We start from the raw sequence: 115,343 nt of genomic DNA, 5'->3' as shown, positions 1-115,343 counted from the left end.
GCAATTATATCAAAATGAAATTTAATCAAGACTTTCCCCAAAAATCTTTAAAATTTCTTATGAAAATTTATCAAGGAAATTTAAGGTATTTAGACAAGATACTTCAAAGTTTTTGCGAATTAAACACCTATTTAAACAATAAAAAAAGTCAAGATTATATTTTAAGACTAAGCGCATTAGAGCAGGGATTTTTAAAATGAATATAGAAGAAAGAGTGCGCGAGCTTGAGGATAAATATAAAAGATATTTATTGAAAAAATATTTTAAGTTTTTATTTATCTTTGCCATTTTGATAGCATGCATGCTTATAAGCTTTTTTATGGTGCAAGATTTTTACAAACAAAAGGCCTTAGCTTTAGAATATAAAAAAACACTCAATTGGCAAATTACACAAGCGCAAATTGCAAATGAAAAAAATAAAATTTTACAAGAAAGATTATCCAAAGATGAAAGCAAAGATGAGTTAGAAGAGGAGTTGAAAACTCAAATTGATATTTATTCTAAGATTTTAAATATAAGTGATTTAAAAAGGAGTTTTTACCAAAATCCAAGCTATCAAAAAGCCATGAATTTAGCTACTCAGTATTATGAAAACAAAGATTATGAAAAGTCTATTTTTTGGTCTTTAAAAGCTAATGACATCGATAGAAAAAATTCAGACTCATGGGTTTTATTTGCCAAGGCTAAACAAGCTTTAGGAAAAGATGAGGAGGCTAAGCAAGCTTTGGATACTTATGTAAGTTATTATGGCTTGATTGAATTTGATAAGGAAATAGATGATTGAGCGATTTTTATTTGAAGATTATATTAATGGTAAAATCACCCTTGAGCAAATTGATCGTGAGCATAAAATCGATAGTGAAATTTTTCTAAAAGCTTTGGCTAGTGATAAAAATATTTCTTATTCTACTTTAGAGGAACTTGATCTTAGTTTGGGTGAAAAATTTCCATGTAGTTTTCTTTTTAAATTTAAAATCTTGCCCATTTTAAGTAAAGAAAATACACTTCATATAGCAAGCTCCAAACCTTGTTCTTTAGAGCTTTTAGATGAGATTAGAATTTTTTATGAAGTTAAGAATATAGAAGTTTTGATCGCAAGCGAATTTAAGATTATGAAATTTTTATATAAACTTCAAGTTAGAGAAAAACTTAAAAATTTAAGCACCAATCTTAGATTAGAATGGAAAGAAAATAGAAGTCAAGATGAGCAAAGTTGTATCAGTCAAATTTTTGATTTTATACTCGATGAAATTCTTGAATTTAATCCTAGCGATATACATATAGAAGCAAGAGAAAATGATACTTTGATAAGATTTAGAGTAGATGGAATTTTACGCGAATTTGCTTGTCTTGAAAAAGATATTTATGAGGCTTTGGTTTTTCATATTAAATTTTTATCGCAGCTTAATGTTGCAGAATCAAGAAAGGCTCAAGATGGAAATTTTGAGCTTAAAATCAAAGAAAATAGATATGATTTTAGGATTTCATCTTTGCCTTTGCAAAATGGCGAAAGCATTGTGATAAGAATTTTAAAACACAACGAAGAAATTTTGGATTTAGAAAATTTAAATTTGGGCGAAAAAAATCTTACAATTCTAAAAAAAGCCCTATACAACCCTTATGGAATGATTTTACTAACAGGTCCTACAGGAAGTGGAAAAAGTACAAGTTTATATGCTTGTTTAAATGAGCTAAAAAGCATAGAAAAGAAAATAATTTCTGTGGAAGATCCTATAGAATATAAAATGCCTTTAATTCAGCAAATTTTGCTAAATCCAAAAGCAGGACTTGAATTTAATAATGCCCTAAGAGCCATTTTAAGACAAGATCCTGATATTATCATGGTAGGAGAAATCAGAGATGAGGAGAGCCTTGATATAGCGATTAAGGCTTCCTTAACGGGGCACTTGCTTTTAAGTACTTTGCATACAAATAATGCCATTTCTACCATAGATAGATTAATTGACATGAGTGCAAAGCCTTATTTGATCGCTTCTGCTTTAAGGCTTGTCATTGCCCAGCGTTTAGTGCGCAAGCTTTGTCCTAAATGCAAGCAAAAAAGCACTAAGGTTTATGAAATAAAAGGTGATTTTTTTGAAGCTAAAGGCTGCGAGTATTGTCATCATAGTGGATATCAAGGTAGAGAACTCATCAGTGAGTGTTTATATATCGATGAGGAAATAGCTCAAGTTATTAGAGAGGGTGGTTATAAAAATAAAATTCTAGAGCTTGCTAAAGTAAAGGGTTTTCAAAGTATGTTTGAGCAAGGTTTGCAAAAAGCAAAAGAGGGTATAACTAGCATAGATGAGCTTTTAAGGGTACTTAATGAAGCTTTATGAGCTCGAGATTAAAGGCAAAACAAAACAGACAAAGCATTTAAGGGCTAAAAATTTAAACGAAGCTCAAGCAAAAGCTATCGCTAAAAAATGGGAAATTTTAAATATCAAAGAGATACAAAAAGCAAGTTTTAAAAGATTAGATGATGCAAGATTTATCCTTTTCTTTCAAGAATTATCTTTGCTTTGCGAAGTAGGAATCAGCATAAAAGATGCTTTAAAGGAGCTTGATAAAATATATTCTCACAAGATGATTGCCAAGCTTTGCGATAATTTAAATTTAGGACAAAATTTAAGCCTTGCTTTTGAAAATGCAAATTTTGGACTTACTCATGCGGAATTAGCCCTTATTAAAACTTCCCAAAACACAGGAAAATTAAGTGAAATTTTCATGCAAATTTCAAGATTAAGACAAAATAATGTAGAAAATGAACAAAGAGTCAAAAAAGCTTTAAGATATCCTTTGATTGTTTTTTTAAGTGTGTGCGCGGCTTTTGTTTTACTCATGCTTTTTGTTGTGCCTAATTTTAAAGATTTATTTGAGGATTTAAATTTAGCCTTACCCTTTATAACCGAGCTTATAATTTATATTTATAATTTTTTGGATAAGTATATTTTGCTTGTGTTTTGTTTGATCGCACTTATTTTATTTCTTACTTTATTTTTGTATAGAAAATATTATTTCTTTTCATATTTTTGTGATAGCTTGCTTTTAAAACTCCCTTTGTTGTCTAAATTTATTATTTATCAGCAAAATTATTCTTTTTTTATGATTTTCTCTTTACTTTTAAAAAGCGGCATTTCTCTTTTGGAAGCTTTTAAATTAGCCACTTTGGCCTTAAATAATAAAAAGGTATTATTGTATTATCAAAAAATTAGAACATTTATGGATTCTGGCCTTGAAATAAGTCACGCCTTTAAAAAAGTAGATCTTTTTGATCCTTTGGTTTTTTCTATGTTGAGTATAGCTATGAAAAGTTCTAAGCTTGAGTTTTTGAGCGAGGAGATTGCGAAATATTATAAAAACAAAAGTGAAAATTTAATGGACAAGTTTTTAAGCTTTTTAGAACCTATAATGACTTTATGGGTTGCGATTTTAGTATTGTTTTTAGCACTTGGAATTTTTTTACCTATATGGGAACTTAGCTCAGGAGTAAATTTTTAAGAAAAATAATCCCAAGCAACCTTGATGATAGTAGCACCTACGACGATTAAAAACAAGGTTTTTATAAATTTGCCATTGGTTTTAAGTACTAATTTTGAACCAAGATAGGCCCCTAAAATTTGTCCTACACCCATAAGCAAACCTACTATCCATAAAAGTTCATATTGCCACAAAAAGATAAAAAGAGCAACGACATTGCTGGTGAAATTTAGAATTTTTGTATTAATACTTGCTTTTTTCATATTAAAACCCAGTAGCATTACGCAAGCAAAAATCCAAAATGAACCCGTCCCAGGCCCTAAAAAACCATCATAAAAACCCAAAGTTAAACCACAAATTAAATGAAAAAATTTGATATTTTTTATCTTTGCTTCACTCTCGTGTTTACCCAAACTAGGACGCAAAGCAGTGTATAAAAAAGTCAAAGTTAAGAAAATCAAAATGATAAGTTTTAAATGCTCATCTTTTACAAAAAGCACGCTGTAACTTCCTATGGCTGCGCCTAAGGCTGTGAAAAAAATACCATAAGCAAGATGAGGTAGAGTGGTTGATTTAAAATAAGTTAAAGTCGCTGTAAAAGAGCCAAAGACACTTTGGAGTTTATTGGTTGCCAAAGAAAGATGTGCAGGAATTCCACAGGCTATAAGCGCAGGAAGTGTGATAAGCCCACCTCCACCCACAATAGAATCAATAAATCCTGCAAAAAGAGCTACAAAAAACAATACAAAATAATAAATCGTATCTAGATGTTCAAAGCCCATTTTTACTCCTTTAGTTTGCTAAGTTCTTTATTTTGCCCCAAACGATAAAGCGCAAAGTCATATTTTATAGGATCATTTGCATCCAATCTTTTTAAATTATGCGTGAGTTCTAAAACGCTTTTATAGTCGTATATTTTACGCTTTAGAAGACCTAAAGTCAAGGAAATTTTATGTGTATGTGTATCAAGAGGGATTAAAAGATCTTTGGTGTGAATTTTGGTAAAAAGTCCAAGATCAAGCTCATCTTTTCTAACCATCCATCTTAGATACATATTATAACGCTTAAGAGGTGAAGTAGGGGTATTTTGCCAAATTTTACCAAAGAAAAAATCATAACCATAACTCGAATACGAATTTAAAGTCTTGATTTTTTGCAAAAAAGCTAGGATTGCATCGGTGGTATTTTCTCTTTTTTGATAGGCTGTACTAAAAAGTTCATGGAGTGAAATTTCATTTTTAAGCCTTGCAAAAGTGAGAAAAATTTCTTGTATATCCTTTTCATTTTGAAAGCGATATTTTAAATTTTTAAGTTCTTTTTGAATTTGTTTTTGGCTTAAATCAAGCAAAGAAAAATCAAGTTTTTTTAAAAAATTGACTATATTTTTAGCATTCCCATAAGCAAATAAAGCACAAAGTAAAGCGATAAATTCATCATTATGAAATTTAGCAACTTGCAAAGGATCAGGACTTTCAAAAAGAGCTTTGTTGGTATTTTTTTCTTCGACCAAAGAATCAAGTTTGTTTTTAAGTGGAGTAAAATTTTTCACTAGATACCGCTAGAGCTTAAGATTTAAGCCCTAGTAAGGTATCAAGCATTTGATCTACGGTAGAGACGATTTTTGCTGCTGCACCGTAACTTGATTGATATTGTATAAGGGCGGCTAATTCTTCATTTGTATTTACGCCACTTTTAGATTGGTACTCGCTATAAACAGAATTATAAAGAGTTTCATTGCTTGAATTGACGACATTGTTATTTTCACCATCTGAGGCTATTTTACCTGTAAGTTTGCGGTAATATTCTTCCATGGTAAGATTATCGATAGTGCCATCTTCATTATAAAAATTAACTTTTTCATATTGAAGTTGGATGATTTTATTTGCCATGTCATTTCCACTATCAACCCCACTTAAACTTGCTCTTACTGTGCTTGGATCATTTAAGATGGAATCTTTTACTTTCATATTACTTGCATCAGTTCCGCTAAAAAATCCTCCTATGCTAAACGCACCTGCGAAATTTGTGCCCTTATCTTCAATGGCTACCTTAAAACCTGATTTTGCATTGATTTGAAATAAACCATCTCCAGTTTTTGCATCGTAGCTAAAACTTGCATTGATATGATCATCAACATCATTATTTGCATTATGGTCGTTATTATCATCTGTGTTAGCATTGATTTGACGCATGATATCATTCATGGTTGTATTTACATCTATGGTGATGGTTTTGGTGAGTTTTTTATCGCCTTTATCATCATAAATGACTATATCAAAACTTCCTGGTTGTATGGTTCTATCGTAATTAACTAAAGGAATATCTCCCTTAAGCCCAGATAGATAATCAGAAGTAACAGAACTTTTCGCAGAACTTGCATAAAGATTGTTAGTTTCATTGATCATGGTCTTAGCAAAAGTATCTAAAGAATCCATATAACCTTGGATAATTCCATCTTCATATTTTCCTTCGCTTTTGCTATAGTTTCTACCGCGTAAGTCAAGTTGAGCACCAAGCTGTCCACCGCTAATCTTTGCAGTAAGATCGCGAACTTTTTCATCAGGAGTTTCATAATAAATGCTATAAGATTTATTTTTATCATCATAATCAAGCTTTAAAGGATGAAAATTTATCCCATCTACTATACTAAAACCTTCTATACTTAGATTGTATTGATGTCCTGGATCAGTGATGGTTGTATCAAGGCGATTGTCTTGATTGATTTCATTTTTGCTTGCAACTGCACTAACTAGCTTTGAAAGAGTAAGCTCAAGCTCATCTCTTCTATCTCTAAGTTCATTTGCATGTTCTGTTGGTAAGGCTTCTTGTCCATAAATTTGTTTATTTATAGTAGCAATTTCTTCGCCAATTCTATTAATCTCATCAACTGTATTTTTAATATCATCATTTACTTTTTTTTGGATTTTATCTAAGGTTGCAAAAGTGTTATTAACGCTTTCTGTTAAGGTCTGAGAAGCTTTTACAAGGGCTATTTTTGTGGCATTTTCGTTGGGGTTAGATGCAAAATCATTCCAAGCTTTGTTATAATTTTCTAAATCTTGCAAAATTCCAGTATTTTGTAAGTCGGGAAAACGCTGCGCAATTTCTTGTAAAGTGGAAGCCATATATTTAGTATATTCTAGTTGAGTAGATGCACCTTTTAATTTATAGTAAGAATACTCATCATGCAAACGCACTATACTTTCTACAGCAGTTCCTGTACCTACTTGAACTCCACCTGTTGTAATATATCCATTTGTAGTTTGCACCACTCTTTGGCGTGTATAAAAAGTTGCATTAGCATTTGAGATATTATTTCCAGTTGTTGCGATTTGAACTTCGCTTGCCTTTAAGCCTGTAACACCTGTGTATAATGTTCCAAAAATACCCATTATAAATCCTTATACATTGATCTTGAAAATTGACTCTGGATTTGTCTTTTTATCTCCATAAGCATTATTTGTTCCATCATTGATATTAAACATTTTATTTACTAAGCCATCAAGAAAATCTTTGACAATAAGAACAAATTTAGCATACTCTTTGTTTTTACTATGAAGGTTTTGAAGATTTTTTTTAAGTAGATCTAGTTTTTGTTTATCTTCATCATCTAAGAGTTCACTAAGCCCTTTTGTAGAGCTATTATTTAGCTCAACTAAGGCAACATCAAGTTGTTTTTTAGCTGTAATAAATTCCGCGATAAGTTTGTTTTTTTCTTCTACACTTGGCGTTACACTCTCATGTTTAGCCACTTTGATATTTTCTATATCTTCTTCGGTTAAAGCAATAAGTTTTGCTAAGATAGCATTTACTTCATCAAGTCTTTGTTTAAGCATATTTTCTCCTTTTCTCTCTCTCAAAAAAAGGAGAATGAAAGTTTTTAGATTAAAGAGTCAGCAATCGCAGCAGCCGTAGCTTTTGTATCGATTTTATAAGTACCGTTTTTAATCTGCTCTGCGATTTTACTCGCTTTATCATTTTCCGTTTTTTGAGTATCGTTTGTTTTAGTTTCTTTATCTATTCTATTTGTATTTAATGCGGTATTTGCCACATAACTTTGTTGTATAGGATTGATCATTTCTGCCTCCTTGATCTTAGTTATAATCCTCTACAAACCATATCGACCTAAATTTAAAAAACTTAACCCCTTTCTTTTAAAAAATCGTATAATAATTTTGAAAAACCCATACCTCCACTTAAAGCTTTACTCATGGTATCATTATACATGGAAGAGTATATTTCATCGCTGGCATCTTTTCCAAAGAGTGAATTTTGACTTTTTAAAGATACATCTAAAACTTGCTTTAAAAAAAATGCCTCAAAAGCATCCGTTTGTTCTTTTAAGGCTTCATCTTCTTTGCTCTTTGTAACTATATCACTGTCATTTATTTTGATGCTTGATTCTAAACTTCTTGCTTTGGCTGCACGATCAAGTAAAGCGCTATTCATACTATAAGTATTTAAAAAATTATCCACTTTCATTAGATGATCTCCAAATCCGCGTTAATTGCACCTGCGCGCTTTAAATTTTCCATAATAGCGATAATGTCATTTGGGGTTGCTCCAAGTTTGTTAAGCATTCTAGCTATATTTGCAACTGTGCTTTTGGCATTGTTGATTCTTAAGGTATTTGAACTTGGATCTACAAAACCACCATCTTTCATATCGATTTCATTTTGATTAGCTACTGCGTTATTGTTTGGATCTATTTTTATAGTGATATCTTTATGAGTGATTAAAACAGGTTCTACCTCTACATCAACTCCAGCAATCACTGTTCCTGTTCTTTCATCGATGATAACTTTGCTTTGTGGTTTATAAGCTATATCTTGTTCTAAAACTCTTGCCATAAAATCAACATTTGAAAGATCTTCAGGTTTTTTGAGTTTTACTGTACGAGAGTCGATGGCTTTAGCTACTTCTTCGCCAAAGACAGTATTTAAAACTCTTTCTATATCGTTTGCGGTTTTAAAATCCGCTACTTTTAAACTTAAGGTTAGATCATTGTTTTGGCTAAAATTTTGTGGAATTTCTCTTTCTACATTAGCTCCGCCCATTACAGTTGCAGCAGTTGAGTGAGAACCTGCTCCTCCTGGTCTAGGTGTTAAACCTCCTGTTGAGATAGAGCCTTGTGCTATAGCATAAATTTCACCATCAATCCCACGAAGTGCAGTTAGTAAAAGTGTTCCACCTTGTAAAGATTTTGCATCACCCATAGATGAAACGGTAATATCAAGTTTATCTCCGCTTTTTGCAAAGGCTGGAAGTTTGGCTGTAACCATAACAGCTGCGGTATTTTTTGATTTGATATCATTAGGATCTACTTTGATATTCATACCTTGCAAAAGGTTTGAGATAGATTGTAGTGTAAATTTAGAGCTTGTTCCATCGCCGCTTCCATTAAGCCCTACAACAAGTCCATAACCTATAAGTTGGTTATCTCTTACACCTACAGTGTTTGCTACATCCTTGATTTGCACTGCAAAAATGCTTGTCATAAAGAGTAAAAATATCGTTAAAACTCTCATGGATTCTTCCTTTAATCTATTGTTGATGATAGATCAAGCAAAAAGTGTTCCAAGTGAGTTAAGAAGAGTAAAAACTTAAGCTAGTTGATCCAAATTTCTTTTCTTTGACTTTTTGAAAATTTTGGATTTTTTCGGGAGTTTTTATGGTTGAGTGGTGTTCAAAAATGATTAAATTTAAAGTCTTTAAATCTAAATTTTCTAAAAAATGATAAATTTTTTCATAAATATCGCTAAAACCTTCTCTGGTATCAAAAGGTGGGTCAAGATATAATATGATTTCATTTTTTGAATTTTCTATGAGTTTAGGTAAAATTTCAAAAGTATTTGCATGGATCACTTCTAAATTTGGATCTATATTTTTAGCATTTTCTAAAGCAATTTTATAAGCTTTTGCATCAAGTTCTATAGCATAAGCTTTTAAAGCATGATTACTTAGTGCTTCAGCCGCCATTAAAGCACTTCCTCCAAAGGCTTCAATGAAAATTTTACTTCTTAAATCTTCTCTTATTACATTAAAAACACAACTTTTGACTATGCTTTTAGTACTTCTTGTTGTTGTAAGACTAGGTAAAAGTAGTTTTTTCCCTTTGTATTTACCACTTTCTATATTTGTATAAAGCTTTATTTCTTTAGTTTTTTTTGTTTTTTCTTTAGGAGGTTTAATTTCTTGTTTTTGAAGAAATTTTTTTCTTTTTTCATTGTGATTAAAAAAGTCTTTAACGCTTATAAATTCATCATTCATCATTAAGTGCTTTTACGAGTTTGTTTTTAAGATCTTTTATGGCAAGATCGATTTTATTTTCATAATCTTTTTTAAATTCCAAAGCAATAGCGTCAATTTTTTCTTCAAGCAGTCGTTTTTGTTCAAGTGCAAGTTGCAAAGCTGCTGCTTTTAAGGCATTATCAAATTCATTTAAAGACTCAAACAAGGCTTCTTTGCTAAATGGTATGCTTAAAAATGGAGAGTTTTTAGAGATGATAAATAAGGGTTTTGCGGTATGAATTTTTTCATCGCTAATGATGAAATCACAATTTTTTTTCATTACCAAATGATCTTTTAAAAAAAGTTCTAAAGTTTTTTCTATGATGAGATCTTTGCATTCTAAAGAGATTTTCATATCAAACTAACCTTTAAAGTGTGATTTTTTAATGATGGAGCTTGTATGCCTTCGATAAGGGCTAAAAACTCAAAACGGCTCAAAATATAAAAGTCTTCAAATTCCCTTCCACTTGTTTGCATAAGTTTTTTAGCACAAGTATCAAAAAGATAAAAATCTTTTTCTTCTTTTACTACCATAAAATCAGCCCCGCTATCATAAGCGTCCAAAACAATATCTGCGGCTATTTTATAGCTTAGCGTAGGATTTAGATTAAGCAAGCTAAAGCCATTATTTTTTATACTGTTTTCATAGGAAATAAATTTAGCCTTAAGTTTGGATTTTAAAGTATCGCAAGCATTAAAACCATAAAAAGCTATATTAAAATCTTTAAAATTATGTTTAATTTCTTTAAGTTCTTTGATCTCATTATCAAAAGCATTGGTTTTAGGTAAATCAAAGTGTAAAATATTTTTATCAAAAAGCCCTAAATTTAAAATTTCATTTTGTAGGTTTTTGATCGTTGTTTCTAAAATTTCATTTTTGCTTTCAAGATGATAAAAAATACCCTTTTCTTTATCTGCTAGAGTTTTTAAAATTTCTATCTTTTTTTCAGGATATTTTTCTATCATTTTTGAAGCCAAATAAAACACTCCATCGCCCATATATTCAGGAAGATAGTCTAAAATTTCACTTGCATAATATAAATAATCATATTTTGCATAAAGTTTTTTATCCTCTTCATTACCAAATTTTTCAAGATATTTGTATTTGTCTAAAAAATCATTTTTATCGATGATAAGATCTTTAATGGCTCTTTTTGTGCTTAAAGGCTCGATACAAAGACTAAAATCAAATTCTTTTGCTATTTTTTCTAAAGGTGTAAAAAGTGGTATGATTTGCTTATTTACAACTATGTAAGTATCTTCATCTTTATCAAAATCAAAATAAATATCATCATCTTGAACTTGCAAAAGCAGATCATAAAAACTTGCAAAATTTTCATAATTATCATAAATATAAGGTTTATAATAAGCCTCATAATCCTTGGTTTTATCAAATCTAAAAATTCTTAATTCTAATTTTTTCATGGTTTTTCCTTAAATATTTTTATATTATATAAAATTTTTCTAAAATTCACTAGAATTTAAAAGGAAATTTTATAAAATCACGCATTATGAACAAAGAAGATTTTATTATCAAAGCTTTTTTAAATGAAAAAAATGGCGATGATGGAGCTATTATTGATGATTGGTGTTTTAGTAAGGATTTGTTTTTTGAAAATGTGCATTTTAAAAGAGAGTGGTTTAGCTTAGAGCAAATTGCTACAAAAGCAATGCTTGTTAATATCTCAGATGCTATTTCAATGAATGCTGTACCAAAATACGCACTTTTAGGACTTGCTTTACCAAAAAATTTAAGCGAAAATGAGATCAAAGCCTTGCAAAAAGGTTTTTTAAAAACAGCTAGGAAATTTAATATAAAAATCATAGGCGGTGATACTATAAGCAATGATAAAATAGACATTAGTCTTACTATCATTTCAAAGATTAACGATAAAGCTGTTTTTAGAAAAGGTTTAAAAAAGGGGCATTTACTTGCTTATACGGGAAAATTAGGACGAAGTTTAAAAGGGCTTGAAATTTTACAAAATGGGGGCACTTTAAAACCAAACCATGTATTTATAAAGCCAAAATTAAGAGCTAGTTTTTTTTATGAAGTCGCACCTTTAATTTCTTGTGCTATGGATATTTCAGATGGTTTAAGCAAAGATTTATCAAGACTTTTAGCCTTAAATAAATGCGGTATTTCTTGGTTTAAAAAGCTTGATGATTATACGCTTTATAGCGGAGAAGAATATGAAATTTTGTTTGCTTTTGATGAAAAAGAGCGTCAAAATATAAAAACAATAGCCAAAAAACACGGCGTGAAATTAAATATCTTTGGAAAAGCAGTGAAAGGAAAATATGAATTTAGAGGAAGAGAACACCATTTTTAAGCCTTTGTATAGTTTAAAACACAGTCCTATTAATGCGTATTTTAGTAAAAATAGCGATGATTTTGTAGTGCGTGAAAGGCCTTTGTATGAATTTAGCGGTAAGGGTGAACATCTTATTTTACATATCAATAAAAAAGATTTAACCACAAATGAAGCTTTAAAAATTTTAAGCGAAACAAGCGGGGTTAAAATAAGAGATTTTGGTTATGCAGGGCTTAAAGATAAGCAAGGATCAACCTTTCAATACCTTTCTATGCCTAAAAAATTTGAGAGTTTTTTGTCAAATTTTTCTCATCCTAAACTTAAAATTTTAGAAACTTTTATCCATGAAAACAAGCTAAGAATAGGGCATTTAAAAGGAAATACTTTTTTCATACGCTTAAAAAAAGTTTTACCAAGCGATGCTTTAAAACTAGAACAAGCTTTGATGAATTTGGATAAGCAAGGTTTTACGAATTATTTTGGTTATCAGCGTTTTGGAAAATTTGGGGATAATTATAAAGAAGGGCTTGAAATTTTGCGTGGCAAAAAGATGAAAAATGTAAAAATGAAAGAGTTTTTAATTTCAGCTTTTCAAAGTGAGCTTTTTAATCGCTATTTGAGTAAAAGAGTGGAGTTATCACATTTTGCAAATGATTTTAGCGAAAAAGAATTGATCCAAATTTATAAAATTTCTAAAGAAGAAGCTAAGGAACTTAAAAAACAAGAACAATTTTTTAAGCTTTTAAAAGGTGAGGTTTTGGGGCATTATCCTTTTGGAAAGTGTTTTTTATGCGAGGATTTAAGTGCTGAGCTTGGGCGTTTTAAGGCAAGAGATATAAGCGCCATGGGGCTTTTAATCGGTGCTAAGGCTTATGAAACAGGAGAAGGTTTGGCCTTAAATTTAGAAAATGAAATTTTTAAAGATACTTTGGAGTTTAAGGCTAAAATGCAAGGTTCAAGACGCTTTATGTGGGGATATTTAGAAGAGTTAAAATGGCGTTATGATGAAGAAAAAGCTCATTTTTGTATAGAGTTTTTCTTGCAAAAAGGCTCTTATGCTACTGTGGTTTTAGAAGAAATTTTGCATAAAAATTTGTTTGAGTGAAATAATTATGAGTTAAATTTTATGTGATTTTTACTTTAGAATTTATTGCAAAAATGATATTTAAATTTTAAATTTAGGTATAGTTATATTAATTTAATTTTAAAACTAGGAGCAAAAATAATGAAAAAGATTTTAACAAGTGCTTTGGCTTTAGGAGCTATGACTTTGATTATAGGTTGTGGCGATGGAGATTTAGTCGAGTTAAAAAACAATGGCAACGATCAAGCTATGTTTGATTTAGGCAATCAAGAGATTATGAAAAAATATCCAAATTATAAGCTTTATGATTATACTTCAGTCAGAGCAATTAGTGATTTTAAAGATCCAGAAGGTAAAATCAAAGAAATGAAGCGTGATTTAGAAATAGATAAAACTCCATACTCAAACTATGTTTTCTTATTAAATCCAAACGATAAAAAAGACTATAAAGTTGTGAGTGTTTATTGCGATAAAGACTTTAAGAAAAGAATTTATTGTTCTGTGAATGATGCTTTTAGGTTTTATGCAAGATAATAAAACAAGCGGGAAATTCCCGCTATCTTTCTAATTCTTTTTATACCGACACTTTGCAGAAATTACTTATTTTTAAGCCTGTTACTCCGCTTTTAAGGCAATTAAAACGCCTTCTATCATTTTTTTGATATCTCCATCAAGGATATTATCCACTTGAGAAAAAGCTTCTCCGCTGCGATTGTCTTTGACTTGCTGATAAGGGAAAAGTACATAAGAGCGGATTTGATGCCCCCAGCCTATCTCGCTTTTTTCTCCGGCATTAGCACTATCTTGTTGTTTCATGAGTTCAAGTTCATAAAGGCGAGATTTTAGCATTTTAAAAGCGGTGGCTTTGTTTTTGTGCTGACTTCTGTCATTTTGGCATTGTACAACTATGCCGGTTGGAAAATGTGTGATTCTCACAGCTGATTCTGTTTTATTGACATGTTGTCCGCCTGCACCGCTTGCTCTGTAATAATCTATTCTTATATCTTTTTCTTCGATTTCTATTTCTATATCATCATCAAGTTCAGGGCTTACCATAACACTTGAAAAGCTTGTATGACGGCGTCCTGCACTATCAAAAGGAGAAGTTCTTACCAAACGATGGATACCATTTTCAGCTTTTAAATACCCATAAGCATTTTCGCCTTTAACTAAAAAGCTCACATCTTTAAGTCCTGCTTCTTCACCTTCTTGAAAGTCTAAAGTTTCGACTTTAAAACCTTCTCTTTCGCAAAATCTTAAATACATTCTATAAAGTATGCTTGCCCAGTCATTACTTTCCGTTCCACCTGCACCTGGGTGAATGGAAACAATGGCATTTTTACCATCATTTTCCCCGCTTAAAAGCATGGAAATTTCAAGACTTGTGATGGTATCTTCAAGTTTTGGTGCGTCATTAAATAAAGCTTCAAGCGTTTCTGTATCGTTTTCGCTATTAGCCAGATCAAAAAGTTCGCTTGCGTCATTTAGGGCATTAAAAGCATTTTCATAGTTTTTAAGTAGATTGGTGATTTTGGTTTTTTCTTTGCCTATGATCCCTGCTTGTTTTACATCGCTCCAAAAAGAAGGAGAATTTTCAAGCTCTTCGATTTCTTTAAGCCTTGTTTGGATATTTTCAGGCTTGATGATGGAGGCTATGTTGCCGACTTTGTTTTTTAAAGTTTTTAAAAGTTCGCTAAATTCGTAATTATCCATAAAATTTCTTTGCTATAATTATATTTTTAAAGTCAAAAATTATATCAAAAGAAAACTTTAATATAGGAAAAAAATGTCAAAACTTTATCTTATGTCTTTAGGTTGTAATAAAAATTTAGTCGATAGTGAGATCATGCTAGGGCGCCTTAGTGCTTATGAACTTTGCGATGAACCAAGCAAAGCTGATGTTTTAATCGTAAATACCTGTGGTTTTATCGATAGCGCAAAAAAAGAAAGTATTAATGCGATTTTGGATTTGCACGAACAAAGAAAAAAAGATTCTCTTTTGGTGGTTACGGGTTGTTTGATGCAGCGTTACCGCGAAGAACTTATGAAAGAACTTCCTGAGGTTGATCTTTTCACAGGTGTGGGTGATTATGAAAGAATCGATGAAATGATACTTAAAAAAACAAATTTATTTTCAAATTCGACTTATTTGCAAAGTGAAAATTCCAAACGTATTATCACAGGTTCAAATTCCCATGCTTTTATAAAAATCGCCGAAGGTTGTAATCAAAAATGCTCTTTTTGTGCTATCCCAAGTTTTAAAGGCAAGTTAAAATCTCGCGAGATAAGTAGCATTATAGCTGAGCTTAAAGATTTGGTGGCTAGGGGTTATAAGGATTTTTCTTTTATCGCACAAGATACGAGTTCTTATTTGTTTGATAAGGGTGAAAAAGATGGGCTTATACGTTTGATTGATGAGGTAGAAAAGATCGAGGGTATTAAAGCGGCTAGAATTTTATATCTTTATCCTACAAGTGCGAGTGAGGCTTTGATCAAGCGCATTATAGCTTCTAAAATTTTTGTAAATTATTTTGATATGCCTTTGCAACACATTAGCGACAATATGCTTAAGATTATGAAACGCGGAGCAAATAGCACAAGACTTAAAGAAATGTTAAATTTGATGAAAAGTGCACCTGATAGCTTTTTGCGTACGGGTTTTATCGTAGGGCACCCAGGTGAAAGTGATGCGGATTTTGAGGAGCTTTGTGAATTTATCAAAGATTTTGGTTTTGATAGAGTGAGTGTTTTTGCGTATTCTAAAGAAGAAGATACAGCTGCTTTTGATATGGAGCAAGTGCCTTTTAAAGTGATCAATAAAAGGCTTAAAATCATAGAAAAAATTGTAGATGAAGTCATAGAAAAAAGTTTTGAAAAAGAAGTGGGAAAAAAGCGCTTAGTTGTTTGTACAGGTGAGAGTAGCGAGGGTGAGTTTTTTATCGCAGCTAAAGATTTAAGATGGGATAGAGAGATTGATGGAGAAATTCTTATCAATGAAAGCGAATGTGGGAATTTGGAAATGGGACAAATTTATGAATGCGAAATCATTCAAAATGTTGATAAAAAGCTCATAGCCAAGGCTTTAAGAAAAATAGATGCAAATTAAAGATGAAATTCTATCCTTTTTAAAAAAAGGACAAAATTTACTTGCTTTTTCTTATGGAAGTGATTCTAGTGCGCTTTTTCATTTTTTAGTACAAAAAAAGATTAATTTTGATCTTGTGATGATTAATTATAAAACACGAAAAAATAGCGATTTAGAAGAGCAAAAAGCCAAGGAGCTTGCCTTGGAATTTCATAAAAAAATTTTTATAAAAAGTGCTCCTGTGATAAAGGGGAATTTTGAAAAAGAAGCTAGGGATTTTCGTTATGATTTCTTTGAAAAAATTTGTCTTGAGCAAAATTATAGCAATCTTATCTTAGCTCATCATCTCAATGATCAATTGGAGTGGTTTTTAATGCAGCTTTCTCGTGGGGCAGGTTTGGCTGAAATTTTAGGCATGCAAGAGTGTGAAAAGCGCTCAAATTATACACTTTTACGCCCTTTGCTTTTTATGAGTAAGGATGAAATTTTAAGTTATTTAAAAGAGAATGATATTTTTTATTTTCAAGATGAGAGTAATGAGAATGAAAAATATTTTAGAAATTATATAAGAAAAAATTTTTCCAATGCCTTTGTGAGTAAATTTCATCAAGGTTTAAAAAGAAGTTTTTTTTATCTTGATGAGGATAGAAAAAAACTCTATGATTTGGAGTCTATAAAAGAAATTCAAGGTCTTATGATTTGTCCTAAAAATGAAAGTTTGATTGCTAAGGCTGTAAAAATGAAAGGTTTGCTTTTAAGCGCAGCACAAAGAAAAGAGTTTTTGAAGGGCGATTGTGTTTTAGGTGGAAAAATAGGCATCGTGTATAAGGATGAAAAGGCTATCGTTTTTAAATATGAAACTTGTCAAAAATTGCCAAAAGAATTTAAAGAAGCTTGCAGAATCGCTAAAATACCAAGACTTTTAAGAGCTTATTTATACAATCACAAAATCGATATTTCATCCCTTAACTTCTAATTTTAAAATTCTTTGATAAGCTAAATGTGTTAAAAAAATCACAAAAAATACTTGCAAAAAAATTCCTAAAAGCGGGATAGATGAGAGCAAGTAAAAACATAAAGTGCTGAATTTAAATTCAAAGGTAGATGCTTGAGCGTTAAAAATTTTAAAATTTTCTTTATCTAAAACCGAACTTGTTATATCAAGCATTAAAAGCTTGTGAAAAAGATAATAAAAAGCAAGATAATACACAAAAAGATTGATAAAAGGCAAAAACAAAGCCAAGGTGCAAAGTAAAAAAATTCCTATAAATTTTAAAAATATTTTGAAAATTTCAAAAATTATATACATATTTGAGATGTTTTGTACTTCGTGATGATAGTATTTGTTATTGATTTGTTTTACAATGAGAGGAGTAAGAAAAGAGGTGATAAAAAGGGCTAGGAAAACTGAAGCAAAAATTATAACAAAGCCCGAAAATAAAACACTTATAAGCGTAATTAAAATTTGAACAAAATGAAGAGCGTAAAACCATGCCCAAAACGAGTCTTCTCCAACACTAAATAAAGAATTAAAATAATCAAGCAAAAAAGAAAAACCAAAAATTGCCAAAAATATCATCAAAATAAAACTAAAAGTAAGTGGAATTAAGGCAAATTTCAAAAATTGAAGTGTGAAAAAATCCTTAATAGCAAGTCTTAAAATTTTCAAATTACACCTTTTTATAATATTCTTCTAATTTTTTATAAATGGTATCAAAATCAAGCTCTTGCTCTAAAATTTCAGCCAATACTTCATTATCTTCTTTTCCGTTCCAATCTTTCTTATAAGTGCCTTGTTTATAGCCATTGTTTTGTCTAAAAATATTTAAAATATTTTTTCCTATGTAGGTTTTATAAAGAATTTCAAGATTAAGTCCGCATTTAATCGCTAGGATAAAATAATTAGAAAGTAGCTCTCCAAGGCTAAATCCAAAGCCACTGCATTTATGAATGATAAGCTCTATGTCGTTTAAAATGCTATAAAGATCATTTTCGCTAGGATTTCCCTCTTCTTTGCAAAAATCTTGAAAAACGCTAACTGAGATGATTTCATTCGCTATGGCTTGGAAATTTTTATCCTTTTTATTTGTATATTCTTCAAGTAAAAGACTGAGGATAAAATGCCAAATATCTACGATTTCCATACGAACATTTTCCCAATTAGTAGGGCTTGAAATATTTTTCCAATGTTTCCAAGCAAAAGAATCTATAAGTTCGGCACATTCCATATAAATACAACGTCTCCAGCTGATGAGCTTTCCTTCCTTGGTATAACCTTCTTCCCAATTTAAACCATTAGTTTCATCATTGAGTTTTTGTTGGAGCTTGAGCATATTTTCTAAAATTTCAACATTTTTCATCTTGTGCCTTTTTTAATTTTTTATGATTTATTATAAAATTTAAGCGTAAAGATTTAAACTATCATCTGTCTTATCTTGATTTTCCTTGGCTTTTTCTTGTTGTTTTTCAAGTTGTTTTTTCATTTGTTCTAAAACTTCATCAAGAAGTTTTTTGCTATCTTCAAGCATAGAAGTATTGATATCTTTATCATTTGTTTGATTTTGTTTTAGCAAATCACTGAGTTTATTTGTAAAATTATTCATAATAGCATTTTGATGGTTTTCATCATTTGGCGTTGGCAATACATTTGCCATTTGCATTGCTGATTCTATGATTTCTTTTGGTTTTAATTCTCCTACTTTAGAATTTGCCAAAAAGTCTTTTATCATGGGTTCGACTTCTTTCATTGCATTTTTTATCTCATCAAGATCAGCTTGGGTGAGTTTAGAGCCTTCAAAAGTGAAGCTAAAACCATATTGACGTTTAAGATTAAGACTTTTACCTTCTTCATCATTGCTATAACTTAAGCTTTGATTATCATACATAGACAAGGCTAGGTGTTTGCCACTTTTTGTTGTATAGTCCATTGAAAAACTTTGATTTTTGCTCGCATCAATTTGCATTTTACTCCCCTTGTGTTGATATACTTAAAATGAAAAATCGGTTATTTTTTAAAAAAATTTAGTATAATTTTACCCAATGGATGAAAGAATTTTAGAATTTATAAAAAATGAGCAGCTTTTATCTTGGGCTATGATTGATGAAAAAGGTGTTTATACGGCTAGTGCTTTTTATGCTTTTGATGAAAAGAATTTAGCTTTTATTATCGCTTCTCATGAAGATACTAAGCATATAAGATTAGCCAGTGAAAATTCAAGTATAGCACTTAATATAGCTAAAGAAAATAAAATAGCTTTTTTAAAAGGTGTGCAAGCTAAGGCCGAGTTTAAAATCGCAAACAAGGAACAAATGAAAATTTATTTTTCTAAATTTCCCTTTGCTAAGCTTGATAAAAGTGCAAAAATTTATGCTTTAGAGCTTTTTTGGCTTAAATTTACTAACAATGCTTTAGGACTTAGTAAAAAGCTTGAATTTTGTAAAAAATAAATTTTTATGATTTTATTTAAAAAAATGAGTTATGATTATAGTTTATGTAAATTGTTAGGTATAGAAAATAAATGTTAAATGTAATTCACGCTTTATTTTTTAGAGAATTAAAGACTAGATTTGGTAAAAATAAATATTTGGGTTATTTTTGGGTTATTGGCGAGCCTATGAGTGTCATTTTAATACTTACTACTATTGTGACTATTCTCAGAGAATATCATCATCAGCTAATGCCTGAAGGGATTTCTATTTTTATGTTTTTAATTTCAGGCATAGTTCCTTATTTTATGTTTAGAAGTATAGTCACTCAGCTTATGAATGGCATAGGAGCAAATTTGGCTCTTTTTGCTTACAAACCTGTAAAACCTATACATGTTTTTATCGCTAGGACTTTACTTGAGTTTTGTATTTATTTTGTTATATTTGTAGCAGTATTGTTTATAGTGGGTTGGTTTTTTAGATTAGAAGTTATCCCTAGGCATTTTTTAAGCGTGATGATTTGTATATTTTTGCTTATGTGTTCGGGTTTTGCTTTGGGTATGGTTTTTGCTATCATTGGATATTTTTTAGAGCCCTTAAAGACTTTGCTTAATTATTTTAGTATAGTATTTTATTGGGGTTCGGGTGTTATCTTTCCTACTTGGCTTATGCCAAAACCTATTCTTGATATATTATATTATAATCCTTTGCTTCATGTTATGGAGCTTTTAAGATTTAATTTTTTTGAAAATTATCCTTTGCAAGATGATTATACTTATACTTATCCTATATTTTGTATCATATGCACTTCTTTTGTGGGACTTTTTTTATATTATTACAATAGACAAGCTTTAACAGCAGTGAGAAGAACATGATAAAAGTTTTAAATTTAACCAAATCTTATCCTTTATTTAATGGCGGAAGGCATTATGTTTTTAAAGATTTTACTTTTGAATTTCCTGAAAATTGTAGTATAGGTTTAATGGGTAGAAATGGTACAGGAAAATCAACTTTAATGAAGCTTTTAAGTGGCTCTGAGCTTCCCGATAGAGGAAAAATCATTACCAATAAAAAATTTTCTTGGCCCTTGGGGCTAAGCGGAGCTTTTCAAGGATCCTTAACAGCTAGAGACAATGCTAAATTTGTGGCTAGGGTTTATGGCTATAAAGGAAAAGAGCTTTACGAAAAAGTTAAATTTGTAGAAGATTTTGCAGAGCTTGGTAAATTTTTTGATGAGCCTATGAATACTTATTCTTCGGGTATGAGTGCTAGGATAGCTTTTGGGCTTAGCATGGCTTTTGATTTTGATTATTATCTAATCGATGAGGCAGGAGCTGTAGGAGATCCTAAATTTAGAGAAAAAAGCCATAAATTATATAAAGAAAGATTGAGCCAATCTAAAGTGATCATGGTTTCACACAATGTGGCTGAAATTAAAGAATGGTGTGATAAAATTATCTTTATGGAAAATGGGAAAGCTACGGTTTACGATGATGTAGATGAGGGCATAGCCGTCTATCAAGGGAAAAAATAATGACAAAAATAAATACATTTTTTAATAAAATTAAAGATCTAAGTGTTTTTGATTCTTTTAAGATAGTATGGGTTTTGATGATTTTTGTAGTTATTTATTATACTTTAGTCGCTGCAGATCGTTATGTAAGTACTATCACCATGAGTGTAAAATCAACTACTGGAAGCACTCAAGCAAGCGGGGTTTTGTCGCTTTTAACCGCAACTTCCAATACTAGCGAAGATATCAAGTTTTTACAAGGCTATATAGAATCGCTTGATATGTTAAAGATTCTAGATGAAAAAATTCATCTAAAACAGCTTTATGATGAGCAATATATTGATTTATTTTATAGCTTATCAAGTTCTAGCTCTATAGAAAGTTATTTAAAATATTATCAAAGCCGCGTTAAAGTACATGTGGATGATAAAACAGGACTTTTAAATGTCGAGGTTGAAGGATTTACTCCAGAATCTGCGCATTTAATCGCCAAAACCATTATGCAAGAAAGTGAAAAATTTATCAATGAAATTTCACACAAGGCAGCAAGAGAACAAATGAGCTTTGCGGAAGAAGAATTGGTAAAATATAAAGAACGCTATCAAAAAGCGCAAAACGATTTGATTGCCTTTCAAAATAAATACGGAGTTTTTGATCCTCTAAAACAAGCAGAAGCTAAAGCTGGCTTAGTAACTCAACTTGAATCAGATATCGCTCAAAGAGAAGCTAAGCTTTTAACCATGCAAAGCTATATGAATGATCACGCACCTGAAATTGTAACCCTAAAGGCTGAAATCACTGCTTTAAAAAAACAATTAGTCAAAGAAAGATCTAAAATTTCAGCCGATAATTCTTCTCAAAAACTCAATGATCTAGCTGCTAAATTTCAAGATCTAACCATAGAAGCAGGCTTTGCTCAAAGTGCTTATGAGGCGGCTTTGAAAGCTTATGAAAGTGCAAGGATAGAAGCTTTAAGAAAGATTAAACAACTAGTTATCGTTCAAACCCCTGATGTACCCCAAAGTGCAAAATACCCTGAAAAAATTTATAATATCTTAACAGCATTTATTGTATTATCTTTGATTTTTGGGGTGATTAAATTTGTTAAAATGATTATAGAGGAGCACAAGTATTAAAATGAAAAAAATATTAATTTTATTTTTAAGTTGTATTTTTTGTTTTGGAGCTATAGATGTTTCACAGATTAGCTCAAGTGGAAATTCTAGCACAACTAGCTTTGTTCAAGGATTAGAAAACAATATCAGTAAGAGTGCCCCTACTCAAATTCCTGTATTTGGCGCGGAATTATTTAATGGAAATTTCAAAAATTACACTCAAAGGGTTTATAATCCTGACTATAAAATCGCAGTAGGAGATCAAATCAGTCTTAAAATTTGGGGTGCGGTTGAATTTGAACAAATTTTAGTTGTGGATTCTCAAGGAAATATTTTTATCCCTAAGGTAGGAGCGGTAAATTTGCTAGGGGTAAAAAATAGTGCTCTTGTAAGTGTGATTAAAGCTCAGGTAAATAAAATTTATAAAAATAATGTTTTTGTTTATGCGGATATGAATGCTTATCAAAATGTTAGCGTTTTTGTCACAGGCAGTGTTAATGCTCCAGGGCTTTATCAAGGTCTTAGCTCAGATTCTGTGATCCAGTATCTTGATAAGGCAGGCGGGATAAATTTAGAATACGGAAGTTTTAGAGATATTCAAATTTTACGCAATAATGCTGTGATTAAAAAGATAGATTTGTATGATTTTTTACTTAAGGGTCAAATGGATCTTTTTCCTTTTAGAAGTGGCGATGTGGTTTTGGTGGGCAATGTCCAAAGTTATGTTTTTGTAAATGGAGATGTGCAAAGACCGTTTCGCTTTGAGCTTGCAAATGATATTAAAACTTTATTTGATTTAGCCCGCGTAGCAGGCGCCAAACCTATAGTAACTAATGCGATACTAAGAAGTTATGGAAATGATCATAAGCTTGAAGTAAGTGCTTATAATAAAATGCAATTTTCTAAAGTTTTATTAAAAACGGGTGATGAGGTGCAGTTTAATCCCGAATACATTTCGCAAAATATCAGTATAACAGTCAATGGCGAGCATAGCGGGCTTAAAACTTTGGTAGTTCGAAAAGGAACGACGCTAGAGGATGTTTCAAGACTGATTGTAGCAAATGGGCAATCGGACATGAATGCCTTGCAAGTTTTTAGAAAAAGTGTTGCCAAAACTCAAAAAGATCTTATCAATGCTCAGCTTAAAGAGCTTGAAACCCTTGCTTTAACTAGTCCTTCAGTGACTTCTCAGGGTGCGGCTATCAAAGCAGAACAAGCAAAATTGATACTTGAGTTTATCCAAAGAGCAAGAGAATTAGAGCCTAAGGGGCAAATTGTTATCGATAAACCAAAATCTTATGCAGAGGTTATACTAGAAGAGGGTGATACTATCAATGTCCCTAGTAAAAACAATCTTATCATAGTCCAAGGTGAGGTTACTTTACCAGGAGCTTTTGTTTATAATAAGGGTGAAAATTTAAAATACTATATCAATCTTGCAGGAGGTTATGGAGAAAGAGCAGATACCTCCAAAGTGCTTGTTATACGCAACAATGGCAAGGCTCAAAGATATAGTGGAAGTGTTGATATGATGCCGGGCGATTCTGTCTTGGTTTTGCCTAAGGTTGAGAGTGAGAATTTACAAATTTTTTCTATGCTAACGCAAATTTTATATCAAATTGCCGTTGCAACGAATGTAGTATTGAATTTATGATGATTTTAGGATGATATACAATGAAAATTGATGCTTTAAAGATAGCTAAAGAAGTTTTTGCGACAGAGGCTAAGGCTATAGAGGATTTGGCTTTAAATTTGGATGAAAATTTTTCTAAAGCCATAGAACTTATGCTTCATACAAAGGGGCGTTGTATAGTCAGTGGCATGGGAAAATCAGGTCATATAGGGGCTAAGATAGCTGCGACTTTAGCAAGCACAGGAACTCCAAGCTTTTTTATCCATCCTGGAGAGGCTTTGCATGGAGATCTTGGGATGCTTACTCCTGATGATATTTTGATAGCTATCTCAAACTCAGGTGAAACTGAAGAGATTTTAAAAATCATCCCTGCAATTAAAAAACGCAAAATCCCTCTTATAGCTATGTGTGGAAAGGAAAACTCTACCCTTGTAAAACAAGGGGATATTTTTTTAAATATATCCATAAAAGAAGAAGCATGTCCTTTGCAACTTGCTCCGATGTCTTCGACAACCGCTACTTTAGTAATGGGTGATGCTTTAGCAGCAGCTTTGATGAAGGCTAGAAATTTTAGACCTGATGATTTTGCTCTTTTTCATCCAGGTGGAAGTTTGGGTAGAAAGCTTTTAACTAGGGTAAGCGATTTAATGGTATCAAAAAATCTTCCTATAGTTCATCCTGATACTGAATTTAACAATCTTGTTGATGTGATGACAAGTGGGAAATTAGGACTTTGTTTGGTGCTTGAAAATGAAAAGCTAGTAGGTATTATAACCGATGGGGATTTGCGCCGCGCTTTAAAGGCTAATGATAAACCTAGATTTGATTTCAAAGCTAAAGAGATCATGAGTATAAATCCTAAAGTGGTCGATGCTGATGCTATGGCAAGTGAAGCAGAAGAGATCATGCTAAAGTATAAAATCAAAGAAATTGTTGTTTCTAAAGAAGATAAAGTAGTAGGTATCATACAGCTTTATGCGATAGGGAGGGTATAGTGAAAAATGTAATAACTTTTGGAACTTTTGATTTATTTCATTACGGTCATTTAAGGATTTTAGAAAGAGCTAGCGAGTTAGGCGATAGGCTTATCGTAGGTGTTTCTTCGGATATGTTAAATTTTTCAAAAAAAGGAAGAAAACCTATTTGTAGTGAAAATGAAAGAATGAAAATTATTTCAGCATTAAAGTGTGTTAATGAAGTTTTTTTAGAAGAGTCTTTAGAACTTAAAGAAAAATACATTAATAGATATCAAGCTGATATTTTGGTAATGGGTGATGATTGGAAGGGAAAATTTGATTGTTTTAATAAAATTTGTAAAGTAGTATATTTGGAAAGAACTCCGAGTATTTCTACAACAGAAATTATAGAAATGATTAAAACATGACATTAAAAACCAGTTTTAGAAAAGCCTTAAGGGATTCTAAAAATCTTTCTTTTATACAAAAATGTTTAGCATTTTATATGGTTAATTTAATGCAAAAAAAGGCTAAGCATTCAAAACTATTAAAGGTTTTTAAAATTTGTGCTTTTTTTCGGCAAAAAATAGTATATTTTTATCAAGCGGAATTTAATTATTATCATAGCAAATATGATATATCTATAGATTGTATCGATTATTTTTTGAAATTTTATCCAAAGCATATAGAGGGCAAATATCTTAAAGCGCAGTTATTATTGTCGCTCAACAAAAAAAGGGAATCTTGGGATATTTTGATCGAATGTTTAAACTCAACAAAAAGGTTAAAAACTTGGTTATTTCTAAGTAAAATTGCTCAAAATCAAGACGATAATGTTAGATTAGAGAGGTTGTGTTTGCAATATATGCAAAATTATTCCCAACAAGAGCAAATGATTATACGCGGTTATTTAATATCTGCTTTTAAAAAAAATCATGATTATACTCGAGCTAAAGAATATATAAAAAAAAATATAATGGATTATCCTTTAGAAACTGTGAGTAAAAAAAATAAAATGATAAAACAAGATGCAATAGATGCTCTAAGAGATATAAAAAAAATTCTTGATAATATTGGAATTAATTTTTTTTTGGTTAGCGGTACATTTTTAGGCTGCATCAGGGATAGTGATTTTATAGGATATGATTATGATATTGATATTGGAATTTGGAGTGAGGATTATAGCGATAAAGTAAAGAACGAAATTTTAGAATATGGGGTTTTTATTCAGTATGATTTAAATTGGATTGGTGGTTTAAAATTAAAACATGCTAATGGTGTAAAAATAGATGTTTTTTTACATTTTAAGGAGTATGATAAGATATATCATCAAGGAGAAGTGGTTAAGTGGTACAATACTACTTTTAAATTACAAAAATATAATTTCATTGGTGATGAATATTATGGATTTAAAGATTTTGATAAATATTTAAGTGAGAACTATGGTGATTGGAAAATAAGAAAAATGGATTTTGATAATATTTTAGATACTCCAAATGCTGTTATTATAAATAAGGATGCATTTGTTGTTCATTTATATCAATTATTGATGAGTCGATATGCAAGAAAAAATAAAAATAAAATACTGACTCACTTAAAAGAGCTTGAAGAAAAAATATAAAACTAAAGGAGATAAATGATGTTTTGGATGTATTATTTTTTTGGTATATGGTATTACCATAAAAAGAAAGATTATAAAAAAGCTCAAAGTTATTTTTTAAAAGCATTAAAAAGACAAGAAGAACACTCAAAATGTAATTTCAAACTTGGTATGAGTTATTTTAAGTTGAAACAATGGAAAGAGGCAAATGAGTTTATTTTTAAAGCTTTGACTATAGATCCATCAAAAAAATCTTGGGGGGTTCAGTTAAAACAAACAGAAAATCATCTAAATAATACCTATACGGCTACTAAATTATGGTGGAAAGAAGTTGAGGATTTAAAAAAGCAAATCCAAAATAAAGGAAAGAATTTTTTTATATGTAGAGATCTTGCAATAGCCCTTGAAAATATGAAAAGATATCATGAAGCTGCAGATTATTACAAGCAAGCTATCGAACTTAATGATAAAAAAGATTCAATGCTGTATTATAAATTAGGTTATTGCTATGAAAGTAAAGGGCATGATAGTGAGCCAAATATCGAGTTATCGAAAAAATATTATGATAAAGCGATAAAATATGATGAAGAATTGGATGCGCAAAAATTTGGTATCGGAATTTTTCATGAGAAACAAGGACTTTGGCAAGAAGCAAATAAAGCATATTTAGAGTATTATCAAAAAACCCAAAATTTAGAAAATGATGATTTGTTATATAAAATAGCTTTTAGTTTTGAGAAATTATATGATTGGCCTCATGCTGAAATCTATTATAAAGAAATTTTAAAATATAACTACCAGAATTCATATATACATTATAGATTGGGTTATGTATTAGAGAGGCAAAATAAACTAGAAGAAAGTCTCGTGTATTATAAAGAATGTTCTAATAGAGCAAATGAATTACCTCAAAAAATTTTTTTTAAAATAGGAGAAATTTTAACTAAATTAAATCGTCCAGAAGAGGCAGTAAAATTTTTTCTATACACACAAGATTATAAGGATGCAAGTAATTATAAAGATGTTAATTTCTCAAAAAGTGCTTATTTTTACCAAAAATGTATTTATACTGAATTTTATGAGAGTGAAAAAGTAATAGATACTTTTATTTTATATCAATCTCATACAGCAAGAAATATGTCATGCAATCCGTATGCTATTTTTAAATATTTGTTGCAACATAGTGATTTTAAAAATTATATTCATATATGGGCTGTGAATGATATTGAAAGTGTTCCTAAAAAATATAAAAAATTGAAGAATGTTGTTTTGGTAAAACCTGGTAGTGTATTGTATTTGAAATATTTGGCGTGTGCAAAATACTTGATCAACTCCGGATCTTTTTTTAGATTTTTCATTAGAAAAAAAGAACAGAAATATTTAGCTACTTGGCATGGTACACCTTTAAAATTTTTGGGTAAAGATATCAAAAGAGGTTTTTTAGATTACGAGGTTACTCAAAAAGACTTTTTGCAATCTACTCATATTATTGCACCTAACAAACATACAGCAAGTGTGCTAATTGATAGATATGATATAGAAGGGATTTATTCGGGAATGGTATATGAGAGTGGTTATCCAAGAATAGATACTACTATAAATATTACAGATGCGGAGAAAAAATTAATAAAAAAACAATTGGGAATTAAGGAAGATAAAAAAATTATTCTTTATGCGCCAACTTATAGAAATTCTTTTGAAAAAGCTGATTTGAATTTTGAACAAGTGCGTAAGGATATCGAAATACTACAAGAAAGTACGGATTATACAGTTTTATATCGAGGTCATTATACAACTGAACAGAATACTAATATTTTAAGTGTTTCAAGAGAGATAGATACCAATGAGTTATTATCTATTGTAGATGTTTTAATTACTGACTATTCTTCGATATTTTTCGATTTTATGGTATTAGAACGACCTATTATATTTTATGCTTATGACTATGAGCAGTATAAAAATGAACATGGATTGTATTTTGATTATATAAAGTTGGAATGTCAAAACTGTACAAATATAACTGAAGTTGTAGGAAAGCTGAATAATCCAGTTAAATTAAAGCAATGTATTATTAGATCCGATATTGCTCAAAATTTTATTAGTTATGAAGATGGAAATGCTACAAAAAGAGTAGTTGATATGTTCTTTTTTGATACATATAATAATGATAGAATTTACAAAAAAAATACTACCGAAAAAAAACAAATTCTTATTTCTTCTGGATTGTTTGCTAAAAATGGTATTACAAGCTCTTTTTTAAATTTTATTAATGCTATTGATTTGAATTTTTACTCTATTTATTTGGCTGTTGATACTTGGCAGTTAAAAGGGAAAAAAGATGTTGTTGAAAAATTAAGAAGATTGAATGAAAAAATTCATATTTTAGGAAATCCTAATATTATCAGTCAAACTATGGAAGAGAACTATTTATTAAACCATCCAGTTTATAAAATTTCAAGAACTAATGAAGCTCAGGAAAAAATTTTTTCTAATATTTTTTCACGGGATTTTAGATGTTTGTATGGAGAATCTAAATTTGATGGACTAATTAGTTTTGATGGATATACTGAGCTTTGGATTTATAGGTTTGCCTATGCTGAGACTAATGCAAAAAAAATTATTTATTTGCATAGCGATATGTTGAATGAGTACAATATAAGATATCCTTATCTTGAAAGAATTTTTAATGTATATAAGTATTTTGATTATATATTTTCAGTATCACAAGAATTGAGTGATCTAAATAGGGATAATTTATCATCATTATATGGTATTCCAAAACATAAATTTGATTATATAAATAATATAATTAGTGATGATGATATTTTATTTAAAAGCAATTTTAGATTAGAATGTCAAAGCGATGAAAGACTATATGAAAAAGATTATAAGATATTTATCACAATCGGCAGACTTTCTCCTGAAAAAAATCATATTGGTTTGATTCAAGCATTTTGCAAATTCCATCAAAATTATTCTAAAACTAGACTTATTATATTGGGAGATGGTCCATTAAAAGAAGAGTTGCAAGAATATATCCGTAAAAATGATCTAGGTGATTGCATTTTTATGTTAGGAATTAAAAGCAATCCATATCCATACTTAAAAAAAGCAGATTGTTTTGTATTGAGTTCATTACATGAAGGGCAACCTATAGTTTTGTTAGAGTCGCTGGTGTTGTCAAAGCCAATTGTTGCAACTAATATATTAGGAAACAAATCTGTCTTAAAAAATTTTGGAGGAATTTTAGTAGAAAAAGATATAGAAGATATAGTATCAGGATTAAATAGTTTTATGGAGGGACATGCGGATGTGATAGAATTTGACTCTAAAAAATACAATAAAGAAACATTGAATAAATTTAATAGACTTTTTAAAATTAAAACCACAGTAGTTTTAAAAGAGAAAAATAAAGTTAATGCACCATGTATTATCATGGCAAAGCCTGATGGTTTTGGAATGAGATTATTTTCCTTAATGGCTGGGATGATTATAGCGGAAAAAATTGGTTTCTCATTTTATTTTAAATGGGTGGATATTGAAGATGTTATTGGAAATATTGAAGAAATGTTTAGTTCAAAAAATCATATACCATTTGCATTAGGTAAAGTAGAGGAAATTTTTGATGAAAAATTTATACATAAATATTATATTGAAAATCAAGAAATAAAATCAAATCATGGCTTTGGAATGCACCAAAAATGTAAAAATTTTGATGATATTCAAAATGGTTATTATGAACAGCCTTGGGGTTGGTATTCTCCAGGAATAGGAGGTGGAGCATTGAGTCAATGGATTAGTGATTATGAAGAAGAACAATGTTATAAGGATTTTAGGCAAGTTTATAAAAAAATTCAATTTTCTGAAAAATACCTTAATATTATAGAAGATGCTAAAAGTATTGCTAAGAATTTAGGACATTTTGTTTCAATACATATTAGAGGTGCTGACATAGTGTTTTCTTCAAGTTATAAACAAGCTTCATTGTATGGTTTTGTAGGAGATAAATATTTTCCATATGAAATAGCAATTGAAATTATTAAAAGTGAGTTGAATAAAAATAATACAATTATTGTGTTTAGTCAAGATGTTAAATCTAGTGAAAAGTTGATTGACTATTTTAAAAATTCTAAAATTATACTAGCAGATGTTTTTGCTAAAAAATATACTGATACAACACAAAGAGCTTTTTTTGAGATTAATTTGATGTCGCACTCTGAGTTAATATATACACCTGGAATCTCGTTACAAAAATCTGCTTTTTCACAATGTGCTTCTTTTATTTCAGGAAATAAAAAAGATGTTTCTTTTCATGAAGTATTTTCTTTAAATGAGCAGTTTGAAATTCTTAATAGAAATATACAAATTTTAGATTTAAATCCATTATATAGATCTATGGCGTATTTTAGGTTATATCAACTTTCTTTATCATTAAAGAAAAACCTTAAATATGCTTTTGAATATATTGAAAAAGCTATTGAAAACGACAATGACAATATGGCGTGGAAAATACATAAATGTTATTTGCTTATTCTAAATAAGGATTATAATAGTGTTGAAGAATATTTAAAGAAAGAAATGAATAATAGATTTTTTCATACTTTATTTATGTACAGAGGTAATGTATTTAGAGAAATTATGAAAGATATATTAAAGTGTACTATTATGCCAAATTTACCTTATATGTGTTATTTGCAATACAATATATATAAGCATGAAGGAAAGTTAAAATCATTTCAAAAGTTTTTTCAAAAAGTTATTAAAGAGAATAATACTTTTAAAGTATTAATAGAGAGAGGAGTAAAGTTATGAAAAAAATCTATCTAAAATATGTAGATAATTGGTATAATGGAAAAATGAATGAAGGTGATTTTTATAACAATTTTATTATTCGTCTATTAATCAATAGATTATCACATAAATATGAAATTTTATTTAGTGATAAGCCAGACTACCTAATTTATGGACCTTTTGGTTATCGAAATAATTATGAACACTTAAATTATGAATGTATTAGAATATCTTTGACTAGTGAATATATTCAAACTGATTGGAGTATAGCAGATTATGGTATAGATTTTGATTTCATAGATTTTCAAGATAGACATTTAAGATTTCCTTTTTATTTTTTATATCATGCAGATGATATAAAAAAGGCTATGGTAAAACATATTAATCCAGATTTTCAAAGAGATAAATTTTGTGCATATATGGTTACTGATCCTTCTAGAATAGAATTTACCCCAAGAGATTTATTTTTTAAAAAATTGTCTTTATATAAGAAAGTAGATTCTGGTGGTAGGCATTTAAATAATATCGGCGGTCCTATCGGAAATCGTTATGGAAATTTTTCAGATAGTAAGAATAGGTGGCTAAAAAATTATAAATTTAATATTTGTTTTGAAAATGGTAGTTCTCCTGGTTATATTACTGAAAAGCTATTTCAAGCTTATGCTGGTGGTTGTATTCCTATATATTGGGGTGATATTAGTTTAAGGAGTGGTGAAAATGAGTTGGCGAATAAAGGAGGCATAAAAGAAGTAGAGGGGGGGGGGTATATCGAATGAAATAGTAGAACAAGGCATGAGATACAAAACACGAGAGATAAATCAATATATACCAAGAATATCAGAGAGCTTGATAGATTATAAGATTAATCTAAAAAGTTTTATTAATGCGCATGATTTTTCTAGTTGGGATGAGTTGATAGATTATATTAAGTATATTGACAATGATTATAATGCCTATTCTAGTATGCTTAAAGAACCTGTTTTTTTAAATGATTTTAATCCTGTAGATTTTTACGAAAAGAAACTTGTTGCTTTTTTTGACAATATTTTTTCTCAAGATTATAAAAGTGCCTTTAGAAGAAAATGCGGAATACACGTTTTTAGAAAATTTGAATTTATGAAAACAGGCATAGAAGTACCTATATTAAAAAAACAATTAGAGGCAAAAAATAACACTGATTATAAAATTGAAAATTTATCACAAGAGATAGATAATATGAGACAAACTGTTGTAAATTATAAAATTAATAATTTCTTAAGTTATAAATTGGGATTTGCAATGTATAAATTAAAAAACAATATTTTTTATATGCTGGTTATGTTGTTTATAATAAAAAAAAATCATTTATTTTTTCAAGAAAATCGTATAAATAAAAGGTTATATAGGCATTTAGGAAAAATGGCGATTTTTGCATATAAAAATTGGTATAATAATCAAGGAGTAAGAGCTTTAAAAAAGATTATAAAGATGCTAAAGAGTGTTTAGCTTTTGGATAAGGATAAAGATTATGCTACAAAAAGAATCTAAGATTTATATAGCTGGAAGTTCCGGAATGGTAGGATCTTCAATTGTTAAATATTTAAAAAGGAATAACTATAATAATCTAATTTTTAAAAGTCATTCCGAGCTAAATTTATTAAATATGTCAGATGTTAATTCTTTTTTTAAGAATAATCAGCCAGAGTATGTTTTTTTGTGTGCTGCTAAGGTTGGTGGAATATTAGACAATAAAAATCATAAAGCTGATTTTATTTTTCAAAATCTTCAAATTCAAAACAATATCATACATCAATCTTATTTACACGGAGTAAAAAAACTAATTTTTATTGCTTCTACTTCTATATATCCAAAGGATTTAAATGAGGTTCGAGAATCAGATTTAATGAAGGGAGAATTGGATTATTCAAATGAATCTTATGCTATTGCCAAGATAGCAGGTCTTAAAATGTGTGAAGCATATAATATTCAGTATAATACAAATTTTATTTCACTAGTGCCTACTAATTTATATGGTGAAAACGATCGATTTGATTTGGAAAAAGCTCATGTTGTACCAGCATTAATACGAAAATTTCATTTGGCTAGATTACTAATGGAAAAGAGGTATGAAGAGATACTGCGCGATTTAAAAATTAAAAATTTAGAAGAAGCTGAAAATTATTTAAATCAATTTGGGATTAATAACAATAGTTTGATAATATGGGGGAGTGGTAACGCAAAAAGAGAGTTTTTACATGTTGATGATTTGACTGAAGCATGTATTTTTACTATGAATAATATTAATTTTAAGGATTTATATAAACCGTCAGATTTGGAAATCAAAAACACGCATATTAATATTAGCCCAAGCTGCAATACTTCTATTGGGGAATTGGCGTTTATTGTAAAAGATGTTGTGGGATATAGTGGGAATGTTTTTTTTGATAAGACCAAACCTGAAGGTGCTTTAAATCGTTTTACGGATTGTTCTAAAATGCATTCATTGGGTTGGCATCATAAAATTAGCCTTGCAGATGGGATAAAAAAGTTATATAATTGGTATTTAAAAAAAAATAAGGAGGAAAAATGAAATATTCTTTAGCTTCATCTACTTGGGATGAGAAAGAATTACAAGCAATACAAGATGTTATTAAAAGCGATATGTTTACTATGGGTAAAAAAGTAGCTGAATTCGAAAAAGATTTTGCCAAATTTGTGGGTTCTAAGTATGCTGTTATGACAAGCTCAGGTTCTACTGCAAATTTGATAGCAACAGCAGCATTGTTTTATACTAAAAATCCTAAGTTAAAAAGAGGAGATGAAGTAATAGTCCCTGCTGTATCATGGAGTACTACTTATTATCCACTTTATCAGTATGGTTTGAAGTTAAAATTTGTAGATATAGATCTAGAAACACTAAATTATGATTTGGAAGCATTAAGTAGTGCTATTAGCGATAAAACAAAAATGATTATGGTTGTAAATTTATTAGGCAATCCTAATGATTTTGATGCGATTAATGATCTTATAAAAGAAAAAGATATTATCTTACTAGAAGATAACTGCGAATCAATGGGCGCAGAGTATAAAGGAAATCAAGCTGGAACTTTTGGTATCATGGGAACTTTCTCGACATTTTTTTCTCATCACATGGCTACGATGGAAGGCGGTTTTGTTGTTACAGATGATGAGGAATTGTATCATATATTGCTTTGTTTAAGAGCGCATGGTTGGACGAGAAATTTACCAAAAGAAAATTTAGTGGCCAATAAAAGCAATGATTGGTTTAGCGAATCATTTCGTTTTGTATTACCAGGATACAATGTGCGTCCTGTAGAAATGAGTGGAGCTATAGGCATAGAGCAACTTAAAAAATTACCTATGTTTTTAAAACACCGCAGGGAAAATGCTAAATTATTTTGCGAGTATTTTCAAAATCATCCCGAATTTATTATACAAAAAGAAATCGGAAGTAGCTCTTGGTTTGGATTTTCATTAGTGATTAGACCAAATTCTAAATTGCAAAGAAAAGATATTATTAAAAAATTAGAAGAAAATGGCATAGAGTATCGTCCTATAGCTACGGGTGATTTTACTCAAAATGAAGTGATTAAATACTTTGATTACGAAATTCATAATGAGCTTAAAAATGCAAAATATATTCACGAAAGAGGGTTTTTTGTAGGGAATCATCAGTTTAACATTAGTGAACAAATTAATTTATTTAAAAAAGTATTGGATAATCTATGAAAAAAACAGCATTAATTACTGGTTTTACAGGGCAAGTTGGCTCGCAAATGGCAGATTTTTTACTAGAAAATACAGACTATGATGTTATAGGCATGATGCGTTGGCAAGAGCCAATGGATAATATCTATCATTTAAGCGACAGGATAAACAAAAAAGATAGGATCAGCATTTTTTACGCTGATTTAAACGATTACTCAAGTATTCAAAAGCTTTTTGAAAGCAAAAGACCTGATGTGATCTTTCATCTAGCTGCACAGTCTTACCCAAAAACTTCTTTTGATATACCCATAGAAACTCTACAGACAAATATCATAGGCACAGCAAATATTTTAGAAAATATTAGATTATTAAAAGCTAAAGATGGCTATGATCCTGTGGTGCATGTTTGCTCTTCTAGTGAAGTTTATGGCAGGGCAAAAGTGGGTATCAAGCTAAATGAAGATACGACTTTTCATGGTGCAAGCCCTTATAGTATAAGTAAAATTGGCACGGACTATTTAGGAAGATTTTACGGTGAGGCCTATGGTATAAAAACATATGTTACCAGAATGGGAACTCATAGCGGCCCAAGACGCTCCGATGTGTTTTTTGAAAGCACTGTTGCAAAGCAGATCGCCTTGATCGAAGCAGGGTATCAAGAGCCTGTTGTAAAAGTAGGAAACTTATCTAGTGTAAGAACCTTTCAGGATTGTCGTGATGCTATAAGAGCTTATTATCTACTTTCATTAGAAAGTGAAAAAGGCAATGTTCCTTGTGGAGAAGCTTTTAACATAGCCGGTGAAGAAGCCTTTAAACTTCCTGAAGTTATTGATATACTTTTAGGTTTTTCTACAAGAAAAGATATCAAAGTGGAGCAAGATGAAGAAAGATTACGTCCTATTGATGCAGACTATCAAATGTTTGACAATACTAAAATCAAAAGTTATATCAATTGGAAGCCAGAAATTCCAACTAGAAAAATGTTTGAAGATTTGCTAAATCATTGGAGAAAAGAAATCTCCATGGGCAGAATCCCACTTAATAGGTAGTAAATTATGATAATCCGTTCTCAAACACCTTTGCGTTTAGGTTTGGCCGGTGGGGGTACTGATATAAATTTATATTGTGATCAATACACAGGTTATGTTTTAAACGCGACAGTATCTCTTTATGTGCATTGTACTTTGACAGAAAGAAATGATCAAAAAATCATTTTTGATTCTTCTGATACTGGCATAAAAGTAGAGTATCAAAGTAAAGAGTTTTTAGAAAATGATGGTAAATTAGATCTTTACAAAGCGATTTATAATCGCTTGATAAAAGACTATGTTAAAAGACCTTTAAGTTTTTCTTTGCATACTTATTCAGATGTACCAAGTGGTAGTGGACTAGGGGGTAGTTCTACTTTGGTAGTAGGTATCATCAAAGCATTTGCAGAATGGCTCAATCTTCCTTTAGGTGAGTATGAAATCGCTCGTTTGGCTTATGAGATAGAAAGGGAAGATATGGCTATAGTAGGGGGTGCACAAGATCAATACGCTGCGACTTTTGGTGGATTTAATTTTATGGAATTTTATAATCAAAAAAGAGTTATAGTCAATCCTTTACGCATTAAAAACTGGATAGCAAGTGAGCTTGAAGCTAGGGTTTTGCTTTATTTTACAAATATCACTAGAGAAGCAAAGGACATAGAAGAGCATAAAAAGGGAAAGTTAGGAGATGAAAACTCACTTAATGCTATGCATGCGATAAAACAAGATGCGTTAGATATGAAAGAAGCGTTATTTAGAGCTGATTTTGAAAAAATAGCACAAATTTTAGGTAAATCTTGGCAATCAAAAAAGATTATTTCCGAAATCGTTAGCAATGATGAGCTTGAAAGGATTTATCATTTAGCTATGGAAAATGGTGCTTATAGTGGCAAGACAAGCGGAGCAGGTGCTGGAGGATTTATGTTTTTTATGGTAGATCCTGTGAAAAAATATAAGCTTAAAAAAATTTTAAATGAACAGCAAGGCTATGTGCAGGAATTTTATTTTACAAAAGAGGGGGCAAAATCATGGAAAATTTAAACCTATATATAAAATCTCATTTTAGCGATTCGATGGATGTTAAAAATAAAATATTAAATGATGATAATATGATCAATTTGATCAAAGAAGTATCTTTAAAAGTTATCAGCGCTTACAAAAATGGCCATAAAACCTTGCTAGCAGGCAATGGAGGAAGTGCAGCTGATGCACAGCACATAGCAGGGGAGTTTGTAAGTAGATTTTACTTTGATAGACCAGGCATTGCAAGTATAGCTTTAACAACGGATACTAGTATATTAACAGCTATTGGCAATGACTATGGCTATGAAAATTTATTTGCTAGACAAGTGCAAGCTCAAGGTGTGAGTGGGGATGTTTTTATTGGAATTTCTACAAGTGGAAATAGTAAAAACATCTTAAAAGCTTTGGAGGTTTGTAAAGAAAAAGGAATTTTAAGCATAGGTTTAACCGGAGTTAGTGGCGGAGCTATGAATGAACTTTGTGATTATTGTATCAAAGTGCCATCATCTTGTACGCCAAGAATTCAAGAAGCACATATTTTGATAGGACATATTATCTGCGCTATAGTAGAAGAAGAGATTTTTGGCAAGGGGTTTGATTGCAAGCTATAGTTTTAGCTGGAGGCCTTGGTACTAGGCTTAGAAGTGTAGTGCAAGATCTTCCAAAACCTATGGCACCGATTAATGGAAAACCCTTTTTAGCTTTTGTTTTAGAGTATTTGAAAAAGCAAGGAATTACCGAGATTATTCTAAGTGTTTCGTATAAATATGAACTGATTCAAGAGTATTTTAAAGATGAATTTCATGGTATGAAAATACACTATAACATCGAAAAAGAGCTTTTGGGTACAGGTGGAGCTATAAAAGATGCTTTAAAATTGGTAAAAAATGAAGTCTATGTTGTAAATGGAGATACTTTCTTTGACATTGATTTAAAAAAGCTTGTTTTAAATGGTAGTAAAATTTGCATAGCCTTAAAACAAATGCAAAATTTTGATAGATATGGCACTGTAAATGTTGATGAGCAAGGTATTGTGACATCTTTTGAAGAAAAGGTGTTTAAAAAGCAGGGTTTAATCAATGGTGGTATATACTTACTCAAAAAAGATATTTTTGATGAATTTAGTTTAGAGAAGAAATTTTCTTTTGAAGAGTTTTTGCAAGAAAACTATAAATCATTAAAAATACAAACCCAAATTTTTGATGATTATTTTATAGATATTGGTATACCTGAGGATTATCAAATTTTTTGTAATTATTTATTTACTTGATATTATTCATAATTTTCATACAATTCATGAAAACTTCTTCATTATTAATTATTAATATAAATAATTTTTTTCTTACTCTGCTCATAGCTTGAAACAAAGTTTCTATTGGATTATAATAAGTGTTAATTTTATAAGCTAATTTATTGTTATTGTAGTAAAAGTGTTGATCTATAACGACAAGCACATTATCATATTCTTGTCCTATTGATTTATGAGCACTTATATTAGAATCAAAAACTATATCATCTAATGTTTCTTTTCGGCGTACACTATTAGTTAGATAAATGTGATTGTAGTTTTTCGTATTTTTCAAATAGTGTATGTAATTTTTAGCACTATCTAAGTTCTTTTCGTAATGTATTGTAGTATTGTTATAGTTATAATTTTTATTTTTATATTTATTGACTTTATTTAGATCAAACATTTGATATATAAAAGCAGCTAACTCTTCGTTATGTCTTATTTTTTTACTTAGTTTATATTGTATATTTGAAATATCTTTGATTTTCTTTACGGTTTCTTTGGCGTCGTTATAGCTGTTTAGTTTTTGATTTTCATCATGCGAAAATATAATTATTTTTCCAGTGGATATAAATTTATCAACTTGAGATAAGCTTATTCTTTGAGATTCATCAACAATAATAACATCACAGTCTTCTATAAATTTCTGATTAAACTCCTTGATTGTTATAATATTCCATTTATTTTCTTTTAATTTTTGTATCCCATCATTTGCTTGAGCGCAATGCACTATGCAATTATTTTGTAAGTTTTTTGCTATGTCATATATAAGGAGTGTCTTTCCTGTTCCAGCCACCCCTTCTATTGAGAAAATTTTATTGCTTGCAATTTTTTTTAATAAGTCATTTTTAATCTCTTCTTGCTGTTGAGTTAAATAATATTTACTATTTAGAAAGCTAGAAGTATTATTAAATGGAGATATTAAAAAATTAAGCGGAGAAAATAAAGCATTTAAATGTTCTGTATAGTCTTTAATCTCGCTAAGATTTGATATTAATAAATCTACTGTATAATTTACTAATTTGTTATTTTCTAATATATATATTAAATTACCCTCTTTTATATATACACAGCAAATTATTTTTTTGTTAAGCATGGATAAATAATAGTGATTTCTTTTTAATTGAAGCAAGATTTTATTTTCTTCTATATACTCGGATTTTAATTCGATATTAATAATTGTATCTTCTCCAATTTTTAGCAAATCAAATTCTTTTTCTATATGAGGTAGTTTATAACTAATGTAGTAATTTTCAAATATATCCTGTTCTTTTATATGTTGACTGTTTAAAATTTCACAAAAACTCAATAAGGTTTCTAATTCATACTGTTTTAATGTTAGTTTTAAAAGTTTTATGATAAAGTTAAAATCGTTATTGGTTTTACAAAAATTATATATAGTTAGTATATTAAACATATATTATCCTTATATTGAGTATTTTGTATATTATCATAAAAAATAAAGAATTATTATGAAATTTCGCACCACTTCAAAAAAACTTATAAAAAATGTTAAAGATTTTCACAAGATAGCCTTATATAAGGCCTATAAAAGCATAGATAAAGAAGATGTTTTTGTAGGCTGGGGCAGGAAAAATTCAGGTTTAAAGGCTATGAGTTTAGCTAAAAAACATCATACCAAATTTATGCTTTTAGAAGATGGCTTTTTACGCTCGTTAAATTTAGGCGTAGAAAATAGTCCGAGTTTTTCTATAGTTAAAGATGATGTGGGGATTTATTATGACGCAAATACTCCTTCAAGACTTGAAAATATTTTAAATACCTATGAGTTTAGCCCCAAAGAGCTAGCTTTGGCAAAAAAAGCTATAGAGCTTATTAAAAAAGAAAAACTCAGCAAGTATAATAACAATCTTTGCATACCCCAAGAGCTTTTCAGCGCCAATGAAGAACGCGTTCTAATTATCACTCAAGTGGCAAATGACGCTTCACTTCGATTTGGTTTAGCAAGTGATTTTTCGACCCAAGATATCATAAATGACGCCCTAAAAGAAAATCCAAACGCTAAAATATATATCAAAATCCATCCTGATGTGCTAAGTGGTAAAAAGCAAAGCGATTTTAGCATGCAAGATTTGCCCAGTAGATGTGTGATTTTAAAAGAAAATTATAACCCCATAGAGTTATTAAGTCATTTTAAAAAAGTCTATACTAAGACTTCAGGCATGGGTTTTGAAGCTTTGATGTTAGGATGTAAATGCGTGTGTTATGGTATGCCTTTTTATGCAGGATGGGGGCTAACTCAAGATAAGCTAGAGTGCAAAAGAAGAGTTAAAAAAAGATCTTTAGAAGAAGTTTTTTGTGCCGCTTATATCCTATACAGCGAGTATTTTAATCCTTATTTGAATCAAAAAAGTGATATTTTTGATACTATTTTTACCCTAGCAAGATACAAAAAGATAGAGCAAGCAAATTCTCATACTTTGTATTTTTTAGGTTTTTCTAAATGGAAAAGGGAATTTGTAAAACCATTTTTCAAGGCCAAAAACAATAAAATTATTTTTTTAAACTCACTTAATGAACTTTACAAAGCGAATTTAAATTCCGAAGATAAAATCTTCATTTGGGGTAAAAAGTATGATAAAGCTTTGCTAGCTAAAGATTTTAACAATGAATTTTTTTTAGTAGAAGATGGCTTTTTGCGCTCGGTTTTTTTGGGTTCAGACCTTACACGCCCTTTTTCTTTGATAGTAGATAGCAAGGGTTTGTATGTAGATCCTAATCACCCTAGCGATTTAGAAGAGCTTTTACAAAATCATGAATTTGATGATACTTTAAGACAAAGAGCCAAAAAGCTCATCACTACCATAACACAAAATAAATTTTCAAAGTACAACGGATTAAAGCATGAAAAACTTGACTTTAATACAAATAAAAAAATCATTCTCATCCCCGCTCAAGTAGAAGATGATGCTTCGATGATCTTAGGTGGAGCAGGTTTTGACACCTTAAAGCTTTTGCAAAGCGTAAGAGCTGCAAATAAAGACGCCTTTATCGTTTTTAAGCCTCATCCTGATGTTTTAAGTGGAAATCGCAAGGGTTTAAAGGATAAAGATATCATTTTAAAATACTGCGATGAGATCATAGAAAATGTCAGCATAGACAGCGCCATAAATGCATGCGATGAAGTACATACCATCACTTCTACAAGTGGCTTTGACGCTCTTTTGCGTGGTAAAAAAGTAGTGGTATATGGTAAACCTTTTTATGCGGGCTGGGGTTTGACTCAAGATTTACATCACATCTCAAGACGCACAAGAGTGCTTAGTTTAGAAGAGCTTGTGGCAGGAGTTTTGATCCTTTATCCAAGATATATTCATCCAAAGAGTAAAAATTTATGTGAAGTTGAGCTTGCTTTGGATATAATGCTTGCTTTGCAAAAAGATTATTTTTCAAAAAGATGGCTAAAAATTTTAATTGATTTTAGAATTTTAATGCTTAGAAAGATAAGAAGAATAGGTGAAGTTTTTATAAAAAGATGAAATTTAGCGATAAGATTAAAAAAGAATTTAGCGGTAAAACTGTCTTGCTTTTACAAGGACCTGTAGGCACTTTTTTTCACCGCCTTGCTATAAAGATGAAAAAAAATAAAACCAAAGTTTTTAAGCTTAATTTTAATGGAGGGGATTTTCTTTTCTATCCAAGTGGAAAAAGGTGCAAGTGCGACGAAAAGGATCTTGAAAATTTTTATGAGAGCTTTTTTAAAGAAAAAAAGATAGATGCTATTGTGATGTATAATGATTGCCGTTTGATCCATGCAAAAGCTATCAAAGTAGCTAAGGAGCTTGGCATTGGTATTTGGATTTTTGAAGAGGGGTATTTAAGGCCTTATTGTATCACTTTTGAAAAAGATGGGGTCAATGCAAACTCCTCCTTGCCTCGCGATAAAAATTTCTATCTTTCTTGCAATATCCTTACAAAAGAAAGCATAAAAGAAATTCCAGGTGGTTTTAAATTTATGGCCTTTAGTACTTTTCTGTATTGGCTTTTTTCTTTTCTGCTAGCTCCTTTTTTTAACAACAAGCTTCATCATCGCACCTTATTTCCTTTTGAATTTTTATTTTGGTTTAGATCTTTATATAGAAAATATCTTTATAAACTCACAGAAAAAAAACTCAATCAAAAAATTTATAGCCTTGAAAAAAAGTACTTTTTGGCTATTTTGCAAGTTTATAATGATACGCAAATTAAGCACCATTATAAAAAAAGCATAGAAGAATTTATAGAAGAGCTTATCCTTTCTTTTGCAAATCACGCAAGAGCAAAGTCTTATCTTATCTTTAAACATCATCCTATGGATAGGGGATATAGAAATTATTCTAAACTTATAAATGAGCTAAGTCAAAAATACCATGTAGAAGGAAGAATTTTCTATGTACATGATACTTATTTGCCTACTCTTTTAAAAAATGCTTTAGGTTGTATTACGATCAATTCTACAGTAGGTTTAAGTGCTATTTTAGAGGGTTGTCCTACTAAGGTTTGTGGAAATGCATTTTACAATTTTGAAGGCCTAGCTTATCCTAAAAAACTCCAATTTTTTTGGCGCGAAGCTCATGCTTATAAACCCAATCCTAGCTTGGTTATAAATTTTAAAAACTATCTTTTAAATACAAATCAATTCAACGGCAATTTTTACAAAAATCCGTTTTTAAGTCGATAAAAGTCCGATTAAGACAGCTTTTAAAACAAAATGTTATAATCCTTGAAAAAAAAGAAAATGAATTTTTATGGATAGAGAAGTATTTTATATAGCAGGCTATGATCCTAAGAGTTATAGATTTTATTATGATTTATTTAAGAAGAATTTAAAAGATTATTCTCATAGATTTGATCTTAAAGCGGACTTAAGCGGGATTGAAAAGAATGGAAACTTTCCATTTTTTAGGATAAATTGTGAAAACACTCAAACACGCTATCATTTTTTAACTTGGAATGATATAGTTAAAAAAAATTGGTCTCAAAGTTATAAAGATGCTTTGATGGATTGTTATAGTTTTTTTAGAATTTATACCATTACTGGGCTTTTTCTTAAATTTGGTAAAGAATCGATTTATCAGCTCATCACAGGTTATTATCCTTTCTTTTATGTTATTTTTTCTTTGTTATTATCTTTAGGCTTAGCTTTGGGAAGTTTTGTTTTTTTGCAAAATCATATCCCTTCTTTTTTGGCGATTGTTATAGGTATAGTTCTAGGATTTTTACTCAATCGTTTTTTATTCAAGCTAGGTAGAAAATTGGCTGTATTTTGGATAGCAAGGATATGTGCTTTTTGTGCTGCTTGGAAAGAGAAAAGATTGGGGGCTATGGAGCAAAGGATAAAGCTTTTTGCAGATGAAATTTTAAAGTCTTTAAAACAAAATGAAAACAGGCAAGATTACGAACTTATCTTAGTAGCTCACAGTGTTGGAACCATAGTTTGCATAGAAGTTTTAGAGCATATTTTAAAACAAAATTTAGATAAAAGAGTATTGGACAAATTAAAAATTCTTACACTAGGAGAATGCATTCCTTTAACAAGCTATCAAAAAAATGCAGACGATTTTAGAAAAAAACTTGAATTTGTTTCTGCATTTGATTTAAAATGGTATGATTATACTTCAATAATCGATGGAGCGTGTTTTCCACAAGTGGATTTTTTCCGTACAAGCGGGGTGCAGGCTAACTTTACCCCACCATTTTTAAGTGCTAAATTTCATACTTTGTATGAAAAAAATGAATATAAAAAAATTAAAAGAGATAAAAATAAAGCACATTTTTTATATCTTTATAGTCCTCATATTAAAGGGAGTTATGATTTTTTTGCTTTCGTTGTGGCACCTAAATTTTTAGAAGAAAAGGTAAAGATATGAGTCAGTGTCCATTTTTTCCCAAACCCTATAAAAATAAAGCTTCAACACTTTTAACCTTTTTATTAAAACGCAGATCATGGCTTGATGGTCTTTATGAGCGTAGCTATAAAATGCAAACAGGTTATGTAAAAATGCCAAATTTTGATCTTTATGTGATCAACGATACTAAAGAAGTTAAAAGAATGATGGTGGATGAGGTTAAAGAATTCCCAAAAAGTGCATTTTTACATGAGCTTTTAAGCCCTCTTTTAGGGGAGAGCATTTTTACAACAAATGGTGAGGTTTGGAAAAAGCAACGCGAACTTTTACGCCCAAGTTTTGAAATGACTCGTATTTCAAAGGTTTTCAATCTCATGAGTGAAGCAGTAAGCGATATGATGAAGCGTTTTGAAAAATACCCTAATGCTTCTATTATCGAAGTGGATGAGGCTATGACTTTCATCACTGCTGATGTCATTTTTCGTACCATCATGTCTTCTAAGTTAGATGAAGAGCAAGGAAAGAAAATCCTAGATGCTTTTGTGACTTTTCAAGAACAAAGCGTACATACGGCTATGCGTCGTATGTTTCGTTTCCCTAAATGGCTTTCTTATGTGTTGGGTGATCGTAAGCGTGCTAAAGCGGGCGATGTGATCAGGCAAGCTTTAAGTGATATCATAAAGCCAAGATATGATGCAGTAAGTAGCGGAAAAGCTGAAAATTTTGAGGATATTTTAGGCTCTTTACTCTTAGTAGTAGATGCGCAGACTAATCAACGCTTTTCTTTTGAGGAAATTCTAGATCAAGTGGCTATGCTTTTCTTAGCAGGTCATGAAACAACAGCAAGCTCTTTAACTTGGACGCTTTATCTACTCAGCCTTTATCCTGATGAACAAGAAAAAGCTTATAAAGAAATTATTCAAGTTTTACAAGGTGAAAATATACAAATTTCACATTTAAAACAGTTTAGATACCTAACTCATATTTTTAAAGAATCTTTAAGACTTTATCCTCCTGTAGGCTTTTTTGCAAGAGAAGCAAAAAAAGATACAAAGGTAAGGGATAAGATGATTAAAAAAGGCTCAGGTGTTGTTATAGCACCTTGGCTGATACACAGACATGAAGGCTTTTGGGCTAATCCGCATGAATTTAAACCTTCTCGTTTTGAAGGCGAGTATAAAAAAGATGCTTATTTACCTTTTGGAGTAGGAGAGAGAATTTGTATAGGTCAAGGTTTTGCGATGCAAGAGGCTATTTTAATTTTGGCCAATATCTTAAAAAAATACAAATTAGAGCTTGAAGAGGGTTTTGTTCCAGATGTGGTGGGTCGTTTAACCATACGTTCTGCAAATGGAATGAGGATAAAATTTAGTAAAAGAGAGTCATGAAAAGAGTCAAAGCAAGAATTCGTGCCAATTTTCGCAACCGCATTAAGCGCAATCTAAAAGGAAGTTTAAAAGAAAAACTAGCAGGGACGATCTTACTTTGCGCCATAGTACCTTTGGCAATTTGTGGATATTTACTCATAGTGATAGTGGGAACTTTTTTTAATACAGCTAGAGCAAGGCAAGGTGTAAGAGCTTTGGATCATTTTGTAAATGCAAGTTTGTTTAATGGCTATGCTTGGGAAAGTGTATCTTCACACGCGTGGCGCGAAAGAAATAGAAAAAAATGGGCAAGGGTAGTGATTAAAATCACAGATTTTTTTCAAAAAGATCATTGCAAAAGAGCCAATAAAAGAGAACAACCTGTCGTTGATTTTATACTTTCAAGAAATTTAGATAAACAAACTATAGGTAAGAGATAAAATTAATCCAAAGCAACTACTGCAATAGCAAAACCATTATCATGTGAGATGCTAAGAGAGGTAGAATTGATTTTAAATTTTTCTAATACATGAGAAGCGAGTTTTAAATGAGGAGCATTTTTGCTGTCTTTTGAAATTTCTATATCCAAAAAGCCACATTCTTTTGAAATTCCTACGCCTAAAGCTTTACTTGCTGCTTCTTTTGCAGCCCAAAAACCTGCTAAAGTTGAGCTAGATTTTATCAATTTTTGCTCATTTTGGTTTAGAAATTTATCAAGAAAAGCGTTGCCATGCTTTTGATAGATTGTATCTATCCTAGAAATGGCAACTATATCACAACCTATACGCATCAAGAAACTACAAAATCAGTAAAATAAACATTTTTGATGAAGCCATCGGTAAGAATTTCGTTGATTTTTCCAACAAGCTCATCCTTAAGTCTTTCTTTGCCTTTTTGCGTGCTAACCTCTTCAAAGGTTTTTGCAGTTAAGGTGCGGATAATGATATCGCGAATTACCGCTACTTTTTTATCAAGCTCAGGTTTTAAAAGCTCTGTATTTTGCTCTAATTCTATAGTGCATTTTACATATCTTGAGCCGCTATCACTAAGTAAATTTAAAGTAAAAGGATCAAGAGGATACATAGGTCCTATATTTGCAAAATCACTTCCACGTTGCGCCGGTGCTGTCACTTTAGCCTTATCGGTTTTTGCCTCTTCTTTTGGAGCTGCTTTGACTTCGCTTTCATCGCTTGAGCTACTTGAAATAAGCCATGCAATCACACCCATGATGCTAAGAAGTAGAACAAAAAGTAAAATCACTATAATGATAACAAGCGAACCGCCTTTTTTCTTTTTTTCTTCGTTATTTTCTAATTCTTCATCCATTAATTTTTCCTTTATTTAGTGAAATTAATGTAAAATTGTAGCAAAATTTTCTTTTCTATCCAAATTTTACATTATAAAAAGAAATTTATTAAAAAGATTTAAGGAAAAATTATGCTAGATGTGATTTTTAGAGAATACGACATACGCGGACTTTATGGCAAAGAACTCAATGAAAAAAGTGTCAAAGCTATAGGTTTTTGTTTGGGACAAACTATGCTTGCAAAAGGTTGTAAAAATGTAAGCGTGGGTTATGATGCAAGATATAGTGCTGATGAGCTTTATAGATATCTAGTTAGCGGGCTTAATAAAGCAGGCATACAAGTTTACAACATAGGACTTGTCCCCACTCCACTTGGATATTTTAGCCTTTATGAGGGTATGAAATTTGATGCAAATATTATGATCACAGGTTCGCACAATCCAAAAGATTATAACGGCTTTAAAATCACCATAGGTAAGGAAAGTTTTTTTGGAGCTGAACTTAAAGAATTTTCAAAAGAAGTTTATAAGCATTTAGAGGATGAGATTGAAGAAAATTTAGAGGCTCAAAAATACGATATTTTAAGTCTTTATGTGAATTTTATGTGTGAGCAATTTAACTTTTTAAAGGATTTTAATTATAAATTTGCAATCGATTGCTCCAATGGAGCCGCTGGGGTTGTTATAGAGCCTTTAGTAAAAGCTTTAAATTTAAAAGCTCATGTTATGTTTTCAAATCCTGATGGACAATTTCCAAACCACGAACCTGATCCTACAGAAGAAAAAAATTTGCACGCTATAAAGAATTTTTTAAATGAAAATCAAGAATATCCTTTAGCATTTGCTTTTGATGGGGATGCTGATAGAATGGTTGCTTTGAGTAAAACTCATATTTTTTGTGGGGATGAGCTTTGTTATTTGTTTGCAAAAAATATTCCTAATCCTAGAATTTTAGGCGAGGTAAAATGCTCTAAAAATCTTTTTGATGAGGTGGCAAAATTTGGTACTATTTTTATGGGAAAAACAGGACATTCAAATATTAAAAAAATGATGAAAGAAAAAGATATTGACTTAGCAGCTGAAGTAAGCGGCCATATTTTCTTTAAACACAGATATTTTGGATATGATGATGGAATTTATGCTTTTTTAAGAGCTTTAGAACTTGTTTATAAGGGCTATGATTTAGAAAGTATGATCAGTGCCTTGCCAAAACTTTACACTACGCCTGAGATTAAAATTCCAGTAAGCGAGGAAGAAAAATTCAAACTTGTGGATGAATTTAAAAAAGCGATAGAAAAGGGTGCCTTAGAAGGAGTAAAGAGTCTTTGTGAAATCGATGGAGCCAGGATTGATTTTGGTGATGGATGGGCTTTACTTCGTGCGTCCAATACCAGCCCTTATCTTATCACGCGTTTTGAAGCAAGTTCTTTGGAGCAAGCAAAAGAACTTGAAGCTAAAGTATTTAAACTTTTTAATGATATTAAAGAATCGGTTTAATAAGTATTTTAGGTTTATTTGTAAATTTAGAGAAAAGCACGAAAACAAGAGCTTTTTTTCATTTATATAACGCGTTGTTTGTGTGAGAATGTAGTAAAAATATACACTAAAGATCCACTTTTATGATAAAAAACTTAAACAAAATTGTGTGTACATTTTTCCTAAAAGCCTTTGATGGTATTTTTGCCACACATCCAAGCCTTGAAAAACGCATAGGATATTTAGAAAAATATTTTGGAGATTCGTTCTAAAAATGGCATAATAATTGCAACGATTAGTAAAATTGCAAATGCCAAACAAAAAAGATTTTCTAAAAAATAAAAAGTTTTGCCTAAAAAAGAATTTTCTAAATGAAAGGGCACAAGGATGATAAAGACTACTCTAAGTGGGATTAAAATCATTCTTATTTGAAGGAAAAATTTTAAAAATTCTCAAAAATCACTATCAAATAAACCAAATAAGATAATTAAACCAAAAAAGAAGAGATATCCGCCCAAAACATGGGCGAATTGAAATTTAAACGATATCTTACTTGACAATGAGGGCAAAAAAGCTCATTGGAAAACTCAAAAAAATCATAAAATTTGTTTATTTTTTTGAAATTTTTAGTGTATTTTTTGCATTTTAAGCTTATGCCTTGATTTTTTTAAGACTTTCTAACAATTCTTCTATATTGTAAATTCCTCGGTGCTCAGGTGTTAAAAGATGGATAAGTATATCACCTAGATCAATGACACTCCATTCTTCACTGCTTTCTATATTTAAAAATTCTTCACCCTTGGCTTTGAGTTTGGTTTTAAGTTCATCGATTAAAGATAAGGCATGTTTTTCACCCAAGGTAGCTGCGATGATGACATATTTTACAAAATAATCTTGCTCGCTCATATCAAAGGTTTTTATGTCTTCAGCTTTTTTTTCATCTAAAATTTTAACGATTAAATCTACTCTTTCTTGCATTTTTTTCCTTTAAATTTTTGAAATTGTATCAGTTTTTTTGTAATTTTTCATAGTAATTTTTCACTTCATTTTTAATTTCATCGCAAACTTCATGGGTATCTAGGGTGCTTCTTATGAAAGATGAGGCGATTTTTATATTGGTTTTTAAATCTTTAAAATTTTTTGGAATTTCTATATCATTGCGATTTGCGATGATAAATTCTACTAAAGAATTAAGTCTTTCAAAATCATGCCAAAGATGAAGTTTTTCTAAATGATCCGCACCGATTAAAAGATAAAATTTGCTAGGATGATAAATTTTATAAAGATATTCTACGCTTTCAATGCTTGGTACGGGGCGTTTCTGCTTGATCTCAAAGTCGCAAATTTCTACTTTTTCTAAATTTCCCCAAAGTTTATTTACCCAAGCAAATCTTTGTTTTTCATCGGCAAAAAATCCTTTTTTAAAAGGATTGATAAAAGTAGGCACAATAATGAGTTTATCGATATCAAGTTTTGCCAAAGCTTCTTTGATAATAGCGTCATGTCCTTTGTGTGGTGGGTCAAAACTGCCACCAAAAAGTGCAATTTTCATTAAAATTTTAACCTTTTTTTAGTAAAATATTAGCATAAAAAACTTCGCAAAAGGAAACAAAATGGCCGTAAAAGTTGCTATAAATGGTTTTGGTCGCATAGGAAGGTGTGTAGCAAGAATTATTTCAAAACGAGATGATATCGAACTTGTAGCGATAAATGATACTACAGATATCGAACTTACAAAATATCTTTTTAAATATGACACAGTGCATGGAGAATTTGAAGGCAGTGTGGAAAATGAAGGGGATGATTTAATTATCAATGGTAAAAAAATCAAAGTGTTTAAAAGCCGCGATATAAAAGAACTTGATTTTGCAAAATACGGTGCACAAATTGTTTTAGAGTGCACAGGGGCTCATTTGACAATAGAAAAATGCCAAGGATTTTTAGATATGGGAGTGCAAAAAGTGATCATGAGTGCTCCTGCAAAAGATGATACTCCTACTTATGTTTTAGGTGTAAATTCACAAAATTATAAAGGTGAAAATATCATCTCTAATGCAAGTTGTACGACTAACTGCTTAGGTCCTGTTTGTCGTGTTTTACAAGATAATTTCGGCATAGAAAAAGGACTGATGACAACTATACATGCTTATACTAATGGACAAAGCATTATCGATGCAAAGACTAAAGATAAACGCCGCTCGCGTGCTGCTGCTCAAAATATCATTCCAACTTCTACAGGCGCAGCAAAAGCGATGAAGCTTGTAATGCCTGAACTTAATGGTAAGCTTCACGGGCAAAGTATGCGTGTGCCCGTTATTGATGTTTCAAGCGTGGATTTAACCGCTCAACTTAGCAAAAAAGTAAGCAAAGAGGAGCTTAATGAAGCCTTTAGAAAAGCTGCAGCTACAAATTTAAAAGGCATTTTAATGGTTGATGATGATGAAAGGGTATCGAGCGATTTTATCACTTGTTCTTATGGAGCGGTTGTGGTAAGTGATTTGACCCAAGTTATAGCAGATGATTTTGTTAAAGTTGTTGCTTGGTATGACAATGAGTGGGGATACTCAAGCCGCCTAGTAGATATGGCAGTATATATTGCAAATAAGGCTTAAAAATGAGTGATATTATTTCTATAAAAGATATTGATCTAAGCAAAAAAAAAGTTTTTATAAGATGTGATTTTAATGTCCCTCAAGATGATTTTTTAAATATCACTGATGACAGACGCATCAGATCGGCTATCCCTACGATAAGATATTGTTTAGATAATGGTTGCAGTGTGATTTTAGCTTCGCATTTGGGTCGCCCAAAAGAGATCAGTTCTAAATATTCTTTAGAGCCTGTAGCTAAGCGTTTAGCAAGGCTTTTAGATAAAGAAATTGTTATGGCAAAAGATGTTATAGGAGAAGATGCAAAAAGCAAAGCAGCAAATTTAAAAGCAAGTGAGATTTTAATGCTTGAAAATTTGCGTTTTGAAAAGGGCGAAACTAAAAATGATGAAAATTTAGCTAAAGAACTTGCTTCTATGGCCGAGGTTTATATCAACGATGCTTTTGGGGTATGTCATAGAGCACACGCTAGTGTAGAGGCTATCACTAAATTTTTTGATGAAAACCATAAGGGTGCAGGATTTTTACTACAAAAAGAGATTGAATTTGCTGAAAATCTTATCAAGCGTCCTGCACGTCCTTTTGTTGCTGTTGTGGGTGGATCAAAAGTAAGTGGCAAGCTTCAAGCTCTAACAAATCTACTTCCAAAAGTTGATAAACTCATCATTGGTGGTGGTATGGCATTTACTTTTTTAAAGGCGCAAGGTTTTGATATAGGAAATTCACTTTTAGAAGAAGAGCTTTTAGAAGAAGCCAATAAAATTCTTACAAAAGGAAAGAATTTAGGTGTTAAAATTTACTTACCTGTGGATGTAGTTGCTGCTCCTGCTTGCTCTCAAGAATCACCAATGAAATTTGTACCTTCGCAAGAAATTCCAAGTGGCTGGATGGGTTTAGATATAGGTCCTGCAAGTGTGAGACTTTTTAAAGAGGTTATTTCTGATGCACAGACCATTTGGTGGAATGGACCTATGGGTGTTTTTGAGATCGATAAATTTTCAAAAGGCAGCATAAAAATGAGCCATGCTATCAGCGATGGACATGCTACTACTGTTGTAGGGGGTGGCGATACGGCTGATGTTGTCGCGCGTGCTGGAGATGCAGATGAAATGACTTTTATTTCCACAGGTGGGGGCGCTTCGCTTGAGCTTATCGAAGGTAAAGAATTGCCAGGTGTAAAAGTCTTAAGAAGTGGGGGAGTGCAATGATATTTGCTGCAAATTTAAAATGCAATCATACAAGATCAAGTTTTAAAATTTATGCAAATATTTTAAATCAGTATTTAGAAGCAAAAAACGATGATATCATCGTTTTTCCACCTAGTATAGCTTTTTTAGAAAATGAATTAAATTTTATACAAGGGGCGCAAAATTTTTATCCTTGTGTCAATGGAGCTTTTACAGGTGAACTTGGAAAAGAGCATTTGGATGAATTTGGAATCAAATGTGTTTTGATAGGGCATTCTGAAAGAAGGGCTTTGGGTGATGAAAATTTAATCAAAGCTAAATTTGATTTTGCTAAAGAGCATGCTTATAAAATCGTTTTTTGCATAGGCGAGGATTTAAAGCTTAAAAACTCAAATCAAACCTTAGATTTTTTAAAAAAACAACTTGAAGTTATTGACCTAGATTATAAAAATCTCATTATCGCTTATGAGCCTATTTACTCTATAGGAAGTGGTGTGAGTGCTAAAAAAGAAGATATTGCTAAAGTGCTTGAATTTCTTTCTTCGCTTACGCAAGCTCCTTTGCTTTATGGCGGAAGTGTAAATGAGGACAATATCAAAGATATTTTAAATATAAAACATTGCAGCGGTGTTTTAATAGGATCTGCTGCATTAAAAGCTGAAAATTTTATAAAACTAATTAAAGGATAAATGATGATAATGAAAGGCAAAAAAGGCCTTATAGTAGGCGTAGCCAATAATAAATCCATAGCTTATGGTATAGCAAAAGCTTGTTATGAGCAAGGAGCAAGTTTAGCTTTTACTTTTTTAAATGATGCATTAAAAAAGCGTGTTGAGCCTATAGCAGAAGAATTTGGATCAAACTTTGTTTATGAGCTTGATGTAAATAACAGCGATCATTTAGACTCTATCGCTGAAAAAATTAAAAAAGATTTAGGTGAGATTGATTTTATAGTACATGCTGTTGCTTATGCGCCAAAAGAAGCTTTAGAAAATTCATTCTTAGAAACTTCAAAAGAAGCTTTTGATATAGCTATGGGAACTTCTGTGTATTCTTTACTTTCTTTAACGCGTGCGGTATTGCCAGTATTAAAAGAAAAGGGTGCAATTTTGACTTTAAGCTATCTTGGCGGGGTAAAATATGTGCCTCATTATAATGTTATGGGTGTGGCAAAAGCAGCTCTTGAAAGTTCTGTGCGTTATTTGGCAAGAGATTTAGGTATCAAAGGAATTCGTGTAAATGCGATTTCGGCAGGGCCTATTAAAACTTTAGCAGCAAGTGGAATAGGCGATTTTAGAATGATTTTAAAATACAATGAAATCAATTCTCCTTTAAAACGCAATGTTAGTATAGAAGATGTAGGCAATTCGGCTATGTATTTACTTAGCGATTTGGCAAATGGTGTTACAGGTGAAATACATTATGTTGATGCAGGATATAACATCATGGGTATGGGCGATGTTGAAAAAAATGAAGAAGGGCAAACTGTTCTTTGTTGGGATAATCAAAAAGGATAAAAAATGGCAAAGCTTAGCAATGAAGAATTAAAAAATATACTTGAAGATCGCATTAAAAAACTTGAGAATTCTACTTTAAAAGAGGATAAGGTTATCAATGAAGAAAGCGTAAAGGCTCTTGCTAAGCATTTATCTTTGGGAAATGAAATTCCAGCTCTTGCGCAAAAGTTTTTCGAACTTGCTCCTAAGACTAAGGTTGTTTGGCTTCATCTTTGCGAATGTACAGGTTGTAGTGAGAGTTTATTGCGTGCGGATTTACCAAGTTTTGATGAATTAGTTTTTGACTTTTTTTCTTTAGAGTATCACGAAACTTTAATGGCAGCAAATGGGACAAAAGCTGAAGAACTTTTAGAGCATGTTTTAAAAGAAGACTTTGTTTTAGCGGTTGAAGGCGGTGTTGCAGCTATTGATACATTTTTTCTTACTATAGGTGCAGAGGGTGAGAGTGGTTATGAAATTTTGGAAAAATTAGCAGCTAAAGCCAAAGCTATTTTTGCTGTGGGAACTTGTTCTTCTTATGGGGGAATTCAAGCTGCTTATCCAAATCCAAGCAAAACTTGCGGTATTTCTGAAGTTTTAACCCAAAAAGTAGTCAATATCCCTGGCTGTCCTCCAAGCGATGTAAATATCATCGCAACCTTGACTTATCTTGCTTTATTTGGAATTTTACCTGAACTTGATGAGCAAAACCGCCCCGTTTGGGCTTATGGTAAATGTTTGCATGATTTGTGCGAAAGAAAGGCTAAATTTGAGAGTGGAATTTTTGCAGAACATTTTGATGATGAAAAGGCTAAAAGTGGAGCTTGTTTATTTAAAATAGGCTGTAAAGGTCCTTATACTTATAATAATTGTCCTAAAGTAAAATTTAATGCTAAAACTTCTTGGCCTGTGGCTGCAGGGCACGGCTGTATAGCCTGTAGTGAAAAGAATTTTTGGGATGAATTTGGAAATTATGAAAAACCTATGGCAAATCCTTTTTCTTATGCTAAGCTTGTAAATCAGGAATTTAGTACAGAATTTGCCCTAGAAGAGCAAATTCAAATCCTATCTTCGATGGATTTTGAATTTGAAAGTAATTTAAAGCTTATCTTGCAAAACATTGCTAAAAATAAATTAGGTGCTTTACTTGTAGAAAATTACAAAACATCTTTTGAAAAAAACTTTATTTTTATAGAGCAAAATTTTGATGAAAATCCTATGCCTTCTAGTGATATTTGGAAGTATTTTGAGATCAATTTTATTTTGGCAAAGGGTGAGTTTTTACAAGATAAAAACGATTTTTTAAAAGCGGCGCAAAATTATAGCTTTAAGCATGCAAGTCCTTATGATTTTAAGTTAAATATGAACGCTGAAAAACCAAAGCTTGATGTGAGTAAATCTTTTCGTATGACTTTAATCTATCTTTGCGGCGGACTTGATTTTGAAGGTGTTGCTTATAGTATTTTAAAAGCTTTTGAAGATAATATCGCTAAAATTTCATCATTAAAAGCAAGTTAATTTAATAAAATTTTAGCAATATGAAGTCCTATAAAAGCTACTATATAAGCACTTGTACAGGTAAAAAGAAATAGAAAGAGAGTGTATTTTAGCTTTCCACTTTCTTTTGAAAAAACTATAGTTGCTGCAAAGCAAGGATTATAAATCATTACAAATAAAATAAAAGCCACTGCACTTGGTATAGGTATATTTTTGGCAATAATTCCTTTTAAATCATTATTTGTTTCATCTACATCTTTTCCTAGTGAATAAAGTACTCCCATAGTTGAGATCATCACTTCTTTAGCAGCCAAACCACTGATTAAAGATACGCTTAATTTCCAATCTAACTCAAGGGGTTTAAAAATAGGTTCTATGCCTTTGCCAAATTGTCCTAAATAACTTTGTTCTATAGCTCTTTCTTGAGCATTAAAATCATTTAAATTTTCTTCACTTTTTGGAAAATTACTAGCAAACCATATAAGCAAAGAGGCCAAAAGTATGAAAGTTCCTGCTTTTTTAAGATACATTTTGGCTTTATTATAAACCATAAACCAAATTAAATGCCAATTTGGCATACGATATTTTGGCATTTCCATAACAAAAGGTTCATCAAGTCCACGAAATGCTGTCATTCTTAAAAATTTTGCAGCACAAAGTCCTAAAATCGCACCTAAAATATAAATTCCAAAAAGATAATTTCCTGCTTTTTCACTTGGAAAAAAAGCACCGATAAAAAGCACATATACAGGAAGTCTTGCCCCGCAACTCATAAAATTGATCACAAAAAGAGTTAAAAGTCTATCTCTTTTGTTCTTAAGAGTGCGTGTAGCCATAAAAGCAGGTACCGAACAACCAAAACCAGTGATTAGCGGAATGAAGCTTTTTCCATGTAAACCAAATTTATGTAAAATTCCATCTAGTAAGAAAGCTACTCTTGACATATAGCCTGTGGTTTCTAAAAGAGCTATGCCTAAAAATAAAATTATTATATTAGGTAAAAAAAGTATCACAGCACCAACACCTGCGATAATCCCATCAGCTAAAGCTGAAGCGATGAAGGTATTAGAAATATTGTTTTTAACAAGTTCACCTAAGGCATTAAAGCCTGATTCTATATAATCCATAGGAATTTGCCCTAAGCTAAAGGTGAGTTGAAATAAAAGCCACATTAAAAATAAAAATATAGGTAAGCCAAAGAATTTATGGATAAGTAAGGCATCGATTTTTTTGGTTAAATTTCTTTCTTCTTTTTTGTGTGTGATAATTTTTTTTGAAAGTTCATTAATAAAATATAATAAATCTTCTTTTTCCGGACTTTTTTCGCAAAGCGGAGTATAAAATTGAGATCTTGGAATAAATTTACTTTCAAATAAAATAATAATTTTTTGCAGCAAAAGTTCTAAATTTTCTTTTGTTTTTGCTGAAATTTCAACAACTTGACTTTGAAATTCTTGGCTTAAAACAGAAGTGTCAAGCTCTATACCTTCTTTTTTGGCTTCATCGCACATATTTAAAGCTAAAAGCATTTTTTTATTAAGGCTTAAAAGTTCTGCACTAAGGATAAGATTACGTTCTAAATTGGTAGCATCTAAAACATTAACAATAACATCATAGTCATTTTGATTTAAAAAATGGCGTGTGATTTTTTCTTCTTCACTATATCCATCTAAAGAATAAGTTCCTGGTAAATCAATGACTTCAAATTCATAGTTTTTGTAAAAAGTTTTTGCACTTGCTTTTTCTATAGTAACTCCGCTAAAATTTCCTACTTTCATATTAGCTTTGCAAAGCGCATTAATAAGAAGACTTTTGCCTACATTAGGCTGACCTACAAGGGCTATTTTGATTTTTTTCATATAAGATTCACTTCTATGGTTTTAGCTTCATCAGATCTTAGGATAACACAACTTGTATCAAGTTCTACCATTATGGTGGCATTTTTTAAAGAGGAATGAATTTTTTTCAAGTTTTTATTTTTAATAAATCCAAAGCTTAAAAGTCTATTTTTGAGTTCTTTGTGAGCGTTTAAATTGACAATAATAGCTTTTTGTCCATCTTTTAACTCGTTTAAAGTCATTGTAATTCCTAAATTAATAATAAATATTATAATAAAAAAGTGTAATGAAATTATCCTTCTTGTAAAAAGAAGGATAAATATTTAAAAAGAAAAGTGGTTTAAATTTTCTAGATTGATGATTTGATCTAGAATTTTGTTAGCTTTAGCATTATCAAGGTAAATTTGTGCATTGGCTAAAAATTTAGCTTTTAATTCTTCAAAACTTAATGGATTATCAAAATTACCTTTATTTATAAAAACATCTTTTTGGATTGTGCGTCCATCTTGCAAACTGGCTTCTAAATGCCCTGGAAAATACTTTGGAAAGCCTTGAGATTTTCTTTTTTCGTACCTGATTTTTTTAGCAAATTCTAGTACTTCTTCACGCTTTAAATTTTCATAAGATTCAAGAGTGATTTTACCATCAAAGAATCCTAGAGCCATTAAAAAAGGCATGGAAAATTTAGCTTCATAAGCACTATTTGGAGTGTATTTTGCTTCTAAAGGATCGCAGATAAAAGAAATAGGAACTTCATCTACAAAACAATGAATACTTTTAATTTCATCAGCTTTTAAACCATCATTTTTTAAAGCAATAGCACAATCAATAAGCCCATGAGCAAAATGACAACTTGGATAAGGCTTGATTGAAACTTGCATAGTTTGCCAAATTTCTCCTAAGGCTTTGTTAAGTTCTGTTTTATCGCATTCTTGTTCTATACCAAAACATTTAAAGATATTATCCCTACCTTCAAAAATACTCAAAGGTCCACTCATATGGTTTTTAGCAAAATGAGCTACTATAATACCGTTTTTAATAGCATTGGCAATATGCAAAACTTTTGAATTAGATCCATTGGATAAAAACTCATTAATCCCACTTGCAAAACTTCCTGCAAGTCCTAAAGCATTGATGATTTGTTCTTTGTTAAGATCTAGCAAGATTGCACTTGCACTTACGCTTCCAAAAATTCCTGCAATAGCAGTGGTATGAAAACCACGCTTATGAAAAGTACCTTTGCTTGCAATGCCTACTCTAGCTGCAATTTCCCAGCCTACTATAAAAGCTTTGATGATTTTTTTCGCATCTTTGCTAACATGAAAACCATAACTTAAACAAAGTGGAGTTAAAATTGCACTTGCATGCAAAATCGCTTCTGTATGTGTATCATCAAAATCAAGTGCATGAGAAGCAATGCCATCTAGCATGGCTGCGTATATAGGATCTAATTTTTGATCATTTACCCAAATAAGAGTATTTTTTTCTGTGCTTAAATTTTCAAAAGCTTTAAAAGCATTTAAAACACATTCTTCTTTGCTTGCTGCTATAGCTGTTCCAAGGCTATCAAGCATAAGTTCTTTAGCTCTTTGAACAACTGTATTAGGGATATTTTCATATTTAAGATTGAAAATAAAATCCGCTAAAATTTCGCTATATAACATCGTTTTTCCTATTTTAAAATAGCACTATTTTTGATTTTTTCCAAAAATTCATCTACAAGTTTTGGTGCATATCCTACATAGGTTGTTGCATCAAGCAAAGCATCGATTTCTTTTTCTTTCAATACCTTAGATACTCTTTTATCTGCAAGTAAAACTTCTTTAAAAGTTTTTTGTTTTTCGATACCTAGCATAGCATTTTCATAAACAATCTCATGGGCGTGTTGTTTTCCATAATGATCGCTTAATGCAAACATAACACGCTCTGCTAAAACAAAACCATTAAGAGTATTTAAATTTTTAAGCATTTTGTCTTTTTTTACTTCTAAATCACTAAGAGCGAATTTCATATTTGCTAAAACCACAGAAAGCATTAAAAACATTTCAGGTAAAAGCTTCCATTCCATTTTCCAAACTTGACCATCTCTTTCATGTTCATGTCTTTCAATATCGCTTAAAATGGCTAAATTTGCCTTAAAGGCATTGCTTACTGTAACTGCATTTTCGCTTACTGCAGGATTTCTTTTGTGTGGCATAGTGCTTGATCCTACTTGTCCTTTGCCAAAAGGTTCAGCAACTTCATCAATTTCATTATGTGAAAGGATTAAAATTTCATGAGCGATTTTGTTAAAGGTTGCGTTGATATTGCCTAGTACAAAACCAAGTTCTATAAAGCGATCACGTGCGCTCTGCCAAGAAATATTAGGCACATCAAGTCCTAAATTTTCTAAAGTGAGTTTTTCTACTTCATTGCACTCATCACTTAAACTTGCTTTAGTTCCTACAGCGCCTACTATACTGCCTACATAAAGTCTTTTTTCAAGTTCAAGTATTCTTTCAAAATGACGCTCAAGTTCGCTTAACCAAATAGCCACTTTATGTCCAAAAGTAATAGGCAAAGCCTGAAGTGCTAAAGTTCTTCCCATCATAGCAGTATTTTTGTGTGTTTTAGCAAGTTTTACTAAAGCTTTTGCAATGGCTTTTAATTCGCTTTTTACAAGAGTCATAGCTTCTTTAAATTGCAAAACAAGTCCTGTGTCAATGATATCTTGAGTGGTTACCCCAAAATGTACATATTCGCCTAGATTATTATCGCAAGCTTTTTCTAATCCCCTAACAGTAGGAACTAAAGGATGTTTGGTTTTTTTAAATTCATTAAAAATAAAATCCATATCCATAAATTTATAATAAGCTTTTTTTGCAATTTCATCTGCTGCTTCTTGAGGGATGATATTAAGTTTTGCTTGTGCTTTTGCTAATGCTGCTTCAACATCAAGCCATTTTTGTACGCGATTTTCTTCACAAAAAACAGCACGCATATCTTGCGTGCTCCATGAATCTGCTAATAATTTATGATCAAATACGCTAATTCCAGTCATTTTATTTCCTTATTTTTTAATACTATCAAAAGCCTTAGCTAAATCAGCAATCAAGTCTTTAGTATCTTCAAGTCCTATATGAAATCTTACAAATGGACCTCTTTTGCTCCAGTCTGTTGCAGTTCTTGGTGGAGTAGTTACAGTTGCTAAACTTTCATAGCCACCCCAGCTAGCACCTATAGAAAAATATTCTAACTCATCTACAAATTTAATAGCATCTTCTTTACTATAACCCTCTGCAAATTCGATAGTAACCATACCGTTAGCACCTTTATGATCGCGCATAAAAATTTCATGGTTTGGATGGGTTTTGAGTTTTGGATAGAAAATAGTTTTAATTTCTTTTCTTGTTTGTAAAAACTCTACGATTTCATCTGCACTTTTTTCATGAGCTTTCATTCTTACATCTAAAGTTCTCATACCACGAAGAACTAAATAAGCATCATCAGGGCTTGTTGTAAAGCCTAAAGCTTCAGGGAGTTTGTCAAAATTTTTCCATTCTTTTTCATTGATAACCACTACACCCATGGTAACATCAGAGTGACCGCTAAGATATTTTGTCGCAGCTATAACCGAAATATCTACGCCTAGCTCAAGTGGATTTAGGAAGTATCCGCTTGAATAAGTATTATCAATAGCTACAGGAATATTATGAGAGTGTGCAATTTTGCAAAGCTTTGGCAAATCTATGATTTCATAAAGTATAGAACCAGGGCTTTCGCATAGGATGAGTTTGGTATTAGGCTTGATTTTTTCTTCTACATCACTTGCATCGGCTTTTAAAAAATCAATCTCAACACCCATTTTTTCTAAAAATAATTCACAAATTGTTCTTACAGGCCCATAGATTGCATCAGTGATTAAAAAATGCGCGTCTTTACTAGCATAGTTTAAAAGTACCATAGCAAGTGCTGCAAGTCCTGTTGGGAAAAGTTGAGCTCTGTAGCCGCCTTCTAAGCTGCAGATAAGTTTTTCAAGTTCGAAGTTAGTTGTCGTTCCTCTAGCACCATAGCTTAATACACGATCAGTTTTTCTTAATTCTCTATATTTTTGCCAAGTGGCATGATTTTTAAAAAGTATGGTTGATGCACGCATAAGCGTAGGATTGACTGATCTTACTTCAACATTTTGATCGCCTCTGCCACAATGAATAAGTTTAGTTTTTGAGTTCATTTTTTTCTCCTTTTAAAGATAAATATAAGTCATAATGATATTTACAATAGCCGCTACAAGCATAGGAATAGCCGTTCTTTTAACTACGACAAAAGGACTGACTTTTGCAATAGCTGAAATGGCTAAAATAGCAGGTGCTATAGGGCTCACACATCTTCCAAAACCCGTCATGATTTGAATTGGTGCTATCATGGTGATAGTTTCAACTCCAAAGTGTTTTGCTATATTTGGGATAAGTGGAGCAAAGCTAAAAAATGCTGCATTTCCTGAACCCATTAAGAAAGCACAAACTGCAAGCAAGATTGAAACGGCGATAATAATAGCCAAAACTCCAAATCCTGCATTTTTACAAAATTCTATTAAGGTATCTACAAAGCCAACCGATAAAAGCCCGCTTGCAAATACTTGACCGCATACTATCAAAGAAACAGTGATAACAAATAAATGTCCCATTCCTTTAAAGAATATCATAATAGAATTGAGTGTTTCTACTACGCTTTTATAGCGTATCATTTCAAAAACAATCGCAACAAAAGTTGAAATCACCATTGCTACTGGAACATTCATTTTAATGGCAGTACTAGCAGCTGCTTTAACTTCTTCAGCACTACTTATTCCCATTAAAACCAAGATGCTATCAAGCACGGAACTAAATCCTAGGATTAAAACCAAAGGAATTATAGGTAAAATCGCATAAATTCTAGGAGGCTTTTTAAGTTCTTTTTCTTTACCTTCATTTTCATTTAGTTCTTTTTCAATTTCTTGTGCATTGAAGACAAAATTATCTTTTTTGTCAAAAAATTTATTGCAAAGATATATCGCAATACCTACAGCTATAATGATAGGCAAGGTTGTAGGGAGTTGATAATGAACAAAATAAATTGCAGGATCAACTTCAGCTACTTTTGACGCCATGATCACATTTCCACTTCCAGGTCCATGATCGATATATTGACAAATCGCAATCACACTTAAGGCAGAAAGTTTTGAAACACCAGAGCGTACAAGTATAGGATACATAGTAACCATAAGTAAAAGTGCTAAGCCTGCGTGAGAAGGGATGAAAAGAACTAAAAATTGCACGATAAAATAAGCAACTATGAGTAAAACATAAGGAGATTTTACGGCTTTTAAAGGTTTTTCAAAAACTTTAAAAAGTGCATAAGAAGCCCCTACATGATCCATATAAGCAGAAAAACCTGCTATAGTCATAAGTGTAAGTCCAAGCCCTGCTAATGTATTTGACATGGTTTGATTGAAAACTTGAAAAATATCAAAAAAACCTAAATTTAAAGAACCTTTAGCGACAATGTGTGGAGAAAGTCCAAAAATAGCAGCTAAGGAAAGTAAAAGTAAACCACTTAAAAGCAAAGCCATATGAGCATTGATTTTTTTATAAAGCATAAAAACAAGTAAAAAAATACTAAATAAAGAAAAAACAATACCTAGCATGTTTTATCCTTTTTGAGCGATGATCTCTATCTCTACTTTAGCTTTTTTTGGCAGATCTTTTACTGCAAAAGCACTTCTTGCTGGATAAGGAGCTTTAAAAAATTCAGCATAAATTTCATTAAATGCTACAAAATCATTAATATCAGCTAAAAAGCAAGTGGTTTTAATCACTTTATCATAACTGATACCATTTTCTTCTAAGATAGCGCCGATATTTTTTAAAGATTGTTTGGTTTGTTCTTTGATATCAGAGCTTTCTATTTCTCCTGAAGCAGGGTTGATAGGAAGTTGTCCCGAGATAAAAAGCAAGCCGTTTGCTTCTCTATAAGCTGAGTAAGGGCCGATAGCCTTTGGATAATTTGACATTTTCTCTCCTTTTTTATTAATGTAAATTAAATAAACGTATTTTATCACGATAATAATAATTTGTCAATATTTTATTATCACGATAATAAAATATTATCTTTAAGAATATTTTTAAAAAATTAAAGTTAAAATTTAAGCTTTGGATTCTAAATTTTATTATTTTAGGAATATTTTCATGGATGAAAAACAAAAAGAGCAATTTATAAAGCTCACGAATTTTTTAGGACAAGTTTTAGGTAAGCAGTATGAAGTGGTTTTTCATGTTCTTTCTAAAGAGGGTGCTTATATAGCAGCTATTGCAAATAGTCATGTCAGCGGTAGAACTCTTGAATCTCCCTTGAGTGCTTTTGCAAGTGAACTTGTGCAAAATAAGGCTTATTTAAAAGAAGATTTTTTGTGTGATTATAAGGCTTTGATTGGAAAATCAAAACTTGTTAGAGGTTCGACATTTTTTATAAAAAATTCTGATGAATTGGTAGGAATTTTGTGTATTAATCACGATACGAGCATGATGAGAGACTTGGTTTGTAGGATTATAGATATAGAAAAATTAGGCGATATGAGTGAATTTTTAAATCAAGACAAAGAAAATAATACCAGTGTAGATAGTTTAGGAAATATAGAAACCCTAAGTCATTCTATAGAAGAAATTTTAGCTCAAAGCATTGATATGAATTATTTAAATTCGGATTATCAACTTAGCATGGCACAAAAAGAAGAGATTACAAAAACTTTATATCAAAAGGGTATTTTTAATATCAAGGGTTCTGTGCCTATAGTGGCTAGACTCTTAAAAATTTCAGAGCCTAGTGTCTATAGGTATTTAAAAAATTTTAAATCATAGAAATTATTTTTTAAATAATTTTAAAATTCCTAAAGAAAGGCGTTTACTTAGGCTTTTTTTAGAGCTTTTGAGTAAAAACTCGGCTACATCTTTACGGCCAAACATGATAGCAAAACTATAAGGTGTCATACCTAAGCCATTATTTTCATCTATATTTGCTCCATATTTTACTAAAAGCTCGCACATAGGCAAATAGCCCTTAAAGCAAACTCCTGCTAAAGGTGTTTGTCCTCGATCATTTTTTTCATCAACAAGCGCACCCTTTTCTAAAAGCATTTTTGCGCATTCGTAAGAATTATTATAAGCTGCAAGCATAAGCAAGGTATCGCCTTTATGTGTTTTTAAATTCACATTCAGTCCTGCTTCTATCATGATTTTAAGATTTTCATATTCGTTATTTCTAGCAAAATTAAAAGCCATTTTGCAAAGCTCGGCAAATCTTTTTTCTTCTTCTAAGCTAAGTGTCATCATCGTTTTTCCTTTGTTTATAATCTTTAGTTTGCCACCTAAAAAGTGGCAAGTAAAAATTATTTTCCCAAAGCTTTTTTAACACCTTGTGCATAATCAGGTGAAATTTTTTCAAAATGTCCTAAAGCTCTAGTAATGATTTTTTCTTCTACACCTTCCATAGAAGCTGCTATATTTTCAAAAAGTTGTTCTTTTTGGTTTTGATTCATGATGTTAAATAACGCTCTTGGTTGAGTGTAAAAATCATCATCTAAAGGAGCATATCTTTGCGCATTACCTTCTAAAACTAAATCAGGTTCAAGATAGCTTTTGTCTTCTTTTGGGCTTTCTTCATAGCTGTTTGGCTCATAATACGCAGCACCATTTCTATAGCTATCAAAATTCATAGCACCTGCAACATTGTAAGTATTTACTTCACTTCTAGCACGATTTACAGGTAAAAGATGATAATTAGTTCCTATTCTATATCTTTGTGCATCAGGATATGAGAAAATTCTAGCTTGTAGCATTTTATCAGGACTAAAACCTATACCAGGTACTATATTGCTTGGGCTAAAAGCTGCTTGTTCTACTTCATTAAAATAATTTTGTGGATTTTGATTTAAGATCATTTCGCCTATATCCATTAAAGGCACTACGCTATGTGGCCAAATTTTAGTTAAATCAAAAGGATTAAAGCCTAGTTTGTCAGCATCTTTTTCAGCAAGAATTTGAACTTGAACTTTCCATTTTGGGAAATCTTTATTTTCTATAGCATTGTAAAGATCTCTTTGGTGGCTTTCTCTATCTTTGGCGATAAGTTCAGCAGCTTCTTTATTGCTAAGATTTTTAATACCTTGTAGAGTTTTAAAATGGAATTTCACCCAAAATCTCTCGTTTTTGTCATTGATAAAGCTATAAGTATGGCTTCCAAAACCATGCATATGGCGATAACTTGCCGGAATTCCTCTATCGCTCATAAGAATAGTTACTTGGTGTAAGCTTTCAGGACACAAACTCCAAAAATCCCAAGCGGCATTATTACTTCTTAAGTGCGTTCTTGGATCTCTTTTTTGAGTGTGGATAAAATCAGGAAATTTATAAGCATCACGGATGAAGAATGTTGGGGTATTGTTTCCTACTAAATCCCAGTTTCCTTCTTTGGTATAAAATTTAATAGCAAAACCTCTAACATCGCGTTCAGCATCGGCTGCACCTGCTTCGCCAGCTACTGTTGAAAAACGCAAAAACAATGGAGTAACTTCACCTTTTTGAAAAATTTTAGCTTTGGTATAAGCACTTAAATCTGCTGTAATTTTTATTTCGCCATAAGCTGCGCTTCCTTTTGCATGCACTGTTCTTTCTGGAATTCTTTCTCTATTTTGATGAGCAAGTTTTTCAAGTAAAAGATAATCTTGCATAAGTAAAGGGCCTTTTGCACCTGCGCTTAAAGAGTTTTGATTATCGGCTATAATGTTTCCGAAGTCGTTAGTTAATTTTTTCATTATTTTCTCCTAAATAATAATTTTTATTAGTTGAGAAATTATATCTATTAAAAATTAAAATTAGCTGAATTAATATAAATTAATAAAAAATATTAATGATAATAAATTTCAAAATAAATTTAGTTTGATTATATTATAATAATAATTATCAAAATAATTTAAAATAAAAATCACAAAGGAGAGCTTATGTCAGTTTTGGTTATTGGTGCAGATGAAATAACACCTATTAAGGCTGTTTTGTATGATTTAGGTGCAAAAAAAATAGAGCATTGGGATGCGCGCAATGAAAATAGAGTCAATCGCAAACCTATTCCTTGTGATACAGAATGTATAGTAATGCTTACGAGTTTCTTAAATCACAATACTATGAAAAAAATTAAAAACGAGGCTAAAAAACGAAAAATTCCATTAGTTTGCGCAAAAAGAAGCGTAAGTTGCGTGTATTGTGAGTATTGTAAGATATTTAATTTAGATAAAGAATTTTCTTGCTCTAAGGTTAAATAATGCTATTTGGATTTGATGATAAAAGAGAATTTATCCCTCGGGTTTATAGTTCTTTGTGCAAGCAAGAGCTTGTCAAAACTTTTTTGATTCAATACAATGCTAGTATTGATAGTGCTTTAAGAATCCCGCTTTCATATGCAAAAAGTGCAAAGGATTTAAAAATGCCTTTTCAAAACTTCTTGCAAGATGTGATACATACGCCTTTTGGCAAGATAAAAAATATCGATAAAAATCTTACTTTGAACATTTCTTATTTTCAAAAAAGAAAGAGTTTGATTTTTAAGACTAAGATATTTCAAAATGTCGATATTTTAAGGCTTTTAAGAGCTTATTTTAGAGGAATTTGTTTTGATGCGCAAGTTTTATTTGATTTTTATGTATATGATAAAATTTCTCATCAAAATCAAAATCGAAGCATTGTTCAAAATGATAATTTGATTATCATAGATAATAAAATTGCCGTTTTACCTCTTTGCAAAGAAGTGGATCTTCAAAATTTAAATATCGATAACGAAATTCAAAAAATATCTAAATTTATATATCAAAATCAATTTGAACAAATCTACATAGTTTGTCCGCGTAACAAAAAATTCACACATTTTATTCAAATAAAACATTTTTTATGCGATTTAAATAAAACTATGTTAAAATTAGTTCCGTATTCAATAACAAATAAACTTATAAGGAGAAAATAATGTCAGTAGCAGTAATTTATGGAAGTGCTATGGGAAATACAGAAGGAGCAGCAAATACAATCGCTTCAAAATTAGGAATTAGTGATGTTTTAAATGTTGCAGATATTGATGCAGCTAAAATTAATTCTTATGATAAATTAATTTGTGGAACTTCTACTTGGGGAAGTGGTGATTTACAAGATGATTGGGATGGTTTTGATTTTTCAGGTCTTAGCCTTGGTGGAAAAACTGTAGCTGTATTTGGAATGGGTGATAGTGAAAGCTATTCAGACACTTTCTGCGGCGGTATGGGAAAACTTGCAGAAAATTTAAAAAATGCAGGCGCAAATTTAGTAGGTGAAGTTTCAACTGATGGCTATACATTTGAATCAAGCGATGCAGTTGTTGATGGAAAATTTGTAGGTCTTGCACTTGATAATGACAATCAAGAAGATCAAACTGAAGCAAGAATTGACGCTTGGGTAGAACAAATCAAAGCTCATTTTGCTTAATTTTTAAAAATATCGGCTTTCTTTGCCGATATTGTATTGTATTTTTAATTTTAACTATTCCACTTTTTTCAAAACCAGATCAAAAAATTACTCCTATTATAGAAAAAGCAAAAGATTACTTTTTTATAGAGAAAGATTTAAAATTAACGCATTATCATACAAGTTATCGAATTTTTGTGGCAAAAAGTAAAATAAAATATAAAAAATATAAGGTAATTTATTTGCTTGATGGCAATGCGTTTTTTTCGAGATTTTTAAATCTTTATAATTATTTGCCTAAAGAAGATATTTTAATTGTTGGCATAGGTTATGATAGCCCTTTGGCGTTTGATACTACCCATAGGACAAAAGATTATACTCCTAAGGTTCAAGGTTTGGAATTTCAAAATGGAGGAGGTAGCTTTGAATTTAGACAATTTATCAAAACAGAGCTTTTACCTTATATTAATACACATTATGAAACCAGTGAAGATTTTCAAATTCTTTTTGGACATTCTTTTGGCGGACTTTTTGCTTTAGATACTTTATTTAATGATACAAAGCTTTTTAGCCATTATTTTATTATTTCACCTTCTTTGTGGTGGGGTGGTAGTGAATTTATACCTAAACGAATTTCTTTATCAAATTGTCCTCAAATTTATATGGCTTTAGGTTCGGCTGAGAGTAATTCTAGCATTAAGAAAGCTAAAGCTAAAATAAGTGTTAAAGAACTTGGTATGCAAATTTTAAATCATAGTGCTTGTGAAGTTGAATTTAAACTTTTTGAGAATGAAACTCATGGGAGTGTAATAGAAAAGGCTATGATTTGGGCTATAGAAAATATCAAATCAGAGCCAATTGATTGATTATTTATCCTTTTCTCATTGCTTCTATCATTACCTTTGCTTTGCAGTCTGCACAACAATAAAGGGTTTTTATCTTGCTCTCATCATTGCCAAATTTAGGCTTCATCAAATTCGCAATTTTTTCTACCGCTTTTTTAGTGGCAAACTCTTTTCCACACTCTATGCAAGCAAAAAGTTCATCTTTTGCCATGGTTTGGTATTCAAAATAGTTGGGATTAAATTCCATTCCACTACGCGTAAGTTTTAGAGTATCTTTTTCAGCACAACTTACTTCGCAGTATCCACAGGTGGTGCATAATGAAGCATTGAATTTAAGTGCATTTTCTTTAGTATCAGCAATCAAAGCTCCTACATTACAGGCTCCTACGCAAGAAAGGCAGAGAGTACAGGTATTTGCATTGATTTCTATTTTTCCATATCTTAACCATTCGCCACTTTCTTTTACGCCAAAATCATCATTTTGGATCAAATTTTGCATTCTTTTGGCAAAATTTTCTCTAGTAGTAAGAGTGTTATTGTGAAAATCAAAACTTAAATTTTCTATAAATTCTTGCTTTCCTAAAGCATTTTGCAATTCTTTTTCATCTTTAGCGGTAAAAATAGCTTCTTTTTGAAATTTTCTTTCAAAAAAAGTATTTAAAAGATCTATTGCTTCAGCACTTCCTCGTGAAATAAAATCCGTGTAAAAAACCAAATTTGCACCACTGCTTTGCAAAAGAGTTAGAAAATGCATAGAAGAAAGCCACTTTTCACCTTCTATCATAAAAGGCAAAACATCTTTGGGTAGCTTTATATTTAAATTTTCTAAAGACATTTTTTTAGGTATGATTAAAATCTTTTTTTCTTTATAAAATTCACAAAGTTCAAAAAAACTTTCCCTAGGCATGGGTGCATAATCAAGCGAACCACTAGGGCACACGCTGATACAGCCTCCACAGCCTAGGCAATCTACTTGAGAAAATTCTAAATGCTTGTTTTCATCATTTTTTAAAATAGCTATCGTAGGGCAAATTTCAGCACACTTTGCGCAATGCTCACTGCGTCTTTCGTGGTATTGACATACGCTAGAATCATAGGTAATATAGGTTTTGTATGTGTATTTTGGGCTTTTATCTTGTAAAAATTTCAGTAAACTTTCTTGATTTTTAAAATTGCTAATATTATAACAGCCACTTTGTCTTGTAAAATCCTTGCGAATGTCGTTAGAATTTGTATTAAAAAGTAAAATATCAAAATCAATTTCTACTTCTTCTCCTTGATTTAAAATCACAGCACAAAGCTCGCCTATGCTGCCAAATACTGCTAGAATTTCTTCATTTTTTAAGCTTATGATTTTAAAGTTTTGTTTTTTTAAAAAATCAGCCATAGTATCATCAGAATCTACTAAAATAATGCGGTTTTTTACTTCTTTGTTTTGTTCTAAATCAAGCCCTAAATCATAGACATTTGCCCTAGCTTCATAAAGTTTTAATATATTTTTACTTTTTTCTAAAATTTCATCTTGTGAACTTTTAAGATAAAAATTGATTTCTGGAGCATAAATTTGTGCTTTTTGTGCTTTTTCATTAGAAATTAAAACTTCTTCATCTTTGCAATTTTCCCAAATATTTATCTCATCGGGCAAGGGAATAAGATTTTCATTTTGTATGAAAACAAAGTCTTTCATTGATTTTCCTTGATGGTCAATTTGCCAAATTCTATGGTAAAATAACCAAATATTTTCTTAAGGCTTAAGATGAACAAATTTAGAACTTTTCCACAAATTGGAAGCTTGATTGATGATGAGAGTTTAAAAGAATATCCTTTTTATTTAAGATCTTATTTTTGCAAAAGTGTTGTCGCTAAACTCAAGGCGAATATAAGCGAAGATTTGCTAGATAAAAATACTATTTTAGAAAAAATACAGCAAGAAATTCAAAAACATTTACGCAAAGATTTACAAAGTGTCATTAATGCTACGGGTGTGGTTATTCATACAAATTTGGGGCGTAGTGTTATTGATGAGAGTATGTTTGAAAAGTCCAAAGATGTGCTTTGTAATTATGCTAATATCGAATTTGACTTAGAAAGCGGTAAAAGAGGAAGTCGTTATGCCTTGGTGCTTGAAAAACTTAAAATGCTTTTTGAATGCGAAGATGCTTTGGTTGTAAATAATAACGCCGCAGCAGTTTTTTTGGTACTTCATTCTCTTTGTTTTGACAAAGAACTTGTAACTTCAAGGGGTGAGCTTGTTGAAATTGGCGGAAGTTTTCGTGTGAGTGAAGTGATTAAAGCTGCAGGAGTAAAGCTTTGTGAAGTAGGTACGAGCAATAAAACGCATTTAAAAGATTATGAAAAAGCTATAAACGAAAATACTAAAATGCTTTTAAAAACCCATAAATCTAATTTTGCTTTGATTGGTTTTCATAGCGAGGTTGGCATCAAGGATTTAGGAAATTTGGCTAAAGAAAAAGGACTTTTGAGTTATTATGATTTAGGTTCGGGTTGGTGTGAGAATTTAAATCCAAAACTAATAAAAAATGAGCCTAAAATCAAAGATTTGATAAAGCATTGCGATATTTTGAGCTTTAGTGGGGATAAGCTTTTTGGTAGTGTGCAAGCTGGAATTATACTGGGTAAAAAAGAATTGATTGATAAAATTAAAGAAAATCAACTGCTAAGAATGCTAAGAGTAGATAAAATCACACTTGCTTTGTTAAATGAAAGTCTTAAGATTTATCTTGAAAAAGATTATGAAAAAATCACAAGTTTAAAGCTTTTAAATGATGAAATCGCTCATATTAAAGAAAAAGCTTTAAGGGTACAAAATGAAATTCAGATTAAAAGTGAATTGAAAATGAGTAAAAGTTTGGTAGGGGGTGGTTCTATGCCTGATAAAACTTTAGAAACTTATGTTTTAGCTTTTAATGGCAATGCTTTAAAACTGCAAGAAAAATTTAGAGCAAAAAATATCATAGGTCGCATAGAAAATGAAGCTTTTGTGCTGGATTTTAGGACAATTAGAGAAAAAGATTTATCAAAATTAATTCAAATTATCAATACCATGGAAAATTTATGAAATCGCTATTAATTGGTACTGCAGGGCATATTGATCATGGAAAAACTTCTTTGATTAAAGCTATAAATGGTTTTGAAGGAGATAGTTTAAAAGAGGAAAAAGAAAGACAAATTACCATTAATTTAAGTTTTTCTAATTTAAACTATAAGCAAAAACACCTTTCTTTTATTGATGTGCCAGGTCATAAAGACTTGGTTAAAACGATGATAAGCGGGGTTTTTGGTTTTAGTGCTTGTTTGTTTGTAGTTGATATCAATGAGGGCTTAAAAGAACAAAGTATAGAGCATTTAGAAGTACTTGAACTTTTAGGTGTCAAAGATATTATCTTGGTGCTTAGCAAATGCGATTTATGTGAAAATCCTAAGGAACAAGAGCAAAAAATTCTAAACTCACTTGAGTTTATACCTATGAAAGTGTTTCACACTTCGATAAAGGATCAAGAGAGCATTGAGCGCTTAAAAAATTATCTTTTAAATTTAGAATGTAAGAATGCTAATGCAAATCTTGTTTTTCGTTATTATATCGATAGGGTTTTTTCTTTAAAAGGTATAGGAACTATAGTTACTGGAAGCCTTAATGAGGGCAAAATTTCCCTCAATGAAAAAATCATTTGTCTTGACAATCAAAAAGAACTTGTGGTTAAAAATATACAAAATCATGAAAGTAATTTTGCTGAAATTTCAGCTTTTAACCGTGTGGCTTTGAGCTTAAATTGTGATTATAAAGAATTAAAAAAAGGTTATGTTTTAAGTAAAAAAGGTTTTTTTAAGGGCTTTAAAGAATGTGATGTTTTGATTAAAGCTAAAAGATTAAAAAATGAAAAAATGCTTTTTTGCGTGGGTGCAAAAAGCATAGAGTGCAAGATAAGCATTTTAAAAGAGTTAGAAAATAATGAATTTTTTGCTCATCTTGAATTTGAAAAAAATCTTTTTTTATGTTTTAATGAAAAATTTATTTTATTGCAAAATAATCGTGTTGTGGGCGGAGGAGAGGTTTTAAATCCTGTGAGTGAGCCTTTGAAAAAGGAGCAAAAAAACAAATTTTTAATGCTTTTGAAAAATAAAGAATTAAAAAAAGCTTTCGAATTTCTAAAAAATACGCATAAATATGGCTTTGGCTTGCTTTCAAGTTATCAAAGATTTAAGTTAAGTCATGAAGAAGCTTTGAATTTAGCCAAAGAATTAAATGGAGTTTTTATAGATGAAAAAAATCTTAATATTTATAATCTCTTAGCCTTAGATGAGCTTAAAAAATTCATTTCTTTTATACTTGAAAAAAATCCTTATGCCATGCTTTCAGCAAGCTCTTTAGCTCTAAGACTTCCTTGGGCTAGTGCGGAATTTTGTGAATTTGGACTTCAAAATCTATCAAATTTACTTGAATTTGAAAAGGGAGTGTATTTTAAAAAAGGAATTAATTATGAAAAGCTTAGGGAAAAAAACAACGATGAGCTATACAATATACTTAAAAAACAAGGCATAAAACCTCAAGCACCTTATAATTTATACGAATTTTTAGAATTAGACAGAAAAAGTGGAGATGAAATTTTAAAAAAACTTACCAAGCAAAATCGCGTTATAAGACTTTCTCATAATCTTTTTGTAGAAAAAAATGCCTTAGATAAGCTTATGCAAGAGTGCTTAGAAATTTTAAAGAGTCAAAGCCTTGATATACAAAGTATGAAAGAGCGTTTTAATCTTTCAAGAAAATATGCCATAGCTTATTTAGAATATCTTGATAAAGATGAGAGGGTGCAAAAAAAGGATGAAAAAAGATTTTTAAAAACAAATATTTAGAATATCATTATAAAATAAAATCTTAATATTTGATTTTAAGGAAAATAAATGAAAAAAATAAGCTTAATCCTTGCTTGCTCAATGTCTTTATTTGCTGCTAGCAATTCTGAAATCAGTGATTTTTATTCCAAAAGCATTAAAGCACAATTTCCAAATGCAACAGTGAGTGTAGGTAATCGCCAAAAGGTTGGAAATACAGGTTTTGAAAGCGTAATTGTTACGATAACGCTTGAAGGACAAAAGCAAGAGCAAATTCTTTTTACAAAAGATAATCTTATCGTTCCTGATATTATTGATTTAAAAACTAAAACTTCTTATGCTCAAGAATATGAAATGAAAAAATTCCAAGAGGCTAGAGCAAATTTCACTAAAAATGTTAAACCTGTAGTTCAAAAAGAAACAATGCTTATAGCTTTAGGCGATAAAAGCAAACCCGCTATTTATGTATTTTCAGATCCAGAATGTCCTTATTGTAGAGATCATTTGGTACAGATTAAAGATGAGCTTAAAAATTATCAAGTCAATTATATCTTAACCCCAGTGCATGGTAAATCAGCTTTTGAAAAATCAGCATTGATTTACAAAGAGAGTAAAAAAGCTAAGAGTGATGATGAGAAAATAGCTATTTTAAATAAATATTATGATGCAAATATCAAATCTTATCCAAAGGTGAGCGATAGCGAGTTAAAAGAAGTATTTTCTCTTTATGAAAAATATCGTTCTTTAGGCCTTAGTGCTACTCCAACCATCATCAAATAATGAGAAAAATTCGTCTAATTTCAGTTTTATTTCTAGCACTCTTTTTGAGTGCTTGCGCAAAGCCTGCCTTTGTTCAAAGCTCTATACAAACAAGCAATGAAGGCATTTTTTTAAAGGCTAAACAAGGGCAAAGTTTTAGTATCACTTTGCAAAATCCAAGCAAAATTCAAAGTACTCTAAAAGATGAATTAGCTTTAAGACTTAAAAATTTAGGATTAAAAGAAGTATCTTTGAATGCCGATTATGAAATTTTAATCAATCTTGTAGATTTTAAAAAGCATTCTTACGCTCAAAGAATTACAAGTTCGGGAAGATTTTTTTATGATTTTGATCCTTTTGAAAATAATGGGGAATGGTATATTGAAAATTATTATACCATGCAAGTAAATATACAAATTGGCTTTAAAAATACTCTGCAAAAAACGAGTTTGTTTACTCGCACAGCTTATCTTAGTGATAAAAAGCGTTGTCAGCTTTCCTTAGAAAATAAAATTATAGATCAAATTTCAAGTTTTTTTTATTTTTGATTTAAATTTTACTTTCTAATTCTTCTTTATTTGTTAGCTTGCTATCAAATTTAATGACTAGATTTTTTGAGTTTTTGTATATATCTACAACGCCTAAATTTTTACCAAATTCGCTCAAATTTAAAGTCGTTTCTAAAGGCAAATAAATATTTTTAAATTCAGAAGGATTTTTTAAATATAACAAAGCTATAAACCAAACAATAGACAAAATCACTAAAATAATAGCCAGTAATTCTAATTTATTAAGATGTAAAAATATACCTCCTATTATACCTCCTATAAAACTTCCACCATATCCAAAAGCATTAAAAAGTCCTAAAGCTGCGCCTTTTTCATGTACTTTACAAAATTTAGAAGCACAGCTTTGCATAATGGGCTCGTGCAAGTTAAAACCTATAAAAAATATCACAACCGCAACGATAAAGAAAGTAATTGTGCTAGAAAAAACAAAAAAGATATAAGAAAGGATAAAAAAAGCTATCCCTAAAAGTAAAATTTGCTTTGCTAAGCCTCTTTTTTCGCCTAAACTTCCTGAAAATCCCATGGCGATAAAGCCTGCTATCATAGATGCTGTATAAACAATCCAAAGTTTATGTTCATCAAAGCCTAAATGTTTTACTAAAATGATAGGAATGCTTAAAAATGCTATACTCATAAGCATTTTTTGCATGAAATTAGTAAAATTCATTAGGGCTAAATTTTTTTGTTTAATAAGATGAAAAAAAGGAGTTTTGGTATTTTCATGGGTGAGTTTATTTTCTTTTGGAACGACGGTATAAAGCAAGATAATACACAAAAGCGATAAAACAGCACTAAGATCAAAAAGACTAGAAAGCCCCCATTTAGCACTCATTAAAGGCGAGATTACCATAGAAGCTGCAAAAGATAGTCCTATAAAAGATCCCATTATTGCCATAGCTTTACCGCGATTTTCTTCAGTGATAAAATCACTAATCATTGCTGTAGCTACTGCACCAATAGCCCCTGCACCTTGAAGCATTCTGCCTATTAGCATTGTATAAATATTATCAGCCCAAGAGCAGATTAAAGAGCCTATGATAAAGATAATCAGTCCTATAAGCATGGTTTTTTTGCGTCCAATTTTATCACTTAGTATTCCAAAAGGCATTTGTAAAGCCATTTGAGTTAGAGCATAAACACCCACTAGAAGTCCTACTAAAAATTCATTTGCACCCTGGAGTTCAAGAGCATAAAAGCTAAGCACAGGCAAAACTATAAAAAGTCCAAAAAATCTTGTTCCAACGATAAAAGATAGGGGTAAGACATTATTTAGCATTATTTGGTTTCCTAAAAATCTTAAATTTTACAAAAAAAGATAATTTTACTATGAATTATATTAAGGATTGTTAAGTTTTTTATTTTATCTTTTTAAAAGGCTTAAAAAAGTAAGATTTTAATTTTTTAAAAGGATGGGTTTATGAATCGTTTTCAAACTTTTTCTTTGGCAATGGAAGGTAAAGTAAATATAGAGCTGCTGGCAGCTTATAAAGATAAAATTGAAACTTTAAGCGATGAAACATTGTTTCGTTTTTGGTATTTAGAATTGAAAAATCCTATTATAGGGCTTATTTTAGGCGTAGTACCTGCTTTTATTTTATCAGGGCTTACTTTTGATCGTTTTTATAAAGGGGATATGGGGCTTGGTTTTGCAAAAATGGCAATGTGGGCTTTTATTTTTATAGGTTTACTTATTGCAGGTTTTTTTGATTCATCTTCTATGCTTGTAGTATGGATTTTTAATATCGTCGCTCTTTTTATATGGAATATACTTGATTTTTTCTTAGTTTGGCAAGGGATTAAAAATGATAATTTAGCGAAAATAATTCAATTTTTGGAGCAAGATAATGAAAATTTTATTAGCAACAAGCAATAAACACAAAGTTATAGAATTAAAAGAACTTTTAAAAGAATTTGAAATTTATGCCTTTGATGAAATTTTAACCGCCTTTGAAATAGAAGAAAATGGCAATAGTTTTAAAGAAAATGCTCTTATAAAAGCAAGAGCGGTTTTTAATGCTTTGGATGAAAATCAAAAAAATGAATTTATTGTTTTAAGCGATGATAGCGGAATTTGTGTCGATGTTTTGGGCGGTAAGCCAGGAATTTATTCTGCGCGTTTTAGTGGTAAGGGAGATGATAAAAGCAATCGTGATGAGCTTGTAAAACAAATGAGAGTTTTGGGTTTTGAAAAAAGTAAGGTTCATTATGTAGCTGCTATCGCTTTGGTAAGCTTAGAGGGTGAATGGACAATGCATGGAACTATGCACGGACATGTAATTAACACAGAAAGAGGTGAAAATGGCTTTGGCTATGATAGCCTTTTTATCCCTAAAGGCTTTGATAAAACTTTAGCAGAACTTAGCCATAATGAAAAAAACCAACTTTCGCATCGTTTTAAAGCTTTGGAACTTACAAGGATTGTTTTAAAAGTTTTAAATAAAGGAAAAGGGTGAGAAATTTTATCAAGTATATTTTAGTGGTTGTATTTATTTATGTGCTTTATGCGGGTTTAAAGCTTTGGTTTTCTTAGTATAAATTGTAACCAAAAGACTTGGAAGCAAAAATAAGCTTCCACTTAAAAGTAAAATCATCACAAATACAGTTAAAACTCCAAAATAAATCGTAGGAATAAAATTACTACTCATCATAACGCTAAAACCTAAAACTATACCAATGGTTGTATAATAAAGTGCCGATCCTATGCTAAGATGTGAAGCTAAAATCGCTTCTTCTACGCTTTTGGTTTTTATTTCTTCTTTAAAACGATAGATATAATGTATGGTATCATCCACGCCTATACCTATGGCTATAGCAGCTATGGTAATACTCATCATATCTAAAGGTATGCCTAAAATTCCCATAAGGGCAAAAACCATACTTAAAGGAATGATATTAACCAGTAGGGCAATAATTGAAAATTTCAAGCTTCTAAAAATAATGATAAACAATACAAAGATAACTAAGATAACAAAAACAAGTGTATCAAATTGTGATGAAAAAAGACTTTGAAGCATATTATTATAAAGTAGCATAATGCCTGTGATTTGAATTTCCACACCATCATTTTTTAAAAGTGTTTCGAGCTCTTGCTTGAGATTTGTTAGAAATTCATTACGCCTTAGTTTTGGATCAGAATCTATAATGCGTATGTTAAATCTTAACTCATTTTCTTCTATATTAACAAAGGGTGAAAGAAGTTCTTGCTTAAGTTCTGGGGGTAAATTTTCGTTTAAAAACGCAAGAGTAAAATCATCTAAATCCTTGCCATCATTGATATTTTTTCCTAGACTTAAAAGGCTATTAAGACTTAAAACCGAACCTATGAATTCTTTATTTTCTAAAAATTCATGCACCTTTTTTGCAATACGCGTTTTTTGAGAATTGAACCAATAAGTATCCTTTGTTGCTAGAGCATCAAATTCGCTTTCAAAGCTATCAAATACATCATTTAAACTAGGGTTGTTTTTATTATCAGGAAAACGAATGATAATATCCAAAGGCAGGGTTCCGCCTAAATTTTTATCAATAACCAATAAGCCTTTTTTGATTTCACTTCCATCTTTAAAATAATTTACAAAAGAATTTTCAACTCTTAGTTTAGAAATTCCTATTAGAGCCAAGATAATAGTAGTAATAGAGAGTATGTATATAATAGAGCGTTTTTTAGGATCTAGGCTTGTTTTAGCACAAAAAGCTAAGAAATTAAATTTAAATTCTTTTTTGTAGTATTTTTTGAGTTTAAGAAGCACTAAAATACTTGCTAAAAATAAATAGCTAAAAATAAGTGCAAGTCCTATACCTATACTCATCATAATACCAAGTTTTATGATAGGCTCTATATTTGAAAGCATGAGGGAGAAAAAGCCTATCATGGTTGTAATGATGGCATAAAAACTAGGATTTGCTTTTGCAAGTAGGGTTTGAAGTACAAGGCGTTCGATTTTAGCTTTTGGATAAAGCTTGCTAATTTCTATAAAATGTGTGATGAGGTGAATGACTACGCTTAGAGTGATGATTAAGACCAAAGCAACATAGTTTGAAGAAATAACCGTGATTTGAAAATTTAAAAGAGCAAAAACGCCACTTGCCGCACTTAAACTTATAAAACAAATAAAGAGAGGTAAAAATACAAAACGCCACGCACGAAAAAAGCAATAAAGTGCACATGCTAATAAAAACACAAGAGAAATTCCATAGAGCATGAGATCAGATTTTATATAAGTTATCATATCATCAGCAATCATACTCACCCCGCCAAGATAGAATCTATCCTCATTTTTTTCATATTTTTTGATGATATTTTTGATTGTATCTAAGCCTTGTTTTGTAATGATTTTTTGTTGTTCTTGGTGTTTTTTAATTGCTAAGCGAATTTGCTCTTTTTTATTCTCATCTGTGCTAAGATCGCGTTTTTCTATGAGTTCATTATAGATTGTATCGGGTTTAAGATAGATGATAAGTCCTGTTGTTTTGCCATCTTTTGAAATGATATTGTTTTTATAAAAAGGACTGTTTAAAATTTCATTTTGAGCTTTGGTGAGGTTAATATCCTTGCTTTGTATATTGGGAATATTTTTTAAAAGTTCTTTTAAGTCTGTATTTTCTGAACTTTGGAGCAAAGGAGCATTGATAATGCTAAAAACACGCTTGACTAATGAAACTTGTTCTAATTCTTGATGAAGCTCTTTTAATTTGTTTAAATTTTTACCTGAAAAAGGGTTTTCATCTTCAGGTTTAAAAGCTAAAAGTAAAAAATTATCACTTTTATAATGTTTAGAAAGTTCTCTAAAAATTTTTAAATCTTTATCATCCTCTAAAAGCAAGCTTTCAGCACTTGCATCTACGCTTAATTTAGAAGCGAAAAAGCTTAAAAATAAGCATATAAAAAGAGTAGCAAAAAAAGTACTTTTTGGATGATAAATAAAAATTTTTAAGAATTTCGCAAACATTATTCTATGGTTATATTCTCAAGTTTCTGAAGTAGAGTATCAAAATCTTGGTTTGCTAAAATATCCCCAAATTGAGATCTATAGGTTTGAACTATACTAACACCCAAAACATCGATATCGTAGATAAGCCAATCATTATTATTGTTATAAAATTTAAAGATGATATTTTTTTCTTCCCCATCTACTATCATCGAAGAGGTTAAAAAATATCGTTTTGCGTTTTTTAATTCTCCATTTTTTACCATTAAAACTTGATCCTTATAAAGATCGAGTTTATCTGTAAAGCTTTTTTTAAGGCTTGCCTCAAAAGCACTAGCAAATTTTTCTTGTTCTTTAGGGCTTAATTTAGCATAATCTTTAGAAAGGCTCAGTTGAGCCATGAGTTTATAATCAATTATATGATCAAAAATTAGAAAAATTCCATCAGCAGCTTGTTTTTTATCTTCTTTGTTGTTTTGTAGAAGTTGTAGGCTTTTATTGATATTTTTTTGCATGGTATTAGAAATTTCATCTAATTGTAAGGCAAAAATATTTAAAGATAAAACTAGAATTAAAAATATTTTTTTCATTTTTTTCCTTTATTTACTAAGTTCATTGCGTCTTTGCTCGTAAGCATCGCGTATAAACGGATATAAGTTAGGAGTGTTATAATAAATCTCATCAATCTCATCAAGTCTAAAGCTAAGTTCATTTCCAAAGCCATAGGCGCTTATGGCTATGCTTGCCCAAGTGGGATTGATATAAGCTGTTGGGCTTGCATACCAAGTTGCAGGTAGGGTTAATGTATCTCTTAAATTGCTAGGTCCAATTATGGGCAAAACGATATGAAAACCGCTTCCCACTCCCCAATGCGCTAAAACAGTTCCTAAATCAGCAGGGTGTTTTTTAAGTCCCATTTTACTTGCAGGATCCATAATCCCACCAAAACCCATAATGGTATTAGCACTAAATCTTTTAAATTCTTCTCCTGCTTCTTCAAATTTAAATTGCAAGACATTGCCTACAAAGCGTAGGGGTGCAAATAAATTATCAAAAAAATTTCTTACGCCCGTGCGAATAAATTCAGGAGTGATAGCATTGTAGCCTTTAAGAATAGGACGAAGGCTATAATCATACAAAGCTACATTAAAGCTTGTCATTGCTTTATTGTACCCATAAAGTGGGTCATTTACTTTATAGCTTTGATACTCTTCTTCAAAATCATTTAAATCAAGCTCATTTGCAAAAGCAAAGATTGTGCTAAAGAGTAAAATACAGGATATTAATTTTAATTTCAAATAAAACTCCTAAGATTAAAAGCCGTTATTATAGCAGATTCTAATCAATATGAATATCCCAGTAAAATTCAACCCATTCTTTAGCTTCTTTTACCTTAAATTCGGGTTCTAAAAGTGCAGTTTTTTTATAAAAAATCGTAGCAACTTTAAGTTCTATATGTGGAAATTTTTCAAGTAAAACCTTTTTAATTTCAGCCAAACTTTCCCCACTATCTACAATATCATCAATGAGTAGAATTTTTTTGTACTTGCTAAGATCAGGAATATTAAAAATCTCAATAGTATCAAGTTTTTTTGTATCATCATAGTGGATAGAATTTAGAGCAAAAAGCTTGCGTGTTTGAAGAGCAACTGCTAAAGAATGTCCTAAACTCATTCCTCCTCTTGCTATGGCTAAAAGTGCATCAGGATTAAAATCTTCTTTGATTTCTTTAGCCAAAATTTTTACATCTTCTTTAAATTCTTCATAAGAATAAAAAATCATTTTTGTCCCCTTTTTTTATTGCAAAGCAATGAGTAAGAAATTTCCTAAGGAAATTAAGCTTAAAACTATAATACCAAGATTAATCTTATCCCATTCTCTCTTAAAAATTCGAACCAATAAATAAGAAAGAAAACCAAAGGCAAAACCTGTGGTAATCGAATAAGTAAAAGGCATCATAATGATAGTAAAAAAGCTAGCTACTGCAATAGCACTGTCTTTAAAGTCTATATTTTTAACTTCCATAAACATTAAAATTCCTACCATTACAAGTACAGGATATATAGCATTTGCGGGAATAGCTTTAAAAAGTGGGAGCAAAAAAAGTGTGAAAGCAAAGCAAATAGCCACAACTAAAGCGGTAAGTCCTGTTCTACCTCCACTTTCAACCCCTGTTGTACTTTCTACAAAAGCAGTTACAGTCGAAGTTCCGCCTAGTGCACCTAGAGCTGAACCTGTAGCATCTGCCATAAGGGTTTTACCTAGTTTTTTCTCTCCATCTTTTGCATCATCAAAAATTTTACCCCTCTCGCCTATACCCGTGATAGTGCCTATGCTATCAAAAAGTTGAGTGATAAAAAAAGTAAGGATAATAGGTATCATAGTGATATTTAAAGCACTTTTGATATCAAGTTCTAAAAAAATAGCTCCTAAGCCATTGTCACTACTAAAATTAGGTAAAGAAAGGATTTGCTTAGGAAAACTTGCATTATCAATCCCAAAAATCCAAGCTATAATAGAGCTTATTAAAACTCCTAAAATAAAAGCCCCTCTTAGTTTTATAGCCCAAAAAAATACAATTAAAATGAGGGTAAAAATTCCAAAAAGCACATGGGGATTTTTAAAATTTCCTATGCTGACTAAAGTATCTTTATTTGGCGTTATAATGCCCATTTGACTTAAGCCTAAAAAAGCGATAAAGCATCCAATCCCTGCGCAAATGGCTAAGCGCAAATCTTTAGGTATATTGCGTATAACCCAAAGGCGAAAGGGGGTAAAAGAAAGGATTAGAAAAATAATACTTGAGATAAAGACTGCCCCTAAGGCACTTTGCCATGGTATTTTTTGTCCTAAGCAAACTGCAAAAGTAAAATAAGCATTCAAACCCATTCCAACACTCATGGCTACTGGAGTATTAGCAAAAAAGGCATTAAAAGCAGTTGCAACAATAGTAATTAAAGCAGTTGCAGTAATTAAAGCTTCTATCGGCATGCCTGTATTGCCTACTATGCTTGAATTTACAGGAATGATATAAACCATGGCTAAAAAAGTTGTTAATCCTGCTACAACTTCAGTTCGAACATTGGTACCATTTTCTTTGAGTTTAAAAAAATCCATTTTTTAATCCTTAGTAGGTTTGTAGTTCATTATATAAACTATCGCGTTCTACAGGAGTTAAATTTGCTGTTTTTATCATTTCTATAAAGGTTTTTAGATTGGTACCCTTAGCAGATTTTGCTCCTCCTGCACTTTGTATACTTTCTTTTTCTATAGTGCCATCTAAGTCATTTGCGCCAAATTCTTGCGCAACCATGGCTAAATTTAAAGTCATAGTCGCCCAATAAGCTTTAATGTTTTTGATATTATCAAGTACTAAGCGAGAAATAGCTATGGTTTTTAAAATTTCTTCACTATCCATTATCTTATCTGTTTGTATGTAACTATTATCTCTTTGCCAAACCAAAGGAATAAAAGCATTAAAACCCCCACTTTCATCTTGCAAGGCACGAAGTCTTAACATATGGTCTATCCTATGGCGTCTTTCTTCGATATGTCCAAAAAGCATAGTAGCATTGCTTTGTCTGCCTTTATCATGCCAAAGTTTGTGAATTTTGAGCCAATTTTCACTGCTTACTTTTCCATGGCAGATTTTTTTGCGTATTTCTTCATCAAAAATTTCTGCTCCACCCCCAGGCATAGAATCCACGCCGTATTCAAGCATTTTTTCTATCACTTCTTCATAGCTCATTTTAAAACGGCGATGCAAAAAGTCAATTTCTGCCGCTGTCATAGCTTTTATATGCATTTGAGGGTATTTTTCCTTAATCATTTTAAAAATTTCTAAATACCACTGCCAACTTGTGTCTTTATTGTGTGCTGAAACAATATGCACTTCTTTAGTGCCACGAGTTATAGTATCATCAACTATTTTCATAATTTCTTCATGGCTCATAAGATAAGGATTTGGATTTTTTCGGTGTGCTGAAAAAGCACAAAATTTACATGTATCTGCACAAATATTTGTAGGATTTATATGGCGATTTATATTAAAATACACCTTTTTTCCATGAAGCTTAGTGCGTTTTTTGTGTGCGAATTTAGCTAAGGTAAAAAGATCTAAATCCCATAGGGCATTTGCTTCATTTTCATTTAATCTTTCTTCATTTTCTAGTTTTTCAAGTAGATTTTTCATTGATTTTCACTTCTATAAATTTTTAGAATTTTTGAAAAAACATTATAAATTTTGCTTACTGAAAAAGAGTTTATAGCAAAGCCAAAATAAAAGATATTTTTGTTAAAATCTTATAAATGAAATTTTAAAAGAGAGTAAAGATTTGTTAAATAAAGAATTAGAACTTTTTAAGAAAAATCTCAATACCTATGCGCAAAACTATAGAAAATTTTTTTTAAAACAAGGATCATTTAGTCTGTATCATTCTAAAAATATGGATAATTTTTTAAAAAAAACTTATGATATAGTATTAAAGGAATGTTTTGAAAATTTTTTGCCTACAAGCGATAATATACCCTTTTGTGTTTTGGCAAGCAAAGGATATGCAAAAAATAATCTTTGCGCAAATGAAAGCGTTTCTTTGATTTTTGTTTATAAGGATATTAAAGCTTATCATTTAAAACCTATGATTAAAGCTTTTATAGAGATATTAAATGATGTGCATTTGCAAATTGATTATGTGGTTTTAGAACTAAATGGACTTTATAATGCTAGCAATGAGCTTAAAACAACCATAATAGGTGCTCGCTTTATATGTGGATCTAAAATTTTATTTAAACCAGTCAAGGAAAAATTTGACAGCATACTCCATGCAAATAAAAATGAATTTGCTCAAATTTTACTTGCTAATTTTAAAGATTTTAACCTTCCTTTTATCAAGCAAGAATTCAACATAAAAAAAGATTTTGGGGGCTTAGATCACTTACGAGCTTTAGAAAGCTTGTTAACTCTTTTTAAAAATTCCCCTAAAAATTATGCTTTAAATTTTATGGATGAAAAAAATGTAAGCGAGTTGCGCTTAGCGGCGGATTTTTTATTGTCCTTAAAATCTGCTATAAATTTGCAAAGCAATAAAGATCAAGACGAATTTTTATTTAGCAATATTCACGAGATTGCAGAATTGATGTATAGAAAGGGCAAGAAAAATTTAGATGCTGAAAAAATCTTAGTGCAAAAAGCCTTGCAAAGTATGCATACTATAGGTTTTTATACCCATTTTTTAGCTTATAAAATTCAAAATGAATTACAAAATATTGCACAAAAACAATACCGATTTAAAAATTTAGCAGAAGCATTAACTTTTTTGTTGGGTTTGAAAGATCAAGATATTGCTTTTGATTTAGATTTGGTTTTTGCTCTTAAAAATTTAAGTTATGAAAAAAAGGATTTAGAGAAAGCTTTAGCTCTTTTTGAAAAAATATTTTATAAAAGACATAGTTTTTGTATTTTAAAACTTTTACTTGATAGTGGAATTTTAAAAGAATTATGCAAGCCTTTTGGTATGGTGCGTTTTTTAAGCGATGAGGAGGGGGATTATAGTTTTGATGAGCAAGCATTTTTGCTTTTAAAAGAATTTGAAAAATACGAAGATGAACTTGAGAGTTTGAAAAATTTAAATACAGATGAGAAAATGATTTTAAAATTAGTCATACTTTTAAGCGCAATTAACAATGAAAATGAAATTTCTTTAGCGAGTATATATAGGGCTTATTGTATTAAATTTAATCTAAAAAATGATGTTTTTGAACTTGGGCTTAGGATTTTTAAAAATCACAATGCTTTAAAAGAGCTTGCCGAAAAAGAAGACGTTTATAATCCTATCATTATATGTGCTTTGCTTTCTAAGGTTGAAAATTTAAAAACCTTAAAGCTTTTACATACTCTTACTTGGCTTAAAGCAAAAGCTTTAAATCGTAATCCATTTTTTTATAAGGTTATAGATAGAATTTTAGAAAATGCTAAACAAGGTTTTGATGATGAAAATTTACTTGATGAAACCGCAAGGCGTGTAAAAAAAGAATTAACACTCAAAAGAACAAAGCTTTTCTTGGAGCAAAATGCTATTTTACAAGATAAGATCACTCATATAAAATCCAATCTTTTTATCATCAAAAATACTTTTGAAGATATTGTTGAAATTGCACGATTTGCAAAGGAAAATGATTTTAAATTTTGGTTTAGCAATAGTACAAATTTAAGTCTTCAAATCGTTGCTTTTAAGGATTTTAAAATAGAAATTGTTTTGACCGCTTTAGCAAATTTAAATTTAGTTTTTATGAATTTATTTGAGTTATTTGATGATAAAATTTATTTAAGATTTGAGTATGATAATATCATTACAGATGAGCAAAAAAACAAACTTTGCGAGCTTTTAAATTCAAATTTAAGTGGTTTTTCTTCAAGAAAGATCAAAAAGCCAATCATTAAAAAAGATGAGTTAAAATTGGATTTAAATTATTCTAAAATCTATGCAAAACTTAGTTTAAATACTAAAGATCAACAAGGTTTGATGGCATATATGATGAATATTTTTAACGAGTTAGGTTTGGTTTTATCTGCAGCAAAAATTCAAACCATACGCCAAAGAACGCGTAATACCTTTATTTTTCAAAAAAATGAAAATTTGGAGAAAAATGAAGAAAAATTGTTAATTTCTTTAATAAGTGAGTAAATCATGTGTGGAATTGTAGGTTATATAGGAAAAAATGAAAAAAAACATACCATTTTAAGTGGACTTAAAGAGCTTGAATATCGCGGTTATGATAGTGCGGGTTTAGCAGTGATGAAAAATGGAGAGCTTGATTTTTTCAAAGCTGTAGGTAAGCTTGAAAATTTGGCCAATAAATGTGCAAATTTTACAAGTGAGGAATTTGGTTTTGCTATAGGTCATACACGCTGGGCAACCCATGGAAAACCTAATGAAATCAATGCACATCCTCATTTGGGTCAGTATTCTTGTGTGATTCATAATGGTATTATAGAAAATTATAAAGAGATTAAAAACAAGCTTGAAGACCAAGGAGTGAGTTTTCTAAGCCAAACAGATACAGAGGTTATAGTTCAACTTTTTGAATTTTATGCAGAAAAAATGGAAGTTTTCGAGGCTTGGAAAAAAACAATAGAAGAACTTAGAGGTGCTTTTGCCACACTTTTAGTGAGTAAAAAAGATCCTACTCGTGTATTTTTTGCTAAAAATGCCGCTCCTTTAATCGTAGGAAAATCTCAAAATAATGAATTTTATTTTGCAAGTGCTGATACGCCTTTGATAGGGCTTTGCGATGAGGTAATTTATCTTGAGGATTTAAGCTTAGGCTATGCTAATGAAAAGGAACTTGTTATTTATGAAAATAATCAATTAAAACAAAATTCCTTTACCAAGCTTTCAGGCGATAAAGCTTATGCAAAAAAAGATGGTTTTCGCTTTTTTATGGAAAAAGAAATTTATGAGCAAAGTCGCGTAATGAGCGAGGTTTTGATGGGGCGCATTAATGGTGATGAGGTGGTTTTTGATGAGCTTGAAAATGAGGATTTAAGTACAGTTGATGAAATCACACTTTGTGCTTGTGGAACTAGCTATCATGCTGCTATGGCAAGCGCGTATTTGTTTGAGCGTTTGGCTAGGGTTAAGGCTAAGGTAGAAATTGCTAGTGAATTTCGCTACAGAGAAGCCATTATTAAGCCTAATTCTTTATTTATCGTAATTTCTCAAAGCGGAGAAACCGCAGATACTTTAGAAGCCTTAAAAATTGCAAAAGAGCAAGGAGCTAAAACATTTGCTATTTGTAATGTGGATAATTCCAATATAGTCCGTTTGGCACACTTAAGTCTTCTAACGCGCGCAGGCATTGAAAAAGGTGTAGCTTCAACCAAGGCTTTTGCAACTCAAGTTTTAACACTTTGGATGTTGGCAATTTTTATTGCTCAAAAGAAAAAAATTGATATGAGTGCCCAAATCAAAGCTCTTTTACATACTCCTAATTGCGTTGCGGTAAGTGCTAAATTACATGAAAAAATTCATCGTTTATCTAAGCGTTACTTAGACGGCCATGGATTTTTCTTTATAGGTAGAGATGTGTTCTATCCTTTGGCTTTAGAGGGAGCTTTAAAATTAAAAGAACTCTCTTATTTGCATGCTGAAGGTTATCCTGCAGGAGAAATGAAGCACGGACCTATAGCTTTGGCTGATTCTAAGCTTTATACTATAGCTTTAATGCCTAAAACCCTACTTTATGAAAAAACCAAATCAAATGTTGAGGAATTGATAGCTAGGGATTCTACTGTTCTTTGCGTTTCTCCTTTGGATTTTGATTTAAGTGATGATTTTATAAAAACCAACGAGCAAGATCATTATATGTGTGAATTTTTTGAAATGATGGTGATCACTCAACTTCTAGCGATGGAAATTTCTATAAGACTTGGCAATGATGTAGATATGCCAAGAAATTTAGCAAAAAGTGTAACCGTTGAATAAACCCCGTGCAGTTATAAAACTGCACATAAACTCTCATAAATTCCAAAAAAATAAATAAATTTTAAATTATAAGCTAATTTTATGCTTATTTTTGTTTAAATAATTGCATAACAATTTTCTAGAAAGGAAACCTAATGGAATATAGAATTGAACATGATACCATGGGCGAAATTAAAGTTCCAAATGACAAATATTGGGGTGCTCAAACAGAGAGAAGTTTTGAAAATTTCAAAATTGGTTGCGAAAAGATGCCAAAGGTGCTAATCTATGCTTTTGCAAATCTTAAAAAGTCCTTAGCTTTGGTAAATAATAAACTTGGCAAGCTAGATGATGCTAAAAAAAGTGCTATAGTTCAAGCTTGTGATGAGATTATCGCAGGTAAATTTGATGATAATTTCCCACTTGCAATTTGGCAAACAGGATCAGGCACACAAAGCAATATGAATATGAATGAAGTGATTGCAAATCGTGCAACTGAAATCATGGGCGGAGATTTTCGTAAAGAAAAACTTGTACATCCAAATGATCATGTAAATATGTCTCAAAGTTCTAATGATACTTTCCCAACTGCTATGAGTATAGTTGCAGTAGAACAAGTGGAGAAAAAGCTTATTCCTGCACTTGATGAGCTTATTGCTACTTTTGAAAAAAAGGTAAAAGAATTTGAAGGAATTATCAAAATAGGACGCACGCATTTACAAGATGCTACACCGCTTACTTTAGCGCAAGAATTCAGCGGTTATCTTTCTATGCTTTTACATTCAAAAGAGCAAATTATCGCTTCTTTACCAACCTTAAGAGAATTGGCAATAGGCGGAACAGCGGTGGGAACAGGACTTAATGCTCATCCAGAACTCAGTGAAAAAGTGAGCGAAGAACTTAGTAAGCTTATAGGTACAAAATTTGTTTCAAGTCCAAATAAATTCCATGCTTTAACAAGCCATGATGCTATTAATTTTACTCATGGAGCTATGAAAGGCTTGGCTGCAAATTTAATGAAAATAGCAAATGATATCAGATGGTTAGCTTCGGGTCCTAGATGCGGACTTGGTGAGCTTAATATCCCTGAGAATGAACCAGGAAGTTCTATCATGCCAGGTAAGGTTAATCCTACACAATGTGAAGCTATTACTATGGTTGCGGTTCAAGTGATGGGAAATGATGCGGCTATAGGTTTTGCTGCAAGTCAAGGAAATTTTGAACTTAATGTATTTAAACCTGTGATTATCTATAATTTCTTACAAAGTCTTGATTTACTTGCTGATTCTATGCATTCATTTAATATTCATTGTGCTGTAGGTATAGAGCCAAATCGTGAAAAAATAGAATACAATTTACACAATTCTTTAATGCTAGTGACTGCATTAAACCCACACATTGGATATGAAAATGCTGCTAAGGTAGCTAAAAATGCACATAAAAAAGGTATTTCTTTAAAAGAAAGTGCTATGGAGTTAGGTTTGGTTAGCGAAGAAGACTTTGCTAAATTCGTTGATCCTGCTAAAATGATAGGACCAAAAGCTTAAATCTAGTTTGATGTTTCTCTCTTACGCGAGAGAAACATTTTTTATTTTAAATTAAATTCTTATCTTTTAAAATCATATAAAGTCTTATTGTTGAAATAAAAAAAGTTAAAATTGCAGGTCCTAAAATAATACCCCAAAAACCAAAAGTTGAAATTCCAGCTATCATGGCTAAGAAAATCAAAAGTTCATTGATTTTAGTGGGTGTTTTTACGAGTTTTTCATTAATCCATTTAATGATTAAAGGCTTAACTAGGGTATCAGCGATAAAAGAGATAACAACAACAGAATAAATAAAAATAACAAGTGCAGAACCAAGACCGCTTGAAGCAAATTCATAAAGACTTATAGGGATATACACCAAAGCTCCACCCAAAGCTGGTATGAGAGAGCTTACAGCAAAAATTACACCCATTAAGATGGCATCATATCCATAAAACATAGCAATGATGCTAAAAAGTGCTCCTTGAAGTATGGCGATAATGATCATAGAATAAAGCACCACGGCCATAACATTACCCACTTCGCTTAAAATATCATCAAGTTCTTGTTTGTCGATAGGAATGACAGATTTTATATAGATTACTAATTCTGTTCCATATAGATTAGCAAAAAAATAAAATATACAGATTAACACCATATCTATAAGAAATTTAGCTCCTGATTTTGTAAAACTTGAAGCATAATTTAAAATTTGTTTAGAAATGCTATTTAAGTCTATAGAAGCTAGAAATTCTTTGATTTTAGGTTCTAAAAAGCTAAGGCTTTCGGGTAGGGTAAATTGATAATTTTTAACATAATTGAGCGTTTGTGTGACAAGATTGATATCAAAATTCTTTAAAGCCTTAGCTAGCTCGATCATCGCATAGACAAAGGGAGCGAAGAAAAGTAAAACCATACATGCAGTTGTTAGCATAGAGGCTAAAAATTTACGCCCATTTGTTAGGCTTAAAAATTTAGCATTTGCATTTGAGGTAGCAACTGCCATTAAACTTGCAATGATAATAACAAGTAAAAAACCCTTAAAAAGATAAAGTAAAAGGGATAAAACCACTAAAATAAAACAGATAAGAAAAATTTTTCCAGTTTGCATTTTTTTCCTTCAATTTTCATCAAATAAAGTTTGTTCGTAATTAAGCTTAAGTACACTAAAACTTTTTGTACTTGCTATACGACCTTTGGCAGTGCGTTCTATGTAGCCATTTGCAAGCAAATAAGGTTCGATTACATCTTCAATAGTATTTTCATCTTCACTCAAAGCTGCCGCTATACTAGAAAGTCCTATAGGCTTTCTTTTAGCCTCTGTTAAAAGCTCTAGATATCTTAAATCCATCGCATCAAAACCAAGCTCATTGACACCTAAAGAATTTAATGCTTCTTTAGCCCTTTCTTTGGTGATCGTTTCTTCGTCATTTACATCTGCAAAATCTCTCACTCTTTTTAAAAGTCTAAGTGCGATTCTAGGAGTAGAGCGACTTCTTTTGGCAATCTCAAGTGCAGCTTCATTTTCACAGCTTTTATTGAGCTTTAGTGCAGCTTTTTGAAGTATGATAGCAAGCTCTTCATCTTTATAAAATTCAAGTCTAAATTGCATTCCAAAACGATCTCTTAAAGGATTGCTAAGCATTCCTGCACGGGTTGTAGCGCCAATAAGTGTAAATTTAGGCAAATCGATTTTTATAGTTTGTGCTGCAGGGCCACTACCGATGATGATATCTAGCCTATAATCTTCCATTGCAGGGTAAAGTACTTCTTCAATAGCAGGGCTTAAGCGATGAATTTCATCGATAAAAAGCACATCTCCTTCGCTTAAATTGGTTAAAATTGCAGCCAAATCCCCGCTTTTTTCTATCATAGGAGCCGCAGTTGTTTTGATATTTGCACCCATCTCATAAGAAATAATATTAGCCAATGTAGTTTTGCCAAGTCCTGCAGGCCCACTAAAAAGTATATGGTCTAAGCATTCATTTCTTTTTTTTGCAGCGCTAATAAAAACATTTAAATTTTTTTTAATGTTTTCTTGTCCTATGTAGCCATCGAAATTTGAAGGACGCAGAGAAGTTTCATAAGTTTCGTCAAAAGAATATTTTTCTATTTCTACTATTCTGTCCATATTTTCATTCTTATACTTTGGAAAATTAAAATAAGATTTTAGCTAAAATTTGCTACAATTTGCATTAAACTTTAGCAATGCGGTTTAAAAATGGGAATTTTAACAAAATTAGAATTAGATTATGAAATCGACGACATAGAAAAATTTTTACAATTTTTTAGAACCATGTGCGATAGATTTGAACCTTTAATCATCCAGCTAGGAAGTGATAGTGTGCGTTATAAAGAAGCCATAAAAGAACTTGAAACTTTAGCACACAATACCGCTTGGGCAGCAAGACGCTTAAATCTTGAAGAAGTGACTGATTTTTGTGTATTTTGTGAAGAGATGATGGCGCAAGCCAATCGTTTTGATGGGCCTGCTAGTGATGAATTTACGGATTGGATGCTTTTGATGAGTGATCAATTTGAAAAATATTGTCGTTCATATGAAAATGATGATTCTGTTTTAGCCGTTTTTAATCCTTTAATTGTTAATGTTCCAAATATTATTTCTAAATAAGGGAGCGACTTGGCTTCGACAGGAGTAAGTCTGCTTAGATGGCATGTCGCTTTGGACAAAGCGTAAAAAGTCCAAATTAAAATTAAACGCAAACAACGTTAAATTCGCTCCTGCTTACGCTAAAGCTGCGTAAGTTCAGTTGAGCCTGAAATTTAAGTCATACTATCTAGCTTAATTTTCGGTCATTTTTGATAGTGTAGCCTTGCGTTTGACAAGCGTTGAGGTGAAATAAGGTCTTAGCCTTGCTTTTGAGTTTTGGAAGATGAGCGAAGTAGGGTGAAGTAGTCATCTTTGCTAAGCATGTAGAGGTCTTTGTGGGATTATTTTTGGACAGGGGTTCGATTCCCCTCGCTTCCACCATCACGCTAATTTTAAGTAAATCATAAGTTTATTTCAAATTTTTAGAATTTTTTATATGAAGTTAAGAATGATTTATTACCCTTAAAATTTTGATATATTGGGTTTTATAATTTTTCATTAAAAATTTATAGTTTTATTTTTAAGCTTATTTTTAGGGGGGGGGTATAATTTTTCCTTCAGTTTAAATTTATTGAAGGAGAAACTTATGAAGAAAAATGCTTCGAGCAAGATATTGCTAAGCTTAGGTGTAGCAACTTTGCTTTATTCAGGTGCTTTTGCAGCAGAGATTACTTTTAACAGTGATAGTGATTTAAATACACACTTTGACATTAATGAAAAAGACAATGTTGCTACTTTTAAAAATGAAAATTACAAAAATCAAGATCTAACTTTTAAAATTAATACTTTAGCCTTTGATGATGCCCATGAAGATGCTAAAATCAACATTGATTTAGGTAATAATTCTTTAACTTTAGAAAATACTAGAAATAGTGGTGGCGAAACTGCTGCTTTAGTAAGAAATTTCAATGTAGATGCGAAAGATTTTAAAACTACTGATATAGGACTTAGTTATTTTAATGCAGGAATTATTAATGCTAATTTTACAATGGTAGGCTCAGGTGAAGATTTTGATCTTGATAATATAGATAAAAATAAAGCCTCATCTTTGTTAATTTTTAATGGTAGTAGAGAAAATACTAACGATACTGTAAATGGTAGCTTAACTGTAAATGGGGATTTTAGCGCAACAAATAGTGCTATTGTTTCAATGAAAAGCGATACTTTTAAAGTCAATGGAACAGCAACGATTGAAAAATCAGGTCTTGGATTTTTATCTCAATCTTATTCGAATTTAGATGTAAATGATTTTATTGCTTTAAGAGCAAAAGACATAAAAACAGATAAGCTTAATGATGAAACTAACGCAGGAGCTTTGATTTTAAAAAGTGCAAGTTCTTATATAGATGAAAGCTTGCTTAATGACGATGATTATGTTGCTTCTCTTGATGTTACAGCTGAAGATAATAAGTATGGCGGTGTCTTTGTGGATTATAAACTTAGCCTTAAAAACTGCGGTGGTGATAAATGCTTAGTGATCAATGGAGGTGCTACTGCAGCGGCTAAAAAATTAACTAATCAAATCGCAGTAGATCTTGAAGCTATCACTAGAATCATAGATGGTTTAGATAATGAGCAAGCCAAAGAAGCCCTACAAGAACAAAAAACTGAACTTGAAAAACTTCAACAAGAAGCTATGCAAAACGGCGGTAAAATCGATGATGAAAAATACATTGATTTAGTAAATAAAAATTCAAATTTAAATCTTAGTGCTAATGATAAAGCTTCTATCCTAGCTCTTCGTTCTATTACAGAACAATTAGGAAGTATAGGAGCAGATTTAGCAAGTAGAGAAGGTGTAAAACTAGCTTTAGATATCAAAAAAGACACAGACAATACAGGTAAATCTGTATCTAATCTAAATTCAGCTTCTAGTGCAGTGAATACCACTATGAATATTTCTAATGATGTTTCTATAGGTTCTCGTGTAGCAATGCTAAACAATCCTTTTGGAACTTATGCTTCTAAAATGAATGGTCTTAAATTTGCTGCCTTAGATAGTGATATGAGACCAAGCTATGTAAATGAATATACTAATAGTGTTTGGGCTAATGCTTTTGGTGGTGCTAATATTATCGATGGAGATAGTGGTGCAATGTATGGTGCTACCGTGGGAGTAGATAAACAAGCTAATGATGATGTTTTATGGGGTGCTTATTTTACTTATGCAAACGCTAAAATCAAAGACAATAATTTAGAACAAAAAAGTGATAACTTCCAATTAGGTATGTATTCTACTATCAATGTAGCTCCACAATGGGAACTTAATCTTAAAGCTTATGCTCAAGTTTCTCCAACTAAACAAGACAATGTTCAAATAGATGGTGCATATAACTCAGATTATACAAGCAAATTCTTAGGACTTAGTGCTAATGCAGGTCGTGTGTTTGACTTTAGTGATAATACTTTATTTATCAAACCTTTTGCGGGAGTAAATTATTATTTTAGTTATACTCCATCTCATACAGAAAATGGTGCTATTGCTAAAGATATTGATTCTATGAAAAACAATTCTGTAAGTGTTGAAGTGGGTGCTGAATTTAGAAAATATATGAATGAAAACTCTTATATTTTTGTAACTCCAAAAATAGAACAATTTGTTATCAATAGTGGTGATGATTACACAGCTAACCTAGCTGTAAATAATGCTTTCTTTACTAGTGTAGAAGCTAACAACAAGAAAAAAACATACGGACAAATTATCGTAGGGGGTAATGTAGATTTTACAAATCAACTCAGTATGAATCTTGGCTTTGGTGCTAAACAAATACTAGCAGGTAAAGTAGATAATAAAAATGAAACTTACTTAAGTGGTCAAGTAGGACTTAAGTATAAATTTTAATCTTAAAAATCATTTCTAAATCTTTTTATAGTTTAGAAATGATTGTTTATTTCTATGGGAAATCTCCTAGGGCTTTATTTTAAAGTCCTTTTTTATAATAAACAAGTAAATAAGTCTTTAGAGTAAAAACCTTAAAAACTTTTAGTTTTCTTTGAAAAGTTTAGAAGCTAAGTGCGTTGCACGACTTTGATCTGTATCTTTTTTAAGTGTTTTATAAATTTTACTGACATATTCTTCTAAAATTTGTTGTGAGTCAATCACTTTTTCATTGCTAGCAACTTTTGCATATTCTCCATCATTTTGAAGTTCATAAGCAAGTAAATTATCGCTGAGTTGCAAGCGCAAGAATTGTGCTAATTTTGCCTTACTTCTTTCATCATATATAGGAGTCATAAGCTCTAAACGACGCTCTAAATTTCTTGGCATCCAGTCCGCACTTGATATAAAATAATTTGGCTCACTGTGTTTAAAATAAAACACCCTAGCATGTTCTAAATATTTTCCTATAATACTTCTAACGCGTATGTTTTTGCTGAATTCTTCATTAGGTTTTAAACAGCAAATTCCACGCACGATAAGATCGATTTGAGTTCCTTTTATACTTGCTTCATAAAGAGCTTTTATGATATCGCTATCTACAAGAGAATTCATCTTTGCAATGATAACTCCTTCGCTTCCTTTGCTTGCCTCTAAAGCTATCATTTCTAGAATTTTTTCTTTGATTTGATTTGGACTCATAGAGAGAGTTTGAAGGCGACGATTTTTGCTAAAACCTGAAAGTATATGAAAAAAGCTTGTTGTATCTCTTGCAAATTCAACTTTGCTTGTAAAATAACTCACATCAGTGTAGATTTTAGCACTGCTTGCATTGTAGTTTCCCGTGCTTAAATGCATATAAAATTTAAGCTTATCGCCTTTTTTGCGTATAACTTGAGAAACTTTGGCATGAACTTTAAAGCCAGTGATTCCATAAATCACATGAGCTCCAGCATTTTCTAAAGCTTTTGCCCAGTGAAGGTTGTTTTCTTCATCAAAGCGAGCTTTAAGCTCTACCATAACTGTAACTTGTATCCCATCGCTTGCTGCATCGATTAAGGCTTGGACTATGTTAGAGTTTTTTTCTACTCTATAAAGAGTCATTCTTATAGAAATAACCTCAGGATCTTTGCTTGCTTCTTTGATGAACTTATAAACAGGATCAAAGCTTTCAAAAGGTTGAATGATGAGTATATCTTCTTTATCTATCGCATCAAAAATGGATAAATTTTCATCAAAAGGCGGTAAGGTTTTAGGTGTATAAAGGGGACTTAAAAGATGAGTAAAGGTTTTATTGCCAGCAATTTGCCAAAGGCTAGGAAGATTTAACAAGATAGAATACTCATAAACATCCTTGTGGAAAATTTTCATATGAGTATTAAGAAATTCTACGATTTGTTCATCTGCACCCTTTTGAATTTGTAGTCTTACAAAAGCACCTTTTCTACGAAGTTTTAAGCCTTGCTCTAATATCATCATAAAATCATCAGCTTCTTCCTCTTCTATCACCATATCTGCATTTCTAGTTACCCTAAAAGCAGCTGAAGCAAGGAGTTTGTAACCTGGAAAAATTTCTTCTGTATGTTTTTCTACTATACTTTCAATTGGAACATAAACATTGGCACTCACTTCATAAAAACGAGGTAAAACTCTTGGAATTCGAATCATTCCAAATTTGATAAGCTCAGGATGGGTTTTATCACAAATTTTAACCGCCAAAGAAAATGAAAGATTATTTAGGTGCGGAAAAGGGTGAGTCGCATCCACAGCGATTGGAACAATAACAGGAAAAATAGTAGAGAAAAAATATTCGTCACATTTTTGTTTGAGGTTGTTGTCTAAATTTTCATAATTTTTGATAAAAAGATTTTCTTTTTCAAGATCGCTTATAATTTCATTAAAATAATGCTCTAAAAGATCTTTTTCTTTGTGAAGATATTTGCGTATAGCTTTTAATTGCTGCAAAGGAGACATCTCATCACTACTGCTTATATTAACTCCAGCTGAAAAAAGTTGTTTTAATCCGGCAACGCGTATCATATAAAATTCATCCAAATTGGTACAATATATAGCTACAAATTTAAGGCGTTCTAATAAAGGCAACGGACGCGAACATTGATCTAATACCCGTGAGTTAAAGCGTAGCCAAGAAAGTTCTCTATTTAAAAACATATTCGGATTTGTTTGCATTAAAACTCCTTTTTTTGCGTTATTTTAACATTTATTTTTGAAAATAATGAGTTTTTTAGAGAAATAAAATTCAAAATTTTTATTCCGGTTAATTAAGAGTAAATATATCTTTAAATTTATCTTAAAAAGCTATATGTTAGAATAACAATTTCATTTATTCTGAAAGTTTAAGGAGGAAAATTTTGAAAAAATCTTTGAATCTTTTTGGTATTTTTCTTGTTTTGCTTTTTGTGTTCTTTGCGGTAGGATTTTATACCTTTTATAATGCAAAAGGTACATCTTACTTAAGTAATGCAAGTGAATCTTGTAACAATTGCCATATTATGAACGAGGTTTATAATGAATATATGGCAGGGCCACATGCACAAAAGGTAAAAGGAGAAGCTAGGGCAACCTGTGTTGATTGTCATTTACCCCATGGTTTCTTGGCTAAGTGGATAGCTAAAGCTGAAAGCGGTTTAAATCATGCTTATGCTTTTACTTTTAAACTTGATGAGCTTCCTACAAATTTGAGTGCAACTGAAAAAAGCAGGAATATGATACAAGATAATTGTGTTCGTTGTCATGCTGATTTTGCTCAAACAGCCATCAATGCTACAACAAATCCACATGCGGACAAATCTTTAAAATGTGCTTCTTGTCATCAAGATGTGGGTCACAAACATGGAATTTAATTAAGGAGGAATTGAATGAAAAAAAATTTTTTACGCTTAGCTATCGTTGTTTTAGTTTTGCTTATAGTGGGAGTTTTATGGCTCAATAATGATATAAATCAAAAAAAAGAAGACGAGGCAAACAAAAATGCCATTGCTGCAAATGCGGATTTTTCTTTACTTAGCGATGATAATCCAAATTTTGAAAGATGGGGAAAGGTTTTTCCAGAGCAACTTAAAATGTATTTAACAGTTGAAGAAGAAGAGCCTAAGGCTACAGAATTTGGTGGTAACTTATCTTATTCAAAACTTATTCGTTTTCCTCAACTAACAATACTTTGGGCTGGATATCCTTTTAGTCTTGATTTTAATGAAGAAAGAGGACATTTTTGGGTTCAAGTAGATCAAATGAAAACCGCAAGAAATAATAAAGATTTTCTTAATGCTCACGGACTTAAAGCATTTAAGGGTCAGCCAGCAGCGTGTATGAACTGCCATAGTGGATGGACTCCATGGCTTATCAATAATATTGCAAAGGGAGATTTTGTCGCATTTAACTCTACAAATTATTGGACTATGATTAAAAATGTTCCCGCTGTTGATGGTATAGTAGAAAATTCTCCAGAGCATGCAGGACCGCATGGTGGTAAGAGAATGGGTGTGACTTGTGCAGATTGTCATAATCCAAACGATATGAGCTTAAGACTTACTCGTCCTGCTGCAATTAACGCTTTAGTTGCTAGAGGTTATGAAAAAGATCCAGTACAAGGCGTAAAAGCCACAAGAGAAGAGATGAGAACTTTGGTTTGTTCACAATGCCATGTTGAGTATTATTTTAAACCAACAGGAGAAAAAGTAAAAGTAATGGGCGAAACCATTGCTGATGATAGTTCTAAAAAATGGTGGGATGGCACTCAAAAAAATTATGATGAATATGAATTTTGGAGAGATGGCAATCAACCAAAAGAAATCGAAGCTAATGGTATCATGTTAACATTCCCATGGAATGAGTGGAAAAAAGATCAGCCTTTTAGAATCGAAATGTTAGATGATTATTATGATAAAGTTCGCAATGTATTTGGTGCGGATTTCACTCATAAATTAACAGGTGCGCAAATCATTAAAATTCAACACCCTGAAAGTGAGCTTTATAGTGGTGGTGTGCATGCTGCTAATGGAGTAAGTTGTGCGGATTGTCATATGCCTTATGTTAGAGAAGGTGCTAAGAAAATTTCTCAACACAATATCACTTCTCCATTAAGAGATATTAATTCTGCTTGTAAAACTTGCCATAAACAAAGCGAGGATTATTTAAGAGCTCAAGTTCGTGATATACAAAATAGTGTAGCGCATGATCAAAGAACAGCTGAATATGCTATTGTTAGCCTAATCATGGATACTAAAAAATTGCGTGATGAGTTAGGCAATATGGAAAAATTCCAAACTGATGGTAAAGCTGATGCAAGCAAGATTAGTGAAGAACTTAAAGAAGTTTTAGAGCTTCACCGCAAATCTCAAATGAGAGCTGATTTTGTTAATGCTGAAAATTCAACAGGTTTCCACAATCCTCGTGAGGCTTCAAGAATGCTTTTACAAGCTGTAGATATGGCTAAAACAGGACAAATTAAACTTATAGAAATTGCTAATGCTAATGGCATTAATGATTTTAAAACTTCAAATTTAGGTTTTGAAGATATGCAAAAATTTAATCCTGGAGAGCTTTATTATAAAGTAGATGTTAATGGACATAAAGCAGGAGAGCGTTATTATGGTGATGAAGTAGAAGTAAATGGTAATCCTCCAAAAGAACTTTTAGAACACGATAAAAACCTTGCTCCGTATAATTATCAAGTAATTGATAAAAAATAATTCTTAAAAGCCCTATATTTTAGGGCTTTTTTTATATCTTTCGAAATAAAATCTTATAATTTTTATCTGTTTAATGTTTTTATATTTTCTATGCTTTTAAGCAGTAAATTTTTATAGATAAAAGTCTATGATTAATTTTGAGTTGTTTAGTACACACGATAAGATGGATTTATAAAAAATATAGCACTTGCTTAAGAAAAACGACAAAAATAATTTTTATAGTTTTTTAAAATTAGAATTTAAATCAATGCTTCTTTGCTTTAAATAGATCGTTTTTAAATGAAAAATAACCAATTTTATTATTGGATTATACGAAAAAAGCTCATTTATTTTAGATGGATAAAGTATAGAAATTTTTATTTTTAAAGCTTGCGTTATTTGGTTGAAAAATAAGGATAAAATTGAATTTTATTTTATTGATTAAGAAAAAGCTTTGTAAAGTTTATTTTTGAAATGCAAATAATATATAAAAGGTAATTAAAATGATAGTTGATAGTTTTTTTTGAAAGTCAGTGGCGGACAGAGAGGGATTTGAACCCTCGAGACCCGATTAAGATCTGCACCCTTAGCAGGGGTGTGGTTTCAGCCGCTCACCCATCTGTCCAATAAATTAAAGTGTGATTATATAAAAAATTAGATAATACCTAGCTTAAAAAAGCTAGATAAAAAAATTAAAGACTAAGATAAGCTAAAAGTATAGTGATAACAACCCCAGCTCCAAGTGTTGCAAGCTGTTTTTGTCTATCTTTTTTGCTAGCAAATAAAGTAATGATAAGTCCTGAGATATAGAGTAAAAATAAAGCAATACCAAAGCCTATGCTAAGCACAGAAAAATACCACGCCCCTTTATCTTTATGAAGCATGATCATATCGCCTAACAAAGATCTAGTTTTAAGAGTTATTACATACTCATTTTGAGCAACAGGAGTTATATTGGCGCTATAATGTGCTCCACCTATAGTTATTTCATTGTTTTTACCTTTGCCAGCTTTGACATTAGCAGGAGCTGCATTGGCATTATGGTGTATTCCGCCCATATTCGCCCCCTTGCCTTTGCCTTGAGTAGCTTCAGCGTCAGATGGAACTTTTAAATTGTTTTCTTGTAAGTATTGGATGAGTGCATCTTTTTCTTTACCAGGTTCTATATTTTTTACAAGTTTATAAGTTTCTACCTTTAAACCCGTATCTTGATCGGCTCCAAGGATATAAGCAATCCCTGTAAGTGCAAAAAGTACAGCACAGGGTAAGAAAAATAAACTCACATAAATGTGAATTTGTCTAAATAATTTGTTTTTGTTAATCATTTTCTCTCCTTTTTGATTATCAATTTGTATGGTATTTTGACAAAAGAATGTGAAGCGAAAGTGAATTTTTTATAGTGGATATAAACTTAAATTTGTTTAAGATTTGTACTTGATAGTTGGATTTGGATAAGAGAATGTAAGAGAACAACTTCTCTTACATAGGGTTTATTTAATAGCGTTTGTTACTTCTAAAATCATGGTTTTTAATGATTCTAAGCCATTGCCACTTGCTAGATACCAGTATTCAGGATCAAGATAAATGATTTTATTATTTGTAGCAGCGTTGGTTTTAGTTACAAGTGCATTATCAAGTATGCCTTGTGCGCGTTCTTTATTGCCCACAATGATATTTCTATCAACTACAAATAGATAATCAGGATTTTTTTCTAGTATAAATTCAGAATTAATGCTTTTTCCATGTGTGCCTACTTTTACATTTTCATCCACAGCATTGATTCCTAAAACATCATGAATGATTCCAAAGCGAGATTGAGGTCCAAAAGCGGAAATTTTGTTAGAATTGGTTAGAACAATAAGAGCTTTTTTATCTTCATCTACTATGCTTTTTGCTTGTTCTATCTCATTTTTAATATCTGCAATTTTTTCAGAAGCTTCTTTTTCTAAGCCATAAAGTTTTGCAACACTTAAAACATTGTTTTCAAAAGAGCTTAAGAAATTTGCATTATCAAGTCCTACAAACATAGTTGGAGCAATTTCTTTTAATTTTTCATAAAATTTGCTTTGGCGTCCGGAAATGATAATAAGATCAGGTTTTAAAGCATTAATAGCTTCAAAATCAACTTGTTGAACTCCACCTATACTAGGCTTGTCTTTAAATTGCTGTAAGTATTTTGGCAAGTTTTTAGCTGGAACTCCTGCAACTTTATCGTTAAGTCTTAGGGCATGGAAAGTATCTAAAATTCCAAGATCTAAAATCACAACTTTAGAAGGATTTTTTGGAATTTTGTTTTCACCTAGGCTATCTTTTACTAAAAAGCTATCACCCTCATCACTCATACTAATAGGTATAACCTTTACCGTAGTGCTAGTTTTTATTGCAGTACTTGCGTTGTTTTCATTGGATTTAGAATCGCAAGCTGTTAAAATTAGACTTAAAAAGAATGCAAAAAATGCAAAAACTAAAGATTTTTTCATATATTCTCCTTTATTTAGAAATAAATACAAATTTTTTTCCCATCAATCTGACTTACAGGGATATCCATATCATAAATTTGTCTTAAAACATCTTCTTGGATGATTTCATCTTTTAAACCCTGTTTTAAGAGTTTTCCATTTTTTAGGGCTATGATTTCATCAGAATAAATCGAAGCAAAATTGATATCATGAAGTACAACGGCTATGCTTTTATTAAAGTCTTTTACTAAATTTTTCATAAGTTGCATGATTTGTACGCTATGTTTCATATCAAGATTATTAAGAGGTTCATCAAACATGATAAATTCAGTATCTTGAGCGATAATCATTGCTATAAAAGCTCTTTGTTTTTGTCCCCCACTTAAGCTGTCTAAAAATTCATTTCTTAGAGTGTTAAGTCCCATATACTCAAGTGCTTCATCGATTTTCATTTTATCGTTTAAATTAATTCTTCCTTGAGAGTGTGGAAAGCGTCCAAATGCGACCAATTCTTCAACTTTTAATCTTAAATTAATATGATTTTGCTGTTTAAGAATGGAAATTTTTTGCGCAAGATCTTGTTCTTTGTATAGTGTTAAATTCATGCCATCGATATAGATTCGCCCACTATCGGGTTTGATTAAACGACTTGCAAGAGCTAAAAGAGTAGATTTTCCTGCTCCATTTGCCCCTATAATGGAAGTAATTTTTCCTTTATGAAAATCGATACTAAGATCTGAAATGATAGCCTTTTGATCGTAGCATTTGGTGATATTTTGTAATCTTATCATAGTTTATTGCCTTTTAATACAAGATAGATAAAATATATTCCACCTAAAAAATTGATAATAACGCTTATGGTTGTATTGTAATCAAAAATTCTAGAGACAAAAAATACTCCCCCAAGTAAAGCTAAAATGCTAATGAGTATGCAAGCAAGTAGTAAAATGCTATGCTTTGCAGTTTTAAAAAGTTCGTAAGTGATATTTACTACTAAAAGTCCTAGGAAGGTGATAGGACCCACAAGTGCTGTGCTAATAGAAGTTAAAATAGCAATTATTATCATAAGATGTTTTGAAATTTTTTGATAGTTTATCCCTAAATTTATGGATAAATCCTTGCCCAAACTTAAAGGGTCTAAAAATTTCATATAGCGAAAAATCCAAATAAAACTAAGCAAAGTTACGATATAAGCAAGGGCTAAAACATCAAAAGCTACATTATCAAAACTTGCAAACATTCTTCCTTGAATAATCATAAATTCATCAGGATCGATAAGAATTTCAAAAAAAGAGCTTAGTGTGCTAAAAAGTGTTCCAAAAATCAAACCTAAAAGCATGATAAGATAAATACTTTTATCACTGCTAAAAAGAATTTTATAAAGTCCTAAAGAAAATACAACCATACAAGCTAGAGTGATTAAAAAATTAATATCATTTCTATATACACTCAAATTTGCAGAACCTAAAGAAAAGACAAGGGCGCTTTGAAGAAGCATATATAAAGAATCCAAGCCTATGATGGCAGGGGTTAAAATTTTGTTATTGCAAAGAGTTTGAAAAATCACAGTTGATATAGCTATACAAATAGCCACTATAACAATAGCTGCGATTTGCAAAAAGCGATTTTTTAATGCGTATTCATCAAAATCTTTTAAACCTGCAAATACAAAAACAAGTGCCATTATAAGGGTTAAAAAAGCTAAGATTAAGATTTTTTTACGCATAAGTTTTCCTTTTGAGTAAAAGAAAAATAAAAATTAAAGAGCCCAAAACACCTGTGGTTATACTCAAAGGCATTTCAAAAGGAAAAATCACAAGTCTTGAGATAATATCGCAAATAAGTAAAAACAAAGCCCCGCATAATGCTATATAGATAAGATTTTTCTTAAGATTATCCCCGCGATAAATGGCAACAAGATTAGGGATGATAAGACCTAAAAAAGGTATAACTCCAATGCTTACAATCACTACGCTAGTGATAATAGAAACTATTATTAAGCCTAAAAATAAGATTGTATTATAAGAAACTCCAAGATTTAAAGCAAGATCTTCTCCCATACCTGCTATAGTGATTTTATGGGCTAGAAAATAAGCAAGTATAAAAAGCGGTAAAGAAATATAAAGCAATTCATAATTTCCCTGCATAACATTTGCCATACTGCCCTGTAGCCAGCCTTGGATATTTTGTATATAATTTAAAGCATAAGCAAAAAAAGTGGTTATAGCATTTATAATCCCACCAAACATTAATCCTATCAAAGGCACAAAAATCACATCTTTAAGTTTAATTTTTCTTAGAATTTGGATAAATATAAAAGAACCCAAAAGTGCAAATACAGAAGCAATGATAGTTTGAGTAAAAAAAGAAGCTCCTGTAAAAAATATTAAAGAAATCAAAATGCCAAATTTAGCACAATCCATAGTCCCTGCAGTGGTTGGAGAAACAAATTTATTTTGCGTGAGTTGTTGCATGATGAGTCCGCATATACTAAGACTCATACCTGTAAGTAAAATTGCAATAAGCCTTGGAATTCTTGTAAGTAAAATGATTTCGAGCTGGGTAGTGCTGAGTGAAAAAATATCGTCTAAATTGATACGAATAACCCCTATAAATAAGCTTATTATTCCAAAAACAACAAGTAAAATTAAAAGAATATTTAAACTAAACAAGTGTTTAAAAAGCAATTTTTTCCTTATAGTAATAATAATTATCAAAAATAAAATCGTATTTTAAAATAAAATAATTTAAAAAACTATAAAAATTTAATAAAATCTCAATTGATTGTTTTAATTTAATCTACAAAAAAGAAAATTAAATTTAATATGAAATCAAAAATCCCGTAGAAAGTCTTTGTAAGCGTTTGTTGTAATCTATAAGGCTTTCTCCGTAGCCATTGAAGTATTGTAAATACCAATAAATTCCATTATCAAAAATATCATATCCTATATCCACTTGCACAGCGCCTTTATTGTCATGAAAATCAAGATTATTTCTTAGCATGAGATTTATAAAATAATCATTTCCTAAAGACCCTATATTGATATCAAAATTTCCCATATAATGTGTGATTTCAGGATTATCATCATCTTCGCTGTTTTCAGGAATTCTATACCAAATTCTAGGAACAAATAAAAAACGCTGATATAAAAACACGCTTGAAGCATAAATTCTATTCCAAGAGCGTGATTCTAAATTCTCATCTCCTTTGCCATTGCTTTCATGCAAAATTCCTACTCTTAGATTATTAAGAAATTTATAATTTTCAAAATGCAAAGGAATATCTACAAAAAATTCAGGTTGATAATTTGTTTCTCTAAAGGGTGAGGAATGTTTATAGTTTTGCCACCAAGATGTTTGAGTGTAGCCTACATAATATTTTTCACCTAATCCTAACAAATCTTCAAATAATCTTTTTTTAATACTGAGTTGAAATTTCATTTCAGTTTTTCTATTTTCCCCGCCTAATGAGCCAAAACTATAAGCAAAAGGTAAGAAATAATTCATCTTATATGAGCTGATTCCAAGGGGATTAAAACTTGAATTTTCTCCTAAATAATTTGCCAAAGCAATGCGCGAAAAATCCTCTTTTGTGCTAGGTGTTTTTTGGGTATTTTGTGTTTCGTGCTTTATGCTTGAAAGTAAAGAAGCATTATTTTCTTTTAAATCTTGTTTAGGAGAATTTTGCAAGGCTAGTTTTTTATAAATTTGCATAGCTTTTTCATATTGTCCTTTTTTCTCAAATTCTAAAGCTTGTTCAAAATCATCGCAAAATACCAAACTATAAAAAAATATCAAAAAAAGAATTTTTTTCACTCGTACTCGCTTTTAAATTGCTCATATTCTTGATAAAAATTAAGATTTAAAAAAGGACTTTCATCCTCAAAATCTACAAAGTGGGTCTTTGCTTTAGAAAATAATAAAGCGATTTTTTGTTCATTTTTTTCTAGCAATTTTTTACAAAAGTGAGCTACAGAGCTGTGATAAAATCCGCATAAAGGATGTTTATGTGAAGGAGTTTTGGCAATGATGATTTGATAGTCTTGCTTTAAAGAAGGCAAGAACTTTAAAAGTTCTTTATCACTTAGATTAGGACTATCCACGCTTAAAATAAAAACAAATTCATCTTTAAAATTTGAAAGTATAGAATAAAGTGCAAGCATGGGGGAATAAATCTCAAATTCAGGGCAATCTTTTATGAGTTTAAATTTTGCTCCAAATTTGTCCTCTTTAGCACTCACATAAACATTTTTAAATATTTTTGAAAATTTTTCTACTTGAAATTGGGTTAAGGTTTGATTTTTAAAAATCAATTTGCTTTTATCCTCTCCCATACGACTTGATTTACCACCGCATAAAATCACGCAATTTAAATTTTCAAGTTTCAAAAATTTCCTTTTTTATTTCAATTCTATCATAAATTCATCAAAAATATCTTATAATCTCTTTTATGAAATACACAGAACTTATGCAATTACAAAATTTGTTTTCCCAGTTTAAAAAAATCGATTTTATCAAGCGTGTTAATGATAATATTTTAGAGCTAAGCTTTAATAGAGAAAGATTTATTTTTGATTTAACTCGTGGAATGAGTGCTATTTATACTGCAAAATTAATGAGTAAAAACTATAACGCTCCTTTTGATTTTATGCTAAAAAAATACTTTAATAATGCTTTTATCAAAGAGGTGAAATTGCTTCAAGATAATCGCATTTTGTGTTTTAGTGTTAAGGTAGATAAAGCTTATAAGAGCTATGAAAGCAAGATTTATTTTGAATTTACAGGTAAAAATACCAATGTAATTATTACAGATGAAAAAGATTTGATTATAGAGGCTTTAAGGCATATTGATAAAAGTTACCGCGTTGTTAAGCCTAATGTTGTTTTAGAGGCTTTAAAGCCTTATAAAATGGATGAAAAATTTGAAGAAATAAAAAATTTTAAAGATTATTTTACTCAAAAATTTGAAATTTTACATGCAAATAAAATCAAGCAAATTCAAACACTCAAACTCGCTCAAATCGATAAAAAAATAGAAAATTTAAAAGAGCTTTATCTTGCTTTAGACAAAGAAGAAGTTTTATTAGATCAAGCTTTAAATTTAAGAAAGCAAGCGGATATTTTATTTGCTAATTTAAGCATTTTAAAAGAATACGAAAGAGAATTTGAACTTGATGATTTTGAAGGAAAAAAAGTAAAATTTAAACTCGATTTAAGTCCAAAAGAAAACGCTAATTTATTTTATAAAAATGCTAAAAAATTAGAACAAAAAGCTAGAAATTTAAATTTACAAAGAGAAAATTTAAAAGAAAAATTAGACTTTGCTTATGGCTTAAAAGAAATGTTAAGCAAGGCTAAAAATGAATTTGAGCTTGAAATTTTATTGCCTAAAAAAAGCACCAAGAAAAATCAAGAAAACAAGCAAGATAATGGCATAGCTAATTTTTATTTTAATGAGTTTAAAATTTGCGTAGGCAAAAATGAAAAAGGCAATGAAAATTTGCTAAAGAGCGCAAAAAAAGATGATTTGTGGCTGCATGTAAGAGATATTCCAAGTTCTCATGTTTTAATTATTTCAAACAAGCAAAAAATCAGCGAAGAAGTGATAGAATTTAGCGCAAGGCTTTGCGTGAATTTTTCAGGATTAAAGAAAGGTTCATATTGGGTCGATTATACTTTAAAGAATTTTGTTAAGGTTCAGCAAAAGGCGTTTGTAAAATATACAAATTTTAAAAGTATTAATATCACAAAGGATTAAAAATGCCAGTTAGCCCAATAGGAAATATGAATTTTGTTAATCAAAATATGGCCTATCCAGCTACACAAGCAAGCAATGAGCTTGCAAAAGAAGGTTTTGCAGCTACGCTAAATATGGCTGAATTTAATGAAAAAGAAAAAACTTTAAACAAGCTTGAGAAAGTCAATGAGACTCATGAAATCAAAGAAGAGATCAAAGAAAAAGCCGAACAAGAAGAAAAAAAGAAAAAACACAATCAAGAAGCTAAAACCAGCGATGATGAGAAAAATGAAGAAGATGAGTCTAAAGATCCAAATTTTAAAGACGCACAAAGCATTCATCGCTTAGATATTAGTATATAAGGAAAAATATGTTTAATACAACTAGAATTATTTCAGCTCTTGTGATGATAGGGGCTATTATTATTATCGCGTTGATTGATCAATTTTTTATCAATTTTATCGTTTTTGCGGTTTTATTGTATCTATCTTTTAGTGAAGCAAAAAAACTTTTTGGTTTAGAAAATATCTCTATTATCCCTTTGGCTATAGCTTTTATTTTGGGAAGTTTATCGCATAAAGCTTTGCTTTTTGGGATTTTAGCTTTGTTATTAGTCGTTGGATATTTGGTTTATAAAAAGGCTTCCTTAAAACCAGCTCTTATTTATATTTATCCTAGTTTGCCTGTATTAGCGCTTTGGCAGGTGTATTTAGATCAGGGTATGTTTGCACTTTTTTGGCTTATCATTATCGTTGCAGCTTGTGATAGTGGGGCGTATTTTATCGGAAAACTTATGGGTAAAACTCCTTTTTCTCCAACAAGTCCTAACAAAACCCTAGAAGGTGTGATAGGTGGTCTTGTTTGTGCGAGTATTTTGGGCACTTTGATAGGAATTTTTGTTTATAGTTTTTGGCTTTCTTTGCTTTGCTCATTTTTTGTAGCATTTTTTGCAGTCATTGGTGATTTGCTTGAGAGTTATTTTAAAAGAGAAGCGGGTGTAAAGGATAGTGGAGATCTTATACCAGGGCATGGTGGAATTTTAGATAGAATTGATGCGGTGATTATCGCTACTTTTGTGATGGTTGCTCTTTTATGATAGTTTTTGGAAGTACAGGAAGTATAGGGCTTAATGCCCTAAAACTTGCCACTTTAAAAAATATCAAGATTTCTGCTCTTGCTTGCGGGGAAAATATAAGTCTTTTAAATGAGCAAATAGAACAATTTAAACCCCAATTTGTAGCGATTAAAAACTCTAAAGATAAGCATTTAGTAAAACACGATAAAGTTTTTGTAGGACAAGAGGGTTTAGAAGAAATTTTAAGCTTGTGTGAAGATGATTTGTTGCTCAATGCCATTGTGGGTTTTGCAGGATTAAAAAGCACTTTAAAAGCAAAGGAACTTGGCAAAAAAATCGCCTTGGCAAACAAAGAAAGCTTGGTCGTTGCTGGAAAATTTCTAAAAGGTGCGAAATTTTTACCCGTAGATAGCGAGCATTCGGCTTTGAAATTTTTACTTGAGGGTAAAAAAGACATAGCAAAGCTTTATGTTACCGCAAGTGGCGGAGCTTTTTATAAACACAAAATTAAAGATTTAAGTCATGTGAGTGTCAAAGATGCTCTAAAGCATCCAAATTGGAATATGGGTTCAAAGATCACGATAGATAGTGCAACAATGGCAAATAAACTTTTTGAAATCATCGAAGCTTATCATTTGTATAATTTTAAAAATATCGATGCTCTCATCGAACCAAAATCTTTAGTCCATGCCATGTGTGAGTTTAAAAATGGTGCAAGTACGGCGTATTTTTCAAGGGCTGATATGAAACTATCTATATCAGAGGCTATTTTTTCTAAGCATGATAGTAAAATTTTAGAGCCGGTTGATTTTGTTAAACTTTCTGGTTTAAAATTTTATAAAATCAGCACGAAAAAATATCCTATTTTTAAACTCAAAGACGAGCTTTTAAACAATCCTGATTTAGGCGTGATTATCAATGCTGCTAACGAAATTGGAGTGCAAAATTTTTTAGATCATAAAATACAATTTTTAGATATCGCTCATGTTGTTTTTAAAGCATTGGATCATTTTGGTGTGCCTAAAATTTCAAGTATTGATGAGGTTTTTGAGTATGATTATAAAACAAGAGAGTATTTAAGGGGAATGAAATGAAATTTTTTATATCGATTATTTTTTTTATAAGCGGACTTTTTGCTCTAGATTTAGAATTTAGCGTGGGAGAGAATGGAAAAAGCTTAGATGATAACAATACGGTTTTGATTTTTGGAGGAATTCAAGGCGATGAGCCTGGTGGATTTCATGCGGCAAGCTTACTTTTGAGTGATTATAATATCACTAAGGGTAAAATCATAGTTGCTCCTAATTTAGCTTTTGATAGCATTATTAAACGCTCACGCGGGAAAAATGGAGATTTAAATCGCAAATTTGCAAGCATAAGTCCAAAAGATCCTGATTATCAAACAGTTAAACGCATTAAAGAGCTTATTTTACTTCCTGAAGTTAGCATGGTGATCAATCTTCACGATGGTTGGGGTTTTTACAAACCTACTTATATAGATGCTATGCAAAATCCTAAGCGTTGGGGAAACTCAAGTGTGATTGATACAAATGAAATCAATGCTAGTAAATATCCTGATCTTGAAAGCATAGCCACTCAAACTGTAAATAGTGTCAATGCTTCCTTGGTTGATCCAAAACATGCTTATCATCTTAAAAATACTAAAACTCAAGAGCTTGGTGATGCTGAAATGCTAAAAGCTTTAACATATTTTGTTATATCCAATCGCAAAGCCGCTTTTGCCAACGAGGCGAGTAAAAATTTGCCTGTAAATTTAAGGGCTTATTATCATCTTTTGGCTATTGAAAACTATCTCAAAACAGCAGGAATTGAATTTACTAGAACTTTTGAACTTACCCCACAAGGTGTTGATAAAGCCATCAATCAAGAGCTCGAAGTCAAGCTTTTTGATGATAAAATTTTACTTTCTTTAAAAAATCCAAGACAAGTTATCAATTATGTGCCTTTTCCTGTTAATAAGGAGTTAAATTATAATACCAGCAATGAACTTACCGCGGTCATAGCTGAAAATAATTCTTTTTATATCCAATACGGCAACCGATTTCAAACAAGGCTCTATCCTGAATATCTTGAATTTAGCAACCCTTTTAATGAAGTAACTTTTCAAGTTGATGGCAATGAAACCACAGTTCCTTTTGGAACCAAGGTAAAAGTAAAAGAGAATTTTCTTATTCCAAAGATAGCTAATGTGCGCGTAAATATCATAGGTTTTGATCACTCAAAAGATGAAAGTGGTATTTTAGTTCATAAAAAAAATATACAAACACAATATTCTTTAGACATGGCAGGAAAAATTTATCGCGTAGAATTTTATGAGTTAAGAGGGGCTAATTTGCAGCAATTCTTAGAAAATAGTGTCGAAAGCAAGCTTATCAAAAATGCTAAAATGCTTGATCTTGCTACGCTAAGAACTGCAAGAGCTAAAGATAAATTTATCGGTTCTATTTTAGTGGAATTTGAATGAAAAATCTTATTTTAGCTATAGAAAGTTCTTGTGATGATAGCTCTATAGCAGTGATTGATAAAGATACTTTAGAGTGTAAATTTCATAAAAAAATCTCTCAAGAAATGGAGCACAATGTTTATGGCGGAGTGGTACCTGAGCTTGCAGCAAGACTTCATAGCGAGGCTTTGCCAAAGATACTTGAGCAATGCAAGGGGTATTTTGATAAGTTATGTGCCATAGCTGTGACAAATGAACCTGGACTTAGTGTTTCTTTGCTTAGTGGCATAAGCATGGCAAAGACTTTAGCACTTAGCCTAAATTTGCCCTTAATGGCTATCAATCATCTTAAAGGTCATATTTATAGTCTTTTTTTAGAGGAGCCTATTTGCCTTGATATGGGAATTTTGCTCGTAAGTGGTGGGCATACTAAGGTTCTTTATCTTAAGGAAGATGGAAAAATAGAAATTTTAGCAAGGACCAATGATGATAGCTTTGGCGAAAGCTTTGATAAGGTAGCTAAGATGATGAATTTGGGCTATCCTGGTGGAGTGCTTATAGAAAATTTAGCCCAAAAAGCTAAATCAAAAAATATCCATTTTAACATCCCTTTAAAACACTCTAAAGAGCTTGCTTATAGTTTTTCAGGGCTTAAAAATGCGGTGCGTTTAGAAATTTTAAAGCATGAAAATTTAGATGAAGATATAAAAGCAGAAATTGCTTATGGATTTGAAAATGCAGCATGTGAGCATATCATGGATAAATTAGAAAAGATTTTTAATCTTTATAAATTTAAAACCTTTGGTGTTGTGGGAGGAGCAAGTGCGAATTTAAATTTGCGTTCTCGTTTGCAAAATTTATGTGAAAAATATCAAAGTAAATTAAAACTAGCCCCTTTAAAATACTGCTCTGATAATGCTTTGATGATAGCAAGAGCCGCAGTTGATACTTATAAAAGAAAAGAATTTGTGGAGCTTGAAGAGGAGATTTTAAGCCCAAAAAATAAAAATTTTTTAAGGATGTAAAAAGTGAAAAGAGCTTTTACTATATTAGAACTTGTTTTTGTTATCGTGATTTTAGGAATTTTAGCAGCGATTGCTTTGCCAAAATTCAGTTCTAGTAGAGATGAAGCTGAAGTGAGTAAATCCTTAAACAATCTTAAAACTTTAATTAATGATATAAGCATTTATACTTTAAAAAATGATCATTTAAGCTCTATAAAAACGATGAGTAATGTAAGCGGGGTTGAAAATGTTGATCTTAGTAATTTTAACGGTATAAAAGAAGTAAATTTTCGCGTAGGCGATGAGAAAGAATGCTTAAAACTTGTTTTTATAAATAAAGCTGATTTTATACTCATGGGAATTTCAAGCAATGAAGCAAGTAAAAATGCTATCATTAACGCAGCCAATCAAAGCCATGAAGATTTAGAAAATATAGACTTTACAAGCTCTTCTAGTAATAAAGCTTGTGTGATTTTAAGTAAGAATGAAAATTTTAAAAACCTAGCGAGTAAAACTTATCTTTTAATAGGGGGAATGTAATGATAGTGAGTAAAACTTATGAGATTGACTCTTGTGATGATGTAGAACTTGATATAAAAAGAGAATCAAAGCTTGAATTTAAGCTTTGGTATGATGATGAAAAAGAAATAAAAGCTTTAGTGTTTATCATCCCTGGGCTTGGTGGAGATATGGATGAAAATTACCGTGAACACTTAGCTGAATTTGTAGCAGGCGAATTTAATGTGGCTGTAGTAAGTGTGAATTATCATTGTATAGGTAATCGCCCGCAAACTGGATCAAGCTTTTTTATGGATGATATAGACAAACTTATTTTAAAAACAAGTTGTGAAGCTTTAAATATACAAGTTAATTTAGATAAGTTAAATTCTTTAGAAGAATTAAGCTCAACACTCAAAGAAGTTGATCACATCTTAGAAGAACAAAAAAACCAAAAATTAATTAATCCAAATTTTAAATTAAGCATTCATCTAAGTTTGCAACCAACAAAAAACGAATATCAAAATTTTGGAGTAATGCAGGCGCAAGATTTGTTAAATGCAGCTCTTTATCTTAAGGCTCATGCACCTTTTGATACTATGGGGGGGGTATGCCCGTTATCATGATAGGTAGTTCTCATGGAGGATATTTGGCTCATTTAGCAGCTAAATTTGCACCTTGGCTTATAAATGGAGTGATAGATAATTCTAGTTATGCTAAGTTTCTTTGGCGTCTTATAGGTTTTGGCAAGGAAATTGATTTTACAAAATACTATTGTTTTGGAACGGGTATCTTTTTTAAACATATCCATATTTATTGTTCAGATAAAACTTTTTGGACGAGCAATTCGAGCTCAAATAACTTTTTTTCCATACCAAGGAGAATGATAAGATATATATTAGAGCTAAATCATATAGAAAATCAAGCAAATTATCCAAAACCTTATTATGTAAGCTACCATTCTTTTTATGATAAGGAAATAGCTCCACCTGATGAGAAATTAGAACTTTATAAATATTTAAAACAATTTGATTTTGATGCCGAGCTTCATATGATAAAAAATCCAGATCAAATTGATGGTAAATTTATCAAAAGTTTAGATCATGGTATGGGGATGTCTATAAAAACTTTGATTTCCAAAGAACTTCCTTGTATGCTTGAAAAAGTTTTATCTGAATCTGATTCTAAAAAAGAATGGAAAAACAAAAGCATAAGCTACCCTTGTGATGGCTTGGTGTATCGTTTTAGTGAAAAAAACAATAAAATCAATTTAGATATCACAGAGACTTAAGGAAATCCGCATGACCATACTAGAAAAAAACATACAAGCTTTATTAAGTGGGGTAAATGAACCCTTAGGAAATAAACTTTTAAATTTCATACAAAATAAAACTTGCTCTCGTTTTAATATAGATGAAAATTTAAATATCTATGATAAAACCCATAATGTTTTCATGTATGAAAACTTAGAAGAAGAAATAAATTTTTTCTATCAAAGTATTTTAGAAAAAACTCCTAGATATCCTTTTATATGTATTTATGGTATAGGCAATGCTTTACTGATTAAAAATTTAGCTAAACACTATAAACATCTTTTTGTATTTGAAAGTGAAATAGAACTTTTTATCCTAGCTTTAAGCACGATAGATTTGAGTAAAGAGCTTTGTAGTGGAAAAATTTATCTTGTGGATATCGAAGAAGAAAGAGTGGATATTCAACTGCTTATACTTTTTGATATGAAAGATATATCTGAGTACTTAAGTTTATATGAAATGTTTGTAAATAATGTTTATTATAAAAAGTTTTATGAAGATATTTGGCATAAAGCAAATGAGCTTTGTGAAAAAAATATCAAAATTGTTATAAGGAATTTAGGTTCTAATTCTGATCTTTCTTTTGAGTGTTATTCTCATCTTTTACAAAACATCCCTTCTATGCTTGAAAGCATTCCTTTTCAAAGAATCTTAAGTGAAAGAAAAAACAAATTTGACAATGCTATAGTAGTTTCTGCAGGACCTAGTTTAGCTAAACAACTTCCTTTACTTAAAGCTTATCAAGATAAAGCAGTGATCTTTTGTGCTGATGGGGCTTTGAGTATGCTTGAGAAAGAAGGCATAGTGCCTGATTATGTTACGAATTTAGATTTTACTGATCTAGCAATGAAATTTTTTCAAAATAAAGAAAATAAAACTTCTTTAAATGCGCTTTCATGTGCTACGCATCCTAATTTGGTTCATTTTTTAGATAATAAAAGTGTGATTTTAAGAGAGGATCCCTTATACCAACGCTTCAATCTTAATGACTTTGGTTATATTGGTACAGGTACTCATGTAAGTCATTTTTCTTATACTTTAGCTTTAGCTTTAGGATTTAAAAATATCATCATGATAGGGCAAGATTTAGCCTTTGATGAAGAAGGAAATTCACACTCAAAAGGTTTTGATTTTGGAGAGAAATTTAGCGGTGAAGAAAATATAGATAAACTTAAAGTCCCTGCCTATGGAGGCAAAGGAGAAGTTTT

The 115,343-nt window shown here is 30.9% G+C and carries 108 protein-coding genes, 1 tRNA gene, 1 other RNA gene and 3 pseudogenes (1 of these 113 cut by a window edge); 65 read left to right on the top strand and 48 right to left on the bottom strand.

The genetic code is table 11. The features are described 5' to 3' along the window. The 4 genes in view from KAR67_RS06645 to KAR67_RS06630 are tightly spaced (each overlapping or abutting the next) and all read left to right on the top strand, a layout consistent with a single transcriptional unit that may run on beyond the window. A protein-coding gene (locus KAR67_RS06645) for an ATP-binding protein (RefSeq protein WP_002779314.1) crosses the window boundary here: on the top strand, positions 1 to 200 show its final stretch. 397 nt of this gene lie to the left of the window's left edge; the window shows 200 of its 597 coding nt (coding positions 398-597); its start codon lies off the left edge, out of view; it ends in the stop codon at positions 198 to 200. After that, a complete protein-coding gene (locus tag KAR67_RS06640) occupies positions 197 to 784 on the top strand; it encodes a CDC27 family protein (RefSeq protein ID WP_002810825.1) in 588 nt (195 codons plus the stop codon). Before KAR67_RS06645 ends, KAR67_RS06640 begins: the two co-directional genes overlap by 4 nt. After that, positions 777 to 2,339 carry a GspE/PulE family protein gene (locus KAR67_RS06635; RefSeq protein ID WP_002779312.1) on the top strand — a complete coding sequence of 521 codons (1,563 nt, stop codon included), beginning with the start codon at positions 777 to 779 and terminating at the stop codon, positions 2,337 to 2,339. The genes KAR67_RS06640 and KAR67_RS06635 overlap by 8 nt, the downstream gene beginning before the upstream one ends. Further along, a complete protein-coding gene (locus KAR67_RS06630; RefSeq protein WP_002842963.1) occupies positions 2,326 to 3,501 on the top strand; it encodes a type II secretion system F family protein in 1,176 nt (391 codons plus the stop codon). The genes KAR67_RS06635 and KAR67_RS06630 overlap by 14 nt, the downstream gene beginning before the upstream one ends. Here KAR67_RS06630 and KAR67_RS06625 read toward each other — a convergent pair. The 10 genes from KAR67_RS06625 to KAR67_RS06580 form a co-directional block, all read right to left on the bottom strand. Then, positions 3,498 to 4,262 (bottom strand): TSUP family transporter, encoded by a 765-nt coding sequence (locus KAR67_RS06625; RefSeq protein WP_002781157.1) that lies wholly within the window; start codon positions 4,260 to 4,262, stop codon positions 3,498 to 3,500. The genes KAR67_RS06630 and KAR67_RS06625 overlap by 4 nt on opposite strands. 2 nt (positions 4,263 to 4,264) lie before the next feature. Then, positions 4,265 to 5,029, bottom strand: coding sequence for a TIGR02757 family protein (locus KAR67_RS06620; RefSeq protein ID WP_002781156.1), 765 nt, complete (start codon positions 5,027 to 5,029; stop codon positions 4,265 to 4,267). 16 nt (positions 5,030 to 5,045) lie between these two features. Next, positions 5,046 to 6,872: a flagellar hook-associated protein FlgK gene (gene flgK, locus KAR67_RS06615; protein ID WP_002867029.1), complete on the bottom strand. Its 1,827-nt coding sequence runs from the start codon at positions 6,870 to 6,872 to the stop codon at positions 5,046 to 5,048. Positions 6,873 to 6,881: 9 nt separating this feature from the next. Beyond that, positions 6,882 to 7,316: a flagellar protein FlgN gene (locus KAR67_RS06610; protein WP_002826016.1), complete on the bottom strand. Its 435-nt coding sequence runs from the start codon at positions 7,314 to 7,316 to the stop codon at positions 6,882 to 6,884. A gap of 44 nt (positions 7,317 to 7,360) precedes the next feature. Beyond that, entirely contained in the window at positions 7,361 to 7,558 is a 198-nt protein-coding gene (gene flgM / locus KAR67_RS06605) for a flagellar biosynthesis anti-sigma factor FlgM (protein ID WP_002779262.1), read from the bottom strand. Between the two features lie 62 nt (positions 7,559 to 7,620). Next, positions 7,621 to 7,962: a hypothetical protein gene (locus tag KAR67_RS06600; RefSeq protein ID WP_192801075.1), complete on the bottom strand. Its 342-nt coding sequence runs from the start codon at positions 7,960 to 7,962 to the stop codon at positions 7,621 to 7,623. Further along, positions 7,962 to 9,008 carry a flagellar basal body P-ring protein FlgI gene (locus KAR67_RS06595; protein WP_002826014.1) on the bottom strand — a complete coding sequence of 349 codons (1,047 nt, stop codon included), beginning with the start codon at positions 9,006 to 9,008 and terminating at the stop codon, positions 7,962 to 7,964. Before KAR67_RS06595 ends, KAR67_RS06600 begins: the two co-directional genes overlap by 1 nt. A gap of 58 nt (positions 9,009 to 9,066) precedes the next feature. Then, positions 9,067 to 9,750, bottom strand: a complete 684-nt coding sequence (rsmD, locus tag KAR67_RS06590) for a 16S rRNA (guanine(966)-N(2))-methyltransferase RsmD (protein WP_192801074.1) — start codon at positions 9,748 to 9,750, stop codon at positions 9,067 to 9,069. After that, on the bottom strand, positions 9,743 to 10,126 hold the full coding sequence (locus tag KAR67_RS06585; RefSeq protein WP_002826012.1) for a hypothetical protein: 384 nt from the start codon (positions 10,124 to 10,126) through the stop codon (positions 9,743 to 9,745). The genes rsmD and KAR67_RS06585 overlap by 8 nt, the downstream gene beginning before the upstream one ends. Further along, the gene (locus KAR67_RS06580; RefSeq protein WP_002867027.1) at positions 10,123 to 11,196 is read right to left on the bottom strand and encodes a DUF5644 domain-containing protein; all 1,074 of its coding nucleotides are present in this window, start codon (positions 11,194 to 11,196) and stop codon (positions 10,123 to 10,125) included. Before KAR67_RS06580 ends, KAR67_RS06585 begins: the two co-directional genes overlap by 4 nt. An 86-nt stretch (positions 11,197 to 11,282) precedes the next feature. On the opposite strand from KAR67_RS06580, the gene KAR67_RS06575 reads away from it, so the two are divergent. From KAR67_RS06575 to KAR67_RS06565, 3 genes and pseudogenes are all read left to right on the top strand, one after another. Next, positions 11,283 to 12,104 (top strand): thiamine-phosphate kinase, encoded by an 822-nt coding sequence (locus KAR67_RS06575; protein WP_012006780.1) that lies wholly within the window; start codon positions 11,283 to 11,285, stop codon positions 12,102 to 12,104. Further along, complete coding sequence (truD, locus tag KAR67_RS06570) at positions 12,073 to 13,191, top strand: tRNA pseudouridine(13) synthase TruD (RefSeq protein WP_002779255.1); 1,119 nt, start codon at positions 12,073 to 12,075, stop codon at positions 13,189 to 13,191. The genes KAR67_RS06575 and truD overlap by 32 nt, the downstream gene beginning before the upstream one ends. A 120-nt stretch (positions 13,192 to 13,311) precedes the next feature. Next, a pseudogene (locus KAR67_RS06565) lies at positions 13,312 to 13,623 on the top strand (hypothetical protein); the annotation flags it as partial. A 162-nt stretch (positions 13,624 to 13,785) separates the two neighbouring features. Here KAR67_RS06565 and prfB read toward each other — a convergent pair. Further along, positions 13,786 to 14,883 (bottom strand): peptide chain release factor 2, encoded by a 1,098-nt coding sequence (gene prfB / locus KAR67_RS06560; protein WP_002867022.1) that lies wholly within the window; start codon positions 14,881 to 14,883, stop codon positions 13,786 to 13,788. Positions 14,884 to 14,956: 73 nt separating this feature from the next. On the opposite strand from prfB, the gene rimO reads away from it, so the two are divergent. Further along, positions 14,957 to 16,276 carry a 30S ribosomal protein S12 methylthiotransferase RimO gene (rimO, locus tag KAR67_RS06555; protein WP_052779582.1) on the top strand — a complete coding sequence of 440 codons (1,320 nt, stop codon included), beginning with the start codon at positions 14,957 to 14,959 and terminating at the stop codon, positions 16,274 to 16,276. Beyond that, complete coding sequence (tilS, locus tag KAR67_RS06550) at positions 16,266 to 17,231, top strand: tRNA lysidine(34) synthetase TilS (RefSeq protein ID WP_170876423.1); 966 nt, start codon at positions 16,266 to 16,268, stop codon at positions 17,229 to 17,231. The genes rimO and tilS overlap by 11 nt, the downstream gene beginning before the upstream one ends. Here tilS and KAR67_RS06545 read toward each other — a convergent pair. From KAR67_RS06545 to ciaI, 3 genes are read right to left on the bottom strand one after another with little or no spacing between them, the layout of a single operon-like run. Continuing rightward, a complete protein-coding gene (locus tag KAR67_RS06545; protein WP_002788466.1) occupies positions 17,214 to 17,924 on the bottom strand; it encodes an EI24 domain-containing protein in 711 nt (236 codons plus the stop codon). The genes tilS and KAR67_RS06545 overlap by 18 nt on opposite strands. Before the next feature lies 1 nt (position 17,925). Then, entirely contained in the window at positions 17,926 to 18,615 is a 690-nt protein-coding gene (locus KAR67_RS06540; RefSeq protein WP_002779240.1) for a dUTP diphosphatase, read from the bottom strand. 39 nt (positions 18,616 to 18,654) lie between these two features. Beyond that, the gene (gene ciaI, locus KAR67_RS06535; RefSeq protein ID WP_192801073.1) at positions 18,655 to 19,218 is read right to left on the bottom strand and encodes an intracellular survival protein CiaI; all 564 of its coding nucleotides are present in this window, start codon (positions 19,216 to 19,218) and stop codon (positions 18,655 to 18,657) included. A 76-nt stretch (positions 19,219 to 19,294) separates the two neighbouring features. Between ciaI and KAR67_RS06530 the strand changes: the two genes are divergently transcribed. The 17 genes from KAR67_RS06530 to KAR67_RS06450 all read left to right on the top strand — a co-directional run bounded on the left by KAR67_RS06530 (position 19,295) and on the right by KAR67_RS06450 (position 38,321). Then, positions 19,295 to 19,702, top strand: a complete 408-nt coding sequence (locus tag KAR67_RS06530; protein ID WP_002818956.1) for a hypothetical protein — start codon at positions 19,295 to 19,297, stop codon at positions 19,700 to 19,702. A 71-nt stretch (positions 19,703 to 19,773) separates the two neighbouring features. Continuing rightward, positions 19,774 to 20,556 carry an ABC transporter permease gene (locus KAR67_RS06525; protein ID WP_002788478.1) on the top strand — a complete coding sequence of 261 codons (783 nt, stop codon included), beginning with the start codon at positions 19,774 to 19,776 and terminating at the stop codon, positions 20,554 to 20,556. Beyond that, positions 20,553 to 21,215, top strand: coding sequence for an ABC transporter ATP-binding protein (locus KAR67_RS06520; protein ID WP_060793227.1), 663 nt, complete (start codon positions 20,553 to 20,555; stop codon positions 21,213 to 21,215). Before KAR67_RS06525 ends, KAR67_RS06520 begins: the two co-directional genes overlap by 4 nt. Beyond that, a complete protein-coding gene (locus KAR67_RS06515) occupies positions 21,215 to 22,330 on the top strand; it encodes a capsule polysaccharide transporter (RefSeq protein WP_002792378.1) in 1,116 nt (371 codons plus the stop codon). The genes KAR67_RS06520 and KAR67_RS06515 overlap by 1 nt, the downstream gene beginning before the upstream one ends. A 1-nt stretch (position 22,331) precedes the next feature. Then, complete coding sequence (locus tag KAR67_RS06510) at positions 22,332 to 23,963, top strand: SLBB domain-containing protein (RefSeq protein ID WP_002803309.1); 1,632 nt, start codon at positions 22,332 to 22,334, stop codon at positions 23,961 to 23,963. 26 nt (positions 23,964 to 23,989) lie between these two features. Next, on the top strand, positions 23,990 to 24,937 hold the full coding sequence (locus tag KAR67_RS06505) for a KpsF/GutQ family sugar-phosphate isomerase (RefSeq protein ID WP_192801076.1): 948 nt from the start codon (positions 23,990 to 23,992) through the stop codon (positions 24,935 to 24,937). Next, positions 24,937 to 25,326, top strand: a complete 390-nt coding sequence (locus KAR67_RS06500) for an adenylyltransferase/cytidyltransferase family protein (RefSeq protein ID WP_052774147.1) — start codon at positions 24,937 to 24,939, stop codon at positions 25,324 to 25,326. The genes KAR67_RS06505 and KAR67_RS06500 overlap by 1 nt, the downstream gene beginning before the upstream one ends. Before the next feature lie 437 nt (positions 25,327 to 25,763). After that, on the top strand, positions 25,764 to 26,519 hold the full coding sequence (locus tag KAR67_RS06495) for a LicD family protein (RefSeq protein WP_209830597.1): 756 nt from the start codon (positions 25,764 to 25,766) through the stop codon (positions 26,517 to 26,519). A 15-nt stretch (positions 26,520 to 26,534) separates the two neighbouring features. After that, a complete protein-coding gene (locus KAR67_RS06490; RefSeq protein ID WP_079460445.1) occupies positions 26,535 to 31,310 on the top strand; it encodes a CDP-glycerol glycerophosphotransferase family protein in 4,776 nt (1,591 codons plus the stop codon). Continuing rightward, positions 31,307 to 32,065 (top strand): glycosyltransferase family 10, encoded by a 759-nt coding sequence (locus tag KAR67_RS06485; protein WP_072238007.1) that lies wholly within the window; start codon positions 31,307 to 31,309, stop codon positions 32,063 to 32,065. Before KAR67_RS06490 ends, KAR67_RS06485 begins: the two co-directional genes overlap by 4 nt. A 16-nt stretch (positions 32,066 to 32,081) precedes the next feature. Beyond that, positions 32,082 to 32,774, top strand: a complete 693-nt coding sequence (locus KAR67_RS06480) for a hypothetical protein (RefSeq protein ID WP_126681075.1) — start codon at positions 32,082 to 32,084, stop codon at positions 32,772 to 32,774. Positions 32,775 to 32,796: 22 nt separating this feature from the next. Next, positions 32,797 to 33,858, top strand: coding sequence for a GDP-L-fucose synthase (locus tag KAR67_RS06475; RefSeq protein ID WP_052774150.1), 1,062 nt, complete (start codon positions 32,797 to 32,799; stop codon positions 33,856 to 33,858). Further along, entirely contained in the window at positions 33,855 to 35,018 is a 1,164-nt protein-coding gene (locus KAR67_RS06470; protein ID WP_052774151.1) for a DegT/DnrJ/EryC1/StrS family aminotransferase, read from the top strand. Before KAR67_RS06475 ends, KAR67_RS06470 begins: the two co-directional genes overlap by 4 nt. Then, positions 35,015 to 36,046 (top strand): GDP-mannose 4,6-dehydratase, encoded by a 1,032-nt coding sequence (locus tag KAR67_RS06465; RefSeq protein WP_052774152.1) that lies wholly within the window; start codon positions 35,015 to 35,017, stop codon positions 36,044 to 36,046. Before KAR67_RS06470 ends, KAR67_RS06465 begins: the two co-directional genes overlap by 4 nt. 3 nt (positions 36,047 to 36,049) lie before the next feature. After that, positions 36,050 to 37,069, top strand: coding sequence for a dehydrogenase (locus tag KAR67_RS06460; RefSeq protein WP_126656000.1), 1,020 nt, complete (start codon positions 36,050 to 36,052; stop codon positions 37,067 to 37,069). Beyond that, positions 37,057 to 37,662, top strand: coding sequence for a D-sedoheptulose 7-phosphate isomerase (locus KAR67_RS06455; protein WP_192801072.1), 606 nt, complete (start codon positions 37,057 to 37,059; stop codon positions 37,660 to 37,662). Before KAR67_RS06460 ends, KAR67_RS06455 begins: the two co-directional genes overlap by 13 nt. Beyond that, positions 37,650 to 38,321: a nucleotidyltransferase family protein gene (locus tag KAR67_RS06450; protein WP_053877518.1), complete on the top strand. Its 672-nt coding sequence runs from the start codon at positions 37,650 to 37,652 to the stop codon at positions 38,319 to 38,321. The genes KAR67_RS06455 and KAR67_RS06450 overlap by 13 nt, the downstream gene beginning before the upstream one ends. Here the strand turns inward: KAR67_RS06450 and KAR67_RS06445 are convergent. Next, entirely contained in the window at positions 38,314 to 39,759 is a 1,446-nt protein-coding gene (locus KAR67_RS06445) for a DNA/RNA helicase domain-containing protein (protein WP_052774155.1), read from the bottom strand. The two genes, KAR67_RS06450 and KAR67_RS06445, sit on opposite strands and share 8 nt — an antisense overlap. 55 nt (positions 39,760 to 39,814) lie before the next feature. Here KAR67_RS06445 and KAR67_RS06440 point away from each other — a divergent pair, with 55 nt between their 5' ends. From KAR67_RS06440 to KAR67_RS06420, 5 genes are all read left to right on the top strand, one after another. Continuing rightward, the gene (locus tag KAR67_RS06440) at positions 39,815 to 41,842 is read left to right on the top strand and encodes a capsular polysaccharide biosynthesis protein (protein ID WP_192801071.1); all 2,028 of its coding nucleotides are present in this window, start codon (positions 39,815 to 39,817) and stop codon (positions 41,840 to 41,842) included. Further along, a complete protein-coding gene (locus KAR67_RS06435; protein ID WP_192801070.1) occupies positions 41,839 to 43,023 on the top strand; it encodes a capsule biosynthesis protein in 1,185 nt (394 codons plus the stop codon). Before KAR67_RS06440 ends, KAR67_RS06435 begins: the two co-directional genes overlap by 4 nt. 67 nt (positions 43,024 to 43,090) lie before the next feature. Further along, positions 43,091 to 44,212 (top strand): DUF829 domain-containing protein, encoded by a 1,122-nt coding sequence (locus KAR67_RS06430; protein WP_192801069.1) that lies wholly within the window; start codon positions 43,091 to 43,093, stop codon positions 44,210 to 44,212. Next, positions 44,209 to 45,579 carry a cytochrome P450 gene (locus KAR67_RS06425; protein WP_002792165.1) on the top strand — a complete coding sequence of 457 codons (1,371 nt, stop codon included), beginning with the start codon at positions 44,209 to 44,211 and terminating at the stop codon, positions 45,577 to 45,579. The genes KAR67_RS06430 and KAR67_RS06425 overlap by 4 nt, the downstream gene beginning before the upstream one ends. After that, positions 45,576 to 45,998: a hypothetical protein gene (locus KAR67_RS06420; protein WP_002779166.1), complete on the top strand. Its 423-nt coding sequence runs from the start codon at positions 45,576 to 45,578 to the stop codon at positions 45,996 to 45,998. Before KAR67_RS06425 ends, KAR67_RS06420 begins: the two co-directional genes overlap by 4 nt. 2 nt (positions 45,999 to 46,000) lie before the next feature. Here KAR67_RS06420 and acpS read toward each other — a convergent pair whose 3' ends face one another. Both acpS and fliL read right to left on the bottom strand, forming a co-directional pair. After that, the gene (gene acpS / locus KAR67_RS06415; RefSeq protein ID WP_002779165.1) at positions 46,001 to 46,348 is read right to left on the bottom strand and encodes a holo-ACP synthase; all 348 of its coding nucleotides are present in this window, start codon (positions 46,346 to 46,348) and stop codon (positions 46,001 to 46,003) included. Beyond that, a complete protein-coding gene (fliL, locus tag KAR67_RS06410) occupies positions 46,348 to 46,884 on the bottom strand; it encodes a flagellar basal body-associated protein FliL (protein WP_002779164.1) in 537 nt (178 codons plus the stop codon). Before fliL ends, acpS begins: the two co-directional genes overlap by 1 nt. Positions 46,885 to 46,995: 111 nt before the next feature. On the opposite strand from fliL, the gene KAR67_RS06405 reads away from it, so the two are divergent. Then, positions 46,996 to 48,360, top strand: a complete 1,365-nt coding sequence (locus KAR67_RS06405) for a phosphomannomutase/phosphoglucomutase (RefSeq protein WP_002779163.1) — start codon at positions 46,996 to 46,998, stop codon at positions 48,358 to 48,360. Positions 48,361 to 48,581: 221 nt separating this feature from the next. Here KAR67_RS06405 and KAR67_RS09900 read toward each other — a convergent pair. The 3 genes and pseudogenes from KAR67_RS09900 to nadD all read right to left on the bottom strand — a co-directional run bounded on the left by KAR67_RS09900 (position 48,582) and on the right by nadD (position 49,891). Then, positions 48,582 to 48,857: pseudogene (locus KAR67_RS09900) on the bottom strand (hypothetical protein). Between the two features lie 133 nt (positions 48,858 to 48,990). Then, complete coding sequence (gene rsfS, locus KAR67_RS06395; protein WP_002779159.1) at positions 48,991 to 49,317, bottom strand: ribosome silencing factor; 327 nt, start codon at positions 49,315 to 49,317, stop codon at positions 48,991 to 48,993. Positions 49,318 to 49,345: 28 nt separating this feature from the next. Continuing rightward, positions 49,346 to 49,891 carry a nicotinate (nicotinamide) nucleotide adenylyltransferase gene (nadD, locus tag KAR67_RS06390; protein ID WP_002779157.1) on the bottom strand — a complete coding sequence of 182 codons (546 nt, stop codon included), beginning with the start codon at positions 49,889 to 49,891 and terminating at the stop codon, positions 49,346 to 49,348. A 61-nt stretch (positions 49,892 to 49,952) separates the two neighbouring features. Between nadD and gap the strand changes: the two genes are divergently transcribed. The 5 genes from gap to KAR67_RS06365 are packed head-to-tail and all read left to right on the top strand — an operon-like array spanning position 49,953 to position 55,149. Next, a complete protein-coding gene (gene gap, locus KAR67_RS06385; RefSeq protein ID WP_002785681.1) occupies positions 49,953 to 50,951 on the top strand; it encodes a type I glyceraldehyde-3-phosphate dehydrogenase in 999 nt (332 codons plus the stop codon). A 2-nt stretch (positions 50,952 to 50,953) separates the two neighbouring features. Further along, positions 50,954 to 52,156: a phosphoglycerate kinase gene (locus KAR67_RS06380; protein ID WP_002779153.1), complete on the top strand. Its 1,203-nt coding sequence runs from the start codon at positions 50,954 to 50,956 to the stop codon at positions 52,154 to 52,156. Further along, entirely contained in the window at positions 52,153 to 52,824 is a 672-nt protein-coding gene (locus tag KAR67_RS06375) for a triose-phosphate isomerase (protein WP_002779151.1), read from the top strand. The genes KAR67_RS06380 and KAR67_RS06375 overlap by 4 nt, the downstream gene beginning before the upstream one ends. A 3-nt stretch (positions 52,825 to 52,827) precedes the next feature. Further along, on the top strand, positions 52,828 to 53,652 hold the full coding sequence (gene fabI, locus KAR67_RS06370) for an enoyl-ACP reductase FabI (protein WP_057030637.1): 825 nt from the start codon (positions 52,828 to 52,830) through the stop codon (positions 53,650 to 53,652). 3 nt (positions 53,653 to 53,655) lie between these two features. Further along, a complete protein-coding gene (locus KAR67_RS06365) occupies positions 53,656 to 55,149 on the top strand; it encodes a hydrogenase small subunit (RefSeq protein ID WP_162284640.1) in 1,494 nt (497 codons plus the stop codon). Here KAR67_RS06365 and feoB read toward each other — a convergent pair. The 7 genes from feoB to KAR67_RS06330 all read right to left on the bottom strand — a co-directional run bounded on the left by feoB (position 55,146) and on the right by KAR67_RS06330 (position 62,997). After that, on the bottom strand, positions 55,146 to 56,987 hold the full coding sequence (gene feoB / locus KAR67_RS06360; protein ID WP_162284641.1) for a ferrous iron transport protein B: 1,842 nt from the start codon (positions 56,985 to 56,987) through the stop codon (positions 55,146 to 55,148). The two genes, KAR67_RS06365 and feoB, sit on opposite strands and share 4 nt — an antisense overlap. Further along, entirely contained in the window at positions 56,984 to 57,208 is a 225-nt protein-coding gene (locus KAR67_RS06355) for a ferrous iron transport protein A (RefSeq protein ID WP_002779147.1), read from the bottom strand. Before KAR67_RS06355 ends, feoB begins: the two co-directional genes overlap by 4 nt. 81 nt (positions 57,209 to 57,289) lie before the next feature. Beyond that, positions 57,290 to 58,630: an MmgE/PrpD family protein gene (locus KAR67_RS06350; protein ID WP_072239114.1), complete on the bottom strand. Its 1,341-nt coding sequence runs from the start codon at positions 58,628 to 58,630 to the stop codon at positions 57,290 to 57,292. A gap of 8 nt (positions 58,631 to 58,638) precedes the next feature. Then, entirely contained in the window at positions 58,639 to 60,006 is a 1,368-nt protein-coding gene (purB, locus tag KAR67_RS06345) for an adenylosuccinate lyase (protein ID WP_002779145.1), read from the bottom strand. 9 nt (positions 60,007 to 60,015) lie between these two features. Further along, on the bottom strand, positions 60,016 to 61,179 hold the full coding sequence (gene metC / locus KAR67_RS06340; RefSeq protein ID WP_052781525.1) for a cystathionine beta-lyase: 1,164 nt from the start codon (positions 61,177 to 61,179) through the stop codon (positions 60,016 to 60,018). 12 nt (positions 61,180 to 61,191) lie between these two features. After that, on the bottom strand, positions 61,192 to 62,631 hold the full coding sequence (dcuC, locus tag KAR67_RS06335) for a C4-dicarboxylate transporter DcuC (protein ID WP_060785305.1): 1,440 nt from the start codon (positions 62,629 to 62,631) through the stop codon (positions 61,192 to 61,194). A 3-nt stretch (positions 62,632 to 62,634) separates the two neighbouring features. Beyond that, positions 62,635 to 62,997: a RidA family protein gene (locus KAR67_RS06330; protein ID WP_002779137.1), complete on the bottom strand. Its 363-nt coding sequence runs from the start codon at positions 62,995 to 62,997 to the stop codon at positions 62,635 to 62,637. Between the two features lie 175 nt (positions 62,998 to 63,172). On the opposite strand from KAR67_RS06330, the gene KAR67_RS06325 reads away from it, so the two are divergent. Beyond that, the gene (locus tag KAR67_RS06325) at positions 63,173 to 63,841 is read left to right on the top strand and encodes a PAS domain-containing protein (RefSeq protein WP_002780465.1); all 669 of its coding nucleotides are present in this window, start codon (positions 63,173 to 63,175) and stop codon (positions 63,839 to 63,841) included. Positions 63,842 to 63,844: 3 nt separating this feature from the next. Here KAR67_RS06325 and KAR67_RS06320 read toward each other — a convergent pair whose 3' ends face one another. Both KAR67_RS06320 and KAR67_RS06315 read right to left on the bottom strand, forming a co-directional pair. Continuing rightward, positions 63,845 to 64,312, bottom strand: coding sequence for a Cj1386 family hemin-binding protein (locus tag KAR67_RS06320; RefSeq protein ID WP_002777848.1), 468 nt, complete (start codon positions 64,310 to 64,312; stop codon positions 63,845 to 63,847). Between the two features lie 56 nt (positions 64,313 to 64,368). Further along, the gene (locus KAR67_RS06315; RefSeq protein ID WP_002789607.1) at positions 64,369 to 65,793 is read right to left on the bottom strand and encodes a catalase; all 1,425 of its coding nucleotides are present in this window, start codon (positions 65,791 to 65,793) and stop codon (positions 64,369 to 64,371) included. Between the two features lie 186 nt (positions 65,794 to 65,979). On the opposite strand from KAR67_RS06315, the gene KAR67_RS06310 reads away from it, so the two are divergent. The 4 genes from KAR67_RS06310 to KAR67_RS06295 are packed head-to-tail and all read left to right on the top strand — an operon-like array spanning position 65,980 to position 68,328. Continuing rightward, a complete protein-coding gene (locus KAR67_RS06310) occupies positions 65,980 to 66,297 on the top strand; it encodes a DUF2325 domain-containing protein (RefSeq protein ID WP_002780470.1) in 318 nt (105 codons plus the stop codon). Beyond that, on the top strand, positions 66,297 to 66,992 hold the full coding sequence (locus KAR67_RS06305) for a hypothetical protein (protein WP_002783868.1): 696 nt from the start codon (positions 66,297 to 66,299) through the stop codon (positions 66,990 to 66,992). Before KAR67_RS06310 ends, KAR67_RS06305 begins: the two co-directional genes overlap by 1 nt. After that, positions 66,992 to 67,483: a flavodoxin FldA gene (fldA, locus tag KAR67_RS06300; RefSeq protein ID WP_002777839.1), complete on the top strand. Its 492-nt coding sequence runs from the start codon at positions 66,992 to 66,994 to the stop codon at positions 67,481 to 67,483. The genes KAR67_RS06305 and fldA overlap by 1 nt, the downstream gene beginning before the upstream one ends. After that, a complete protein-coding gene (locus tag KAR67_RS06295; protein ID WP_002787799.1) occupies positions 67,450 to 68,328 on the top strand; it encodes an alpha/beta hydrolase-fold protein in 879 nt (292 codons plus the stop codon). Before fldA ends, KAR67_RS06295 begins: the two co-directional genes overlap by 34 nt. Before the next feature lie 4 nt (positions 68,329 to 68,332). On the opposite strand, the gene KAR67_RS06290 is transcribed toward KAR67_RS06295, so the two are convergent. Continuing rightward, positions 68,333 to 69,994, bottom strand: a complete 1,662-nt coding sequence (locus KAR67_RS06290) for a 4Fe-4S dicluster domain-containing protein (RefSeq protein ID WP_002777834.1) — start codon at positions 69,992 to 69,994, stop codon at positions 68,333 to 68,335. A gap of 69 nt (positions 69,995 to 70,063) precedes the next feature. Here KAR67_RS06290 and selA point away from each other — a divergent pair, with 69 nt between their 5' ends. Genes selA through KAR67_RS06270 form a run of 4 tightly spaced genes read left to right on the top strand, consistent with a single transcriptional unit; the run spans position 70,064 to position 74,468 of the window. After that, positions 70,064 to 71,386 carry an L-seryl-tRNA(Sec) selenium transferase gene (selA, locus tag KAR67_RS06285; RefSeq protein ID WP_002780477.1) on the top strand — a complete coding sequence of 441 codons (1,323 nt, stop codon included), beginning with the start codon at positions 70,064 to 70,066 and terminating at the stop codon, positions 71,384 to 71,386. Next, the gene (gene selB / locus KAR67_RS06280) at positions 71,383 to 73,182 is read left to right on the top strand and encodes a selenocysteine-specific translation elongation factor (protein ID WP_002792148.1); all 1,800 of its coding nucleotides are present in this window, start codon (positions 71,383 to 71,385) and stop codon (positions 73,180 to 73,182) included. Before selA ends, selB begins: the two co-directional genes overlap by 4 nt. Positions 73,183 to 73,230: 48 nt before the next feature. Then, complete coding sequence (locus KAR67_RS06275; protein ID WP_057030642.1) at positions 73,231 to 73,941, top strand: DsbA family protein; 711 nt, start codon at positions 73,231 to 73,233, stop codon at positions 73,939 to 73,941. Between the two features lie 44 nt (positions 73,942 to 73,985). Beyond that, complete coding sequence (locus KAR67_RS06270; RefSeq protein WP_002777825.1) at positions 73,986 to 74,468, top strand: hypothetical protein; 483 nt, start codon at positions 73,986 to 73,988, stop codon at positions 74,466 to 74,468. Between the two features lies 1 nt (position 74,469). Here the strand turns inward: KAR67_RS06270 and KAR67_RS06265 are convergent, their stop codons facing one another. After that, complete coding sequence (locus KAR67_RS06265; protein WP_002783899.1) at positions 74,470 to 75,765, bottom strand: MFS transporter; 1,296 nt, start codon at positions 75,763 to 75,765, stop codon at positions 74,470 to 74,472. 141 nt (positions 75,766 to 75,906) lie between these two features. On the opposite strand from KAR67_RS06265, the gene KAR67_RS06260 reads away from it, so the two are divergent. Both KAR67_RS06260 and rdgB read left to right on the top strand, forming a co-directional pair. Further along, positions 75,907 to 76,362 (top strand): hypothetical protein, encoded by a 456-nt coding sequence (locus KAR67_RS06260; RefSeq protein ID WP_002777817.1) that lies wholly within the window; start codon positions 75,907 to 75,909, stop codon positions 76,360 to 76,362. Next, positions 76,334 to 76,942: an RdgB/HAM1 family non-canonical purine NTP pyrophosphatase gene (rdgB, locus tag KAR67_RS06255; protein WP_002777815.1), complete on the top strand. Its 609-nt coding sequence runs from the start codon at positions 76,334 to 76,336 to the stop codon at positions 76,940 to 76,942. The genes KAR67_RS06260 and rdgB overlap by 29 nt, the downstream gene beginning before the upstream one ends. A gap of 33 nt (positions 76,943 to 76,975) precedes the next feature. Here the strand turns inward: rdgB and KAR67_RS06250 are convergent, their stop codons facing one another. The 6 genes from KAR67_RS06250 to mqnE are packed head-to-tail and all read right to left on the bottom strand — an operon-like array spanning position 76,976 to position 83,609. Then, positions 76,976 to 79,438 carry an MMPL family transporter gene (locus KAR67_RS06250; protein ID WP_052774882.1) on the bottom strand — a complete coding sequence of 821 codons (2,463 nt, stop codon included), beginning with the start codon at positions 79,436 to 79,438 and terminating at the stop codon, positions 76,976 to 76,978. Beyond that, positions 79,438 to 80,007 (bottom strand): ABC transporter substrate-binding protein, encoded by a 570-nt coding sequence (locus KAR67_RS06245; protein ID WP_060787533.1) that lies wholly within the window; start codon positions 80,005 to 80,007, stop codon positions 79,438 to 79,440. The genes KAR67_RS06250 and KAR67_RS06245 overlap by 1 nt, the downstream gene beginning before the upstream one ends. A gap of 9 nt (positions 80,008 to 80,016) precedes the next feature. Then, positions 80,017 to 80,715: a VacJ family lipoprotein gene (locus KAR67_RS06240; protein WP_170876429.1), complete on the bottom strand. Its 699-nt coding sequence runs from the start codon at positions 80,713 to 80,715 to the stop codon at positions 80,017 to 80,019. A gap of 40 nt (positions 80,716 to 80,755) precedes the next feature. Beyond that, positions 80,756 to 81,199 carry a phosphoribosyltransferase family protein gene (locus KAR67_RS06235; protein ID WP_002785706.1) on the bottom strand — a complete coding sequence of 148 codons (444 nt, stop codon included), beginning with the start codon at positions 81,197 to 81,199 and terminating at the stop codon, positions 80,756 to 80,758. A 15-nt stretch (positions 81,200 to 81,214) separates the two neighbouring features. Then, the gene (locus KAR67_RS06230) at positions 81,215 to 82,534 is read right to left on the bottom strand and encodes an NCS2 family permease (protein WP_002792142.1); all 1,320 of its coding nucleotides are present in this window, start codon (positions 82,532 to 82,534) and stop codon (positions 81,215 to 81,217) included. A 10-nt stretch (positions 82,535 to 82,544) separates the two neighbouring features. Continuing rightward, a complete protein-coding gene (gene mqnE, locus KAR67_RS06225) occupies positions 82,545 to 83,609 on the bottom strand; it encodes an aminofutalosine synthase MqnE (protein WP_002831248.1) in 1,065 nt (354 codons plus the stop codon). Positions 83,610 to 83,751: 142 nt separating this feature from the next. Here mqnE and KAR67_RS06220 point away from each other — a divergent pair, with 142 nt between their 5' ends. The 3 genes from KAR67_RS06220 to fumC all read left to right on the top strand — a co-directional run bounded on the left by KAR67_RS06220 (position 83,752) and on the right by fumC (position 89,426). Next, positions 83,752 to 86,100 (top strand): nucleotidyltransferase, encoded by a 2,349-nt coding sequence (locus tag KAR67_RS06220; protein WP_162284643.1) that lies wholly within the window; start codon positions 83,752 to 83,754, stop codon positions 86,098 to 86,100. 3 nt (positions 86,101 to 86,103) lie between these two features. Further along, a complete protein-coding gene (glmS, locus tag KAR67_RS06215; RefSeq protein ID WP_002777801.1) occupies positions 86,104 to 87,900 on the top strand; it encodes a glutamine--fructose-6-phosphate transaminase (isomerizing) in 1,797 nt (598 codons plus the stop codon). A gap of 134 nt (positions 87,901 to 88,034) precedes the next feature. After that, entirely contained in the window at positions 88,035 to 89,426 is a 1,392-nt protein-coding gene (gene fumC / locus KAR67_RS06210; protein WP_002777799.1) for a class II fumarate hydratase, read from the top strand. A gap of 46 nt (positions 89,427 to 89,472) precedes the next feature. Here the strand turns inward: fumC and KAR67_RS06205 are convergent, their stop codons facing one another. Both KAR67_RS06205 and ruvB read right to left on the bottom strand, forming a co-directional pair. Further along, the gene (locus tag KAR67_RS06205) at positions 89,473 to 90,516 is read right to left on the bottom strand and encodes an AI-2E family transporter (protein ID WP_057030645.1); all 1,044 of its coding nucleotides are present in this window, start codon (positions 90,514 to 90,516) and stop codon (positions 89,473 to 89,475) included. 9 nt (positions 90,517 to 90,525) lie between these two features. Next, positions 90,526 to 91,536, bottom strand: a complete 1,011-nt coding sequence (ruvB, locus tag KAR67_RS06200) for a Holliday junction branch migration DNA helicase RuvB (protein ID WP_002777794.1) — start codon at positions 91,534 to 91,536, stop codon at positions 90,526 to 90,528. Between the two features lie 90 nt (positions 91,537 to 91,626). On the opposite strand from ruvB, the gene KAR67_RS06195 reads away from it, so the two are divergent. From KAR67_RS06195 to capC, 3 genes are all read left to right on the top strand, one after another. After that, positions 91,627 to 92,037, top strand: coding sequence for a hypothetical protein (locus KAR67_RS06195; protein ID WP_023362114.1), 411 nt, complete (start codon positions 91,627 to 91,629; stop codon positions 92,035 to 92,037). Further along, positions 92,038 to 92,397, top strand: a transfer-messenger RNA (tmRNA) gene (ssrA, locus tag KAR67_RS06190). Positions 92,398 to 92,602: 205 nt separating this feature from the next. Beyond that, positions 92,603 to 94,858: an autotransporter adhesin CapC gene (gene capC / locus KAR67_RS06185; RefSeq protein ID WP_060785291.1), complete on the top strand. Its 2,256-nt coding sequence runs from the start codon at positions 92,603 to 92,605 to the stop codon at positions 94,856 to 94,858. 141 nt (positions 94,859 to 94,999) lie between these two features. On the opposite strand, the gene KAR67_RS06180 is transcribed toward capC, so the two are convergent. Further along, a complete protein-coding gene (locus tag KAR67_RS06180; protein ID WP_002780516.1) occupies positions 95,000 to 97,084 on the bottom strand; it encodes an RNA degradosome polyphosphate kinase in 2,085 nt (694 codons plus the stop codon). 182 nt (positions 97,085 to 97,266) lie between these two features. Between KAR67_RS06180 and nrfH the strand changes: the two genes are divergently transcribed. Together nrfH and KAR67_RS06170 are read left to right on the top strand one after the other, a co-directional pair. After that, positions 97,267 to 97,758 (top strand): cytochrome c nitrite reductase small subunit, encoded by a 492-nt coding sequence (gene nrfH, locus KAR67_RS06175; protein WP_002777782.1) that lies wholly within the window; start codon positions 97,267 to 97,269, stop codon positions 97,756 to 97,758. A gap of 15 nt (positions 97,759 to 97,773) precedes the next feature. Next, the gene (locus KAR67_RS06170) at positions 97,774 to 99,606 is read left to right on the top strand and encodes an ammonia-forming cytochrome c nitrite reductase subunit c552 (RefSeq protein WP_002803643.1); all 1,833 of its coding nucleotides are present in this window, start codon (positions 97,774 to 97,776) and stop codon (positions 99,604 to 99,606) included. Between the two features lie 513 nt (positions 99,607 to 100,119). On the opposite strand, the gene KAR67_RS06165 is transcribed toward KAR67_RS06170, so the two are convergent. From KAR67_RS06165 to KAR67_RS06130, 8 genes are all read right to left on the bottom strand, one after another. Then, positions 100,120 to 100,210: transfer RNA gene (locus tag KAR67_RS06165), tRNA-Ser, on the bottom strand. A gap of 67 nt (positions 100,211 to 100,277) precedes the next feature. Next, positions 100,278 to 100,910 carry a membrane protein gene (locus KAR67_RS06160; protein ID WP_002777778.1) on the bottom strand — a complete coding sequence of 211 codons (633 nt, stop codon included), beginning with the start codon at positions 100,908 to 100,910 and terminating at the stop codon, positions 100,278 to 100,280. 165 nt (positions 100,911 to 101,075) lie between these two features. After that, complete coding sequence (locus tag KAR67_RS06155) at positions 101,076 to 102,065, bottom strand: siderophore ABC transporter substrate-binding protein (protein ID WP_002777774.1); 990 nt, start codon at positions 102,063 to 102,065, stop codon at positions 101,076 to 101,078. A 14-nt stretch (positions 102,066 to 102,079) separates the two neighbouring features. Further along, positions 102,080 to 102,835 carry an ATP-binding cassette domain-containing protein gene (locus KAR67_RS06150; protein ID WP_002785724.1) on the bottom strand — a complete coding sequence of 252 codons (756 nt, stop codon included), beginning with the start codon at positions 102,833 to 102,835 and terminating at the stop codon, positions 102,080 to 102,082. After that, complete coding sequence (locus KAR67_RS06145) at positions 102,832 to 103,770, bottom strand: iron chelate uptake ABC transporter family permease subunit (RefSeq protein WP_002777770.1); 939 nt, start codon at positions 103,768 to 103,770, stop codon at positions 102,832 to 102,834. Before KAR67_RS06145 ends, KAR67_RS06150 begins: the two co-directional genes overlap by 4 nt. Further along, positions 103,763 to 104,731: an ABC transporter permease gene (locus KAR67_RS06140; RefSeq protein WP_002799191.1), complete on the bottom strand. Its 969-nt coding sequence runs from the start codon at positions 104,729 to 104,731 to the stop codon at positions 103,763 to 103,765. The genes KAR67_RS06145 and KAR67_RS06140 overlap by 8 nt, the downstream gene beginning before the upstream one ends. Positions 104,732 to 104,864: 133 nt before the next feature. Then, complete coding sequence (locus KAR67_RS06135) at positions 104,865 to 105,860, bottom strand: phospholipase A (protein WP_057038162.1); 996 nt, start codon at positions 105,858 to 105,860, stop codon at positions 104,865 to 104,867. Then, entirely contained in the window at positions 105,857 to 106,432 is a 576-nt protein-coding gene (locus KAR67_RS06130) for a molybdenum cofactor guanylyltransferase (protein ID WP_002797427.1), read from the bottom strand. Before KAR67_RS06130 ends, KAR67_RS06135 begins: the two co-directional genes overlap by 4 nt. 62 nt (positions 106,433 to 106,494) lie before the next feature. On the opposite strand from KAR67_RS06130, the gene KAR67_RS06125 reads away from it, so the two are divergent. The 9 genes and pseudogenes from KAR67_RS06125 to KAR67_RS06085 form a co-directional block, all read left to right on the top strand. Continuing rightward, positions 106,495 to 107,802, top strand: coding sequence for an NFACT family protein (locus tag KAR67_RS06125; protein WP_057038163.1), 1,308 nt, complete (start codon positions 106,495 to 106,497; stop codon positions 107,800 to 107,802). Between the two features lie 2 nt (positions 107,803 to 107,804). Then, complete coding sequence (locus KAR67_RS06120) at positions 107,805 to 108,143, top strand: hypothetical protein (RefSeq protein ID WP_002777761.1); 339 nt, start codon at positions 107,805 to 107,807, stop codon at positions 108,141 to 108,143. A gap of 8 nt (positions 108,144 to 108,151) precedes the next feature. After that, positions 108,152 to 108,877 carry a phosphatidate cytidylyltransferase gene (locus KAR67_RS06115; protein ID WP_057038164.1) on the top strand — a complete coding sequence of 242 codons (726 nt, stop codon included), beginning with the start codon at positions 108,152 to 108,154 and terminating at the stop codon, positions 108,875 to 108,877. Continuing rightward, entirely contained in the window at positions 108,874 to 109,950 is a 1,077-nt protein-coding gene (gene dxr, locus KAR67_RS06110) for a 1-deoxy-D-xylulose-5-phosphate reductoisomerase (protein WP_002777756.1), read from the top strand. Before KAR67_RS06115 ends, dxr begins: the two co-directional genes overlap by 4 nt. Then, positions 109,947 to 111,341, top strand: a complete 1,395-nt coding sequence (locus tag KAR67_RS06105) for a M99 family carboxypeptidase catalytic domain-containing protein (protein ID WP_002838049.1) — start codon at positions 109,947 to 109,949, stop codon at positions 111,339 to 111,341. The genes dxr and KAR67_RS06105 overlap by 4 nt, the downstream gene beginning before the upstream one ends. Then, the gene (tsaD, locus tag KAR67_RS06100; protein ID WP_002838047.1) at positions 111,338 to 112,345 is read left to right on the top strand and encodes a tRNA (adenosine(37)-N6)-threonylcarbamoyltransferase complex transferase subunit TsaD; all 1,008 of its coding nucleotides are present in this window, start codon (positions 111,338 to 111,340) and stop codon (positions 112,343 to 112,345) included. Before KAR67_RS06105 ends, tsaD begins: the two co-directional genes overlap by 4 nt. A 3-nt stretch (positions 112,346 to 112,348) precedes the next feature. Beyond that, positions 112,349 to 112,864 carry a prepilin-type N-terminal cleavage/methylation domain-containing protein gene (locus KAR67_RS06095; protein ID WP_002780549.1) on the top strand — a complete coding sequence of 172 codons (516 nt, stop codon included), beginning with the start codon at positions 112,349 to 112,351 and terminating at the stop codon, positions 112,862 to 112,864. Next, positions 112,864 to 114,113: pseudogene (locus tag KAR67_RS06090) on the top strand (DUF2920 family protein). Before KAR67_RS06095 ends, KAR67_RS06090 begins: the two are co-directional and overlap by 1 nt. Before the next feature lie 10 nt (positions 114,114 to 114,123). After that, a partial coding sequence (locus tag KAR67_RS06085; protein ID WP_192801068.1) for a motility associated factor glycosyltransferase family protein occupies positions 114,124 to 115,343 on the top strand: 1,220 nt, incomplete at its 3' end.

It is taken from the genome of Campylobacter sp. JH32, from assembly GCF_017846535.1.
Taxonomy (GTDB): domain Bacteria; phylum Campylobacterota; class Campylobacteria; order Campylobacterales; family Campylobacteraceae; genus Campylobacter_D; species Campylobacter_D coli.
Note: the sequence above shows the minus strand (reverse complement) of the source record. Positions and strands in the feature narration are given on the sequence as shown.

What these genes read in the sequence shown, in the direction of transcription:
- fldA (WP_002777839.1), top strand. Translation starts at nt 66,992, where the DNA reads ATGTCAGTAGCAGTAATTTATGGAAGTGCTATGGGAAATACAGAAGGA.
- KAR67_RS06375 (WP_002779151.1), top strand. Translation starts at nt 52,153, where the DNA reads ATGATATTTGCTGCAAATTTAAAATGCAATCATACAAGATCAAGTTTT.
- KAR67_RS06290 (WP_002777834.1), bottom strand. Translation starts at nt 69,994, where the DNA reads ATGAAAGACTTTGTTTTCATACAAAATGAAAATCTTATTCCCTTGCCC.
- KAR67_RS06205 (WP_057030645.1), bottom strand. Translation starts at nt 90,516, where the DNA reads ATGCAAACTGGAAAAATTTTTCTTATCTGTTTTATTTTAGTGGTTTTA.
- KAR67_RS06480 (WP_126681075.1), top strand. Translation starts at nt 32,082, where the DNA reads ATGAGATACAAAACACGAGAGATAAATCAATATATACCAAGAATATCA.
- KAR67_RS06235 (WP_002785706.1), bottom strand. Translation starts at nt 81,199, where the DNA reads ATGATTTTTTATTCTTATGAAGAATTTAAAGAAGATGTAAAAATTTTG.
- KAR67_RS06125 (WP_057038163.1), top strand. Translation starts at nt 106,495, where the DNA reads ATGAAATACACAGAACTTATGCAATTACAAAATTTGTTTTCCCAGTTT.
- KAR67_RS06425 (WP_002792165.1), top strand. Translation starts at nt 44,209, where the DNA reads ATGAGTCAGTGTCCATTTTTTCCCAAACCCTATAAAAATAAAGCTTCA.
- KAR67_RS06445 (WP_052774155.1), bottom strand. Translation starts at nt 39,759, where the DNA reads ATGTTTAATATACTAACTATATATAATTTTTGTAAAACCAATAACGAT.
- flgK (WP_002867029.1), bottom strand. Translation starts at nt 6,872, where the DNA reads ATGGGTATTTTTGGAACATTATACACAGGTGTTACAGGCTTAAAGGCA.
- KAR67_RS06170 (WP_002803643.1), top strand. Translation starts at nt 97,774, where the DNA reads ATGAAAAAAAATTTTTTACGCTTAGCTATCGTTGTTTTAGTTTTGCTT.
- prfB (WP_002867022.1), bottom strand. Translation starts at nt 14,883, where the DNA reads ATGGATAATTACGAATTTAGCGAACTTTTAAAAACTTTAAAAAACAAA.
- KAR67_RS06525 (WP_002788478.1), top strand. Translation starts at nt 19,774, where the DNA reads ATGTTAAATGTAATTCACGCTTTATTTTTTAGAGAATTAAAGACTAGA.
- KAR67_RS06470 (WP_052774151.1), top strand. Translation starts at nt 33,855, where the DNA reads ATGAAATATTCTTTAGCTTCATCTACTTGGGATGAGAAAGAATTACAA.
- dcuC (WP_060785305.1), bottom strand. Translation starts at nt 62,631, where the DNA reads ATGCTAGGTATTGTTTTTTCTTTATTTAGTATTTTTTTACTTGTTTTT.
- KAR67_RS06490 (WP_079460445.1), top strand. Translation starts at nt 26,535, where the DNA reads ATGATGTTTTGGATGTATTATTTTTTTGGTATATGGTATTACCATAAA.
- KAR67_RS06475 (WP_052774150.1), top strand. Translation starts at nt 32,797, where the DNA reads ATGCTACAAAAAGAATCTAAGATTTATATAGCTGGAAGTTCCGGAATG.
- fliL (WP_002779164.1), bottom strand. Translation starts at nt 46,884, where the DNA reads ATGGATGAAGAATTAGAAAATAACGAAGAAAAAAAGAAAAAAGGCGGT.
- KAR67_RS06510 (WP_002803309.1), top strand. Translation starts at nt 22,332, where the DNA reads ATGAAAAAAATATTAATTTTATTTTTAAGTTGTATTTTTTGTTTTGGA.
- dxr (WP_002777756.1), top strand. Translation starts at nt 108,874, where the DNA reads ATGATAGTTTTTGGAAGTACAGGAAGTATAGGGCTTAATGCCCTAAAA.
- KAR67_RS06195 (WP_023362114.1), top strand. Translation starts at nt 91,627, where the DNA reads ATGGGAATTTTAACAAAATTAGAATTAGATTATGAAATCGACGACATA.
- KAR67_RS06260 (WP_002777817.1), top strand. Translation starts at nt 75,907, where the DNA reads ATGAATCGTTTTCAAACTTTTTCTTTGGCAATGGAAGGTAAAGTAAAT.
- flgM (WP_002779262.1), bottom strand. Translation starts at nt 7,558, where the DNA reads ATGATCAATCCTATACAACAAAGTTATGTGGCAAATACCGCATTAAAT.
- acpS (WP_002779165.1), bottom strand. Translation starts at nt 46,348, where the DNA reads ATGCGTATAGGTTGTGATATAGTTGCCATTTCTAGGATAGATACAATC.
- KAR67_RS06365 (WP_162284640.1), top strand. Translation starts at nt 53,656, where the DNA reads ATGGCAAAGCTTAGCAATGAAGAATTAAAAAATATACTTGAAGATCGC.
- KAR67_RS06155 (WP_002777774.1), bottom strand. Translation starts at nt 102,065, where the DNA reads ATGAAAAAATCTTTAGTTTTTGCATTTTTTGCATTCTTTTTAAGTCTA.
- KAR67_RS06145 (WP_002777770.1), bottom strand. Translation starts at nt 103,770, where the DNA reads ATGCGTAAAAAAATCTTAATCTTAGCTTTTTTAACCCTTATAATGGCA.
- KAR67_RS06430 (WP_192801069.1), top strand. Translation starts at nt 43,091, where the DNA reads ATGGATAGAGAAGTATTTTATATAGCAGGCTATGATCCTAAGAGTTAT.
- purB (WP_002779145.1), bottom strand. Translation starts at nt 60,006, where the DNA reads ATGACTGGAATTAGCGTATTTGATCATAAATTATTAGCAGATTCATGG.
- KAR67_RS06115 (WP_057038164.1), top strand. Translation starts at nt 108,152, where the DNA reads ATGTTTAATACAACTAGAATTATTTCAGCTCTTGTGATGATAGGGGCT.
- KAR67_RS06435 (WP_192801070.1), top strand. Translation starts at nt 41,839, where the DNA reads ATGAAATTTAGCGATAAGATTAAAAAAGAATTTAGCGGTAAAACTGTC.
- KAR67_RS06495 (WP_209830597.1), top strand. Translation starts at nt 25,764, where the DNA reads ATGCAAAATTATTCCCAACAAGAGCAAATGATTATACGCGGTTATTTA.
- feoB (WP_162284641.1), bottom strand. Translation starts at nt 56,987, where the DNA reads ATGAAAAAAATCAAAATAGCCCTTGTAGGTCAGCCTAATGTAGGCAAA.
- KAR67_RS06600 (WP_192801075.1), bottom strand. Translation starts at nt 7,962, where the DNA reads ATGAAAGTGGATAATTTTTTAAATACTTATAGTATGAATAGCGCTTTA.
- ruvB (WP_002777794.1), bottom strand. Translation starts at nt 91,536, where the DNA reads ATGGACAGAATAGTAGAAATAGAAAAATATTCTTTTGACGAAACTTAT.
- KAR67_RS06120 (WP_002777761.1), top strand. Translation starts at nt 107,805, where the DNA reads ATGCCAGTTAGCCCAATAGGAAATATGAATTTTGTTAATCAAAATATG.
- KAR67_RS06305 (WP_002783868.1), top strand. Translation starts at nt 66,297, where the DNA reads ATGCTATTTGGATTTGATGATAAAAGAGAATTTATCCCTCGGGTTTAT.
- KAR67_RS06150 (WP_002785724.1), bottom strand. Translation starts at nt 102,835, where the DNA reads ATGATAAGATTACAAAATATCACCAAATGCTACGATCAAAAGGCTATC.
- KAR67_RS06520 (WP_060793227.1), top strand. Translation starts at nt 20,553, where the DNA reads ATGATAAAAGTTTTAAATTTAACCAAATCTTATCCTTTATTTAATGGC.
- KAR67_RS06245 (WP_060787533.1), bottom strand. Translation starts at nt 80,007, where the DNA reads ATGAAAAAAATATTTTTAATTCTAGTTTTATCTTTAAATATTTTTGCC.
- KAR67_RS06315 (WP_002789607.1), bottom strand. Translation starts at nt 65,793, where the DNA reads ATGAAAAAATTAACTAACGACTTCGGAAACATTATAGCCGATAATCAA.
- KAR67_RS06105 (WP_002838049.1), top strand. Translation starts at nt 109,947, where the DNA reads ATGAAATTTTTTATATCGATTATTTTTTTTATAAGCGGACTTTTTGCT.
- nadD (WP_002779157.1), bottom strand. Translation starts at nt 49,891, where the DNA reads ATGAAAATTGCACTTTTTGGTGGCAGTTTTGACCCACCACACAAAGGA.
- KAR67_RS06440 (WP_192801071.1), top strand. Translation starts at nt 39,815, where the DNA reads ATGAAATTTCGCACCACTTCAAAAAAACTTATAAAAAATGTTAAAGAT.
- KAR67_RS06380 (WP_002779153.1), top strand. Translation starts at nt 50,954, where the DNA reads ATGAGTGATATTATTTCTATAAAAGATATTGATCTAAGCAAAAAAAAA.
- KAR67_RS06610 (WP_002826016.1), bottom strand. Translation starts at nt 7,316, where the DNA reads ATGCTTAAACAAAGACTTGATGAAGTAAATGCTATCTTAGCAAAACTT.
- KAR67_RS06350 (WP_072239114.1), bottom strand. Translation starts at nt 58,630, where the DNA reads ATGTTATATAGCGAAATTTTAGCGGATTTTATTTTCAATCTTAAATAT.
- rsmD (WP_192801074.1), bottom strand. Translation starts at nt 9,750, where the DNA reads ATGAATGATGAATTTATAAGCGTTAAAGACTTTTTTAATCACAATGAA.
- KAR67_RS06465 (WP_052774152.1), top strand. Translation starts at nt 35,015, where the DNA reads ATGAAAAAAACAGCATTAATTACTGGTTTTACAGGGCAAGTTGGCTCG.
- KAR67_RS06180 (WP_002780516.1), bottom strand. Translation starts at nt 97,084, where the DNA reads ATGCAAACAAATCCGAATATGTTTTTAAATAGAGAACTTTCTTGGCTA.
- KAR67_RS06580 (WP_002867027.1), bottom strand. Translation starts at nt 11,196, where the DNA reads ATGAAAAAATTAGAATTAAGAATTTTTAGATTTGATAAAACCAAGGAT.
- KAR67_RS06230 (WP_002792142.1), bottom strand. Translation starts at nt 82,534, where the DNA reads ATGGATTTTTTTAAACTCAAAGAAAATGGTACCAATGTTCGAACTGAA.
- KAR67_RS06630 (WP_002842963.1), top strand. Translation starts at nt 2,326, where the DNA reads ATGAAGCTTTATGAGCTCGAGATTAAAGGCAAAACAAAACAGACAAAG.
- KAR67_RS06325 (WP_002780465.1), top strand. Translation starts at nt 63,173, where the DNA reads ATGGATGAAAAACAAAAAGAGCAATTTATAAAGCTCACGAATTTTTTA.
- KAR67_RS06330 (WP_002779137.1), bottom strand. Translation starts at nt 62,997, where the DNA reads ATGTCAAATTATCCAAAGGCTATCGGCCCTTACTCAGCTTATAGAGAA.
- KAR67_RS06250 (WP_052774882.1), bottom strand. Translation starts at nt 79,438, where the DNA reads ATGTTTGCGAAATTCTTAAAAATTTTTATTTATCATCCAAAAAGTACT.
- KAR67_RS06530 (WP_002818956.1), top strand. Translation starts at nt 19,295, where the DNA reads ATGGATGAAAGAATTTTAGAATTTATAAAAAATGAGCAGCTTTTATCT.
- KAR67_RS06585 (WP_002826012.1), bottom strand. Translation starts at nt 10,126, where the DNA reads ATGAAAATCTCTTTAGAATGCAAAGATCTCATCATAGAAAAAACTTTA.
- ciaI (WP_192801073.1), bottom strand. Translation starts at nt 19,218, where the DNA reads ATGCAAATTGATGCGAGCAAAAATCAAAGTTTTTCAATGGACTATACA.
- KAR67_RS06320 (WP_002777848.1), bottom strand. Translation starts at nt 64,312, where the DNA reads ATGATGACACTTAGCTTAGAAGAAGAAAAAAGATTTGCCGAGCTTTGC.
- rsfS (WP_002779159.1), bottom strand. Translation starts at nt 49,317, where the DNA reads ATGCAAGAAAGAGTAGATTTAATCGTTAAAATTTTAGATGAAAAAAAA.
- KAR67_RS06420 (WP_002779166.1), top strand. Translation starts at nt 45,576, where the DNA reads ATGAAAAGAGTCAAAGCAAGAATTCGTGCCAATTTTCGCAACCGCATT.
- KAR67_RS06160 (WP_002777778.1), bottom strand. Translation starts at nt 100,910, where the DNA reads ATGATTAACAAAAACAAATTATTTAGACAAATTCACATTTATGTGAGT.
- gap (WP_002785681.1), top strand. Translation starts at nt 49,953, where the DNA reads ATGGCCGTAAAAGTTGCTATAAATGGTTTTGGTCGCATAGGAAGGTGT.
- KAR67_RS06455 (WP_192801072.1), top strand. Translation starts at nt 37,057, where the DNA reads ATGGAAAATTTAAACCTATATATAAAATCTCATTTTAGCGATTCGATG.
- tsaD (WP_002838047.1), top strand. Translation starts at nt 111,338, where the DNA reads ATGAAAAATCTTATTTTAGCTATAGAAAGTTCTTGTGATGATAGCTCT.
- KAR67_RS06575 (WP_012006780.1), top strand. Translation starts at nt 11,283, where the DNA reads ATGAACAAAGAAGATTTTATTATCAAAGCTTTTTTAAATGAAAAAAAT.
- KAR67_RS06275 (WP_057030642.1), top strand. Translation starts at nt 73,231, where the DNA reads ATGAAAAAAATAAGCTTAATCCTTGCTTGCTCAATGTCTTTATTTGCT.
- mqnE (WP_002831248.1), bottom strand. Translation starts at nt 83,609, where the DNA reads ATGAAAAATCTACTTGAAAAACTAGAAAATGAAGAAAGATTAAATGAA.
- KAR67_RS06515 (WP_002792378.1), top strand. Translation starts at nt 21,215, where the DNA reads ATGACAAAAATAAATACATTTTTTAATAAAATTAAAGATCTAAGTGTT.
- KAR67_RS06540 (WP_002779240.1), bottom strand. Translation starts at nt 18,615, where the DNA reads ATGAAAAATGTTGAAATTTTAGAAAATATGCTCAAGCTCCAACAAAAA.
- rdgB (WP_002777815.1), top strand. Translation starts at nt 76,334, where the DNA reads ATGAAAATTTTATTAGCAACAAGCAATAAACACAAAGTTATAGAATTA.
- KAR67_RS06625 (WP_002781157.1), bottom strand. Translation starts at nt 4,262, where the DNA reads ATGGGCTTTGAACATCTAGATACGATTTATTATTTTGTATTGTTTTTT.
- selB (WP_002792148.1), top strand. Translation starts at nt 71,383, where the DNA reads ATGAAATCGCTATTAATTGGTACTGCAGGGCATATTGATCATGGAAAA.
- KAR67_RS06355 (WP_002779147.1), bottom strand. Translation starts at nt 57,208, where the DNA reads ATGACTTTAAACGAGTTAAAAGATGGACAAAAAGCTATTATTGTCAAT.
- selA (WP_002780477.1), top strand. Translation starts at nt 70,064, where the DNA reads ATGAACAAATTTAGAACTTTTCCACAAATTGGAAGCTTGATTGATGAT.
- tilS (WP_170876423.1), top strand. Translation starts at nt 16,266, where the DNA reads ATGCAAATTAAAGATGAAATTCTATCCTTTTTAAAAAAAGGACAAAAT.
- KAR67_RS06405 (WP_002779163.1), top strand. Translation starts at nt 46,996, where the DNA reads ATGCTAGATGTGATTTTTAGAGAATACGACATACGCGGACTTTATGGC.
- fabI (WP_057030637.1), top strand. Translation starts at nt 52,828, where the DNA reads ATGATAATGAAAGGCAAAAAAGGCCTTATAGTAGGCGTAGCCAATAAT.
- KAR67_RS06310 (WP_002780470.1), top strand. Translation starts at nt 65,980, where the DNA reads ATGTCAGTTTTGGTTATTGGTGCAGATGAAATAACACCTATTAAGGCT.
- KAR67_RS06635 (WP_002779312.1), top strand. Translation starts at nt 777, where the DNA reads ATGATTGAGCGATTTTTATTTGAAGATTATATTAATGGTAAAATCACC.
- KAR67_RS06265 (WP_002783899.1), bottom strand. Translation starts at nt 75,765, where the DNA reads ATGCTAAATAATGTCTTACCCCTATCTTTTATCGTTGGAACAAGATTT.
- fumC (WP_002777799.1), top strand. Translation starts at nt 88,035, where the DNA reads ATGGAATATAGAATTGAACATGATACCATGGGCGAAATTAAAGTTCCA.
- glmS (WP_002777801.1), top strand. Translation starts at nt 86,104, where the DNA reads ATGTGTGGAATTGTAGGTTATATAGGAAAAAATGAAAAAAAACATACC.
- metC (WP_052781525.1), bottom strand. Translation starts at nt 61,179, where the DNA reads ATGAACTCAAAAACTAAACTTATTCATTGTGGCAGAGGCGATCAAAAT.
- KAR67_RS06485 (WP_072238007.1), top strand. Translation starts at nt 31,307, where the DNA reads ATGAAAAAAATCTATCTAAAATATGTAGATAATTGGTATAATGGAAAA.
- KAR67_RS06595 (WP_002826014.1), bottom strand. Translation starts at nt 9,008, where the DNA reads ATGAGAGTTTTAACGATATTTTTACTCTTTATGACAAGCATTTTTGCA.
- rimO (WP_052779582.1), top strand. Translation starts at nt 14,957, where the DNA reads ATGTCAAAACTTTATCTTATGTCTTTAGGTTGTAATAAAAATTTAGTC.
- capC (WP_060785291.1), top strand. Translation starts at nt 92,603, where the DNA reads ATGAAGAAAAATGCTTCGAGCAAGATATTGCTAAGCTTAGGTGTAGCA.
- truD (WP_002779255.1), top strand. Translation starts at nt 12,073, where the DNA reads ATGAATTTAGAGGAAGAGAACACCATTTTTAAGCCTTTGTATAGTTTA.
- KAR67_RS06640 (WP_002810825.1), top strand. Translation starts at nt 197, where the DNA reads ATGAATATAGAAGAAAGAGTGCGCGAGCTTGAGGATAAATATAAAAGA.